We start from the raw sequence: 115,343 nt of genomic DNA on the forward strand, positions 1-115,343 counted from the left end.
TCATTTCAATCATTAGTAAATGAAAAGGAAAAAGCAGTGCCTCATCTTACATCTACTACTACGCTATCGTCTTTTGCAATCGAAAATACTGATGGGGCAAAATTACAACTGATGGGGCAAGTAGTAACAAATGAAGCGCGTGTTGATGTGTCTATGGAAGGTCGCACACCTATTTTAGATAATGTATCTCAAACGCTAATGATACCCATAGAAGTCGATAAACCCGAATGGTCGAAACAATTTTCTGATCAGATTATTTGGCTTGGTCAGCAAGACGTTAAAAGTGCCGTAATTAAAATAAATCCTGAGTATTTGGGGCCACTAGAGATCAACATTAAAGTGACAAATGATACTGCTTCAATAAATATAGTAACGCATAACCATCATGTGCGAGACATCATTGACCAATCGTTACCAAGATTACAGGCGATGATGGCTGATCAAGGTTTAAATTTGTCTGAAGTACAGATTGATTCTGATGCCAACCCACGACGGTTTTCTCAGCAAAATGATAGTACACAAGAACAACTCACTCAAACTTTTGAAGATGAAATTGGAGTAACTCCCTTGAAGAATAAAGGGAAAATGAAAGGGTTGGTTGATTATTTTGCTTAAGAGCAGCGACTTTATGTGTGATTTTTGTTCAAATTGGTATGGCAGTACAGCAATGCTGTAGGCGAAGCCGTAACCCGGGTTTCGGTGCGCTGCACCCAGGCTTACAATGCAAAAATGAAATCACTCCTCCTCAGCTATCGACAAATTCTTCTACAACGAATCACATGGCCACTCCAGCGATCAATCAGACAGCTTTTGCGACATCCGTGACCTACATATCTCCATGGTGTCCAAAACACGCTTCGATGATGACGATGATAGTAATATGGTGGTGGTTCATAATAGCCACCAGAATGATATCCAATAAAATAAGCAAGTTGCTGACCCGGTAATTGTGAAGGTGATGTATCTGCTTTAACTATGCTACTGTAGAAAAAACCTATAAGTATTATCAAAGACAAAAAAAGACGCGAGATATTTTTGTAACTTCGGATGCTAACTTTTTCCATGATGCAATCCCTCTTGATGTTGTTACATTAAGAATTATAGATTATAAATAGACTCTAATATTCACGAACAATTTGGAGATTTAATTTATGAAGGAAAAAATAATTTTAATTACAGGTTGTTCTACCGGTATTGGCTTTGATGCAGTTTTTGCTCTGAAGAAAAGAGGACATAGAGTTATTGGGTCTTGTAGAAAACAGGAGGATGTCCAAAAATTATTGGATATGGGCGTAGAGGCAGTTCAACTGGATGTTTCTGATTCTGCTTCAATTCAACGTGCATTTACTGAGGTTATGGCTAAAACAGAAGGTCGTTTAGACGTGCTGATCAATAATGCTGGATATGGTCAGGCAGGAGCTTTAGAAGATATTTCGCGTGATGTATTACGTGCACAATTTGAAACGAACGTTTTTGGGTTAGTCGAGCTAACCAATCTTGCTATTCCAGTCATGAGAAAGCAAGGCGCTGGTCGTCTTATTAATCTTAGTTCGATCTTGGGTATTATCAGTATGCCATTTCGCGGTGCCTATAATGCCTCAAAGTATGCCGTAGAGGGGATAAGTGATACGCTAAGGCTTGAATTGAAATCATCAGGTATTGACGTTATTACTATAGAGCCAGGGCCAATAGAAAGCCGTTTTCGAGATAATTGTGTTGATAACTCATTGAGTATGGTCGATATACAAAATAGCCAGTTCCGCAAACAATATGAACGGATGCTCACAACCTTTAAACAAAAGAAATCTGATTCAGTTTTTACCCGGAAAACTGATGCGGTAATTGATAAATTCATTCATGCAATTGAATCCAAAAGACCAAAGGTCAAATATCCAGTAACTTTTCCTGCCCATCTTATGATTTCTTTAAAATGGCTTTTAAGTGCAAGAATGTTGGATAGGTTTTTTTTATTGGTTTCGAAAAAAGAGCTGTCATAATTTTATATACTAAATTTACTGTCTTACTCGCGATAAAATGTATGAAAATAAAAATTTTTTTTAAAAAAAGAAGAAAAACTCCAATTTCTTTGCTAATATCTAATTGGGTTAAAAATCATTAACTATCAAGGAAGTAAAATTATGAAAAAATCAACAATAGCTGTAGCTGCTCTATTAACTGTATTAGCAGCTCCTGTAGTTTCAGTTGCTTATGCAGATGACGCATCTACTACTGCTCCTACAAGTACTTGCAAAGGTTGCAAGGGCTGCAAAGGTTGCGCTGGCTGTAAAGGTTGTAAAGGTTGCAAAGGCTGCAAAGGTTGCTCTGGTGAGTAATCTGTAGTCTTTATTTTTTAAAAGAGGTAGTTTCTACTACCTCTTCTTTTTTCTTCAAGAAGTAAAAAATATGATTACCCATCCAGATTTTACCTTGCCCAAACTAAGTAAGTGGCATAAAGGCATTTATTTGAATTACGCCAAACAAGTTTTAGAATCGCAACAACTAATGACAACAAACAAGGGTAAAAACATTCTTCATTATGCTTTAAAGAAGAAACGTCGTTTTGAACATATGAGCCACTATCCGCCTGGTGATCGCATAGACCACACAACTGGGGCTCAATATTTTTATCACTGCCATAGAGAAAATTACGAAAGCACAGAGCATGGTCATTTTCATTGTTTTTTACGCTATAAATATATACCTAAAAGGATTAAACCCGCACCTTTAGCTGATTGGGATAGGTATATCGATAATCCCATGACTCATCTAATTGCCATTGGCATGAATCAACTAGGACAACCCATACGCCTGTTTACTGTTAATCGTTGGGTAACCTCCGAAATTTGGTACAATGCTGAAGAGAGTGCACGCCTTTTGAAATACTATAAAATAACCTTAATTGATGATCCTTATTGGCAAGTGTTGGATAAATGGGTAGAGGGGGTACTTCAGCTATTTAAACCGCAGATTTTATGGTTGCATCAACAGCGTGATAAAAAAATGCAACAACATCAATCTGTTAGCTCAGTTGACAATCCCTATATGGATTACGAACTTGAAGAGCTCTCCGAAATTTCAATTGATTTAAAAGATCAAATAGAATGGATTATTCGTTAGCTCATCCTTTATTTTGATGTCCAGCCCCACAAAAAGTTGCGAAGTGGGGTTTATGTAAAAATGTTGATTAAACCATTCGCAATGCGTCACAGTTATTTCGATAAAACCCGGAAGGCTATTATCTTTCTTCAAAAAATTTAGCTTCACTTTAACAGTCCTATCGCACTTCGGAAGAAGGGGAACAACATCAAACTGACACAAGAAAGGGGATATAATACTGTGTTATAAAAAATTAGCGCCTGTTTTGCTCCCTTAATTGAACACTTACAAGAAAGGTAAGTTGCCTTCAGATAAAAACTCAAAGTTATTGAAAAACTCTTCCTCAAGAAACTCTTTCTCAATTAAAAAATCAAAATAATTTAGCTGTACTATAATTTACATGCGAAATGATAAATTATTGGAGTATTTGCATGTCATCCCACGCTAAAAATAGGACTCAAGATGAAATTGATTCTATACATCAATATTATATGGAAATTATCAATTCAATGCCCAATATTGTGTACTGGATAGATACTGAATGTAATCTAAAAGGATGTAATAACAATTTCGTTGAACTGCTCGGCGTCAACACAATCAATGATTTAAAGGGGTCGCCATACCAACAAATGGAGGAATTTGCACACTGGGATAAAGAGCGGATAGAGACGTTAAAATTAGATGATATGAAAGTAATTTTTTCAGGAGTCCCCCAGCATCATGTGGAAGAACAACCAATTAAAGATAATTCTGGAAAGCTTTTCTATTTTCAATCATCGCGAATACCAATGTATGATCGTAATAAACAAATAATTGGATTAATTGTTATTTTAAACAATATTACTTTAAATAAAGAAATTGAAACCCATGCCGATGCGTTACAAGAAAATAAACAAACAACGAAGAGTTTATTAAATGAGGGGTATTTGCCTACTGTGCTCATGGTGGAAGATAATATAATTGCACAAAATGTTGAAAAGGCATTATTAACCGCATTACATTGTCATGTTGATATAGCCGATTCTGCCGACAGTGCAATAAAATTATTTCAACCAGGAAAATACGATTTAGTTCTGATGGATATTGGGCTGGAAGATTCCTCAGGCTATGTCGTTGCAAAGCAGTTGCGTCAAAAAGAAAAAAATACAGATCATCATGTCCCCATTATTGCTTTGACTGGTTTTGAAGCAGATGTAGTCAAATACGATTGCCAACACTATTTTATGGAAGGGGCAATCAGTAAGCCCTTAACCTGCGAACAAGCAGAACAAATTATTAAACATTATGTTTATCATATGGATGTTCCTATACGTGGTTTAAAGACAACTTAATATATTATTGCTATCATAGTATTTTTTTTAAGAACTCCTTTTATGAGTAGCCACTTAGCTGAAAATAATCGTATCTTATCCTTGGATGTTTTTCGCGGCCTAACGATGGCATTAATGGTATTAGTCAATAGCCTGGGAACGCGAGTTTCTTACCCCATATTAACGCATGCTGAGTGGAATGGATGTAGTTTAGCTGACTTGGTGTTCCCTGGATTCCTGTTTATTGTAGGAATCACAACCGTCATCAGTTTGAAAAAACATAAGGACATGGAGAGTAAAGCACAACTTTACAGAAGTATTTTAACACGTACTTTTCTGTTAATTTTCTTTGGATTACTTTTGAATGTTTTTCCAAATAAGCTGAATTTATCAACCATAAGATACTATGGAATTTTACAACGTATTGGTGTGTGCTATTTCATTTGTTCTCTGCTCTATCTTCATACCTCCGTTCGAGCACAAATTCTTACCTTTTTGGGTATTCTTATTGGTTATTGGTTTTTACTAACACAAATTCCAGTCCCTGGTGCTGAAGCTGATCCGTTAAGTATTGCAAAAAACTGGGTGGCTTATATTGATAGTCAAATATTCTCCTCAGGGCATTTATTTAATAAAACATACGACCCAGAAGGTTTTTTAAGTACCATCCCGGCCATTGCTACAACTATTTCTGGGCTTTTGACAGGACATTTTTTATTGACACCAATCAGTAAACAAAAGAAAAGTGCGATTTTAATCGCAATGGGTTTGCTTTTTCTTTTATTGGCTTGGATATGGAGTTATAACTTTCCAATTAATAAGAATTTATGGACAAGTACTTTTGTTTTATGGAGTAGTGGTTTTTCACTTATAGTTTTTGGCTTATGTTTTTTTGTTATTGATGTGTTAGGTTATAAAAAATGGTCAATACCATTTAAGATTTTTGGCATGAATGCACTATTTATTTTTATTTTCCATGCTATTTTACTGAAAATACAGTCCATGTTTGTTCTTCCCTTGCCTGATGGATCTCAAGATGTTGTGCGAGTAGCGATTGCAGAATATTTATTTGGAAATTTTAGTCTAGAAAATGCAGGCTTATTTTATTCCATATTGTTTCTTTTGTTTAATTTCTTGGTTGCTGCTTTTTTATACCGACGAAAAATATTTATAAAAATATAGATAACTCAAAGGAATAATCAGCTATGTATGCTCCTTGTTCTTGGACGTACATATTGTTCATCCTTGGGGAATTCGTTATAATATTTGGTTAGATTGAACTATCTGTAGTTAATGGAGTCGTTTCCGATGCCAATTTATGAATACCAATGTACGAGTTGCCATCATCACTTTGACTTAATGCAAAAAATTAGTGATGAGCCTGTTAAACAATGCCCTGTATGCTATAAGGATACAGTGGTCAAACTTATCTCTGCTGCTGGCTTTCAACTTAAAGGCACTGGTTGGTATGCGACTGATTTTAAAAACAAAAGTAGTAGTAAATCTACAGAAACTACTAAAAGTGGCGATGCGGCTGCTGTCGATAAGACAAAAGATACAACTTCATCAAAAACTACCAAAGACGGTGACAATAAATGAAAACAATGTCATTAAGAAGCTATTTACTTACTGGATTGGTGGTATGGTTACCCATACTCATTACCATAGGGGTATTGCGCTTTATTATTGACTTACTTGACAATACATTGGCTTTAATTCCTAAAGCGTACCAACCCGAACAGTTAATCGGGCATTATATTCCAGGTTTAGGCGTTGTTTTATCCCTTATTATTCTACTTGTTACTGGAATCATTGCTACCAATTATTTTGGACAACGATTAGTGGCATGGGGAGAATCCATTCTTTCTAAAATTCCCTTGGTTCGGTCAATTTATAAAACAGTGAAGCAAGTTATTAATGCCTTAATGTCAACAAACAGTGAGGCTTTTAGAAAAGTAGTTTTAATAGAATACCCACGTAAAGGATTATGGACTATCGCTTTTCAGACCGGGACGGCAAATTCAGGAATAAATAATAAAACGAAAGAAGAGTTGATCTCTGTCTTTGTACCAACTACTCCTAACCCCACTTCAGGTTTTCTTATGATGCTTCCTAGAAATGATGTTATTGAGTTAGATATGAGTATTGATGAAGCATTAAAATTTATAATTTCTTTAGGAGTAATGCCACCGATGTCTGAGGTAGCATTAGCAAACAATTTGTAAAAATTTAAATAGGCGGTTTTATATGCGTACACACTACTGTTTGGGCGTCGATGAGTCAAGTTTAGGTAAAGAAGTTATTGTATGTGGTTGGGTACATAATCGTCGAGATCATGGTGGTGTCATATTTCTTGATATACGTGATAGCTCTGGCATCTTACAAGTAGTATATGAACCAGAAGATAAAGCCTCTTTTTCTGACGCAGAAAAATTACGCTCTGAGTTTGTTGTTAAAATCACTGGTGTTGTACGTAAACGACCTGATGGGATGATTAATCCAGCGATGGCTACTGGTACAGTTGAGGTAATTGGTACCGCGCTAGAAATTCTTAATCAATCACCTACACCACCATTTTTACCTGATGATTTCCAAGTTGTGAATGAAGATCTACGTTATAAATATCGCTATATTGATTTGCGTCGCCCATCAATGAAGCACAAACTGACACTAAGACATCAGTTAAATAGCTGTATACGTACTTATCTCAATCAGCAAGACTTTCTTGATATTGAAACACCAATGCTGACCAAAGCAACCCCTGAGGGCGCACGTGATTATTTGGTGCCTTCTCGAGTTCATCCTGGATCATTTTATGCATTGCCTCAATCACCACAACTTTTTAAACAGTTACTTATGGTTGCTGGTTTTGACAAATATTACCAAATTGTTCGTTGTTTTCGTGATGAAGATTTACGCGCCGATAGACAACCTGAATTTACACAGCTTGATATAGAGATGTCTTTCATTGATGAAGAAAGCATACTCAATCTCATCGAAGGCTTATTAAAAACAGTATTCAAACAAATTCTTAATGTGGATTTACCTGAAAAATTACGCAGAATGTCTTATGCTGAAGCCATGCAGCGCTTTGGTAGTGATAAGCCCGATTTACGCAATCCGTTAGAGCTTATTGATGTAGCTGACATCGTTAAAGAATGTGATTTTAAAGTATTTTCTACAGCTGCAAATGATTCAGAATCCAGAGTCATTGCATTACGACTTCCTGGTGGTTGTGACCTGAGCCGAAAAGATTTAGATGATTATGGTCGTTTTGTTGGGATTTATGGTGCGAAGGGGCTAGCTTACATCAAAGTAAATAACCTAGATGAAGGAATGCCCGGTTTGCAATCACCCATTTTAAAGTTTCTCTCTGAAGAGGCCGTGCAGGCAATTTTACAACGCACGGAAGCTAAAACAGGCGATGTTATTTTCTTTGGTGCGGATAGAAACCATATTGTTAATGAAGCAATGGGGGCATTAAGAATAAAGCTTGGTCATGATAGAAAACTACTTAAAGATGGATGGGAATTATTATGGGTTGTTGATTGGCCTATGTTTGAAATGGATTATGAGACCAATAAATTAAATCCGATGCATCATCCATTTACGTCACCCAAAGATTTATCTCCCGAGCACTTACGTGCTAAGCCCACGCAAACATTAGCCAAGGCTTATGATATCGTCATTAACGGCTTTGAAATTGGCGGGGGATCCATACGTATTCATCAATCCGATTTACAAAAAACGGTTTTTGAGTTGCTTGGAATTAATGAGCAAGAAGCTCAGGAAAAGTTTGGCTTTTTATTGGATGCCTTACAATACGGAGCACCCCCGCATGGTGGTATTGCTCTTGGCATCGATCGCCTAGCTATGTTACTTACAGATTCGACGTCAATTAGAGATGTCATAGCTTTTCCTAAAACTCAAACAGCATCGTGCCTATTAACGAACGCGCCATCGCCTACGGGTAACGCGCAATTAACTGAATTAGGAATAAGACTTGCTCCAACTACACAGACTAAATAATGTACTAAGTAGAGGCCTCGCGAACCTCGTAAGAAAATTAATCCCTGCACAGGCAGGGATCTCTCCTCCAGTTGATGTAGAAATTAATTTGGAAGAGGATCTTTGTACGCGCAGAAATAATTTTTTGCTAGGAAAAATAAAATTATTAACTGAAAATCAAAGATATTTGAGTTTTTTCTTTTTCTTATTTTTTTGTTCCTCCATAGTCGTAGCTGCACCGGCAAAGAAATCAGTCACGTTTACTGAATATTTAACCCAAGAAAAAGCTCATTTAACCGCATCAATTCAAGAAACAAAACAGCCAATAATGCTTCAAAGTGAGAAGGAGTTTGACACTAAAATGAAACAAGTGTCGGCAATACTCTCAATGAGCCGTGTGAAGATTGACAGTTTAGAAGGTTTTCTTGAACATCAATATAAAGAGCAAGATAATTTAAATCAACGTTTAAAGCATCTTCAACAGATGCCCATTGCCAAGGAAAATACATCGATTCCTGAGCGCGTAGAAAAAGTAGAAAATCTGCTTAATATCAACAAGCAAACGACTCAACTTATCGTTGAAAACTTAAAACTTGCTAAAGAATTTCAAACATCACTTAATGATGAAATAAAAAATTTGGAATTATGGCATTCGAATTTTGTACTTGAACAAAAACTAGTACAAATTAAATCATTAAAAGAACAACTTAATAAACGTTTAGCCGCGCTTTATGAAAGTAATACCCCCAAACAGCCCAATAAAAGCCGTAAATCAGCGAAACCATTATCGTCAGCAGATTATGAGGCAATGCTACTGATTAACAATCAAAATATTGCAGCAATTCAAAATCATTTAAATGCCTTAAATATTCAGAGAACCGTAGTAAAAGCGGATATTATTTATCTTAAAAATCCAGATACCAAAAATCTACAATTGATCACAGATATTTATAAAGATGCATTAAATCAATACTCTAAAATTGAAAAAACAATACAACAAATAAGCATTTTTTTGAATAATGAAACCAAACTTGTTGGTACGCCTGATTTAAAAAAATCAATCCGCTCGTTACAAGATATCTTAACACGTCAACTTAAAGAGACGAACGCCCAAAAACAGTTGCTCACTAAGAATTTGTCTGACTATCAGGCTCAGCTCAAGAAATTAATGTCTGTGCGACAAACGCTTGCTGATTACAGTATCAGCAGCTGGCCGATTATTCTTAATAAGATAGCAGCTATTCCTGGTTTATTTTATAAATATATTAAAACCCTGAGTTTAAAAGTTTACGACAGCTATTTATGGTTAAACGCTTTATCCATGGTGCTCTTATGGGGTGGGTTTGTCTTTATTGCAGGCTTTTTCTTCATGATAAGCCGTTTCCTAAGAACGCTGCGTCAAGATAAAGAACGCTCTCGCTTAACAGGCTACCTATACGATGGTTTTTTGGTTTTAATACAAAGAAACATGCCTTATTTTTGTATCGTTTCGATGCTATGGGCATTGCTTTATGTAACTCATATTTCCTTTGCTAATTATCAGTTACTGTTAAAATTAATTGCAGTGTGGTTTACCTTTAGGATTTTAATTTTAATAGGTCGCCTAGTATTATTAGAGCGAATCACCGATTCATCCGGTAAAGATGTCAAACTTTATTATCGTTTAAAATGGCTGTTACTTTTTGGTGGATGGACAACTGCCTTGATGACTTTAAGTCATTCATTACCATTATCCATACTGCTACAAGACATTTTTAACCGTTTATTTATGCTCTTTATTTTGACTGTATCCTTAGTAATATGGAAAAGTAAGGATGTCATTCCTTACCTTCTTCGTCCTTTATTAAAAAGTCAAAAGAGATATGTTAAAAATGCTATTTCTTTATTAGTTCTTCTAGTACCTATAACGTTATTCACCACTGCTGTAATTGGATTATTTGGATTCATTAATTTAGCATGGAATATGAGTCAGTATCAGGCTTATGCTCTGCTTGTGCTTGTTGGATACATACTAGTAAGAGGTTTGATATTCGATGCTTTAGAGTTGTTTTCTGAACTAATGATTTCTTCATTGCGTAACGGATGGCTATGGATAGAGGTTTTTTTAAAGCCATTGGATAAAATTCTGCGCATCTTATTACTTGTTGCAAGCATATTAGTTCTATTCCAGTTGTTTGGCTGGCATTCTGACTCATTGGTAATGGTTAGCCTAGGTATTTTTGCGCAATATACCATTGTGAATATCCCCGGAATCCATATTACGGTTACAAGTACGATAGGATTTTGTATTCTGCTTGCAACTTTTGTATGGGCATCTAAATGGACGCGCGAATTTTGTTATCGTTGGTTGTATAAAAATGCTAAAGATGCAGGAATAAGAAACAGTCTCTCCGTGTTTAGCCAATATGCGGTTGTTCTTTTAGGTGGTTTTGTTTCTTTACACGTATTGGGATTTGACTTCAGTGGTATGTCAATGATTATCGGGGGACTTGCCGTTGGTATGGGATTTGGTTTGCGTGATTTTGCCAGCAACGTTGTTGGCGGCCTGATGCTACTTGTTGAAAGACCCGTACGAGAGGGGGATTTAGTAACTGTAGGTGAGCATGAAGGGCGTGTTTCCCATATAGGCATTCGGTCTATGAGAGTTTCTTCTTGGGACAATATGGAAGTATTGATTCCTAATGCAGAAACCTTTAATAAACCTTTTACTAACTGGACACATCAGGACGGTATTGTCAGAACAGTGATACCTATAAAAGTCAGTCGCTCTGATGATCCGGCAATGATCCAGCAACTAATACAAGATATTTTAGCTACGACCCCTGAGATTGTTGGTGATCCACCTGCTCAAGTGTTCCTTAAGAAAATTGATGAAGCCTTACTAGAGTTTGAGGTTCGATATTTTATTAACGTTCAGATACACACACGCATTGAAGTACAATCTAAAGTATTGTTTGCGATTATGACTCAATTTAAAGCAGCAAATATTAAACCCCCTATAGAGCCAATTTCCATTGAAATTAAAGAGGGACAAGGTGAACTCATTGCTAAAAAACAGACCACCGAATAGTGAAGCTGAATTACTTGCGCGTTGCTCCGATATTGCTGGTCTTAGTTTTGCGCAACTCGGTTTAAGTTTGAATTTGTCTATTCCTGATATACCTAGCCAGAGGAAAGGGTGGGTGGGGCAGGCAATTGAATTAGCTTTAGGTACTGATGCCCAAAATAAATCATTACCGGACTTTAAAAGCTTGGGTGTTGAACTGAAAACACTGCCACTTAATAAATCTGGTAAACCCACTGAGTCGACGTTCATTACCTCCATCCCATTACTTACAATTCATAAACAAGAATGGAAGACCTCACAATGTTACATGAAATTAAGTCGAGTTTTATGGATCCCAATAGAAGGTGATACGGACATTCCCTATCCACAAAGAAGAATTGGTCAGGGTTTTATATGGTCACCTGACCAATCACAAGAGCGCATTCTAAAGGCTGATTGGGACTATTTGTCCTTGCAAATTGGTACGGGGCATCTTGAAAGTCTAGATGCAAAAAAAGGAGAATATTTGCAAGTAAGACCGAAAGCCGCAAATGGAAAGTCTTTATGTGATGGATATGATATTCAGGGAAACAAAATCAAAACATTACCGCGCGGGTTCTATCTAAGAAGCAGCTTCACCGCAAAAATCCTATCATCACTAAATGGTTAACGTTAGCCCGAAAAACATCATAGACCTCCGGCCTTGATCCTGGTAAAAAAGGGTCGTGATCAATTTCATAAATCCCATCGAAAATGCACCACACGGGATAAAGTTTCCAAACCAAGCAACATACTGATCAGATGAATTTATAGCTTATAAGAAAAAATTAGACACTTATGGGCTATTATTCGTTTATCTATACGCTTCAGAAATGATTATCACACAAAGAGAAGAAACGCGAGGAGATAGATTAAAAAGCTCCGATCTTCATTGGCAAAAAACTGTTGAATGTCAATCTATTTGTGCTCCTTCCTTTACCACAGAAGAAATAAGTATTAACAAAATTTCCTAAGATATAGTGAAAAAAATGCAAGCTCATATATAGCCATTTTTATTTCGTCAAGATTCAGAATCAGCTCTCCATTAGGCTAAGCAGCTATTTTTAGCAGAATAAAATTTGAACATGACCCTTTTTACCAGGATCATGGCCTAAGGTCTAATAATCCCATGCATCGCGCTATGACTATAAAAATTTAAATAAATTCTTTACGAATCAAGTACTTTTGTTTAGGGTTAATTAGTTTCGTTCTGTATAAACGAATTTTTTAATAACCAATAGCATGGAGCATAATATGTTTTTGAACTATTCAAGACTTATTTATTTACTCACGGTGCTCATTTTTTCGGTTGCTCAGTCTTCCTGGGCTTTTAATACAAAAAATGGGAATATTTATGATACAAATGGTAATCAAATCAATATTGATGGTATTGCCTGGATAGGATTCCAAGACAGTAATTTTCTTGGCGGTTTATGGAATGTACCCTTTAATCCTATCGGTACTCAAAGTGGTGTAATCCAATTACTTACTTCACCATGGACAGTTCCGGGCTCGAATGTAACCAGTGCAGACAATGGCGTATCATTTAAAGCAATTCGTTTGCCCATACAACCTGGAATTTGGCACAATGCGCAAACAGTACAATCATCTCCATTTAATTTCTCTGTGACTGATGTGAATAATCAAGAAGCGGGAAATGGTCCTTTTTGTGATTGGAGTAAGGGCGCAGATGGTAGCGGGCATTGTACCCAAACCAAAACAGCCCCCGATTTATTAACGACAACAATTAATGAATTTAAAAAACAAAATATTCTTGTGATGCTTGATTTCCATCATCGTCCAGGACTTGGAGATAATTTCCGCGTTGGTACTGTGGTTGCTGCCGACTATACATTGCAAAATTATCACGATGATATTGCAAATTTTGTCAAAGGTGCACCCTCTAATATATTAGGTATCGACATTTACAATGAGCCGCATCAACTGTTCTGGTACCAAGATAATACGCAAACAACTCCAGTTCAGCCTGCATGGGTTAAGGTCATCGCTGCAGCTGCATCAGCAGTTTATGATTCCAAAGTGGATACTTTATTATTTGTAGAGGGACCAGGGGGTACTGAAGGAAATGACCCATATGATCCAGTCTTTAGTAATACAGCTACGATTTGTTTGCCTTCCTCCACTAAAATTGATGACTCAAATGTGGTTAGCCTTAGCAATGATTCAAGTCGTTGCCCAGCGAATATGTTACGAGTAACCAACATTGGATCAAACTGGGGTGAAAATTTCCGCTCATTGTTAGATACGAAACAATCGATCAATGGCGTGGCACGATTTGATGTCACTACATTTAGAAGCCAATTGGTACAAGCAATTAAAGCCAATAATTTCAGCAGCACTGATCCCAATGCAATTGCAGATTGGTTGCTTGGTGTGAACAATGATGGTAATGGTGGCCATCTCGTTTTTGCACCTCACTTGTATGGATCTCAAGTGGCTGGATGGCAATCTGATGCAAATGACAGTCCTATTCGATTTGATTGGAACTTTGGTTTCACATTGAATTCAGGCTTTCCCTTCGTAGTTGGTGAGTTAGGATATGATGTGCAAATGCCTGCAACAGGTGGGGAAGATTTTTTTGTTAAGTCAGTCGCACCCTATTTAATCAGCAAAAAAATAAACCATAATTTATTTTTCTGGACATTTAATAATGCCGATTATCCAGTAGGGTTACGAGAAAGCGATTCTGATTTCAGTCTTTTCCCATGGAAAGAACAAGATTTGCATAATCTTTTTAATGCAATAACTCCAGTTCAGCAGTTTGGCAAATTGTGTGTCACTGTTCCTACACCGACAGGATATACAGGAACACAACATCCTGTGATTAATGCAACAGCAGGAAATAATCACTATACATTTACTTTAACTGCTTTTGATACATCTACTTGCTTAGATAATGTGGCTACTGGAACTTATTCATTAACAGGTTCAACAATAACCAACAGCGACGGCATAACTTATGCTCCTTCACAAACTAATAGTGCGATTGTTACTCAAAACACAGAGACCGATGTTACGGTTAAATATGTGCAAGAGTCCACTGGAAACCTAAACATAAGTGTGGCGGGAGATAGTAATTGTCCTATTAGTCCAAGCCAGGTCTTCACAGTAACATATGCTTATGGGTCAAGTAGCAATAGTGTACAGGTTGTAGGAACTACACCTAAAAGTATTAGCTTACCTGTTGGTAACTATACAATCAGTGTTTCTCCTCTTCAGTTACCTTCCAATGCCCAATGTACTGCACGATTTAACAGTACTGTGAGTGTTACTGCAAACGCAACACAGCAAGAAACAATTCAATATAATTTTGTTGCTGCCAACAATTGTTCAGTGAAAGCACAATGTAGTACTTGGGGAACACCTCAAGACCCATGGGCTGGAAGTTCCTGCAACCTCTATATTACCACTAAATCTCCTATGACTAAGCCTGCAGTTTTAAGCATGGTGACGAAAGGGATTACTTCAATCACTGGGGTTTGGAATGCTACAGCAACTTTTACCAATGGTAATTTAACTATGACGCTAACTGATCCGGTATATGTACCTAACATCGGTTTCAATACCAACGGTATTATTAGCCTGCCTACACAAGCTACTTTAACAACAAATGGACAAACTTATACATGTCCTGTTAATCCTGCATAAATGAAAAAGGGCTCTTTAGAGCCCTTTTTCCTCTTAAAGCACTAAATCAGTAAGCCATAGTTAATATCTAAAAAGGTTCTGATTACTTAATCGCATTTTTAGTGAGTTATTGGGGCTGCCTGGATATCATGGACTTGGTTTTCCATGGCATTTTTAATTTAAAAAAACACTTTGTAACCTACATTTCGCACCTAATTTAGCAGTTTTTTGCAATTAAGTTTTGATAATTATTACGATAGTTAGTCTTGAGTACGATTCAGTACATGAATTACAGGGTGGCTCAAAGTTAATTTGACGATGCCGTGATAACAATTGACTTTTACTATGGAAAATCCAGGTATATTTGGATAAGATTATATCCGTGCACTTTAATCTTTTTTTTTAAAATCAATAGGTTAGTTTAGACCAATTCGATTAAAGTGCCCCCCTTAGATGGGGGAGAACAAATTAATTTTGCAAAAAAAAAGTTATTTTATTATCAATTTTAATAGGAAATGATACTACCTAAATAAGGACCATAAATAATGATAAAAACAAAAAACTTGCTATTTATCTTGCCATCTATTTTTTCATGTACCTTTGCTTTTTCATCACCATGTTCTTTTGATAAAACCAAATCATGTCAGTTAGTTACTGATATCTTGCAAGATAAGGCGAGCAATGGGCTCAATTATTATGCATCCACTAATTATGATCATCGCATTTCAGGTGAAATTAATGTATATGACACTTCGAAAACCATAAAAAATGCGGATGGTACATTAACGCTTCTCGCAGACTTAGCTAATGGGTTATGGAAAAGCGGAGAAATAATGACTCGAGCTAATCTAAACTCCCCTCCATTTAATTCCCCTGTACCTTCTGAAGTGTGGACAACTAAAGAAACAAAACATGGGTATATGGAAGTCAACATCAATTTACCTGTATGTACTAAAAGTACGGATGGGCTATGCCAGCAAGGTAAAAATCCCAGCAACTACAACCAGGGCTTATGGCCTGCCATTTGGATGATGCCAACCTATGACTCGAATTGGCCGCAAAATGGCGAAATTGATATCATGGAGGCCTATCTCAAAACCACAGCGTTTAATGTGACCACAGCGACACTGCATTTTAATGGAAATGCACCTCAATGTGGCGGAGGTGATTGCCGTGGCATTGGATACCCGCTTGAGTCGCATCAATTTCCTCAATTAGCGTACGCTAATCCACACACATGGGGATTTGAGTGGGAGGCAGATCCAAGCAGTACGAAGGGGGGCTATATTCTTACAGGTTATATCGATAATGTTAAAACCTGGGGACCTTTAAAAACGGATTCACTACCTGCTGATGGTGCTAATGCGTTACAGCGTGGTTTTAATGATCCCAATGGGGGTTATTATCTCATTGTCAATCTTGCCGTAGGGGGGCCTTACGCTGGTGCACCTAATCCCCAAATGCAATCTGCAACAATGCATGTAAATAGTGTGAAATTTTATCAGGTAGGTGGTACTACTCCCACTGATCTGTGTAATCCACCCATTGATTTTTCTTCAACGTATACCCCTGATAAAAAAAATGTAACTTTATTGTGGCATCCTCCCGCAAACAGCACAAATGTAGTCACCTATCAAGTGAAAGATTGGCAAAAAAGAGTACTATGGAAAGACAATAAACTCACTTGGACGGATACCACTCTACCCGGTACTTCAGGGAAATTTACCTATTTTCTGAGTTCGGTGTGTAGCAATGGCGTATCACAAGACGTTGAGTATGACGTCATTATTCCCGATGCCCCTCAGTGCCTTCCTCCAACCAACATCAACGCAAATTACAGTAGCGATAAAAAATCCATTAACCTGGCTTGGACTGCCCCCACACAAAGTATGCCTGTAAGCACCTATCAAGTGCGTGACTGGCTAAAGCGGGTAATTTGGCAAGGTTCATTAACCAACTGGACCGATCACTCTCTGCCTGGAACCTCAGGAAAATTTACCTACTTCCTTAATTCGGTCTGTAACAACCAAGATTCTACGATGGTGCAGAAGGATGTTATTATCAATTAGGTTAAATTTTTAATTCCCACGAGACTGTTTCTCTTATTTCTTCCATGAAGCAGTCTCATCAAGACGTTTCATCTATGGAAAATAATTTATGGGATTCATTTCCAAATGACCCTTAAAATATATGGAAAAATTATGAATAAAATCAAAGCTATTTTAAAATTTAATTTTATAGTGCAACTCCTATGTATTTTTACACTATGTAATTTTTTTAATGTGATTTATGCAAAAAATAAGTCCTCAAAAGTCCAATCACGCGCAATAACTTTTGTTAATAATTGCAGCCAGCCTGTATGGTTTGGATTAATTAGTGGCTCGGTACAAAATACCCATCCCGCTCATCCTGGAGATACTTCATGTAATTCGAATAGTGATTGTTATACTGGATCTGTGTGTACACAAACCGGTGCGATTAAACAATGTTTTTGGCAAGTGCCCATTCCTGCGAATACCAATTATCAATTGGCTGCAAATGGAGGCACCAATACGGTGACTATTCCCATCTATTCAAATCAGCAAAATGTGATATGGAGCGGTGCTATTGCTGGTCGAACTCAGTGTGCTAACGGAGCCTGTCAAACGGCAGATTGCGGCTCAGGTGTGAATGGGTGTAAAGAGGGGGTCGGCTTTCAACAACCCGCAACACAAGCTGAATTTACATTTTTAAAAAATGGCCCTGATTATTATGATGTAGAAATAATCAATGGATTTAATTTACCTGTGTCAATGACCCCTAAGAATACTTCAAGTAATACAAATACAGCGCCATATACTTGTGGTAGTCCAGGAGCCGCGACACAAACCAATTCTTTATTGGGTGCATGCTCTTGGACATTTAATCCCCCTTCGAATGATTATCGTTGGGTTGCAGCAGGCGGCGGGATTTGTAATGTGGATAGTGATTGCCCTTCATCGAGTACCTGTGGTATCAGTTTTAATCCAGGAAAAAATCCTCTATTAAAGAAGAGTTGCGGCACATTATTGGGTTACTGGACTGCTGATCAAATATGTGGATTACAGCCTAATTACGGAGCTCCTTTCAATTGCGCGCAAAAATTACCTGCACCACAAGATAATTTAACCTTATGGAATCTGTATGCCTGTACTAACGTGGGTTCTTGTTATTCTCAAGGAGCCTCAAATAATTGTTGTGGGTGCGTCGATTGGGATAAAACTGGCATTGAAGTTCCACCCGCACCTTACACGAACCAATGTAACAATACCAATATGAACTGGAATAATTATGTCCAGCCCACTTTAAGCTGGCTTAAGGCTGCATGTCCTACTGCTTATGTCTATCCATTTGATGATATGAGTAGTACATTTACCTGTGCAAACATGCAAAATAACGTGAATGTTGAAAATTACACAATTACTTATTGCCCCGGAAGCAGCAACACGCCTCCACCTCCGTCTACATCCTATAACTATAATGTTTATATTGGCTATCCTTTTAAAGCGGTGCTTATCAATAACTCCATCACCTGCCCTGATCCCACAAATAAATCTCCCGTTTGTTTGATACAAAATCAAAAAGCAACGGAGCATATGACGATAAAAGGCTCAAACGCTCATCTTTGTGATCTGACAATCAATAATGATGGAAGCCTGACAGTGAATGCAGGTTCAAATGGCTGTTATATTAATTCAAGCCCTGCTACATCTACCAAACCAGGGACAGTTAATTTACCTTCTAATTTCTAAGCTTTTCAAATTGCCTCCCATCCCGGTCACTTACGGGGATCTTGGGGGGCAGTTAATGCTGGGCTTAACAGCCCAGCCTACGTATTACTGATACTTATTACTCAGACTTCGAGTGTCCTAGAGTAAGTATCGAAGGCAACATGTTTTTTATTTGCTCAACAGGTCGTTGTACTTGGGTAATTAAAAATTCTCTAAAATGAGTATCTGTTGCGAAATAACGCACGGCGTTCTCTACACCTTTATATATACCTACATCAAGTTCTCGACGCTCTACACTTGCTTTTAAATCTTGGAGACGATTGAGATCGACAGTAGGTTTAGGGGCGGTAAAGTAGGAATAGGTATTATAGACACTACCCCAAATGGAGGTTTTAGTTTCTTCTTCTGCAGTAACTTTCTTCCATGCCAACATAAACTTAGTGGGGCAGAGAGGAGCCATTAATTTAATCATCCGCTGAACATCTGGATTTGAAAGGGTTGTAGTATTATCTGTGGAACCATCATATGTGATCTGCTTGTTTTTCAAGCACCAGTTGTAAATTGTCTTCATCTCTTCAAGTTGGCTATGGAAGTCAGAGATGCTGAAGTTTTGGAGAATATACCCCGTTGCCTCAACACAAATAAACATAGTTAGGAGGTAGTGAGCAAATTCGGGGAGCGGTAAGACAAGTCTTGCGAGCCAGGAACCATACCACGTTTTTCTACCAGGATACATTCCTTGGAAAAGGTAGGATAGATTCGCATTATATTCGAAGTCATTAATGTATTTTCTAAATGTAGCTTGTTGTTCGTCATCATTTAGATTAAATGGTTTGGAAATTAGCTTTTTTAAAGCATCTGCACGGTCTTCTTTTGCTTTTTCTACATCGGCCATTCCTTCAACAGTAAGTTTGCCCACAATTCTCTCCTTGAAAAATGTAACAATAAAACTCTATTCATCCTACCTGAAAAAATAGGAATTATGCTATCGCTTTTTTTACAAAAAGTATGATTTAAGAAAAATAGGTATAATTAAGTACTATCAAGTTTTGTGGTTTTAAAGTTTTTTTATTTAAAATCAATAGGTTATTTGAGTGGTGAACATTAATATCAATCGTATTAAAATTAACTAAAAACATCTAAATACATCCAAGTTGAAGCAAAAATAATTACACAGTATATTGTGAAGATTATTCATAAAATTAAGGATGAATAGTAGGTAAGTTTTATGATAACTATGTGAATCCAGAATAGTTTTATTTGACAAATGAGTGGATAATAACTAATCTTAATTGTGCAATGCAACATAAGGAGATGCTAATGAAAAGCCAATTTTTTGAGCAAAAAATGTTTAACAATTTTGATGCGCCAATGCAAAGACTCATGGAACTCAATGTTAAAATGATGCAGAACTTGTCTTTAATCAAGCCAATGGATTTATTAGATATCAAAAGACCAGAAGAATTTTTTACTAAAAATATGGAATTATTTATCCAAAACAGTCAGATGACTTTGAATTATATGAGGGAAACGTTCAATATTCTTGAAAGTCACTGGTTAAGTGTTTCTCGTAATTTGGATCAAAATGCAAAGAAAATGATGGATGATGTTTCATCTTCAATTTCTAAAAGCACCAAAAAAGCGACTACTACAGTTAAGGCTGCTGCTAAAAAAGCGTCTGCACCTGCTAAAAAAGCAGCATCTACTGCAAAAAAAGCGGCCTCGTCAGTCAAAAAAGCTGCAGTAACTACTGCTAAAAAAACTTCTTCACCAATGAAAAAAGCTACAGCTGCGCCTGCCGCTAAAAAGACTTCTTCGCTTGCGAAAAAATCTGTAGCGCCTGCTGCTAAAAAAATGGCTTCATCAACAAAAACGGCAAGTGCAAAAAAAAATACTAAAGTAGCCCCAAGTAAAACTACTTCTACTGTAAAAGCACAACCCGCAAAAAAAACTGAGTCCAAACCTGCTGTAATGCAGTCAACTCCATCCATGAGTCATCATACACCCATGAATCAAAATACTGCAAAAACCAATATGGCTGGTGAAAGCAATATGTCAAAAGTTGGGAATATGACTGAAAAAAGTAGTGTTCTTCAAAATATAGGTAAAGGAAATCCTATGCCAAACCAATTTCCTAAGTTTCCTAAATAATAAATAATCTCTTTTAAGAGCCCTTAACAATAGGGCTCTTTACAATATAAGAGAGAGTGATAACCAGCGAAGGTAGGTTTGAGGATACCTCGGCTATTAAGCCGAGCATCTGCTGAATTAATCCTTATGCGCCATCCATCATGAAAACCATCACTATACGCCCAATTAACAAGTACCTATCCATTGTTCTTAAGAATGTACATGCTGGGTTTAGCAACCAAGCCTACGTTTATTTAGATTTTCCAACAAATTCAAAGTCTTTTGATTCTTTTGCAGGGGTTGATTCATTTATCCTGAGTTTAAAGGCATTAATTGATTAAAATCAGGTAACAGGGGTTGTAATTCTTTTGCCAAAGCGTACAACAGCAAGTCATTTCCTTTGGCTGCTCCCATTTGTACTGATATTGGGAGTTGATTATCAAACATTACGGGTAGGGTCATAGCCGGTAAACCAGCCTGATTAAATAGGGATGTAAAAGGTGAAAATTCCATGTTTTTTTGTAAATAAAGATCAAATTCTTCATTAGTGCTTAGTCCACCTATTAATAATGGAAGCTGGGCTAAAGCGGGGGTTAATACTACATCTGTTTGATCTAATAACTGATGCAGGGGTTGAACGAGTTGGAATAAACGAGTTCGCGCAAGAATGTATTCATAAGCCGAAAGAGCCTCTCCTCGTTTATAAAACTCCCACGTTATAGGCTCAAGCGCATCAGGTTTTGCTTTTTGGCTTAATTGTGCTTCTTGAAGTTTAATCACCGTATAAGTGTTTGCGGCAATAATTTTAATCACACAATCACCAATTGCATTGAGATCCAGTGCCAAATATTTTCTCTGTATTGTATGGCCTAAATTTTTTAATAACTCTTCAACTTTGTTAACTGCTTCAATACAAGGAGATGCGACAGGGACTGGTGCAAAAACACCCTCTAAATGAAGTATATTTAATTTTTTATGCGGATGAAGAGGACGCACTCGAGATAGCTCGGCTAATTCATTAAATAATGCTTCGGAATCACGAAGAGAACGAGTTAAGACAAAGTTCACCGCCAAACCAGACCATAATTCATCAGTCAAAGGACCTGTTGGGGTGATACCCGTAGTTGGTTTAAAACCAAATAAACCACAACATGCAGCAGGGATTCTAATAGAGCCTCCTCCATCGCTTGCCGTCGAGATTGGCGCAATACCTGCAGCAATTGCAGCCGCTGAACCACCTGAAGAACCACCAGGAGTTCTATTAAGATCATATGGATTGCGACAGGGGCCTAATAAAGTAGGTTCAGTAACATAAGAGAGGCCTAGTTCCGGTGTATTTGTTTTTGCAATGGGGATGAAGCCTAAGGAAATCATTTTATTCACTAAATCACTAGTAATGGGAGAAATATTGTGAGAAAAAAAGCGTGAGCCTTCTGTGCTTCGAACTCCAGCAATCCAGTGCCCCAAATCCTTAATTAATAAAGGAACACCATAAAATGGTTCATCACCGCGAAGACTCGTGAGACATTTTTTGGCAAAATCGGAGCAATCAGTCACGATGGCATTTAGTGTTGTATTGACTTCGTTGATGCGTGACAGAGCACAGTCCATTGCCTCATGAGGGCTTATTTCACGTGTTTTGATGCGTTTTGCTAGTTCAGTTACATCGCAGCGAATATATTCTTTTAATAACATTACTTACCTGCTTATATTAAGGATTCAGGAACAATAATCATATTGTTCCTGAATTTAGATAGATACTTCATTTATTCTTCATGGCAGCTTTTAAATTTATCTGCCATTTTTTCTTCTATTTTTTTCATTTTATTTTGAAGATCTGTTTTTTGTTGGGGGGTTAGTACTGCATAAATTTGATTCTTTGCTGTTATTTTAGCTTTAATCATATCACCAATCAGTTTTGTCTTTTTATCAACTAAACTGTCCACTGCAGATTGGTCCATATTTGCTGATTCAGCTTGTTGATTGAGTTGTTGGCTTAGGTCTTTCATTTGAGCAGCATCATTTTTCATTGTTGATTTAAGCTGCTCTAAAATAGGTTTTATTTTGGATTTTTGACCATCATCCAGTTTTAGTGATTCAACCATATGTTTTAATCCTTCCCCACACTCATGAGCTAATACTACGGGGCTGAGTGCTAATGTAAACGTAAATGCAGCTGCTTGTATAATTTTTTTGTACATGATACGTCCTTCCTTAGTTAAAATGATTAAAATCATAGGTAAGTATAGATGCTCTAAATGATTTTTGTAAAAATATAAAACAAAAAAATTTTGAGTTTAACCTATTTGTTCTTTTTATTTTTTTGGTTTTCCAATTGTATGACACATTCTTCTGCAGTAAGTGGATGGGAGTAATAATAACCTTGGACTCCATCAATGTCTTGTTCTAGCAAGAACTGAAGTTGTTGTTTATTTTCAACACCCTCAGCAACAACCATAATATTTAACTTATGGGCTATTGTTGCAATTGCTTTAACAATCGTTTGATCTAAGTAATCATTATGACAATTGCTAATAAAGGCTTTATCAATTTTTATTTTTTTTACGGGTAAATGTTTTAAATAAGATAGGCTGGAATAACCTGTACCAAAATCATCAATCACTAAACTAACACCCATTTCATTTAATAAATTAATTTCTTTATATAATTTATCGCTGTACTCAATAAAAATTGACTCGGTGATTTCCAACTCAATAAATGATGCATCGAGTTGATTTTTAGCAATACATTCGGCAATGATTTTACTTAAAGAGTGTCGAATAAATTGAATTGTGGATATATTAATCGCAATAGGTCCAGGTAGTATTTTTTTATCTTGCCAACTTTTGGCTTGACGACATACATTTTTAATAATCCACTCACTGACAGGCATGATGAGTGGGCTTTTTTCTAAGTTAGGGATAAATTTTGAAGCATCTAAGACACCTTTTTCTGGATGATTCCATCGTAATAAAGCTTCAAGTCCAATTATATTTCCTGTGCTGGTTGCATAAAATGGCTGATACATTAAGAAAAACTCTTGTTTGTCATAAGCTCGTTGTAACTCTTTACCCAACCCGTGAGTTTGTTGGTATTCTTCATAGAGTTCGTTAGAGTAATAATGAAATTGGTTTCTACCTTTCTCTTTTGCTTGATACAGCGCTGTATCAGCCAGTTTAAGTAAGGTTTCAATATTTTTCCCATCGTCAGGATATATACTGATACCCATGCTCGATGCGATTTGAATTAAATGTTCATCTATAGGAACTGGCTTGGAAATCTCTGCGAGCAATCGCTCAACTATTGCCGTAATTTGTTCTTTTGAATTTATATTGAATAAGATTATTGCAAATTCATCGCCGCCAATTCGGGCCGCAATATCGAACTCACGTAGGCTTGAGGTAATTTTTTTTGCCGCATGAATTAGCAACTTATCGCCATTATCATGTCCTAAAGTATCGTTAATTACTTTAAAGTAATCTATATCTAAAAATAGTAAGGCAATCTTTCCTTGAAACTGTGTCGCTTGATTTGTATTTTGTTGAAATATTTCATAAAGTAAATTTCGGTTTGCTAATCCTGTTAAAGGATCATGAGTCGCTTGGTAATAATGTTTGGCATTCTCAAGCGAAATCATTGCTTGGGACGCGAGCATTTGCAAGTTATCTAAATGACTGGGGGTAAAGGTATAACTACTGCTGTTGTTCTCTAAATACAGGACTCGACATAGTTGGCTTTTATAAAATAAGGGCATCATTAAAAGAGATCTAGGATTTTCTTGTTGCACATATTCATCTTGAAAAGTGAGTTCTGATTGAATTGCATCGTTTAAAATAATGGCTTTTTGCGTACGTTGAACGTAATTAAGGATCGATCTAGGGTATGCTGCAACCCCGGCCTTATCCATTGGACTATTGAGATGAATCGTTTGGTGCTCTAAATTTCCTTCTGCTTCAACCACCCACTTCTCATTATCTTGAGTTAAAATAATACCTCGTTGCGCACCTGCATTTTCTAAAACAATAACTAAGAGTTTTTGCAGTAGCTTATCCAAGCGAATTTCACTTGATATCAGTTGATTAAATTTTAAAACAGCCAACATATCTATAGTCGGTGTTTTAACTTGTAGATCAGGATAGTAGTTAATTAATGCGCTAGTCTCAGTGGATTGCTCTAAAAGTTTCACTTTGGTGTGCGCACCCCAATCCTTGAAGTAATGATGGGCATGAGACAGATAAATTTTTGCGATATTGTCTATCTTGATTTTATTGCAAAAATAAGCAGCTCGTTCATTAGCAATGGCTGCAACTAAGACCAAACCACTTGCAAGCGCTGCTTCAATTGCTTGCTCATAAAGTGCTAAAACGCTCTCATTTTGCTTCTTCAAACTCATATACTCAGCATCTATAAGCAAGGAGTATGCTTTAAAGTTTTCTGGGCACCAGGTTTCATACTTTTTAATAAACGCTTTAAGTTGTTTTATTTTTTTCAAATAATGTCGATATTTTGATTTGGGGGCTTGAGATAATATGGCTAATAGCGACAGCGCATAGAAAAATTTACCGTCTAAATGGCTGATCATGCCTTTATTATATTCCGAATAGAGCTCATGATTATTTCCGGATTTGACAGCTTCAGCAAAATTTCCTAATAGAAAGTGCAGTTGTGTCAAAGAACTATAGAAAAAGCTTAATTCGGTTTTATTTTTTCCGTTAATAATATTTTTTTCAAATAACGATAACTGCTTAATTTTTGTAAAACCGGGTCGTTCTAAGCATTGCGTTAAATAATCCCAAAATTTAGCTACATTAACAAAATCAGAGATCTTCATTCGCGACATAAATGATAAAGCAGATTTTACATTTTTTTTAATTTCATCTAAATTCTTACCGGCTGAAAGTGCATGGAATATCAGGAGTATATTACTGTAATTGCTATATACTAAGTCACCCACCTCACAACACAACTTAAATGCATTAATCACTGTGTTATTGCATAAGTTAAGTGATTTTTGATAGGGCTCAATAAAAGAACCGAGTACAAATTGATTTTTACCTTCAAAATTGGATGCACCATATTCCTGTTTTAATCGGTTATAAAGCGCTACAAATGAAATTGCTTCATCGTACCAATTCAGGGAATGCATAATAATGAATGCATAAACAGGGATAGACATTGAAGTGCTTTCAGTATATCCATACTTTAAGCTTAGAAGAATATTTTTACAGGTTAGGATCACAAACAGTTGCTGATTAGTGATAAAAGCACTATTGAGTAATTGAGTAATTAAATTCACTAGTGCAATTTGTTTTACATCGCTCATCAAGGGTAATTTTAGATGTTCAATTTTGGTGTGTCGTAATTGAAACTTTATTTTATAGATAGAGAGCAAAATATGTATTAAGTTGGGTTTCTTTGGTATCTTCATGCCAAAATGACGCAATGCATTTAATCCAATTTGTAGCGCTTCGGTATGATTTCCCAACGTAGAGAGCATCTCAATTTTCAAACGATAAATCTCAATTTTATCTAAGGAGCCGCTCGCGTGTTTTAAAAGCTCGCTAAAGGACTTATCTGCGGTTTTAAAATCCCCAACTAAATACCTGCACACAGCAAATTCTTTAAAAAGTTGGAATGTAAGAGGGTAATTTTTTTTCCAGTTATATGGTTTTAATAGTTGCACACCTAAAGATAGGTGTTCATTAGCAACATCATAAGCGGATGCTAATTTTGCTTTTTGCCCTGCCCATAAGTTATATTGGGCCAACTGCAAACGCTCACTTGATTTATGAATTAATGAAATGCTTTGATTAAAATGTTTTAATACATCAAAGATACGCACATCGTGTGCTACAAGAGGCTTATCCTTTAATAACAATCTTCCTATCTTTAAATGTATATCGGGTCTTTCCTGTTCCTTAATCAGTTGATAAGCTGCTTGCTGAACACGATCATGAACAAAAATATACTGTAGTGAAGTGTTTGTAAGCGAGATGCTTTCATTTAATCCCATCAAACCGGATGTTTTATAGGCTTCCTCAACAGGATAGATTAGATTTGCTTTAATTGCTTGCCATAATTGTTCTGCAATTTGGCTAATGGGTTGGCTGTTGATAATTTGCAGCGTTTTAAAGTTGAACTGATAGCCAAAACATGATCCTAATTTTAAGATTTCTTGTGTAGGTTTTGGAAGTAAATGAATTTTAGCCGTTAAAAGGTCAATGACATTGTCCGTTGCACTTTGTTGTTGAATTTTGATTAAATCCCACTCCCAAGCTCCATGCTCATAAGAGAAAGTTAATAAATTTTGTTGATAAATTAGTTTTAGGAATTCATTAATAAAAAATGGATTGCCATGAGTTTTATCAAAAATACATTTTGCTAAATCTTGGATTTTCTTTTGTGCATTTGATAGTGTATCGGCTAATAACATTTGAATGTTATTTAAGCGTAATGGCTTTAGAATCAAGGTACTGACGTTTGCTTTATTTCTATTTAGGTTGTTAATGCTTAACTGTAAGGTGTGATTTTCATTGATTTCATTATCGCGATAAGCACCAATAAGGAGTAAATAATTTGTTTCGCGATCCTGTAATAGATTTTCAATAAAATTAAGTGAAGAGTTATCTGCCCATTGCAAATCATCTAAAAACATAACAAGTGGGTGTTCTGCTTGCGCAAAAATACGTACAAAATTTTGAAATACCAAGTTAAACCGAATTTGTGTTTCAGCAGGGCTTAGTGGAAGCACTGGTGGCTGTTTGCCGATTATGAGTTCAACTTCTGGAATAACATCAATGACAACCTGTCCAATATTACCTAAAGAATGTATCAGTAATTTTTTTAATCTTTCTAATTTGCTTTCGCTTTCTGACAACACTTGTTTCACAAGGTTCTTAAATGCGGCAACTATCGCACTATAAGGAATACTTCGCTGTAACTGATCAAATTTACCCTGAATATAATAACCTCTATGCTGAATAATAGGCTTATGTACTTCTTTTACTAATGAGGTTTTTCCGATACCAGAATAACCTGCAATCAAGATTATTTCCTTGCCACCTAAACTGATTCGATTAAATGCTTTGATAAGTTTATCTACTTGCAGCTCTCGGCCATATAAAGTACGAGAAATACTTAAGTGATCGCGAATATCATTTTGTCCTAGGACAAACTCATTAATTGATTTCTTTTGTTGCCATTGATTTAAGCATTCTTTAAGATCCAATTTTAATCCAATGATGCTGGAATAACGATCTTCAGGCATTTTACACAATAATTTTTCAATAATTGCATCCAACATTTTGGGGATATCTGGCCTAATTTCTAATACTGGCGGTGGTTTTTTGGCAATATGACAATGTACTAATTCAAGAGTATCCACTGTTTGAAAGGGCAATCGATTAGTCAGCATTTCATAAAATGTGATACCTAATGAATAAAAATCAGTGCGATAGTCAACAGGACGGTTAATACGACCTGTTTGTTCTGGTGAAATATAGGCTAAGTCTTTGGCAAATGTTCCCAGTTTTAGATAATCAAATGTTTCTTCAGTAAGCTTGGAAGAGGTGCTTAAGTCAACCAATTTAAGGTTCAATTGTTCTGGATCAATAACAATATTGGATGGTTTAATTTCCTTATGAATAATATTGCGCTGATGTAATTCTCCAACAATATCAACAAGTTGCAATGCTAAAATCAAAAAGCTCTCAATATCCAATTGGTGCATAAGAAGGTATGACGTTAATAATTGTCCTTTTACATCCTCTAGAATTAAAACAGGCATTTGTAAATTTTGTAGAAAATCATAAGCTTTAATAATGGTGGGGGCTTCAATCATATTCAATAAATAATATTCATGTTGCAAAATTGCCAAATTTTCAGAGCTGGAGTGTTGTTTGCTTGGTGTCTTGAGAAGAACTCTGCGACTATCTTTTAATCGCAGGGCATAATAGGTATCAATATTATGGTTATGCCTCATTTTTTCTCGTAATGCATAGCCGGATATAGAAATCATTTATTTCCTCAGCAATTCGTTAGACGAAGGGCACCCCAATACCTACTTTATATTATAGAAGATATTGGGGCTATCTCCCAAATAAGACATAAAGCAGGAATAAGAAAAGGTGTCAACTAGTGGTGCTCTGTTGAACTTGCAATAGGATATAAATACCACAGTCTCCCAGAACACCGCAGTTGCAATAGCTTAATCACCATAAGTGATCTTTTTATATTTTGATTACTAACCAAATTTGGACTATATCGGTTGTTATTGATCGTATTTTGCTTTACTTATCAAGTGGAGTAACTTTTAGCGTGCTGTAGATTGGAGTTGTTTATGCTAATTCAAGCTTGGAGATAAAGAGATTGAAAGGGTGTAAAGATGAATAGTTCAGTAATGAATTTTCTTAAAAAGTATAGTATTGTTTACAGCCCGGATTGCCATTCTTTAAGATATGTTATGTCATCAAGAGTTACGCCTGAGGCAGACAAAAAGTATCAAACCATTCAAAATGTTTCAGAAAGGCGGGCCGGTACTTTAATGTCTCCCTTTCCAAGATTTCTAACAAAATTGGATATGTATTACAATTTTAAATTTAGTAAGTTTTCATTTACTAAAGAAGCTCCTGAAATAAACCAAGCGCGAAACATCAATACAGAGAAAGAAGTGATCAATGGAATACTTTATGCTGAAGATTAATTCAGTATGTCTTATAGCGTCCTTTACTTGCTAAATCGTTTGTTATTCAGAGCACTAAATACCGCGCATGAAGCGCGGTAGGTCTCTTAATACAGCAAATTTATGCTTTTTCGGCACCTACAGTTGCATTACCCATAGTGTAAGAGTGTGCTCCTGTACCAGCTAATTGGCCTTTATCTACAATTAGATAAACATCCCGTATAGGGCGTCCTTCTAACCAACATTCTAAAATTTCACGAGTGCCTGCTGCATAACGTGCTTGTGCAGAGAGTGAAGTTCCTGAAATATGAGGGGTCATGCCATTATAAGGCATGGTTCGCCATGGATGATCTTTAGGAGCTGGTTGAGGGAACCATACATCACCTGCATAGCCCGCAAGTTGCCCGCTCTCACAGGCATGTACAATAGCTTCACGATTGCATATTTTTCCTCGAGCGGTATTAATCAAGTAAGAACCACGCTTCATTTTGTTAATCAATCGCTCATCAAATAAATTTTCCGTCTCGGGTGTCAGAGGGCAATTAATGGTCACTACATCACACGCCTGTACTAGAGATTCAACATGAGGATGAAAAACCAGTCCTAATTCATGTTCAACCTTTTCTGGTAAACGATGGCGATCTGTATAATGCAATTTAACATCAAATGGTTTTAAACGTTTCATAACTGCTAAGCCAATGCGTCCGCACGCAACAGTACCGACGGTCATTCCTTCCAGATCATAGGAACGTACGACACAATCAGCAATATTCCAACCTTTTTGCACAACCCATTGATGAGAGGGCAGATAATTTCGTACTAAAGAAAGGATCATCATAACGACATGTTCGGCAACACTGATGCTATTCGAATAAGTAACTTCTGCTACGGTAATGTTATGTTCTTTGGCGGCTTGCAAGTCTACATGATCAGAGCCAATCCCTGCAGTAATCACCAATTTTAGCTTTTTTGCCTTAGCAATTCGCTCAGAAGTTAAATATGCGGGCCAAAAAGGCTGGGAAATAACTACATCTGCGTCGGGTAATTCTTTTTCAAAAACAGAGTTTGGACCTTCTTTGTCTGAAGTAACTACAAATTGGTGCCCTTGCGATTCAAGAAATTGGCGCAAACCTAATTCACCAGACACAGAGCCAAGTAAAGTACCAGGTTGAAAATCATGTTGCTTAGGAGAGGGCACACTTTGACCATCAGCATAGTGTTCTATCTTTGGAAGCGTATCTCGAGCATAATATTTGGGATATCCATCAATCGGATCTTCATAGAGAACGCAAAGAATTTTAGCCATACATTTGTCCTTAAATAAAATGGTTCAATAGAGTCGAAGCGTTCAATTTTATTTCATCTAGTGTTTGTGATGACAGAACGCTAAATTTAGCAGCAAAGTTTTATTCGATGCCAAGTGACTGGAACAAGATAATGAATTTATTCTGTTAACTTGTAAACTATTATTATTAAATAAATTTTTAAGCTAATGCAGAAGCAATTGATAGAGAGATAGTCATAAAAAAATTGTACCATCATCGAAGATGCTACTTACTATTTGAATGGATAAGCAACAATGATGTTTCTAGGCAAAACCTAGGCGCAACACCAAGTGACTTTATTGTTTATATTCATGTGTTTTGGGTTGATCAAGTTGCTGCTCATTTTGTATTTTTAATCCTGGATATTCCTTTTTAAGCACATCAATTGCATCCTTTGCAAATTCTGGCCTAATCGTTACCTTAAGCCTATCTGAGTGCATACCATGTCCCATAGGTTGAACTTGGAATTGCTGATCTCTCTCGAATGTATTTTTTCGGGCACTTTGATCATTGCAAATGGCTAAAAGTGCATGATAGGCAAAAATCATATCGCCATTGTTAGATAATATCCCATCAGTCATAACAAGGGAGCCATCACGTATAACCTCAACTATTGTCTTGTATGTCATAATTTCCTCACTTTATGGCCTATTTGTATATAATATTAGCATAAAGCATGGAGAAAGCCTCAAACCTTCATTTATCAGTAAAAAACTTTATTCCAGAGCAGAAAGGCATTAGGATTATTTTATTTCAAAATCCAGTTAAGAGGGGAGTTTTGAGTGCCACTCATAAAAGCGCGTTTAGATGCTCATTCTAAGATTGAATTTACAAATACCTTACGAGGACTTGCTGCACTATTTGTCGTCATTTCTCATTATTTAAGTGCCTTTTGGTATAAAAGGGACTATGTAGCTCATCTGATTAATGCACCATTATTAACACCAGAGGCTCATGCAACACCAATTTATGTTGCATGGCTTAACTTATTCCCACTTTTTGACTGGGGATCTTATGGGGTGGGTTTATTTTTTATAATCAGCGGATTTGTCATTCCATTTTCACTTCAAAAAACGAATAGCCTAGGTTTTTGTGTTAATCGCTTTTTTCGTATTGTACCCACTTATGCCGTTGGATTTAGCATTACTTTATTGACTCTTTTTTTAGGCGGAAAATATTTTATTACGATATGGCCCTATACCTTACAAGAAGTATTAATTCACTATATTCCTGGAATTCGAGACATGCTTGAATCGAGAAATATTGACGTCATTATCTGGACTCTTGAGGTGGAAATGAAATTCTATCTCATTGCTGCGTTGTCAATCGCTTGGTTTCGTAGATACTCTCTAAAGGTTTTTTTTATACCCACATTATTTTTTCTTTTAACCTGTTATCTATCGTATAGGGTCCCAGAATGGGCTACAAGTAATTTGCCAGCGTTCATTCGATCAGAAATTTATATGATATCAACACAATATCTTATTTATATGTTTATCGGTGTCGTTTTTCATTATTTATATTGTCAAAAAATTACACCTGATTTGGGATATTTTATTATCGGTATTTTATTGACCATGTTTTGTATTGCTTGGCGTGTAGGACCTTATTCAGGAAGTTTAATCATAGTTTGGAGCTACGCTTTTGCTTTATTAACATTTTTATTTGCCTACATATTTCCTCATTTTTTTAAAGCAAATCCTGTATTTAATTTTCTAGCGGACATTAGCTATCCATTATACATTGTTCATAGTATTGCAGGTTATGTTGTTCTCCGAATGATGTTAGATATGAATTTTGAATTTTGGTTATCTCTACTCATCGTTGTTATTACCTCTCTCTTGTTGTCATGGTTCTTACACGTATTGATTGAACTGCCCTCTCAGACATTGGGTAAAAAACTTGCGAAAAAATTAAGCGCAAACATAGAAATACCCCTATTTATAAAAAAGATGATAAAGTCATTGAGATTGAGAGAATCACACAAATTAACCTAGGAAGTTTATGTCAGCTCATGAAACCATTTTAAGTAAGCAAGAAAGAAAATGGATTTTAGATAGACGTATTACAAGACTCTCTGACAACAAAGAAGTACAAATTTATCCAATGGGAGCCGAACGCTATTTAGCCTCGGCATTATCTGGGAATCAAAACAAACACTATGATGTTCGCACAGAAATTGAGGGAAAAGATGTGTTAGTCATTCCAGGATATGGCAATAGTAGTTTTTTATTTGCCCTAGCGGGTGCAAAAACTATTACTGCCTATGATAAAGATCCAGTTACGATTGCCTGGATGAAGGCTTTTAAAAAATACTACCTTTATCGCGAATATGATGATCGTGGAAAACCACTTCCTTCAATTGGCGAATTATTTGCTGCACTTACCTGTTGGTATCCACCATTAATTACGTTATCGAGCGGAAAATGTGCTAATTTTCTATTTTGGATATTACATCCAAACTCATTAAGAAGAGCATATATTCACTATATGGTCACACTGGTTCAGCATGCAATTCAATCTAAAAGCCATGATGATTTTGAACTGGATAAAGACATTCAATTCTATGTGGGAACACTAGATAAGGTACTTATGAGTGATAAAAATCAAACTTTTGATACAGCTTTTGTGCCATATTTGTTAGGTGTTAAGAATGGAATAGAAAAAGATAAAGAGATAGTGCGTTTTATGGAGCAATTAATCAAAATTATTCCTAATGGTCGCATTCTCGTCAGCCCATCTAGAGACATTAAAGAATATTATGTAATGGGGAAAAGTTATTTTGTTACAACAGGTTATTCCGATATTCAAGAAATACCTGAGTTAAAAACTTATGTTGTTGGCGAAGACAAATACTGGTTTCGAACTCAAGGACTTGCAATATTTGGATCGCAGAGCAATGAATGAATTATTCAATTTGAGGAAAGGATTATGGAATATAAAACCTTAGGAAATACGGGATTACTTGTTTCTACTCTTTGTTTAGGGACAATGACTTTCGGTGGAAAAGGCTTTTGGGAAACAGTTGGTGCGGTTGACCAAGCAGGTGTAGACAAACTCATCAAAGCCTCTATGGATGCTGGGATTAATTTTTTTGACACTGCTGATATTTATTCTGAAGGAGAAAGTGAACGTATTCTAGGCAAGGCGTTTAAAAACCTGAATATCGCACGCAAAGATGTGGTGATCGCGACCAAAGTATATGGAAGAGTAGGGCCTGGTTATAATGATATAGGAGCCTCACGAGGTCATATTATGGATGCTGTTGATGCGAGTCTTCGTCGTCTGAATACTGATTACATCGATTTATATCAGATCCATGGAAATGATTCGATTACACCAGTAGAAGAAACATTACGAGCACTTGATACATTGGTACAGCAGGGAAAAGTACGCTATATCGGATGTTCTAATTGGCAAGCTTGGAAAATTGCAAAAGCGTTGGGAATTTCTCAATTTAAAAACTTGGCTCGTTTTGATACGTTGCAAGCTTACTATTCGTTGGCAGGACGAGATTTAGAACGAGAAATTATACCGCTGTTAGAGTCTGAAAAAACAGGGCTTCTTGTGTGGAGCCCACTTGCTGGTGGCTTGCTTTCAGGTAAATTTAGCCGTGAAAATCAGACACCAGAGCACTCTCGTCGCTCCAGCTTTGATTTTCCTATTGTGGATAAGGACAGAGCTTGGAAAATTCTTGATGTACTTAGACCTATCGCAAAAAATCATAATTGCAGTGTGGCGCGTGTGGCATTAGCCTGGTTACTCACCAGACCTGCTGTAACTTCTGTCATTATTGGCGCTAAGCGTATCGAGCAATTAGAAGATAATTTAGAGGCTGTGTCATTAAAATTATCTATTGATGAGATAACTCAGTTAGACGCGGTAAGTGCCTTACCACCTGAATATCCAGGATGGATGCTTCCTTTTCAATCTATGGATCGATTAGACCCGACCATACAGAGGTTTTAAAATGTTCACCTTGTAGCCTGGGCGCGGCACCCAGGCCACAAAACGATAAAAAATTAGTTGATCATGAGTCTGTATTCACTGCTAAACTAAACAGAGTCCTAATTTTTAAAACTGAGACACAAATGACAAATCAGCAAATTGATTCATTCTTTCAGTCAAAAGCTTTTGCCGTGATTGGTGCTTCATCCAATCGTGAAAAATATGGAAATAAGGTTTTACGCTGTTATCAACAAAATGGCAAAAAAGTTTATCCTGTAAATCCTCAAGAAAAACTCATTGAAGGATTGTCTGTTATCGCCTTGGTAAGTGATTTACCCAGAGAGGTAGAAAGCATTTCCATAATAACCCCGCCTGCTGTTACAGAAAAAATTGTTGAAGAAGCAATTCAAAAAGGCATTAAAAATATTTGGATGCAGCCAGGTGCAGAAAGTGATAAAGCCATTCAAAACTGCAAACAGCATAAAATTAATATCATAGCGGGTGGACCTTGTATTTTAGTGATACTGGGTTATAAAGAGCATTAAGATCTTTTTATCATTATCGAAACACTACAATTTATTTTTAGAGAAGAATAATATGCCTTTTGCCATATTATGGACGATTATTTGACCGTGCTTATGAGGAATTTATGTACATGTGGTCTGAACTATTAATTACGCTGGTTCTTATTTTAATATCAGCGCAACTATTCTCTAATGCATTAGAATATTTTGGCGAACGAATAAACATTTCAACTGGTGTAACAGGCTCAATATTCGCTGCGATTTCTACTGCACTTCCAGAAACAACAGTACCACTTTTGGCACTCATTGCAGGAACCTCTAACCGACAAGTTAATGAAGAAATTAGTGTAGGGGCGATTTTAGGTGCTCCATTAATGTTATCAACCTTGTCAACTTTTATTATGGCATGTTCAGTTATTAAAAAACGTGGCATTAATGGTTACATAGCGCCAGAAATTACTGGATTTCAACGAGATCTGAATTTTTTCTTAGTTGCGTTTACACTGGCTGCATTAGCGATGTTTCTTCCGTTAAAGCCCAACTATCTGCGTATTTTATTTAGTGTTCTACTTATTGCCCTTTATTTTATCTATTTAGTACTGACATTCAACGCATCTAAAGCTTTGGTCGAAAATGGACATGCTGTCATCACCAATGAGCCCTTATTCCTAGCTAGATTAGGCTTAAAAACCAGTCTTAAAACCATCCTAATCCAATTAATGTTTGCCTTAATTCTATTAGTATGCAGTGCGAAAGGATTTATTCAAGGGGTACAAGGAGTGGCTGAAGCACTTGGTGTACCCGTTCTGCTTTTATCGTTACTCATTATCCCTATTGCAACTGAATTGCCAGAAAAAGTAAACAGCGTGATTTGGGTGCGCAAAAATCAAGATACTCTTGGCTTTGGTAATATCACGGGTGCGATGGTTTTTCAGGGGACATTGTTACCCGCATTAGGGATTCTTTTAACACCTTGGCGGCCATCTAGAATAGTATTGACTGGCATCCTAGTTACATATCTTGCTACAGCATGGCTAAGATTTAGCATTTCAACTCATGGAATTAAAATTAGTACTTTGTTTTTAAATGGGATTTTATATGTAGCCTATCTCGTGATCGTGCTTTCATAATACCTATGCGCTATGAATCGGTTAGTCATAAAATTCTTATTTAATTTTCACAATGAATAAGTTATAAGCTCGTATAACGAGCAATAATAGCAAGCGGAGTGTATGCTTTATGAAATATGATGTCGTTGTACTGGGAGGTGGAGTTGTAGGAGTATCGATCGCAACTCATTTGCAAATGCGGGGACGTTCTGTCGCATTAATCGATTTAAAATCACCAGGCAGCGAGACATCATTTGGTAACGCCGGATTGATTCAACGTGAAGGAGTATATCCATATGCCTTTCCTCGAGATATTGCTTCACTGATTAAGTATGCTTTGAACTATTCTCCAGATGTCCGATATCACCCCAAAGCGATACTCAAACTGGCACCTTTCTTATGGAAATACTGGATGAACTCCCATTCATTTCGCCATGCAAGGATCGCTCGTTCTTATGAAACCTTAATCCAACATTGTGTGAGTGAACATCACGCACTTGCAAATGCCGCACAAGCTCGCCATTTATTGCGCCCAGGAGGGTGGATTAAAGTCTTTAGGACTTCTAAAAAACAAGATACTGAAATACAATTTGCTGAACAATGCAAAGCTGAATATGGTGTCCAATTTGAGCTCCTTGATTCATCTTCATTACATCAAATTGAACCTGATCTCGATCAATCATTGTTAAGTGCCCTTCGGTATACAGACTCAGAAACTGTCAGCGACCCTGGTGCGCTGGTAGCAGCCTACACAAAATACTTTGAGCATCTTGGCGGCCAGTTCTTTTTTGGGGATGCATTCACGTTATCTAATCAATGGACCGTTAAAACAGAGCAGGGGCAGATCCAAGCTGATGATGCTGTGATTGCTTTAGGCCCCTGGTCAGATATTTTATGTTCTCGGCTAGGATACCGCTTTCCACTTGCAGTGAAACGGGGATATCACATGCATTATGGTGTAAGGCAAAATGTACATCTTTTTCATCCAATACTTGATATTGAAAACGGTTTTTTACTAGCGCCCATGTCACGTGGAATTCGCCTCACTACAGGAGCTGAGTTTGCAAAGCGAGATTCAAAAAAGACCCCTGTGCAACTTGATTTAGTGGAGCCTATTGCACGTAAGCTTTTTCCGATTACTATGCGACTCGATGAGACTCCTTGGATGGGATGTAGACCATGCACTCCCGATATGCTTCCCATTATTGGTCCCGCTCCTCGTCATAAGAGGCTTTGGTTTGCATTTGGACATGCACACCATGGTTTGACACTAGGACCAATTACAGGCCGTCTGCTTGCTGAAATGATAACAGAAGGGGAGGTAATTGTTGATCCATTACCGTTTAGTGCAAACCGATTTATTGCACCCCAGTCTTAGTTTTGCTAGTAGCTTACCGAGTTAATTCCGTGCTGTGTACATGACTTCAATTGACTCATTGACAATTAAGTGTTAAAAATCATGAAGTTAAAGAAAAATATCCCTGCTACTTGCTCAACTTTTAATTATGGATTAATTTATGGTAAAACATTTAAGGAATATAATTACCGTCTCACTGCTAATGATTTGCCACAATGCTTTTTCCGGAAGTGGTTCATTTTTTAATGTTTCTGCAACAGGAACAGCAGCCGCAGTACAGATGTCTCTATGTTTAAATGGAAAAGGGAAAACATCATCATGTCAAACTCATTCTGTTTCAGCCTTAACATTAAACATACTTACGACAATACCTAACCATACCTATACGCATGCTGGGATTAAAATAAATACACCAGGGTATGCTCTTTCTAATTGTAGCTTACAAAAGAATGGATATTGTCTATTCTCTGTAAGCAACACAAAAACAGCAACTATTGTACTGACCCCACAAACTTGCCAAGCAAATGTCATTTCTTTTTCGCCAACCGCTACAAGCGTGAATAATCCTGGTGGAAGCACACCAAGCACAGCACAGAAATTTGAAATCAAAATGACAATGTGTAATTCTCAGGGACAGCCACTGATTCCAAGCAAAAATAATCCAATCCATGTCGATGTTTATGGTGCACCAAAAGGAGTGATCCAGCCAACTTCAACTACTACTAGCACCGGCTCAGTTACTTTTACCTATAATGGGAAGGCGTTTCCCAATAATATTTCGATCAATGCTTGGATTAGTGACAGCAGTAATAACGGTGCGGCCCTTGGCGTTACCCAGGTATTACAACAAAATACACCACCTTGTTCCTATAGAAACACGAGTTATCAGGTACCCTTGGTACAAACTCTCCCATATCCCTTGCAAGTAATGGCGGATGTAGGTTACAACACGTCATCATCAACGGCTACTCTTAATAAATTTACTATTGATACTGGTTCTTTGGGAGTAATTGTCCCTACTCATGAATTGCCAATCTCGAACGTCATAGGTCCTGGAGCACCTGGAGTCAAATATTATGATAGTAGTGGAAATACTTATTCAGGTAATTACTACTTAGCTCCTGTCAGAGTGCAAACAAGCAACGGTATAGTGCAAACTATTCCAATAATAGTTCTTGGGATTGATAAAGCCTATTGCAGTGGCCCGACCACCAGATCTTGTTATTCAAACCCTCCTACAGCAGATCTACATTATATGGGAGTTGGTTTTAACCGCAACAGCACTACTACTAATGATTTGTTTAATTCACCCACTGCAAATGCTTTTCTTCATTTAACCAATGCCGAAAATGGAACCAATCTAAGCCCGGGTTACTACCTCACCCCGAACGATACAACGACAGCGACTGGGCTCACACTAGGGATAACGAATAGCAATGGATATAACGTTGTCAACTTATCTCCCAACCCTGCGGTACCAGGTGATTTTAACGCTCAAGCAGGTTGCTTCAGCTTTCCAAATTCTCCGCAGACTAATCAGTTCTGTGGTACTGCGCTTCTTGATGTGGGTATTGATTCGATGTTCATTGACTTACCCAAAGCCCAATGGCCTGCTGGTACCTACAATTCAAAAGATGAAGTACCTGCAGGAATTAGCATGTCTATTTTAATGGGATCTTTAAGCACACCTGCGATGCAATACAGCTTTAACACCGTTAATGGAACCTTACCGCCAATGGATAGTCCGACTCCTACTTTAGTTCAATGGATTGACAGCACCGCAACCGGTCAGGTTTTTGTAAATACTGGTCGTCGCCCATTATATTTTTACGACTATTTTTATAATGGCCAATGTGGACAAGTAGGGTTTAAGCCGTTACAGTAGTGCTTAGCCAAGGGATTTACCACATTTTGGCAGGAGATAGAATGAATGATTCAGTTAAAATCATTACTGATTTTAAAGAAAATGATGGTATTTCTAAAATCATTTATGACAATTTAAAAAAATTTAATGAGTCAATTATTGGCACCTATGAAGCAAAACCTTTTATCATCCACGCGCAAAATAATGCATCAGAGGTTCTTGGTGGCATTAAGGGCGATGTATTTGGTACTTTATGCAGAGTGTTTACTGTCTGGATCCATGAGAAATATCGTCGTAAGGGATTAGGACGCGATTTATTTAAACAATTAGATGTGTTTGCAAAAGAAAATAAGTGCACAATGATTCAACTAGATACTGCAGAGTTCCAAGCAAGAGGATTCTATGAAAAACTTGGTTATCAGGTTATCGCCACATTACCCGATAATTTTATGGGCTATACAAGTTATATATTGAGAAAAAACTTGCTTGATTGAGCATATCAATGATGAACGGATTTTGTTATTAGGTGGTATAGAGATAATGGGGCGACCAACCGATTTAAGGATTATCAAGGTTTCTTAATGGTCTTAATTTTCCCAATGCAGTCATTTTTTTTTGCATGCTGATAACTCATACATCAACCATTCAGAGCAATGAAATTTTCTGGGAATATTATACTTTGAAACAGACTCCGGTTTTACCAGACTTTCCACTTTTGCTTGGAGATTTCCTGAAAAGATTATAAAAAAATAAGGAAAATTAATGCTTGGTTATTCATTTCTTGATCTATTGCAGGACATATATAGTTTATTTTGGTATCACAAAAACAAGCAATGGGCACGATATTTGTCACCTTTATTGCTATTTTGGGATAAGAATTACTTTTTAGATTTTTCCGACTTACAGGAACTAGCAAAGGAGCGTAATTTAATTATTAGTCAAGGTGATTTTCATCAACTTAAACATCATTTTAATAAAAATGATGGGCAAAATTTTTTAAATAATCAAGATTTAACATCTAGTTTAAATATTAAAAAAATTAAAATACGCATCAAAGGCACGTGGCTATACTTATATATTGATTCTAATAAAAAAGTACACGATTTTTATTTTAGCAATAATGATGATTTTGGTGCTGTTAAAGAGTTTTTCAGAAGTTCTCTAGCATCGAATGGTTTGCCTCATAAAATAAACTCTCATTTGGCCAAGAAAGAAAAAATGATAAGAAATAAATTTGATATTATAAAGAATAACTCTGATCTAGATATTTTTTAAAAGTAAAATTATCTTAATCATCAAAAAATTAAAGGAATAACTTTAATATTGATTCTACCTTTTAATAGATACAAAGGAAAAATGGCATATCTGCTGCGGTTTTTACTCTTCTGATTGTACTCATTGTGATTGCATTGAAAAGTTGTTATCCCTATATGGGAAACAATAGCTGCAAGCTCCGTATTAATTAATGCAACTGTTCAATTATTATTTGATTTTTACCATTTTTTTTTGCTTGATATAGTGCTTTATCCGCAAGGCTAATCGCCGTTTCAATATTAGATGAAGAATCACAATGAATATTAACAACTCCCATACTCAATGTAACTTGCTCTAAAATTAGCCGTCCATTTATATTGAAATGACTATGCGCTAAGTTTTCTTTAAAAAGCCGCTTAATTGTTTTGCACACAGAGATAGCTTCTTCAAGAGGTTGATTGGCAAGAATTGCAGCGAACTCGTCTCCTCCGAGTCGAAAAAGCGTATCATTAGCTCGTCGACAAACCTTGTTGAGCAAATCTCCGACGTCAATTAAAAATTGATCACCATAAGGATGGCCGAAATTATCATTAATTAATTTAAAGTTATCTATGTCCATCCAGATAAGATTTAAAGGATATCTATTGCGCTTAGCACGCTCAAACTCATGTGGGAAGATCATTGCAAAATGTCTTCTGTTATATAAGCCAGTTAAAGGATCAGTGATAGACATAATTTGTAACTCATAAATCAATGCTTCTTTTTCTTGAGATAGTTGCAATGTTTTATCTGATAATTTTTTATTTATTTTTGCGAAAATAGTGAGCATCACAACAAATATAAAAAACATGGTCGCCAAAATGGCTCTATCCATATTTAAAAGCATATAATTGTATATGATGACGGGTAAAAACATAGGGAATATATAGGCATAATAGGATGGTAAATAAACAGAAAGCGAGGCAATTGAGGCAGCGCTCATCCCACCAAGTGCTAATATAATAATGAATTCATAAAGCTCTGTTACATAAGGTAAAGATATTAGGTAACAAGAGCCCCATACAATCGCCATGACTAGTGTAAGTAAAAAAAACGTAATTAAAATATATTTTTTTTTTACTTCATATAATTTGTTTTTAATAATGTGGCAACAAAAAAAACATCTAATGAAACTAATTAATAGAATTCCGACATACCACACACTAACTAATAAGAAGGGGACCTGATGGTATATAATAATGGCGAGTAATGTGGACAAAATAATATTAAAGGGAATCGCCTTTTTAGAGCCCTCCAAAAGTTGTACTGTTCCCTCCTTGCTTAATTCAAAGATCATTTTATTTCTCGTCCATAATCCTTATTTCTGTTTTAATATATTATAGCTACTGATGTTTGAGTATCAGCAAATAGTGGTAACTACTTAGAAAATTAGGGATAGTAATTATGTCAAAATATTCTCCAGCATGGCCTCATGGCGATATTATTAAAGCATTTGAAAATGTCTATGTTGTGCGTGGTTCAAACATAACCTACTTTGCAGATACGCGGATTCAACACAGCAGGAATATGACCATTATCAATTCGAACGGTGATTTGACACTAATTAATACCGTACGTCTTAACGAGGAAGGGCTGCGAGCACTCGATATGTTAGGCTCAGTCAAACATGTTGTTAGCATCGGGGCATTTCATGGAAGGGATGATGCGTTTTATTTAGATAGATATCAAGCTGAGTTTTGGACTGTTCATCCTGAAAAAAAAGCTTATATTACAAGATGCTTGCAAGACAATAATGCGTTACCAATAAAAAATAGCCATTTTTTTATGTTCAAAAATTCATCTCCTGCTGAAGGTTTCATATATATGAATAATCAGGAAGGCATAATTATCACCTGTGACAGTATAAAAAACTGGGTTGAAATCGACCAATATTTTAGTGAAGATACGGCAAAAATGGCGATATCCCAAGGAGAAATCACAAAAGCAAGAATCTCGCCTATATGGCTTAATGCCACAGGAGTACATAAGGCTGATTTCGACTATTTGTTACATTTGCAATTCAAGCATCTTATTAGTGCGCATGGAGATGTTTTAAAAAATACAGCCTATGAGGATGTTAAAAATTCTGTGGAACAAATCAATAAATAGCCTACGTACCACGAAACTGTCATGACATGTTGCGGGGAGGGGCGAAGTTGAATTGCTCATTAGCTCATAGAAAAAGCTATTTCAATCACATCATTTGGAGCAAACATAGATTTAAAATATTTTAAACTTTCAAGCCTGGACTGATCATTTTGGTCGCGTGAAAGCAAGTCTTGCCCATACAATGCCATATCTTCGACAATTCGTTCATGCCTGTAATAAGACAAAATTGTTTGATTGATGTTTGTGCTACCATAACCCTCATAAAAATAGGAAATTTCATGGGGTTTATTCCATACATTACCAACACCACCACCAATGAACATCAAATCACGCTCTTTGGGTGCTAATATAGGTTCATCCCAATCAATAATGTAAATAGATTCTTTATCTACCAATACATTACCCGCATGTATATCAGAATGGCATAATACATACGTATCTACATCAGGTTTCATTTTTTTAGATAGTTCTTCTGTAGAATCAACTAATCGGTAAATAGCGTCGATATTTTGTTTAAAAAAAGATTTAAAGTCAGCAGTAATTATATCATCTGCATGATTCAATTTAATTTGACTATAAAAAGACCTGACTATTTCACGCCATTTAGTTGAATACGTTTCTTGTCTTAATTGTTGTTGAATCGAGGCGGGAACTGATGTTTCGTGAATTTTCTTTAATACTTTTCCAAGCTGTGTCCACTGTTTTTCTGTTAAATTTTGAGTGAAACCATTTGGTGCATGGATAAATGGGTACGCAATTATTTTATAATGATCTTCATGCTGGAATAATTTTGCTTCGGATGTCTGGATAGGAAAAATAATTTCTTCTATTCCAGCGTCATGCAAGAGGCTGATAATTGATAAATTAATCTCATTATGATCGCCGAATTTTACTTTGACGAAATATGAATTGGATTCGGAGTCAGCCTTATATCCAAACGCACTCATATCTGCACCACCAAGGATGAGTTGTACTGCATGAATATTTATTCCGTAATGAACGTTTAAAAGTTCGATAAGTTGTTGCTCATGAATGGTCTTTTTTAGCATAAGAGTTAAATTATTATTTGGAATTTAGCGTAATGGTAAAACAAATCATATGGCCAGGATACTTTAATACGCGTATAGATGCTTAATCGCTATCATTTTTAAAATTGCTAACATGAGATCTCCGGCGTTTTAACCATATAGTCTTCAATGTAGCCTTTAAAAAGGCTACGTCATCTTGAACAACGTTGACAAAATAGAGTGATCTGTAATGTCCAGTGTAATATTTCTTCTCAAATTTAAAGATATAGTGCGTTATAATGATTGCGATTATGGCGCAAACAAAACCGCAGGGTAGATCAACAGCATAATGCTGCAGAGTATATAGCGTTGACAGTATATTAAAAATTAACCACGGTATAAAAATAAACCCTAATGGCCACCAAAGTATGATTGCAAAATAAGTAATAATAGTCCCCCAAGCAACATGCATACTGGGATTAGTAAAAATGAGTGGGTATTTTTGATGCGGGTTTGCAATAGCTTCTTCAAGATCATGCAAATAGGTCTGGAGCCTTTTACTGGTGACTGCTTCTTCATATTGCTTTTGTGTTGTTGAAATGGACGATACAGAGAATATATTGTTTCGATACATTTCATTTGGAGATACTGCAGGCAAAGCATACCAAAATGGCATTGCTAAAAATGGCGCGATAAATATAGCGATTAAGAATTTCCGAAAGTATAGCTTGTTGAAACAAAGCAATCCTATAAGCACAATAGCAAGAAATAAGGGCAGTTTAGAGTATGCCTGGATTAACAAGTAATCAAGAATATTGCTCATTGAGAACTTCTGTATCCAGATTTGTGGATAACCACCAAAAATCTTATCATCCATGGACATATATAATTGGCTAGCAGCGATTATACTGGTTCGAGTAGAGGTGGCGGCTACTTGACGTAAAGTGAGAGAGAAGACCACATTATATAATCCTATCGCGAGCATAATATAGGCCACACTTAATAAAAACTGTTTTAGATGAGTTGTAGAGGGAGAGTCATCTTTAGATATTTTTTTTCCTAGCCAGAATCCAACCCAACTAGCCAACTTGAAATAGAAATAAAGAGAGAAAAGAATAAACCCTATTTTAATTAGATAACCACCATAAAAGAAACTCCACAAAATAAAATCTTTTTTGCTTTCCAGTAGGAACAACAAGATGGACTTTTCAAAAAAACAACTAATTAAAATCCAGATGGCCGGTAAAATGATCAAGACATAAGTTTCGACTTGGAAGCTTATTAAAAACTTCTTGAAACCAAATATATATGGCTTAAACCAATAAATTAAACTATCCATAACAACTAGTAGTGAGGGTAATTATTATAATTGTAGTAGTAATAGAGGTTCTAGTACAATAAGCACATTTTCCGCTGATTTTCTGCTATATGTAAATAAGTATTTCCCCTGGTTCATAGTCCAATTCATAAGGCGAGAGGCAATGTACTATAATTTACTATATCGTTCTTTTAAGGACAGTCATGCAGGCAAGATACGAGGATTTGATTCAACAGAACTCCACAGCCAGAAGAAGGTTTAGAGAAGACTAACGTGTCCTCTCCATCAGATTGAATAAATACCCGCTACAAATTACCAATATCTAGCCTAACCTCAGACTGGATCTACCTAACTCCGTATCAAACGTTTCAATTGTTTGTTCTATGATGTCAACACATCGTGTACCGGCTTTACCAGGTACATCATGAAAATAACTTTCCCAGCCACTATTCCAAGCCTCTCTTAATGCATCATACCGGGCCATAGGATCCACGTGGTTTGCTTCAATTTTTGCCAATTTTGCGCTCAACTCTAAGTCTTCTAGTGAGGAGCAGGGGGGCAATGCAGCATATTGTTCTAAAAGAATCTGTTTTGAGCGAGTATAATAATCACTGCCCTTATCATGTACAACTGGGGTAACATCTAAAATACTCAAAGCCTTCCTAATGTAATACTTAGATCTATCATTAGGTCTATCAGCAGATTCATTGATAACAAACATACGATGTGAATCTGTTTCAGCTAATTTATGAGTTTTTGATATTTGTAAATAATGCCCTAGGGCTTCTTTTGTTTGCTTTGAGAACAGAGGGGCAACTTCACGAAGCGCAATTAAATAGGAAGTTTGCACATTTCGTCCAAATGTATTTGGCATGAAGGCGATTTTTAGTAAATAATCATTAAGTTGCTTTGCTTTTTCGTGAGGACTAATATCCTTGTTCTTCTCGAGATTTAGCAGAATGGTCATTACATCATCCTTTGACACTTTTACACTGACTCGATGATGAAGTATATAATCATAAAGAGAAGTTTGCATGTCAGACGTTAATTTGGGCAGCACCTCATTCAAAACATTTAAGTAAACTCCATTTGTATCATGCCCGCGTCTTCTATATTCATTCATCAGCTCAATGATTTCTGCATCTATTTTTCTTACTCTCTGAGCTAGTGCAGGACTACTTCCTATTTCATTTATTTTTTTTAATGTAGCTAGGAATAGAAAATACAATTCAATTTCATTTTTAATATCCAGAACAGTTTTTTGCTTACCTAAATCAAAGGATCTAGTATCTTTTTTGCCAAGAATTTTAACTTGTTTCGTTTGATGCTCAACCATACACACATTATTCATTAGGTAAGCAGCCACATCCAAATTGATATGTTTCGATTTTGTTCTCACCCCTTCACCAATAGAATGACCACAATAAGTAAGAATTGAATGTATATCACGCCCCGTACCCAGTATATCAACATGTTCTCTTGCCCAGGTGGCGTGGTGTTTCTCTGTATCCGACAACATGAATTGATGATTTCGAATTCTTTCCAGTAAATCTTCATCTGTGATGGGCATATCAGCATGCACCACATTAAATGGATCGGCTCCCTCTACATGAACTATATAGGGTAATGAAGAATAGAAGTCCGCGACTAACTTTAAATCCTTGGGTGAACAATCTAATGCCCAATGGCCACCAATATCCTTATTTAATAAGTGCTTACTTTTGCCATGGTAATAGTCTAGAAAGATACTCTCATGATTTCCACGAATCACTTGAATTTCTGGTAAGCCAGCTTTTTTGCGTTGTCTATTAAACTCTATAATAGTTTTAACGACATCTAAGCTACCTTTGCCTCTGTCCGTGAGATCACCTACAATAATTAAACGGTCATTATCTTCGAGTGATGATATCAAGAGCATTAACATCTCATCATTGCCATGAAGATCTCCCACCAGGATATCTTTCCCTAGAACATTTTCTGGCAAAACAGCAATGTCTTGTTGTGGTAAAGATTTTCTTGTACTTTGAACCACCTTGTCTCTCGCCATAATTACCTTCTACAAAAAAACAATATGTGCAAATTATATACAATAACTATTAATGAAATATTAACTTTGGAAAGCCCAATAAATTAGTATCGGAGAAACTTGCCGATGACACTGAAGGTATTGCGTGATACATGTAAGTTATGAACTGAGTGAAAGATGGAGCATTTTCACTGTCCAGACTTTTAAGTCTTCAAGAATGAGAACGTGATTGGCATAGTTAAACGCTTTAAAATTATTACAGACTGCTATAGAAACATTTGATTGCTGGAGTTTATAATCTTACGCTTGAAAGAGGTTATACAAGAGGATACGGTTGTGCCTCCAAATAAAATTCGCGATAATAAATAATTCATACTCAATTAATTGGCACCCGATGCTGAACATTCTAAACGATATTGATTTAACCCCCTTAAATACATTGCACTTAAAATCAGCGGCGTCTCATTATGTTGTCTTAAATCAAGTCGAACAATTAGATGAACTGAGAGAAATTATTTCTAAATTCTCCAAGTTTTTTATCTTGGGAGGTGGGAGTAATTTAATTATACCCATCCAATATCAAGGCTTAGTTATTCATAATGAGTTACGTGGCATTACAATTACTAAAGTGGGACAAGAACAAATTGTTACGGCAATGGCAGGTGAGAACTGGGATGCTTTTGTAGCTTATTGTAACACTCATGGTGCTTTTGGGTTGGAAAATTTAAGCTTAATTCCAGGCACAGTGGGGGCAGCGCCAATTCAAAATATTGGAGCGTACGGAGTCGAGGTTAAAGATTTTATCAAAGAGGTTCTGGTATATGATATTCAAACTGCAAAACTGATCAGTTTGAGCAATAGCGAATGTCAATTTAGTTATCGAAACAGTTTTTTAAAAAATAATTCGCGTTTTATAGTTATTAGCGTCAGTTTTACTTTATTAACAGAGCCTAATCTTAATGCTAATTATGGTGATGTTGCACAAAGGCTTTCATCTATAACTAATCCAACACCGTATGACTTACGTAATATAATCATTAGGATTCGTCAAAGTAAATTACCCGACCCCGACGTGCTAGGTAATGCAGGTAGTTTTTTTCATAATCCTATCATACCAAAGAAAATGGCGCAGAAATTAAGTATTCAATACCCTAATTTACCGACGTTCCCCACGCATGATCCCGAGAAAATTAAAGTATCAGCAGGGTGGCTGATTGATAGTTTGGGCCTAAAGGGATTACGACAAGGCAACGTTGGCATTTACCAGGAGCATGCATTGGTTATGGTAAATTATGGCGGTGCTTGTCAAGCAGAATTATTGGAGTTTGCCGATTGGATTCAATCGCAAATTAATGAGTATTATGACGTAGAACTTAACATTGAACCCATTATTTTAGATTGAACTTATCTAAGTTCGCAACCAAAATACTGATTTTGCTCGTGTGTTTGGACTTCACAGCAAAGCCTGCAGCCTGGGTCAACTATACTCACCGACATACCTAGCTTTATTTTTGTACTAGCATAAGTTCAGCTCCAAGGTCCATCAAGGATATGAAAAATGCGTATTTTCAGTATAGATCTTAATCTTATCTTAATAAATGCTCTTTACAATTCCTAGCTTTTTCTAGGGCTATATCAAATTAACCCTTATCTCATCTTGAAATAAGGTCCTGCAATTAATTTAATCCTTTAAGTCCTATAGTTAAAAGAAGTATTGAGGAATCATTATGCAAAATAAGTTTGATCAAATTACTCCATTAATAGGAGAACCAGCGGAATCTCAAGAATTTGTAGTAGGGCAGGTTGTTTCACAATTGCCTCTCTCAACTTTAGAATTGTTTAAAAAGAGATTAGATCACTGGACTCAAACAGATGTATCACCATTTGAAAAAAAATATGACTTAGGATCGTTGTTTAATCAATACTTGACCGTGGCTCATTTAAAAGCAGGTATACGTAGTCTAAAAGATCTTATTGATATACTAAGCCATGCTAAAATGTCTATTGAAAATCGTTATCTCCTACTACATAAGTTAGCTACTGTTTTCCCAAAAGACTACCCTAATACAGTCCTTGCTCCCCACTGCGATGATCAATTTATGGCATTACTGATAAAAAACAAAAATGATTTTGATGCACTTATTAACCTGATAACAGAGTATCCATTGAAGCAACGCGCCATACAATTCCAGATGTGGACAATATCAACCTCAAGCTATCTTCAAAATCTTATGGTGGGCAATTATGAAATGGCGCCTTCAGCCCCATTTTTTATCGCGCCTAAAACCAATCCCTATCAACCTATGACTCAACCAGTTTATCTACAACCACAAAAGCAATTATCTATACAACCACTCCAGGTACAACAGCCAGTAAACCAACTTCAAGAACCTCTACAAGAAGTTAATACTGTCTTAAATACTTTTATTGATAAGGTGAAACGCGTTGATAGAAGCAAAATGAATGCACATAAACATTTTGAAAGTTTATTATTTGATAAACAACTTACAGTGAGCCAATTAAAATCAGCAATTCATAATTTAAATGATTTGCTCAGGATATTCGACGAATGCAAATTAGCGTCAGCTGCTTGCTATGCCGTAGTTAACTTTCTTATTTCTGAATTCCCTATAGCAAATAATAAAAATGCAAACCATAGGGCCCACCCCTGTGATGAGCACTTTCTGGAAAAAATAATACACAGCAAAGGCGATATAGATAAAATTTGTAGTTATATGGTTCACAATAAACGCGTACCATTTGTAAATCGATTAATTCATTGCTCTAGCCATGGTAAGAAAATATTAGCAGGTCAAGTAACCCCGCCACAAAAAAACAATACTTCTTCATTTGGCTTTTTTGCTTCAAACATTCAATCAAATGTAGTATTACCCCCTAAGCAAACTACTCAAGCTCCATGGCTAATAGGGGAAGATAATCTGAAACCTGTTGAGAGGGAATCACCAAAAGCACGCCAAAGTCCAGAAATTGCAGAGCCTAGAGCAGAAAAAAGAGCTAAAAATAACCTTGGTGAAGCTATTGAGAGAAGAAAAATTGATGATTCGGAACATCCTTTGGGTCGACTATCCATATTTTTTACTCAACAAAACAATGCACCACATCAAATAGAAGAGCCTGCAGGTGGGGAATATGAGTATTTTAGGAATGATTCAGGAAATGTGATGCCCATACTTTAGTAATACTGATTGGTATTTAACGGTTTCTTCTACAAGTTCTATACCATAGATGGGGGCTGAAGCCCAATGGAACGAAAACCTACGCTAAGGTTATTTTTCAAGTTCCGTTGGGTGTTTCAGTGATCTAAGTTGTCAATTCAGACTCGCTCTGCACGTATAAACGAATAGTGTCCAAGTACATTCACATGTTTATGGCTCAGGGGGATAGTCGTGTCTCATCCTCTTCTATCCAGGTGTAATCATGGGAATTTAATTTGATTTTCTGAACTTTCATTATTAACGCGCCAACGTGATGGTCAGGCAAATGTTTTCTACATGTCCTAAAATGAGTACATGTTAAACAAGCATTAGCATGGGGGCATTTTTGCTGTGTTAGGGGTAGGGAGCAAAGCTCATTAGGGAGAGTTTGATACATAATATTTTTCTTAGCCACCTAGCATTAATTTGAATATCTGATGATTCAACTTTTCCTTGGGTATTCACGAGTTTTTCTTGATATTCAACAAAAGCAGCTTTCATAGTTTCATTATGAATATAAGCAGAACGAGCGGTCATTTCTGGTGACTCATGACCTAAATAATGTTCACCATTACTTGGGGAGCACCAGAATTAATCATTTAGGTGCTAATAGTATGTCTAAATTGATGAGAACTAAAGCGCCAAACAACGCCATTCCTATCGACAATATTTTTTCGAGAGCTTTATACCGGTCTGGAATGATTTTGACATTTTCAACAATTGTTTTTCTTGCTATTTTAATATAATCAATTGCTTACATTAATTGTTCACCATCGACAATGGAATAACCTTATTAAGGTTAATAAGGCCAAGTAATGCAAATAAGGATAAAATTTAATTTTATTATCTGCATTTAAATAAACGATAAATGCCCGTTTCGTCAAAACGTGGCTGACCGGCTCATAGGAAATTCTCATGGGGAAATTTTTAGACCAGTTTAGCAAAAAAATTGCGGCAACGGATAAGAAATATAAACGTAAACTTTACCAGACCTATCTAACCGCTACAGAGTGGCGTAATGTTGAAATGTCTGAGGAATATGCTGCTTTTCTCCAAAAAGACAAGCCATTTTATCGTTATCCCTTCTTCAAACAAATTTATGTGTTCTGGCAAGTTTTCTTTCAATCTTACTGGGCTGCGCGAAAAAAACATGGGCATCTGGAGCTCCTATTTTCTGAATACATGCTCATGAATTTATTCATTGGTATTAATTGCACCATAGAGTTTATGGTAAAAGGGAGTATTTCTCTATTCTTATGGCCGTTCTTATCTTCAGAAAATAAAACGGAATTTCAGAGACATATTGCCGCTTTATTTCAAGATTATGCAGAGTTTATTCATCATACGCCTTTTTATAATTACAGTTATTTCTCGCAATTAGGAAAACTTTTTTCAAATTTTTGGCACAGCAACAATAAAAGTTTCATCGATGTGATTTCATTGATAGGGGTGACGGTGGATTTTCTTGCTCATGGGATAGTATCAGCACCCATAGGGATTTGGTACAACCAAGAGGAAAATAAAGCACCAGAAACCATAGATATTCTTGTTAAAACATTCATCGATAAGGATGATATAGATGAAGAGACCCTAAAAGGAGGGCTTCGTAAGAAAGTAGCAGCCATTGAAGGAGTTTCGGTGGTCACAGAAAATGAGCAAGAACAATTGTTTGCTCGAACCAATTCAGAGAAACACCGTATGTATGCTTATGCGCGTTTACGTGTTCCTCGTTATGAACCTTTTCAAGCAACTATTGAGCAATTAACTACCGCTGGAATTAAAGTTCGTGAGATTGCCGGACAACAGAATATCCAATTTAAATGCCTGGTGAAGGGGGATAACTCGGAACAATTAGAAGAGCGAACGTCAAAGCTCGAAGTACTTAAAGGATGTACCAAACTGTTTAGCTATCAAAATGGTGTTGATCAAGGCATAACCTTTTTCTCCTTAGATGTACCTACAAAACGTCTTAAAGAAACGGTAGAAGATATTCGTCAAACAGAAGGTGTTCATATTAAATTAATGCATGACTTTTAATTTGTACTAAGGGATAAACGACTATGGCTATTGAGTTAAGGAAAAAATTACAAGACATATATAATCGCTTTCCATCAATTGGACGCTATGCAGAAATACCTGCGAGCTGGATTGATCGCATGGATTTAGAAGAAGAGTCTTCTTTTATGAATGAAGCATGGTTTTTTATCCGCAAGCGCATAATTTTTCTGATGTTTCCTGTATTAGCTGCAATTGATGTGATCACCTCCTTTATTTGTGCCACCACAAATTTTGTTGGTGCTTTATTTTCATCCGATACCAATCAAGAGTTTTTTTTCGCTAAATCCAGAGAATATGCAACATTATTTAGCAAAAGCTTATTGGGTTTGACATTTTCATTATTTGGTTTTATCAGCCCAAAGCTTGTTTCTTTCTTTTTTCTACCTGAAAAAAAATATGACAAGGCGATGTCGGGGGGAGCACTTTATAAAGCGGATGTAGAAAATGAAACTCCTCGAACATTAGAAGATTTACAAGAGATTATCCGTCAGGCGCGAAAAAATGGTCAGTCGATAATGGCTGTTGGTGCAGGAAAATCTCAAGGAAAGCAATTTATACCTCTCTCCAAAGAAGGAAAGAAGGGCATTCTAATTGATATGAGTGAATTTAATGAAATCGTTATTGATAAAGATGCAAAAACAGCCAAAGTTGGTGCTGGGGTACGTTGGGTCGACTTGCAAATAGAAGCAAATAAGAAGAAATTGGCGCTTAAAGTAATGCAAGCATCAAATATTTTTTCCGTTGGGGGTTCAATTGGAACTAATATTCATGGGTGGAATCATCGTTCAGGTAATTTGGCAAATGTCGTTCAATCTTTGAAAATAATTAATTCTGACGGTGAGTTGGAAACAATTGATAAATATTCCCCTAAATTTGGAAAAGTCTTAGGCGGATTCGGTCTTTTTGGTATTGTTGTCAGTGCTGAGATTGAATTAACAGATAATGAGAATTTAGTAGAACAGAGCGTCGATGTTTCTATTGAAAACTATTTGAAACATTTCAGAAAAAACGTACAGCCAGATGATAAGATTCGCATGCATTTATTTCGCCTATCTCTGGCTCCTAACAATCTTTTGGGGAATGGTGTTGCGGTCAACTACATCAAACTTGATAATTCTGCACCAGTAGAAAGTGAAAAAATTAATAAAGAAGATGAAAATGGAACACGAATGGAGCGTATCATGGTCAACGTGGCGCGTCGTTCTGGTTATGTACGGCAGAAATATTGGGAAGGGGAAAGACATCGTCTTTTAAATAATGAAACCCCAATGACCACCAATGAAATAATGCAACCGTCAATTAATGCAATGTTTAATAACTCCGTGAGTGAATCTGAATGGTTGCAAGAATTTTTTGTCCCCGGAGAAAATTTAGCTAATTTTATTAAGGAATTAGGGGCATTATTGACCAAAAACAAAGTAGCCCTAATTAATAGCAGCGTGCGCTTTGTAAAAAAAGACGAATATTCCACTTTGGGTTATACAAGAGAAGGGGATCGTTTTGCTGTAGTGCTTTGTTTTAACCAAGCGCTCAAAAAAAGTGAAGTTGTTAAAACTAAAAAATGGATACGTGAAGCAAATGATTTAGTGATTAAACACGGCGGAACGTTTTATCTTCCCTATCAACAGTTTTCTTCGCAAGAACAATTTGAAAAAGCGTACGGAAAAGATCACGTGGATGAGTTCAAATCTGCAAAAGAAAATGAAGATAGGCAAGGTGTATTTTATAATGGCTTGTATCAACATTATCTTGCTCTAAAAGAAAATAAACCTAATTATTTCAAGGAATTAATGGCTTCGGCAGAGACTAAGAAGAGGTTTGCTGGATTTTTGGAGAATGTATTACAGCGTATCGATACTGATAAATTTTATGTTCTTCTTGAGGACATTCTGAAATATAACGATACCCATGAAGAAATTTACGCTGAATTATTGCGTTGTCTGCCGAATGTAATGCCTGGAAAATTGGGCTCTTTACGCCGAATTTTAGGGTCATTGTCTAGCATTAAAGAAGATTTAACTGCTCAGGCTAAAGCTTTAATGCCAGATGTAGAAACCATTGATGGTTTGGTTGAAATAGGATATCCCGGTCGATTTGTCGCAGGATTTAAGTCTGCATTCAAAGTAACGGGACCCATTACTGCCGTTTATGAGCAACAATCAATGACTGATTATGTTCAAACTGGGATCCCCAGACCTTATGATAATTTTGTAAAACTTGATTATAATGTGCCGGATTTATCTTCAATTCCCGATAACAACGCAGAGGTCATTACTTGTTATGTGGGCTTACATCATTTCCCAGAAGATCAATTGGAACAGTTTTTGAAAAATGTGCGTCGTATTTTGCGGCCCAATGGTCGTTTCGTGTTGGTAGACCACGATGCTCATGATAAGGAGTCCCTATTAATGGCCCATATGGCACATAGTGTCTTTAATGCCGTCAATGGTATTTCTCTTGAAAAAGAAATGACTGAAACTCGAAATTTCCGTCCTATGGATCATTGGAAATCTTTATTGAAAGAATATGGTTTATATATAGGAGATCTAGGACCTAATGTTGCTATGATCCGCAATGGTGATCCTAGTCGTAACACCATGGTCAGTTTCGTTAAGCTCCAACCAAAGCCTTTAAGTCAGCTAGGTAAAAACCAAGCAATGAATGATGAAAATTTAGAAAAGCCTTATCACAGCAAAAGCTTGACGATGTTCTCTAAATCCCTAGATAAAAGTTATGACAAGCAGAGCCGCTCGAGGATGAACTTGATGCTTTTATTTTGATCTATTTTCCGAAGGTACATCCTGTCGGTATCACTTTTTCAGTTGGGGCTAGATTGAGAAATGCCGCACTTTCGACAAACATAAGCTGCGTTTTAGGTTTTAAGAATTCCAAGAGAAGGGGTGGCTAATTATGAGGCGCGAGAAAAGGGCTGTATTAATCAATTATATCAAGCCTGGCCCCAAACATATTGCAAACGCTTTTCCCTTTTACGCTCCATTTTTGTTAAAGATTTGTATTGTTTACACGGGAGGGTTGGGGCCTATAAAGTTTATGTGACTATCAAACTTCAGATTTTAAATGGCGCAGATAATAGACTCGATGGATAATTATTATCAAACAAATGTACTATGCTCATTATAAAACTTAGTTTGGCAAGCTCTCTTTAGAGCCTGCGGTCAAATATAGGCTACTGCACGCCATGGAGCATGAGTTCGGCTCTTGCTGCTGATTCTATACACTCGATTTCGGCGGAGCCAATTGAAGCACCTTTAAAGAAACCAAAGTGAGTTAAAGCCCCCGCCGTAACCACCCCACAACCTCCGCTTAAAAAAAGCAAGTTAGTGGCAGCGGCAGAGCCTGTTGCAATACCTGTTAGCAAGGCAAAAGGGCCTGTCCATGCACCAGCGGCGCACCCAATGGCAAAACCAATTGAAAATACTAAAAGACTGGTAAGAGCCGCTGTAACAATAGCAGCAAACGCCTCTTTAAGGGGTATGGGTTGTTCATTCAAAATTTTCTTGCATTGCTCGGAGTAAATTTTGATCAACTGCTCTTTATCTTTTCCCCCAAACCTCAGATAGGTAATTAATAAATTGGTTTGATCGCCAAGTTGAACAAATTGCTCATCCGATAAATTAAATTCTTCGGCAGCAGAAATAAAATCATCTATAGCTTTGTAGAGAAGCGACTTAGGATCTAACTTATTCCGGGCTTGTTGTAAAGGATAAGATGGACCTGGGCCAAGCGTCTTCATTCGCTTTGAAAGATTAATTAAGCTTTCGCCTTTATCTTTAGCTGAAAAGGAAATACATTCTGCAAAACCTTTTGTGTTTTCAGGGAGTTCGTTGTTTACTTCATTAAAAATTGTGAGGATACGGTGGTCATCATCAGATTTATCAAGTTTTGTGCCCACTAAAATGAGGGGCGCCTCTGGATTGCGTGCTCTAAATTGAGCAATTTTTTCTTTTGTCTCTGTTGCATTATAGTCTTCTGATAAATCAACACAAAAGAGTGCTATTCTTGCATTTGATAAAATATCAGAAATTTGTTTTCCATGTTTTTGACGAATGTTAATTTTGCTTATATCCCATTCCTTTGAATTGAAAGCACTATAAGTAGAGGTGGATTTTGAAGATAGGTCAACGGGCTTACCAGTCAGCAGTTGGCAAAGTGTAGTTTTACCTGATTTCGCACCACCAAAAACAACAACTTCAACAGCCATAATTTTAATCTCTTAAAGGGAACAAATTGGGCGATTGTAATGCATTTGGAGAGGGTAGCATAGAGGCCTAATGTAGGTGCTATGCGTTTAACTCTGATTATCTCAAGATATCTAATTGAATAAATCTTAATTGTCGCGGCTTCGATTCCCGCAGCCTCTACCATGGCAATAAAATTGAATAAAATTATCCAGTAATGTATAATTTATACACAATAATTGTATTGCCTGCAAATTATGAGTAAAAAAAGAAAGTTGTCTTATATTGTTGACGCTAGTGAGTTGAGGGTTAGATTTACCAAGTTAAAGGATTCAATTGAAGCAATAAATGATCCTGGCTCATTTATCCCAAACAGTCTACATAATTATTTGATCCAGAAAGACATATATGAAGAAACTATTGAAAATTTAAGAACTTCCAGTAAACAGGATTATTTTAAAAGTAAAAAATTGAATAATTATGCCAAGTTCAGCAGCGGTACTGAAAAATTAACCTCCATAGCTTTAAATGAATACAATTATGGGATAAGAGATTATTTTTTGGAATTACCTGAAAAAATTCAGGAACTTAAACAAATTAAACGAGAATTAAAAGCATTGATCCACGCCGCTGATAATCGTGCACCATCTCTTTTTAAAACTGGGAATGTGAAAGGGGCTATTCGTGATGTGATAGATTTGGAAGAGGTTGGTCAATTATTATCCTTTGCTGAAGAAACACGCGATCTCATGGAAGCCAATCGCGAGCTTTTCTTATCGAGTGATAGTAAATTTTATATTTTAAATTAATTGCGAATTGTTCAAGCCTTGATTATCCGCGTGAATTAACGTTGGTTTACATTTGCGCTTATCCCGTTGCTAAATAATCTTGTCCAAATTGCTCTGAGTATTCTTGATAATTTCCCACATGCAATGGGGGTAGACCTTGAATTGTGAAGAAATTGGGGAAGATTTTTGCTTGCATTATTCTAGTGTGAGTAAAATAGTTAAAAAATTATCACTATAGTTTTGAAATTCACAATTCAAGGCCTGACCCCATATACACACAAATAAATTGACAATGTATCTACTGATAGATAGAATACTTATTATGAAAATTACAACAACACAAGAAAAAATATTAACCACTGCAGAAAGTTTAATCCAAACGATGGGTTATAACGCTTTTAGTTATAAAGATATTGCGCAGGTGGTGGGTATTAAAACGTCAAGTATTCATTACTATTATCCTGCTAAAGAAGACTTGGCTGCTGCCGTAATAGACTGGCAATTGAATCGACTGTCATTGTCTTTAAATGAACTGAAATTTAATGCATCTTTATCTTTGCAACAAAAGTTATTGAACTTTGTGGATAAGGTCATTTCTTTAACTGTGCATGATGAGATGAAAATGTGCCTAGGTGGCATGCTGGCCTCAGATGTAATTTCATTAACAGAAAAGGTTAAGGTTAAAGTCCGAACTTTTTTTAATGTTATGGGCAAGTGGATAAAAGAAGTCATCAGCGAAGGAATTTCTGATAAAGAAAAACTAGACATTATTCAACTGGAGGAACTTTCTAGGTATATTTTAGTTCAACTAGAAGGAGGCTTGTTAATGTCGAGATTGTATGAGGATATTTCCTATGTTGAAACAGTGAAACACTATATTAAAAAAACTTTTTAAAATTTTTTATCTAATTAATCTATCTATCGGTAGATAGTTTTTTGGGGCTATGAAATTTAAACTACTATCTATTGGATTTATAACTTCTAACTATGCGAGTAAAACAACCATGCGAACTAGCGCGAATAACATTCATAAAGCCACTTATATCAATATGGAAAGCAAACAAGAATCCATGTCAAATTTTGCAGAATTTCTTAAAAAAGGAGCGCAACTTGTGCGACAAACCGAACCCAATACCGCACTTTGGTTTGCGTTAAAGAAAGATAATCATCTTGCTGTTTTTGATATTTTTTTTGATGAAAAAGGAAGGGAGTTGCATTTTACAGGCCAAGTTGCTAATGCCTTAAAAGAAAATGCTTCGCAATTGGTAGTAGGGGGTTGGGATCAAGGTGTGTTAGCTAATGTATGTAACTATGATGTCATTGCTGCTAATAATTTTAATTTGAATATGGTTTTGACCGCTAAAGAAGCATCTTATATTGTTTTTAAGGCAAACCCAGGTAAAAGCCATGAGTTAGAACTCTTATTAAAAGGAGGTTCCCAACTTATTAATACAACAGAGCCAAAAACTTATTTTTGGGTTGCTTTAAAAACTGACAAAGATACTTACGCTATCTTTGATGCTTTCCAAGATAAAGCTGCTCAAAAAATGCATTTCTCGGGCCAGGTTGCTTCGGCGCTACAAAAAAATGCGGAACATTTGATTGCAGGAGGATGGGAAAAAGGTGTTCTAGCTCATATTCATAATTTTCAAATTATAGCTTCATCCTAATTTTGCGCACTTTGGTGCGCCTTACTTTGCCTTATTTTTGTATCGCTTCACCTTTGGTTTGAAGAAGTAGGCTTGGTATATAGCCGCGAATTCAAATGCATCTCTTGGGCTTCATTTAATTTGAGTCGACTTTATTTCCCCAAAGATGTATTCGTATTTTCTTTAAATTCATGAGAATTAATACTTTCCAAATTGGAAGAAATTTTTTTTATTAGCTTTAATAATGAAGATTCTGAAGAGTTACTATGCTCACATTTACTTTGTAACTCATATATTGTACGTTTAAAAAATATTTTCAATTCCTCTGAGTTTTTTGGAGGACTATGTCTTAAAATATCAAGAATATTTTTTGAGTCGTCCAAAATATCCTTTCTAAAAACTGAATGACCAGCTACGTAAGACCTTAGAAAATTCAGCTCTCCATTCCCTTGGGTTTTATATTGGCGTTCAAAAGCCTGATAAAACAAATCAATTTGATTTATTGTACTACAAAGTTGATTGTCGAAAGACGAACTATCTATTTCTATTCGGGTGTTATACATGATAGCGAAGCCTTATAATGTTTTTTTAAAATACTACCACATGTTACAAATATTCCAAGATTGGCTCGCAATCTGCCATATTTTTTCCTGAATCCGCCATCCCTGATTTTTCACTAAGTCTGATTATTTTGATAATCAGACTTAAAGTATAAAGTGTAGGGTGGTTACAAGTCATAAGTGCAAGCGCCTTTTTATAACATAGTGTTCATTTTCATCTTCATTTCATGGTACAGATTTCTTCCGTAAAAACTTCATTTGGTGATGCATAACCAAGGCTTCTGCGTGGTCTATTATTTAATTGGTCTGCGATAAAAGCAAGATATTCATCTGTGATGCAAGTAAAACTTGAACCTTTCTTTTAGAATTATATCAACTGGATTGGTTAATTAATAAACAAAACTTGCACTTATAACTTGGATCTAAGTCATAACGTTGATTAAATAATTTATATTTAGCAACCATTGGGGGTTGAGGTCCAATGGTACGAAAACGTACGCTAAGGAAAATCCATATTTTCTGATAAGTTATTGAATGGTCTAAGCTGACCTTTCATAACCCTGTCATTTAAGGTAAATGAATAATGCCCAAGAACATTAATATGCCCATGTTGTAATGGTGAAAGTCTGGCTTCATCTTCCTCTTTTATAAGAATGGACTGTTGTTCTAAATAATTACGTGCCGCATCCATATAAATTGTATTCCAAAGAACAACAGCGTTAGTTACTAGACCTAGAGCACCTAATTGGTCTTCTTGTCCTTCACGGTATCGTTTTCGGATTTCTCCACGTTGTCCATGACAAATAACTCTGGCAACACTATGCCTACCCTCACCACGGTTTAACTGAGTAAGTATTCTGCGACGGTAATCTTCATCATCAATATAGTTCAGAAGGTATATAGTTTTGTTAATACGACCAGCTTCAATAATCGCTTTTGCTAAACTAGATGGCTTATCACTTTTCAATAGTGATCGAATGAGTTCAGATGCTTGTACAGTACCTAATTTTAGTGAGCCAGCAATCCTCATCATATCATCCCAATGTTGTTCGATGCGTTGAGGATTTGCGCAACCACGAGCAAGATCATTTAATACGCCATAATCTGCTTCTTTATCAATGCGCCAGAACACAGCTTCTCCAGCATCTGCTAAACGAGGAGAAAATTGATACCCAAGAAGCCAGAACAAACCAAACACAATATCACTAGCACCAGCAGTGTCCGTCATGATCTCAGTTGGATTTAAACCCGTTTGTTGTTCTAGCAACCCTTCTAAAATAAAGATTGAATCTCTTAATGTTCCAGGTATAACAATACCATGGAAGCCAGAGAATTGATCTGAAACAAAGTTATACCAGGTAATTCCCTTGCTAGAACCAAAGTATTTTTTGTTAGGGCCTGCATTAATAGTTCGAACCGGTGTAACAAAACGCATGCCATCGGCAGAAGCTACATCACCACCACCCCATTTTCTTGCCAGTGGGATTGAAGACTGATGATCAACCAATCTTGCATTAGCTCGAACCAATGTTTCAGCGCGGATATAATTTTGCTTGACCCAAGTCAGTCGATGGCGAGTTAATGCTGGAATATGATGTTTTATTAATGGTTCAAGCCCAATATTACAGGCCTCGGCTAAAAGCACTGCACAAATACTTACAGCAAGATCATCTGCGCGAGCATTTGACTCACTCACATGAGTAAATTCATCAAGAAACCCGGTATGGGCATGTATTTCAAGTATTAGTTCAGTAAGATCTACTTGTGGTAAAAGCCTGGCGATTTGTCCACTAAGTAAATCAAGACTTGGTGAAATTTCCAGCTTATCCAGATTAGTAATTGTTAATGTAGGGCGTTTTCCTGAATCATCTATTCTGATGGCATTATTATCATTAAAATTAGCAGCTACTTTTTTATATGCAGAATCCAGACGACTTGTTAGATTAGCTATGGCATCATGAGGTGACATAAGATGCCCCAAGGAACGGCAAATCTGTATCCTATTATTTTGCCAATCGATACCTTGAAGTAATTTAGCTCTTGTATCACTCCAACGATCACTATTTTCAACATATAGATCTCTCCTTCTTAAACTGTCTTGTAATTTTTCTAAGAAGCACAGGGTATATCCCTGTTTTGTAACATTTCCCTCTTTATCAAACACTAATCTTTTCCATGGTTGTGTGATAATTTCAATAGGTGGATTTTTAAGGATTTTTTTTCGTGATGAATTGGTCTTTGAAAGGAACTTTAATGCATCAAGCGTACTTTTGCCTGCTGGGGCTGCCTTAAAAATGATGTCATTGTATACTCGAGGTATAAATTTGCGTACCCTCCCATACTGCTCAATCATCTCATCATGAAACTTATCATCCATAGGTCTAGCCAAACTATTAACAATAGAAATAGATTCCAGTAATTTTTCTTTAGAAATCAAAACATAAATTGCTTCACGCAACTGATCACTTGCAGTATCTTCATTTAACACTTGCTCGCAAGCTTTTGCTAATGCTAGCGCTGATCTATCTAAATCTTTCAATGTTCGCAGCCGTTTTTTTTGGCCAATCTTTTTGGCATCCCCAGCAATTTCTGTAATTAGCAGATCAAGTAAATCCAAAGCATCATCAAGAGCTATAGTTTCATATGATCTAACAAAAGCCACCAGTATGGCAATTCGCCTATCATCTGGCATTCGCACTATTTTTTTTGCAGAAATTAAGCCTGCCTGGCGTGCCAAATTTTTTAGCCGTACAGGAGGAATATGGGAGCAGTCAAAACTGCTAAATCCAAATGTTTGCAACTCAAGATAACGTTTCATTGCTTCATTAAATGCTGGGGAACTAATGGCGACGGGGCCTTTCCGATAGTAATCAAAACGAGACGTGCGCTCTCCTTTGGGGATATGAAGAATAGCTTCCAGCTTTATTGTTTGTTCATTAGTAGGTAAAGAGGACAAGCGTTTCCATAATCGTTTGGCTGCTCTTTCTCGAATCTCTGAAATTAGCCTTGATAATGTTGATTCACCAGGTAAAATTATTTTGTTCTGAATCAGCCAGGTAGTAGCAAAATCAAACAATAAGCTTGGCCGTTCATTACTTATCCATGACTTGGCATAGAGTAATCGGCTCAGACGAAATGCCCATGGTAGTTCATTAAAATCACGATACCCATAATATTCACGAATAAGTGCAGTATGTTCACGTTTGGTGGTCTCACGTTTTGCATAATCATTCAATACTTCAATATCAGTAATTGATAATTGTCCTGCGACAAAAGTTTTTACATTGAGAGGAACTAGAGATAAGTCTGTAAAGAACGTTCCTAAAAAACGGGCCGTTGTAATTTGTAGGGCAAAACCCAGTCTATTTTGCTCACCACGTCGTTCAGCAATGAATGCCAAATCTGTTTTGTCCAAGTGAAAGTAACGTGCAAGCTGAATATCATTTGGTTCTTCAACATACTGACCATATTGTGCCTTTTGATCGGTGGTTAAAAAATCTACAGCCATAAAGCGATCTCATAATAACACCATCCGTGGAATAAAATTAATACGGTGAAATAATCAGATGTTATGAATCTTTCTTAAGTTCTGCTTCTAATTCCTCAACCGTCGGTAAACTATCACGTAGATTATCTGGTAAAGCGTGGGTAAGTTGAGTTTCCCATTCCGCAACACCCATTGGATGAATCATGCCACCTAAAGCATATTCAACCAAAATTTTATTTTTACCACGAACTAACAATAACCCAATAGTTGGTTTATCATCTGGATGTTTTAATAATTTATCAACTGCTGTCATATACATGCCCAGTTGCGCTCCATCACCTACTTCAAATTTCCGAGCTTTAATTTCCAATACCACGTATCTACGTAACTTGAGATGATAAAATAACAAATCAAGATAAAAATCTTGATCACCTAGCTCTAAGTGAACTTGTTGACCAACAAAGGCAAACCCTTGACCCAGTTCTAATAGAAACTTTTGAATATGCGCCATCAAACCGCGCTCTAATTCAGCTTCACGCCTGGGTGTATCTGTACCTAAAAAGTCAAAGAGATACGGATCCTTAAAAACCTGCACTGCCAAGTCTGATTCAGTTGATGGCAGTGTTGTTGGAAAATTATTTTGTGCTTTTCCATGCCTTAGGTGGGCTTGAGTTTCAATCTGAATTACCAAAATATTACGAGACCAACCATGTTCATATGTTTTTTTGGCATACCACAAACGATCCTCAGCAGTTTTAAGCTTTTCCAGAAGGGCAATATTATGATACCACGGTAATTGTGCAAGCACCTCTTGCACAATTTCACTGTTAGGCCAAGCGCTAGCAAAAGCACGCATGTATTTAAGATTACGAGGTGAAAATCCATTCATTTCAGGAAATGCTTTATGTAAATCCAATGCCAAACGATCAATAATTCTGGCGCCCCAGCCTTGGTTTTCTTGTTTATCCAAAATCCTTTGGCCTATATCCCAATATAAGAGGACCATAGCAGCATTACTGGCTAAAATAACTTTTAATCTGGTTTGGGCAATATTAGATTTTAAATCAGCAAACCACTGAGCATATTCTTCTGGTAATTCAACTTTGGCCGGTGCAACTGGGAACATGACAGATCTATCAATTTCGCCACGCTGTTTTCGTGCATCGCTTTTAATTGTCACTTCTTTTTTTCTATCTGCTTGTAATTTCTTATCTGACACAAGCCATCTCCAAGTTAATAAAACGTCCGTTTTCTTTACCAAGAAATCCCAAGCTAGGGGAAAACGGTTTTAAAAGATTAATTTGGTAAAGAAACACTGGCAATTAATCAAGGTAAATAATACTCTATATCCAACAGACTTTCCTAACGATTTTAAGTGAATATTAACTAACTATGAAAATTGGCTATGCACGAGTATCAACCTTGGAGCAAAATTTAGACCTACAAATTGATGCACTTGAAAAAGCGGGTTGTAAAAAAATAATCACCGATGAAATCAGTGGCTCAGTAGCTGAAAGGCCAGGTCTTACTCGTCTCAAAGAGGATTTAAGAGAAGGAGATACCGTTGTAGTTTGGCGGTTAGATAGATTAGGCCGTTCATTAAAGCACCTAATAGCATTAGTTAATGATTTTGAACTGTTAAAAGTTGGATTTGAAAGTTTGCAAGAGTCCATTAATACAACTACTTCAACCGGCCAGTTGATATTCCATATGTTTGGAGCATTGGCAGAATTTGAGCGAAATTTAATCCGTGAGAGAACTAAAGCGGGATTAGCTTCGGCTAGATCCCGTGGCCGACTTGGCGGACGACCGAAACAATTAGATAGCAATAAACGCCAGTTAGTTGGCAAGCTATACAAAGATCGTGAGCATACAGTTCAAGAAATCTGTCAGATGATGGGTATTTCAAAGCCTACCCTTTATCAGTATTTGCGGGAAATGGATGGGAAGACAAATGAAGGAAAAGTAACTCCATTTATTCAAAAACCACCCATAGAACCATAGTACTCACATATTATTGAGGGATATATGCAAAATATAAAAGCAGCTTTAATTTGGATAACAGATATTTTAAAAAAGCATCATGTGCTCTTTCAAATTACTGGGGGCCTTGCCGCTAGAGCCTATGGTGCGACACGACCGATTGAAGATATAGATATTGATATCCCAGAAGATAAATTTGATATCATCAAAAATGAAGTGGCTGGATTTATTACTTACGGGCCAGACCAATTTAAAAGTAATACATGGGATTTACTGTTAATGACTCTTAATTATCAGGGTCAAGTAATTGATTTGAGTGGGGCATATCAAACGAAAATATTTAATGGGAAAACCGGATTATGGCAAGGATTATCTGAGGATTTATCTAAAACTCATTCAAAAAATATTTTAGGATTACAGCTTCCTGTGATTCCTTTAGATGTTTTAATCGCATATAAAGAAGCGTTATCTCGAGAGGTTGATATCATCGATATACAAGAGATAGCAAAGGTGAGGTTAGGTTCTAAACCTTAGCGTACGTTTTCGTACCACTGGACCTCAAACCCCCCATTGTGGAGCGTTAACATGAAAGTTCAGAAAGTCATTGTCAATCCTTATGAAGAAAAGTTGGCTCGTATTAGATAATGAATACAAACCTATTAAACACATCACAGAATTCATAAAGTATTTACGTAACGTGGATAAGTCACCATGTACGATCAAAGGTTATGCGCATAGTTTAAAGTTGTATTGGGAATTTTTAGCAGCTCATGAAATCGATTGGACTGTGATTAACATCGGTATACTGGCCAAATTTGTTGGTTGGCTTAGAACCTGCGAGAACGAAATGTAACGCCCAAATTTATAAACGATGACATTATCGCTCAAGAGGATGAAAGCCTAATTTATATTCGATTAAAATTTAATTGGTCCTTTAAAGGCATCATCTATCGGTGGCAAGGATTTTAATGAAATCGCTGGGCTCATTTAGTGAACCAATCACCTATAATAGACTAATTGCTTTGCGAAAATAGAGTAAAGTGATATAGAAAAAAATTGAACCAATAAAGGCAAGCGCTGCTAATTGTGGCCATATGATATCTAAACCTGCACCACGAAATAAAACGGATTGCGCCAGTATGACAAAATGGGTGATGGGTGCGGCAAGCATAATGGTTTGTACTAACTGAGGCATATTTTCTCGGGGTGTCATGCCTCCTGAAAGCATCTCCAAAGGTAAAATAACCAAGATCAACAAAAGTCCAAACTGTGGCATTGAGCGTGCTATGGTTCCCATGAAAATACCCATAGACGTTGTTGCAAATAAATTCATTGCACTTCCTAACACAAATAAAGAGATGGAGCCTTCAATAGGGATAGCCAATAACTGATGTACCACACCAATTAGTGAAAACGTGCTGACTACTAAAACCACCAATCCCATGGCACAAATTTTACTGGTCATGATTTCAAATGGGGTAATAGGCATCACTAATAAATGTTCAATAGTGCCATGTTCGCGCTCACGAAGGAGCGCGGCACCAGTAAGCACAATAGATAACATGGTTACATTATTTATGATTTCCATAACAGCCCCAAACCAGGTTTTGCTTAAGGTCGGATTGAAGCGAACCCTCAATACCAGATCTACAGGAGGTACAGCGACTTCACGATAATGCATTAAAAACTCAGTGATTTCTCCACTAATAATAGTTTGGATATATCCTGAACCAACGAAGGCCTGACTCATACGAGTCGCATCAACATTTAATTGAATAGAGGGCTGGCGTCCAGCCAACAGATCACGCTGAAAATTAGGTGGAATATCCAGGGTGAAAGTATAAGCTCCAGAATTAAGTCCTGAGTCCATATCCGTTAAATTGATGTGTACAGGCCGAGTAAATTGAGGGGGATAAAATGAATCGGTAATTCTTTGTGATAAAGGAGATTGATCTTCATCAACTATGGCAATGGGGGTTTTATTTAGCGTCTCTGGCAGAGCTGTTGCGGCAGCGTAAATGGAAATCGTAAATGCAAAAACAATTAATACCAGCATGATGGGATCACGTAACATGCCACGCAGTTCCTTAACTGCTAAGTAGACTATATTACTTATTGCCATTTATTACTCCTGCTTTTTTATGCACAACAAGCAAAGACCCAATAAGACGGGTACCGTAAATAATAAAGAAATAAAAGCGCCATGTAAGTCATTAAAGCTAAGTCCTTTTGAAAAAATACCGCGGGATATAGTCAGAAAATGAGTCACTGGATAAACATGACCAATCATTGCTCCTAAACCCTCAAGTGACGATACAGGATCTAATATTCCTGAAAATTGTGAAGCAGGGAGAATGGTTAGAATTGCCGTTCCAAAAATCGCTGCAATCTGACTGTGCATAAAAGTAGAAATCAAAAATCCCATAGATGTAGCAATCACTACATATATAAAAGCGGCAATCACAAAAGTTAAAAAACTGCCTGTAATTGGCACTTTGAAAAAGAAAACAGAAAGAGCAATCAACGCTAAGAAATTAAACATGGCAAGACCAATATAAGGCAGTAGTTTCCCTAGCAAAAATTCCATTTTAGTAACTGGGGTTACATATAAATTGATGATGGAACCTAATTCTTTCTCGCGAACAACCGCAAGTGCAGTTAATATCGCAGGAATCAACATTAAAAGTAAAGGAATCATCGCGGGAACCATCGCTGGTAAACTTTTTACATCAGGATTGTAACGGAACCGTGTTTCTATATTGAAGTAATCCTGAGGATTGTTTTGCTTCAATTCAGGTATATTATTCGCCAGCCAATGTTGATGTAGTCCCAGAATATAATTACTTGCTGTTTCGGCGCGCTGAGGCATAACCCCTTCAATCCAAGCCCCTATTTGTACTGTCCTGCCTCGCTTGATGTCGCGGGCAAAGCCACTGGGTATTTCAAGTGCCAAATTCAATTGCCCGGAACGCATTCTTTTATCTAATTGACTGTAATTTATGATAGGTGGGTACTCACTAAAATAACGTGAACCTGCAATATCAAGAACATAATTCTGACTTACAGTACTTTGATCTCTATCCCAAACCGCAAAAGAGAGATTTTCCACATCCAGATTAATACCATAACTCATAATAATCAGGAGAATGACACTGCCTAGAAAAGCTATAATTGCACGTATGGGTTCACGAATCAGCTCCAGTGTTTCTCGTCTGCAGTAACTGTACATTCGTCTTAAATCAAATGCTGATCTGCATTGAGTTTGTTCTTTTGGAAGAAAAGAACTTTCTTTTGTTTTATCTGCTGATGAAGTAATTTGAGTTTTAGGCTTTTCTTTTTGTGCTTCTTCAAGGTAGCAGATAAATGCTTCTTCCAGGTTTTTCGTTTTTTTTATTTTTATGAGACTGGCTGGCTTATCACTAACTAATACTTTTCCTGCATGCATCAGAGAAATACGATCGCAGCGTTCCGCTTCATTCATAAAATGGGTGGAAATAAAAATAGTGACCCGATCCTGTCGAGCCAGGTCAATTATTAATTGCCAAAATAAATCACGAGCTAAGGGATCAACACCCGAGGTAGGCTCGTCCAGAATTAAAATTTCCGGCTTATGAAGCACTGCTACGGCTAATGAAAGTCGTTGTCGATACCCTAAGGGTAAAGAGTTGGGATATTCATTAATGACATCAGTTAAATAAAAGCGATTCACCAGGTGATTAATATGAGTACTCACTTCTTGTTTAGGCAAATGGAATAATCGCGCATGCAGTAATAAATTTTGAAAAACTGTAAGTTCCGCATACAACGAGAAAGATTGTGACATATACCCAATTTGTCTTCGGATATTGAGATCATGAGCATCAACGGTGTTACCAAAAAGCCAAACTTGCCCCGCACTAATTGGCAATAGCCCAGTCAGCATCTTCATCACAGTGGTTTTTCCACAGCCATTTGAGCCAAGAAAACCAAAAATTTCACCACGTTCAATACGAAAATTTACTGAATTTACTGCAGTAAAATGACCAAACTTTTTGGTCAACTCTTTAGCTTCAATAGCAATTTCAGCATGTTCTTGTTGGGATCGTGGCCGAATAACTACTTTTTGATGATGCTTTTGTTGTTCTTGAGGCAATAAAGCAATAAATGCTTCTTCCAAGGAGTGAGTCTGGGTCTGCTCCAACAAATTAGCATGGGTTCCTGTAGCTAAAATGCCACCATCATTCATAGCGATCAACCAATCAAATCGTGCTGCTTCTTCTATATAGGCAGTAGCCACGAGGACACTCATTTGCGGTTTATCCTTGCGTATGGTGCTGATTAACTCCCAGAATTGGCGCCGTGATAAAGGGTCAATCCCCGTAGTAGGTTCATCTAAAATTAACAAATCGGGCGAGTGAATCAGGGCACAACATAAGCCGAGTTTTTGTTTCATCCCACCTGATAATTTGCTTACAGGGCGATCCTTGAAAGGCAAAAGTCCTGTACTGGCCAACAATCGCGTAATATAATGTTCGCGTTCTTTTCGTTCATGGCCAAATAAACGGCCAAAAAAATCGATATTTTCAAAAATTGAAAGTGATGAATAGAGATTTTTTCCTAGCCCTTGGGGCATATAGGCAATACGTGTACACACCGCATTACGATGCTGGGCTCTTTTCATATCGCCACCTAAAACCATAACTTTTCCTTGTTGAACCGCACGTGCTCCTGCGATTAAGGAAAGCACACTGGATTTCCCAACTCCATCTGGTCCAATAAATCCGACGATGCGGTTGGCTGGAAGCTTGAGACTGATTTGTTTTAGTGCCTGTGTCTTGCCAAACCAGAGGCTCACATTATCCAACGCTCCAACCAGCTTGGTATCTTCTTCAGTCATTTGGCACAGTCACCTGTATGTTGGCAGGCCATTTACTCTTGGGATTCAGCTGAACATAAGCCATGCCGGGTAGTCCAGTTTTTACTGCATAGATGTATTTTTTTAACAGTTTTGGGGAAATTCGAGCCTTAATGCGAAACATCAGTTTCTGGCGTTCACTCGCCGTTTCAACCGTTTTAGGTGTAAATTGAGCCACATCGGCAACAAAGGTCACTTTTGCTGGGATTACGTATTGAGGAATTGCATCAAGCACAAGATGTACAGGGGCACCGATCTGTACCCTTCCAGCCTGTTCTGTTGGTAGGAAAAAGACCATATACACATTGGTCAAATCCACCATGTTCAATACTTTTCCTCCAGCAGCGAGCACTTCTCCTGGTTGAGCAACACGAAATTGAATACGTCCATCAAGAGGTGCGACCAAGGTACTGTCTTTAATATCTACCTTCAGACGCTCTACAGTGGCATCTGCTGCATCAACGGATAATTCTGCACCACTGACCTGTGCTTCTGCGGTTGCTATCATGGCATCCTTTTCAGCAACTTGGGCATTTGCTGCTTTAAACACTGCCTCTGCACTATAAAAAAGTGCTTTTGCTTCATCCAAACTGTCCACAGAAGCTGCTCCTTTAGCCACCAGCTTTTCAACTCGAAACAATCGATTTTTTGCTAAATTTAACTCAGCTTGACGCTGTGCTACCGTAGCCAGGGCAACTTCTTTTTCATTTTTCCGTTGGATAACCTGATACTTGGCACTAATCACATTACTTTGAGCTTCTTTGTATTTAGCTTTTGCTTCGCGAAGTTGAGCCTCAAGGGAATCGGTATCCATTATGGCGAGTACTTGACCTGCCTTTACAAAATCACCCTCGTCAACCAGGATTTTTTTTATCCTACCTGCAACTTTAGTATCAATATCAACTTCTATCGCTTCAATCCGTCCATTACCACTGGCAAAATCACTACCAAGTTCTCTTGGTTGAAAGTATTTCCAGACGGAGAATAAAAAAATACCTAAAATGATTACAGTAATTCCCAGCAGCAATTTTGATTTCTTGCCTTGTATCATTTTATAAGCCCCTTATAGGCTAATATTTTTCATGTCTATGCCCCTTGCATTGAACGGAGTAATATGCTTTTATTGCAAGCTCACATGAATTTCATTTATATTTCAATAAGTTTAGTTACTTACTAAGATAAATGCCAGCGCTTTATGGTTCTAGCAATAACGGGGCTAGGCTGAGTAGAATGGCCGGAACACCCCGGCTCCGTTTGGAGGTAAATTTCAAATGAGAATCATTTTGAAATCAATAAGGCATCAAAAAGAAATCAAAAAGGTAATACTGATTAGATGCTTGCTATAGTCCGAAATGCTTAAGATCACGAGATAGGATGATCGAACCTGCATTATACCGTTTTGGTCAAGTGTATCATCCATTTTTACTTGTTTTGGGTGACGGACTTTATCACAATAACAGAGTCCGTGTGTAATATTTTAAGCTGTTGACAACGGCTTGATAGCGCGGCCGCATAGATACAAATTCTGACTATCATCCACATTAATTTGTGTTGCTATTCGCTCAATGATTTTATAAGGAATTTCAGTCAAATCACTGCAAAAAGTGCCAATAAATCTAGCCGTAGTTAACTGAAGCGCATAACCCAACCTGCTAAATTGACCTCGTTTATTTCCTATCCATTAATTATCTATTGTAATGTTTGCCATATAATAAATAGCTTCTTTTATAGCTTTATCAGAACAATTTTTATGAGGCACATCAGCTTCTTTACATAAACCACCATGAGGCATTAATCCTTTTCCAATACTTGCTTTGTAGAATAAATAATCAATTGCTGTTTTAAATTGGTCTGGGTGGTCTTTCGATTCAATTTCAGCTTTATTAAATCTGATACTCCAGGCTTTTTTATCAAAGGCAGCAGGAGCATGCATCCTTTTAGCAAAGGGAGGAGCATGGCAAGTTTTGCATGTTATTTCATAGGTATTCCTACCTAAATCACTGGCTATTAAGGGCGTAGTAAATGCAATCAGAAGAGTAAATAGTCTATTTTTCATTCTATGTCCTTTATAAAAGTAATACGAACCTATAAAATCGAAGCTAGTTTCCGATTTTAACATTTTGCTACTGAAAAATCTTATTGGATTTTCGTTCATATAATGAATTAAAATGCGAATATATTTGCTGATTCCCTAAATATTTATGAAAATTTCTTTTTTTAGCACACAAAGATATGAACGGCCCATTTTTGATCAAGTAAATCAACTCCATCATCATGAAATTAATTATTATGATTTCCATCTGAATTCAGGAAGTGTCGGGGCAGTTCCTCCAACAGATGCCGTATGTTGTTTTGTGAATGATTCCATTAATGCCAAAGTAATTGATGGACTTTATGAGCGTGGTGTCCTGCTAATCGCTTTACGCTCTGCAGGATATAACCACGTTGATTATGCTTATGCACAAAAAAAAGGAATAAGCATCTGCAGGGTTCCCTCCTATTCGCCACAAGCGATTGCAGAACATACCGTAGCATTAATTTTATGCCTCAATAGAAAAGTTCACCAAGCCTATAATAGAGTAAGAGAAGGAAATTTTTCTCTCAATGGATTAATGGGATTTAACTTATATCAAAAAACAGTAGGAATTATTGGCACAGGACAAATAGGTACTTCTCTAGCCAATATTCTTAATGGTTTTGGTTGTACAATCCTTGCTTTCGACCCGAAACCTAATGAATGTTGTATCAAACTTGGAGTAGATTATACAAGTTTAGATTCATTATTGAAAAACTCAGATATAGTGAGTCTACATTGCCCATTAAACGACAATACATCCCATATAATCGATTACCAAGCTCTAGAAAAAATGAAACAAGGAGCGATGCTTATTAACACTGGTCGAGGAAAGCTTCTTGACACAAAAGCAGTTATAGAGGCACTAAAAAGTAAAAAATTAAGTTCTCTCGGAATTGATGTATATGAAGAAGAGGAACCATTGTTTTTTGAAGATCATTCCTCTGAAATTATTGATGATGATGTATTTTGTAGGTTACAAACTTTTCCAAACGTACTTATTACTGGTCATCAGGGTTTTTTCACACAAGAGGCCATACAGAATATTGCGTCTACAACATTGGATAATATAAGTAACTTTGAGAAAAAAACAGGCCCAATCTATTTGGTCACAACTCCATTATAAAATCCAGATTTTTATGAACAATATATCGAACAAAATTGATCTTTTAATTAATGAAGCCAAGTTACACCTTAATGAGACTCAATCTCTATTAAGTAAACTTCTACAAGTAACAACTGATACTGAAGATGATGGCTCTTCTGATGAAGATAAAATACTTAAAATTCAATTAACGCTGCAATATCGTTTAAGCTGTGAAGATGCTTTGAGCTTTTTATTAAGTCTTGATCATAATTTATTGTATTATCTTGGAATTCAACCGAAGCAGTCTGCTAAAATGAATATGGATCGATTAGCCTATGCAGTAGGTAATGAAGATTTAAAGCAGATCCTAAATATTTTAGCCATATTAACTGGTTCTCTGTCTAAAATCGTTGCGCGATATAAAAACACCCATACTTCTTTTGCATTACGGGATAGGGGCTCTAAAAAACATCACGTTATAACAAAAGAATTCACGAGACTACTAGACAAACAAAATCAGTTTTTAGACGTGTTGCACAAGCTTGATCAGGAAATGGAGCAGATTATAAAACTGCAAGCTGGAGAGCCTATTTTTGATTACATTGCTGCCTTAAGGGGACCTATTTCACATTTTCACCAAGCTATCATGAATGGTCTTGAACAGGGAAAACAGCTCTACCTCCAAGTAAATCAAACACCTTTGCTTGACTACCAACTCAATAGTTTGCTTAAAGAAACGGAGCACGTACTTCATTTAATGCCTAGTGCCGATAACTCTCACCCCAATTACCCTATTAAACAATTTGATCACCCAGTAACATCTGAACAATTAGAACAACGTGCTGCCGCAAAACGATTACGGCCTTTTTTTGGATAAATAATCTGTATACGAGCAAAATTTGAACTAGTCAGGTTGCTTAAATCGGTTGGCCGTTCCATTACTCCCCCTGACCCAAAATAGCTTATCGATAAGTGGGAATCAGCGCTTCATAGTTTAGAAATAATGACTTTATCTGGGAGTTAAACCACAAGATAAATTCGTTTTATCTTTTTTGTCTGCCGTCTTTATCCCTTTAAAAAAGGAGAAAGTCGCTCTATCTTGCCATATGACAAGCTCTCTACACGGCTCGGGCGATTCTATTTGAGGCTCTTCTAATTTAAGTCTCGCAAAATCTAATTCAATGACATCTGATTCATCGTCAAGAAAAGTTATAGTGACTGTTGAATGCTTTTGTTGCGAACTACTTGTCGTGGTATCTTCATCAAGATCTTCCGCAATAGTTGTCAGAGAAGATGCATCAGAGTTTTGTGCGATACCACTCTCACTAACATCCAATTCATCTTCAGGAAAAGTTATAGAGACGACTGAAAGTCCTTCTTCTATGCTTATTGAACAACTATCTGCTTCTTCGATAGTAACCATAGAAGATGTATAAGCAGCAACTAGCTCTTTAAAAGTTGGTAACGGCGTTGCTTTAAAAGTACTCATATCAGGAGAGCAGTTTGAGCGGTTTTTCTGGATTAATGCATCACTAACTTTTATCGAGTGTTTATGATCATGAGCATAACCCGCCTTGACTAATTTTACTCCTCCATCATTATCATACGAGTTAAGGCAAGCGCGTTTCCTTATGTCTAGACTACCTTGTTCATTTAACATCGGTTGAGGTATATAAACTAACGCAGCATAATAATTAACCGTTACTTCTTTGTAGCCATCGCCTAACTCTTGTCCAAAATAAGTAGCTAATTGGTTATTATTGTTATTTTCATCACAAATGTATAAATTAATTGCTTTTAAATTTCGAGTTAACTCAGGTGTCAGACCACATTGTTTCAGGCGCCAAGCCACCGCATTAGTTGTTAATTGATATGGTTCTTGAGCAAAAAATTCATAATAGACTTGATTAACATTAATCACATAATCAGGATCTCCGGTTCCATCCGCAAGAACGTAAATTACGGTATCGCTGGTTAAATTTTCCTGAGTAAATTTAAATTGGACATCATACCCATCATAATCTTGTTCATTTTCATCAGGATGACGATACACAATTATGTCTGGAATTTTCTTTTTTTCTGCAGATCTTAAGTTATAGCGCCAGTCTAATGCTCTCATATATAAGGAGTAATTATTTTCACTTACTGTAAATGGTATAAATAGGATAACTTTAGGTGTGGACTGCGATTGCGGGACTGATTTTTCAAACATAATTAACGTGTTTTAAATAATAAATGCGGAATTATATAATTTCTTGATTAAGATAGTATTAAGAAATAAATTCTTATGAAGTTTCATTGATATAAAAACCGTTTTTGAATAAAAGCATCAGCTACGTGTTTAACCATAATTGTGAGTTAGTGAATTTTCTTTTCAATAAAATCATGATTAACAAAACCCATTAGCAGTGTTTGTACTGCATTTTCCCCCATTTTTTCTCTGGGACAAAAATCCATCGCAACAGCAAAGCCTATTTCTTTCAAAGACTCATCCCATCCTGTCTCTTTGTTCAAAATTGGTTTTATTTTTTCAAATAAAGAGTCTACAAAAATATCGTCCATAGAAAGAGATTGCTGCTTTTGAGGTTTATTAATAAGCATTGTTTTTATCGTGGTATAAAGTGCATAGTTCAATAGATATAAGGCAGATTCCTGCGCCACATATACTTGATCCAAACTGATCTTCTGCTCTTGAATATACAAATGAGTCATATGATAGTTCTCCGGGCAAAACTCGTGCTCAATAAAGTCCTTTTGCTGAGCGTTATGTACTTCACATCGGAAAAGTAAATACTCTTCGTGTTGTGAATCAAGGGTCGAAATTTTAAAACAGCCTTGAAAAATATTAGGCTGGTTCCAAACAGTTACCAAGATTAAAGTTTCAATATTTATGTCGATAGGACTCATTTTCATTAATACATTTCATTTTTGTTTACTAGTGTACAAATAGATAACATATGGGGCAAGATATGATTTTCCAGTGAGTCATAAATTTGAAAAATACGAAATAAGGCCCTCTTAACCTTTATGAATTGGAACGACTTGTTGGACTTTACCGCTAAACTTAGCACCTATAGTTAAAATAGCTGGAAATTGTTTGATTACAGGTAATAGTAACGATCTAGGCCAAGATTTCATCATAGCCAATTGTGCAAAAAGGGAAGAAACGTGAATGCGTGTACTAAAATATTTACGCCATTGCTTTGAGTAATAATTACCAACCTCGTCCAAATGCCCTATCCCCTTATGATTCGATTTAAACTGTATTAAACAGTGTGCCAGTAACCAGGCAGATTGCATCGCCATACTGATTCCTTCAGCAACAACCGGATGTGCTTCTCCCGCAATATTACCTACAAAAAAAATACCTTCGCTATAACAAGAGCGAATCCCCGGTCTAATCGGCCCTGCTGCCAACCAGTCTCCCTTACGTTCTGCACTGCTAAGAGCTTCTCTAACCCCGCGGCATTGGCTCAATAGATGTTGATAAACTGCTTCCCCTGCTTGTATCCCTGGAGTTTTTGAGCGCAAATCATGTAGTGCATCACGTCGAATACAACAAGAAAGAGTGACTTTCTGCAGGCTACTGTGCACAATTCCTCCGTATCCGCCAGGAAATGCAAGTAACGGCATCAAATTTGTAGGTAAATTGGTGTTATTAAAATGTGCTTTAAATGCTAAAAGATCAGAAGCTTGATGCATTTTAGTTTCTGAGTGCACAATCTTTTTTTCCCATGAGCCATGGGCAATAACAACTAGTGGAGCAATGATCTCACTGGTTTTATTATTTTCCTTTATAGAGCAAATGAATACCCTGTCTTCTCGACAACGGTGTAAATTTATAGCCTCACAAGGCTGCCAAACATGTACCCCTCTCAATTTGGCTTGCTCTATAAGCTCTGTATCAAGATACTCTCGTGCTAACGCCCTACCCCATAGATTTTTTGAGGCATTAGAGGGAGGCATATTTGCGGTCATTATCACATCATCCGCATATAAACCGACTTTTTTTACTTCAGGACCACCATTTGCTAAATAAAACTCTTCTAATCCAAGTTTTTGAAGAAGAGATAAACTTGTAACCGATATAAATTCACCGCAGACTTTTCTACGCGGAAACTGCTTCTTTTCGACCAAACCTACGTTCCAACCCGCTTCAGCAAGTAATAATGCTGTAGTTGCGCCAGCTGGTCCTCCTCCAATAATGAGCACATCCAAAGTCATAGGCTTTCCATAGTACTATTTCAGAATAAGAATACTCCACCAAAATGGGAAGTGCCATTTGAGCTGATAATTTTTAATACCGGCCTGCTGCAATAAAAACTCTAATTCTTTTCGGGTAAAACTTTTTTGTATGGAAAGCAAACCATCATGTGTAATAAGTCGATTATAAAATAATATAGGACTTATTATTTTATACAGCCAATAAGCAATAACGTTGCGATGTAAATCATTAATAATTACCGCTTTACGGGCTGTATCATTAGCTTTTACTAAAAAGGCAATTAATTCTTCATCATCCAGATGATGGCACACCAAATTGATTAAAATGATATCCACACTATTTGTGGCTATTTCCAGTTCTGGTTGTTGTTGAATTTTAAACTTAACTGGAGGGTCTTCATTTTTTTGTTGCCATTCATGCAACTCTTTTTCTGCAAGGTTAATGGCCTCTACAGAAACATCCAATCCCAGCAGGCGCATTTTAGGATAATATTTACTAAGATTAAGTAGGAATAAGCCTCCACCACATCCAACATCTGTTAGCACCGAATGTTGCGAAAACTGTCGAAGTAAATGTACTGTGTTATTAAAAATACCCATCAACTTATTAATTTTAAATAATTTTTTTAAAGACTGCTCATATTCTTGTGATGTATAAAAATCTGGACCGAGATCAATAATTTCCTTTTCCATTGATCGTGTTTTGAATTTGCCCATGTTATTTCTAAAATAATGAGAGATTTTCATTTTGCATTGTATACTTAAATATTGCAATCAATGATTTAGGTTGATAAATAGATCCGTAAGCAAGATAAAATTTGTCTATATGGAAAGGGAAACTTCAAAAAAAGGGAAAAAATGCACGCAAATATTACTGCAATTGGAACAGCAAGCCCCCCGTTTATGCGTACACAAGATGAGATTGCCGAACTTATTTCTATAGGGTTTCATCTTGATGAAACACAAAAGAAAATATTAAAAAAAATCTATAAATCTTCAGGAATTGATACTCGATATAGTGTATTAACTGATTATTGTAAGCAGCCAGGACAATTTGAGTTTTTTCCTAATACTCCTGAAGAAAGCTTTCCATCAACCTTACAAAGAATGATGTTATATAAGGAGAATGCGCTTAATCTAGCCATAACATCCATCGAAAACTGCTTAAACAGTATTGATTTTGACAAAAGTAAAATTACCCATTTAATTACAGTCAGTTGTACTGGTATGTATGCACCGGGAATTGACATTGAGATTGTTCATAAACTTAACTTATCCTCTTCCGTTAAGCGAACGGCAATTAATTTTATGGGTTGTTATGGTGCCTTTAATGGTTTAAAAGTAGCCAATGCGTTTTGTCAAACAGAACCTGATTGCAATGTACTCTTGGTTTGTGTTGAGCTTTGTACGATACACTTTCAAAACACTTTTAACATAGAAAACATTATCTCAAATGCTATTTTCGCTGATGGCGCGGCATGCGCTTTAATTCAGGGACAAACCAATCAAAAATGTTTTGCTCTTGAATCATTCTATTGTGACTTAGTACCACAAACTAGTCGAGACATGGCATGGACCATTACCAATTATGGATTTGATATCATACTAAGCTCTTATGTGCCTGAAGCAATTGAAGCAGGTATTTTCATGTTTACTGAAAAACTGCTAAAGCAATCCAATTATTCATTTAATGATATAGATTATTACGCGATTCACCCAGGAGGCATTAAAATTTTGCACGCATGCGAGAAAGCATTAAAGATTACAGCGCATGACAATCAATATGCTTATGATGTATTAAAAAATTATGGGAATATGTCCTCTGCAACCGTATTGTTTGTATTAAAAAACATCTGGGATAAATTAAGTGCTCGAGATGAGGCGAAACATATTTTTAGTTGCGCGTTTGGACCAGGATTAACTTTAGAATCGATGATACTCAAAATCCAGCATCATTAACCATGAAAATTATCCCCTTCTAACCGCTACCCTTGATTTAACAGGTAAGGGTTTTTTGATGCTTACAATCAGCTTCATCAACAGCCCCTATAGGTGAGCCCCCCGTATTAAACATAACGAATAATGAACTTCCTAGAGAAGAAGAGTCTAAATTTGCTTTGTCATGATATTGGGCATTAATCAGTGCAATCTCATTTCTTAAAGTTTCTGTTTCAGCTGGGTATTCGTCTTTATGTAGGTCTATAACCTCTGCTAAACTTAGTAAGTTCCATAAGTTGTATCGTAAAATGCCACTAAACTCATTGACTAGGCTTACTTTCATCGCTTTGTTTTTAAAAGTCTGGCCTTGAGCATCTTTCATATCAGCTACTTTCGACATTCCCCCCAGTTGCTTAATGAGGTGATGCAGCCGAATAATTTCCTCAAAATTAACTGTGCCAATATTTTTAGCTTTGTTTAATAATTTATGTGCAGCGGATTCACGAATTGGGGCGCCGTGTTGTACCAAGTATGCGAGTAAAGTCATATTTCTTATTTTACATGCATAATCAACAGGTAAATCATCTGATGTATTAATTGGATAATTAAATGAAACACCATGCTTTACAAGAGTATTTAGCATAACGTAATCAATCGTTTTCTTAGAGAGTAACGACGACAAAAGAGATTGATTCGTCGGAGTAACCACTTTATTGATAAAATCTGGATTTTTATCAAGCCCCTTATCTACTTCTTGATAAGAGCTATTGTAAACTGCTGCAGTAAGATTGAGAAATATAGGCTCAACATCATTGTTTTCTATGTATTTAATATCAGTGGCTTTACCCATTTTAAATCCCCAACTTAAATAAAAATATTTATCAAATAAAGATTCACATCCCTTTAATCGATGCCCATATTATCATCAAAAAATACAATTTACAGCTCATATGTATATTCATTCTTAATTTTCTCTTAATTTTCACAATGTATATTGTGCGAAAGAATATACATTGTGGGGAATAGTGGGGCATGTTGAGCTATAAAGAAATTCTTGCGTTATTAGATAAAGCAGTTAAAAAAACTGTGGAGCGTGTTGTTTCTGCTTCAGATAAACAAGCCAAGTCAGTTAAAAAAGCATCTGCTAACACTGCCATTTTGGTGGATAACGCAGCTGAAGAGACCAGAGTTTTAATTGAAAAAACAATCACAGGTATGAGAACAAAACCAGTTCACGAGCAACTTGTGCAAAATGCCAATACAATTACAAGCAGCGCATCATCTTTACCCGCTCAAGCCCCATTAGCTCAAGTAACGCAACCAGAACAGGCGCAAAATGTACCTCAAATCATACCAGTGACAGCCCAACTAGAATCATTATTCACTTTAATAGGCAATAAAATCAAGGGGCATGACCAAAAGCAGCATTTAAAATCGGTGTTGATAAAAGCTATTCTTAGCAAGAATACGGCTCTTTTTAGAGAACTGATGCTACAACTTGAGCTTTATGATTCATCAACTTTTGAACAGTACACTAAGCTCTTAGAGTTGCATCAAAAAGCCCCTCTTGCTATTTTACACTCTCCTGTTCTAGCGTATGTTCAAAAAGAACTTGCTGGAGAGGATGTAAAACCTTTAATTTCACTTTTATTAAATGTATTTCAATCCATACCTGAGTCATCAAAAGAAAAAGCAGGCATATGTCTCAGTATGCGTGATAAAAAGCACTTATTACCCATATTACTTGATCAAGTCGATACTCAAATTAAAAAGGCAGTTCTTTCACAGCTTACCGATTTATCTTTTGATGCGGTGTTGCCATCATTTAGACCGTCAATTGGTGATACAAGTTACATACCAGTTAGATTAACGCACAAACAGTATCTACAAATTGTTGCTAAGGGTGTAGATCAATCCATTTTTATTGCACTAACTATCGGTTATTTAAACTCAAATGGACTTGCATCAAAAGATTTTTTACAAGAATTAACCGCTAACTATTTATTTGTGAACTATGAAAACTGTTTGGCTGCAATTGAGAAACATTTCCAAGAGATGGAATTACCGCAAAACGCGCCTACAGGCTATGAGCAAAGCGTTCGCTCTATAGGCAAATTTATTATGGAGTTTGATCATCGTAAAAACGATACTCGACGTTTTTTTGAAACACGCCTTGCACAATACATCAATGGATTAACCCACTCCGAGGATACATTACATAGCATAGATGAGCCTTATGAAGACTTATTTGATGACAGCCAATTGCGGTTAAAAACGCTTGATGCAGCAAATAAAATATTATATTTCTTCCTTGGTCCGGAAGGGGTTGTAAACTCTCCTTTAGAAATGGAAAGAAAAATCAGTATTTTTGCTAATGGTTATAAAGATAAAGACAAGTACAATCAAGAAGAGCTCGAACGCTTCATGAAGTCTTGCTCTGCCTATCATGGAAGAGATCGAATGGCCAAAGCAAAAGAAACTGGCATTTTAGAAAGAAAATATGAAACATCAGTTGATAAGGTAGGTGCTGATACGTGGAACTCTTCCGGAGGCACGATGCGTTCAACCTCCGCGACGTTTGTTGATGCACAGCGAGATCCCATGCGTAATATGTTGGTTGACACCAGCGAAGTCTCGCCGAAAAAGGAGGTAGATCATCCTCAATGGTTTTGGTCAAATAATCGCGTTCGCTCAGCATACGTAGGTTCGATTTCTGGACATACGTGTAATATTGCATTCATGCTTAATTGCTATATGAAAGAAAATCAAAAAGATCCCAATTTAAGCCAGGACATTAATCTATTTTTAGTTCAGCTAATCGCTGTATATGCAAAGCGCGGTTATCATGGCATGCTCGAAGTTATAGATGTTTTGCATGATCCATTGGTCCAAAATCTTTTTCAAGACAATAATGTAACGCTTAACTTAGCTCAATATTTCCGTCACAATCAGGAGGTTGGTGCATTTCTTGAATACGCAATGAATGACACTTCGGTTTATGCTCAGATTATAGCAAGTAAACAACATTTAAAATGCGAGTTAGCTAGATTCTTTATCCCGAGTGTCACATTAGAATTAGGAAGCTCAGCAAATGTTGAAGCTGAGAGTTACATGCCGTCTGGCAACTAATATTAAAAATAGGATGAAAGATGGTGTTTATAGCTCAATTGATAAATAAAATTATTTTATTAACACTATTTCTTTCTTTATCCTTTTTTTCTTCACCAACACTTAATGCCAATCCTTATGATTTAAGAGTATATAATATGTATGAAAAAACACCCATTGCTGATAAAACGCAAGAAGGCAGCTACCTCAAGTCAATTAAATTCTTTAAGTATGAATATCCGAAAGAGCACTGGTCAATAGATTATACTAAAGCAGGAACATCTATTGCTCATGTAAGAGTAAAGGATAAATACAATTACTCCATCATATTAAATCCAACAGACTGTAGAGGCTACAGAATCATAGTAAGGTATTTAAATGATACTCATTCCGATATTGCTTCTGCACTCAATCGCCGTTATACAGTAGCAGAAGAGCGTGGATTAAATGAAGTCACCGCAATGATGGAACGAGTATATGAACGTCTGGGGCTTATTCCACAATTTTCTCAACTTGGCAACAATTCGCATTCCTTTGATGAAAAAACGCGTGAACTCACTATAGGTAACGAAGAAGAACCTGGTATGCTCCATCTTCACCTTTGGGGTAGAGGCGATCCCAACCATGAGTTTATCCCTGGGGTACCTTTGCGTGGCCCTATACCAGGATTAATGTTTGATCTGATAGCGAAATCCAAAACCGAGCCAACTAATCAATTTGCAATTAAGTGGGAGCCTCAAGAGTTGGAAATTGCTTTGTCTGTATTGAAAGAAGAACTGGGTGCCTATATCGATTCGGAAGAGTTTAGAGAGGAATTTAGCGACTCATTAGACGTTTCAATTGATCCAGTAACTCATCCAGCGATGGAGGCGTTCAAGAATTAACTTGTCTTGATTTAACAACATTATCTGTCTTATATCCAGAATGGTCTAATCTTTTCTCATGAAACGAAAAATAATGAGGAAACACCATGTTTACTAAAAAATTATGCCGTGTTTTTGTTTTAACATGCTTTTTTATAGTGAGCACTTCAGGTTATACAACAGCAAATAACATACAATTTTTCTATTCGAATAATAATCAAATTCTTGATCTTGAGCAGGCATATCAGCACTTAATTGGTAAAGAGCAGCGTCAGCTCCAAAAAGCTAGTCTCCATATATTGCAACAACAACGTATGGAGGTAGGAGCGTTTAAAAATGTTCTTGGAACCTATACGTCACAAGGAAAAAAACTATTTACAGCAGATAACTCTGAGGTTTTTTTTGTTTCACCGTTACAAAAGATGTCCCGAGAAAAAACGTTTCTCATCGCCATAACTTTGGCCAAACAACTTAAGCAAGAGAGTGTTGCTGTTTTTATTCCAAGCACTACAGGCACAATTGCACATATAAAATTGGTTTTTAGTTACACTAAGCCCACGATTACTGAGGTAATGCAGCTGGTTCATAAGCTCCCTACCTCATTGGCAACAGCCTTCACTTTAAAATTAAAAAACAGCCACTCTGATTTTGAATCAGCAGAAGTGCACTCCATTGAATGGCTTGGCAATAATCTTAATAGCTCAGTGATTAAAGAGTTTTTCCCTTTTGATACTGTACTTTCATATAACGGTGAAGCGTACTTGGTTTTTAATACTGGGCGTCTCCAAAAACTATAAATTGTTATAAGAATGATCGCGTGTTACAAAAAAAATATCTGGAACATATTCAAAGAGATACATAAGAAAACATCTACATGATCTTGCATAAATTGAATTTTTGACTATTCCTATTTAATAGCAATTAAATATAGGTATAGGATTATATACAATTGCTTTGCTGTTCGTTTTGATGTAAATGATTTTTTTGTTGTAGTGATTTTTAACTTTTTCAGGAGAAAATCATGAAAAAAATATTTTCTGTTCTACTATTAACAGCAACTTTTTCTTCAGGGTATGCTTTGAGTACGATAAGTACAGTTGTTTCGTCACCAGGTAGCGCAGGAGCAAGCACCACAGGTACTGAAGGAACTAATACAAATACCGGCACGAACACAGGAACGAATACTGGTACAAACACAAATACTGGAACCAACACAAATACTGGAACCAACACTGGCACAGATAATGGTACCAATAATAACACCAGTACTACCTATTAAATAAGGAGCTGAAAGCAGCTTAAACTTAGTTCGCAAAAGACGAGGCTAGTGTTTGTTAGGTAGGAGCTTATCTCTCAACGTCTCACGGTTTTACGTAAGTCTAAGCAAGCCGTGGGACGTTAAAATAACCTCTCTACCCTATTTCAAAAATTAACCTCAGTATTTAGCGCTTTACTTTGAGGTTCATGATCTTGCAAGGCACAATCTGGACGATAGTTACTTTTGTAGAGTTGATAAATCGTGGCAAAAACTTCTTTTTCCATGTTTCTCTTAAAATATTCAATAGCATCCTCATCCCCATAACGCACAGCGAGATCAAGCCAATCAAAACCAGCTCTCCAGTCACATTTTAGTCGTTTTGGAAATTTTACTTCAACACCCTCATCCATTTCTTGTTTTAACGCTTCAAGATCAGCAAAAGCAATAAGTGCCATTTCAAATTGAGCGCTGCTGTATTGTTGCAGGCCAGGAGAAACTTCGGTAATTCGTTTTGCTGTAATCAGAGTTCTTTGCATATACTCGCCAAAAGAAATCACTTCTTTAGGGGGGTTAAAAAATCGTCGCTTCATTTTTAGATTCAAAAAAAGATTAATTGTGAGCATATAATACAATTAAATGTTTTTTTGTTCTAATATAAATTCATTATTTAATCGTTTCTACGCTATAAAACAAACACAAAAATCAGATGGATGATTTTATAGGAGATAAATATGGAGAAAAAGGTATGCGTTATTATTGGCGTTGGGCCGGGAAATGGTGCTGCTTTTGCTTCTCGCTTTTCCAAAGAAGGATATCATTTGGCTTTATTAGCACGTTCAAAAGCGTTTACTACGGAGCTGGCAAATCAGTTAGGAAATGCATACGCTTATGAGTGTGATGTAGGCCAGAGTGATTCAGTGCAAAATACTTTTAGCCAAATTCAACAAGACTTAGGAATAATAGATGTCATTGTATACAACGCAGGCTCAGGCTCATGGGGTAATATCGAACAAATAAAACCAGAGGATTTCGAAGCAAGTTGGCGAGTGAACGCATATGGATTAATGCTAGTTAGTCAACAAGTGCTCGCTAGTATGAAGCAACAAGGAAAAGGAGCACTTATAATCATTGGTGCAACAGCCTCTAAAAGAGGTGGAATTAAAACTGCAGCATTTGCTCCAGCTAAAGCAGCACAACGAAGTTTTGCTGAGTCAATGGCTAAATATTTAGGCCCCCTGGGAATTCACGTTGCCCTAGTTATTATTGACGGAGTTGTTGGTTTACAAAAAACAAGAGAGTTTATGCCAGATAAACCTGATGATTTTTTTGTTAAACCAAACGATGTTGCTGAGACTGTATTCTGGTTAACACAACAAGCCCCCTCTACTTGGTCATTTGAAGTAGAGATTCGTCCATTTGGTGAAGTTTGGTAGTAAGAAAACGTCATTCTTGTATGTGTGGAGAGTAAGAGTTAATTCAGCGAATGCTATCTCCTTACGGAAGCGTAGCGTAACCCAGAATTGTGTATTTGAATTCCGAGTTACGGCTTCGCCTTCACCCAGGCTACAGAAACTATAGATGAGCATTATTTTAATTAGCTATCCAATTGTACATGAATATCTCGTGCATCAGATTGGCCATGATCATCGACTACCCTCACAACAAACTTTCCAGGTTTTGCTTTCCATAAATAAGATTCTCCAGCCTTAGTCTTTGCAATAAACGTTTCATTAATAAACCAGTATACATGGGCGATGCCCGCGTCGGTCACAGCAGTAAAAGGAATGGTGTTATTGTGATGAGAATTAGCACGTACGATGTAACTAATTCCGTTTTGAGGCGAGGTAATGTGCGGATCAACTCCAGAGTTTCCATATAATGCGCAGTCAGATTCATAAAAAGGTGGTGTATGTCTTTGTATTCCAGCTTTTTTGAAAATACTCAGTAAGTCAGAAGGCCAAAACTCGAAAACCTCAAAACGAGTGTATTCGTCCATATGGCAGGTTCGTAAACCCGTTTTCGTATTAATGGCTACTTCACGATAAATTGTATCTGTTTTTATTGGAGATTTCCCAGGTATAAACCAGCTCCACTCCGTATCTTTGCAATAGCGTGTAGGCAACATCCCAGAGGCTTTGCATACCTCTACTTTTTTCAGGTTCATTTGTTCCAGATGCTTTTCTAAAGCATGTATAGGCCCACGCTCATGTTTTAATGCATCAATCAACTCAAAAAATAAAGGGGCAGCAATATCTTTGCCTATAAACGCGGGATTAGCCTTATTGTCAAAATTTCCTACCCATACTGCTAACACATAAGGACCGAATACGCCCACAGTCCATGCATCACGATATCCTGAAGACGTCCCAGTTTTCCAAGCGACCTGCAAACGCGACCAGCCGCGCGAATTATCATCTAAACGCGGGGTATTTTTTAACATGTCCAACACAAGATAACTTGCTTCTGGACTAAGTAAGCGTGTCCCTTTTTGCTTTGCTTCATTTTTAAACGCACGTATCGGGAACCAAACGCCATCATTAGCTAACATGGCATATAAGCCGACAAGCTCATTCATTGTTAATTCAACACCACCCAAACTTAATGACAGTCCATAGTACGACTCAGACCTTAGATGATTAATTTGCGCTTTTTCCAGTAGTTGATGCAATGTTGGACTGGTTAGCTGGCTAGCAAGATAAATTGCCGGAATATTACGGCTCAAAACTAAAGCATCTTTGGCTTTAATAGGACCGATAAAATCATAATCAAAGTTCTCTGGGTTATAGCCATTAAAACTGTGCGGAACATCTTTTAATACAGTATCAGGGTGAATCAAGCCTTGATCCAAAGCCAATCCATAGATAAAGGGCTTCAACGTTGACCCAGGTGAGCGCTTTGCTTCAGTGCCATTAACTTGTCCGCTAATGCTGGGATTAAAAAAGTTAGCCGATCCTAGCATTCCCTTAATACTCATATCTCGAGTATCTACAAGCAGAACGGAGGCATTACTTACCCCTAAACCCTTTTTCCTGGCAAGATAATGATGCGTGATACGCTCGATGATTAGTTGCGAACGATAATCTAAAGTTGTATCAATACTTTGCTGTTTGTTTGGTGCATCTGCCAAGATTTTATTGACAAAGTGTGGTGCACTAAAAGGAAGCATATGTGTATTTTGCATCACTAAGGGCAAAGCAAACACCGCTTTTTTATTAAGGTCATCCGGATGTTTGTTTAACCAGCGGACTAACAAATGCTCGCGAATTTTTTTTAACTCTTTATTGTTGGGTGTCCTTTTGCCTGGATTTTGTGGAATAATGCTTAAAGTTAAGGCTTGGGGTAAAGTAATTTTATTTACAGGTGTTCCAAAATAAACCAAACTCGCAGCCCCTACTCCTTCGACATTGCCGCCATATGGTGCCAAATTTAAATAAGCTTCTAGAATTTGCTTTTTGCTGTAATGCATCTCAATTTGTATTGCCCGAATGATTTGTAACAGTTTTCCTGAGATTTTTTTTGATTTCATACCATATCGCATTCGTGCAACTTGCATGGTAATTGTTGACGCCCCTATTCTACGGGATTGTGCACCGTATGTTTGCCATATGGCTTTTATCGTCGCCCAAGGATTGACACCATAGTGCCAATAAAAGTATTGATCCTCTTGCAATAAAGTGGCCTCAATAAGTTGATTTGATATGTCTGATAATGGTGTAAACAGTCGATACTTATCATCTGGACTTAATGTTAATCGGAGTAATTGATGATGTTCATCGTAGACTGCCTTAGAAAAACTTGTTCCTTCGAGTAACACTGGCTTTGGTAAAAAAAATAATATTAGATAGGCGCTGACAAGGAGCGTAATTAGGATTATGCTTAGCTTTTTAAATGTTTTGTTCATAGTCGCTATTATGCACTAAATAGAATAAAATATATGCAAATTTCAGCCCTATTTTACCACATGGGATAAATGATGAATAAAAGTCCGCTTTCTTTGTTAATCAATGCGTTTTCATCTGTATTTGGCAAATTAAATTGGCGTAGTCCACCATGGGTAAATTACTTATGCAGTAAATCAAAATCTTCTCCCAAAAAATTTTGGGGAAGCAGTCTATTAATAGTTCTTATTTTAATTTCAGCAGGCTGCTTTTTACATTGGTATAAAAATTTGCCGCAACCCATTTATACCACCGCACAAATCACAGTCCCAGATATCACACCAAATACTGAAGAACAATTAGTTCCCAACAATTTGATTATTGACTTTGGCATAAAAAATAATGGGTTTATTAATCAATCAGTTGCACCCATTAATCTGATTGGAAAAACAGTAAGCGAAGGCATTGTAATAACTCCCAAAATGCTTGGAACATGGACATGGAATACTGACAGCCAATTAGTTTTTACACCTTCAGAAGATTGGCCTGCAGGGAAAAAATACACTGTCCTTTTTGCTAACAGTGCCTTTGCGCCTAATGCAAATATGGAAAGTCATAAATTTTCTTTTTCTACCCACCCTTTTAATGCCAAAATTACTGAATTTAAGCTCTATCAAGATCCGGTACATGCTGAGGTAAGAAATGCTGTTGCAACAATAGAGTTCAATTTTCCGGTTAATCCACAAACTTTAGAACAAAATACATCTTTAGCATACCAAACGAAATCAGGTTCCACTGGCGAAAATCTTCCGTTTACTTTTACTTATGATAAAAATAAGCGTGTTGCTTACCTACATTCAGAAACAATAAAAATAGATGATGTAGCCCGCTTTTTACGTTTAACATTAGGTCAAAGCGTTACCTCATCAACAAATTCCGGCCATTTGCTACAGGAACAATCACAAAATTTATTAATTCCAAGCGCCAAAGAATTCCTTAAAGTTCTCTCAACTTCAGCCTCTATTGTTCGCAATGAAAAAGACAGGCCCGAACAAGTTCTGACGGTGGAAACTTCTTTAGGAATAAATGAAAACGACTTTAATAAGTCAGTACATATTTATTTACTTCCTAAAGACCGACCAGCAACCACTGCTGAGGCTGCCAAAGAGAATTATCAATGGCAAAATCCAGGAGAAGTAACACAAGCGGTTCTGGCTTTAGCAACTCCCTTGGCAAAAGAGCCTATTCCTACAGAACAAAACTACTCAACCTTACATAGCTTTAAATTTAAAACAGAAGCCCCCCGCTACATCTATATTAAAATTGATAAAGGCATGCAGAGCTTCGGCAATTTTACTTTAGGCAATGAATACGTGGCAGTTATTCCTGTGCCTGCAGTACCTAAAGAGATCAGTTTTTTACATAAAGGCTCACTTTTGGCTTTAAGTGGTGAGAAAAAACTTTCTGTACTGGTTCGCGGTCTACCTGCAGTCAAGTTTGATTTCGCACGTGTATTGCCTGAAAATATCAATCAATTAGTAACGCAAACTCATGGTGATTTTAATAATCCCTATTTTATTAATCCTACCTTTAATCAACAAAATATCAGTCAAATTTCTTCAGAAATTCAAGAATTTGATATTTCTGATTTAGCCAAACAACAATATACAGCGCTTGATTTCAGCAAGTATTTGACAATGAGCACCAATACTTTGGGGCCACAGGGCTTATTTTTGCTACAAGCTACAGGCTGGGATGTCATCAATAAAACCTCATTGGATGTGAAAGCCAGTCGCATGATATTGATTACTGATATGGCCTTATTAGTAAAAGACAATCAGGACGGCAGCCATGACGTGTTTGTTAATTCGATAACGCAAGGAACCCCAGTTGCCAATGCTACAGTAACCGTTTTAGGTAAAAATGGCTTGCCCATTTTATCCCGTATTAGTGATGCCCAGGGCCGCGTTTCGTTCCCGCCTTTAAAAGATTTCATTGATGATCGAGAGCCCACAGTATATTTGTCTCAATTGAACAATGATGTGTCATTTATTCCATTCAATAATGCGAATAGACAGTTAAATTTTTCCAAGTTTGACATTGGTGGCCTATATACTAGCAATCAAGAATTACACAGTTTAAGCGCGTATCTTTTCTCAGATAGAGGTATATACAGACCTGGAGATACAGTGCATATTGGCATGATTGTCAAACAAGCCTTTGCCCAACCACAACCTGGTGGTTTGCCGCTGCAAGCGACTGTGATTGATTCAAGAGGCACAACAATCAAAGATGAGAAAATTACTCTTAATGATCTCGGCTACATGGACCTGGACTTTGCAACCAATGCCAGCTCGCCAACTGGCCAATATATGGTTAATTTATACTTAGTCAAAGATGGATATCCCCAAAATCTACTGGGCTCTACGACCATTCGCGTTTCTGAATTTTTACCTGATAGAATGAAAATCACTACCAGCTTGTCTCCAAAACCATCTACCGGTTGGAGCTCACCAACTGGATTAAAAGGTGAGGTGACTCTTTGGAACCTATATGGCGCGCCTGCCGTTGATCGAAAAGTTAGTGCTAAAATTTTGTTAGTCCCACAAAAAGTTCAATTCGATAAATATCCTGATTATGTTTTTGTTGATCCCTTGTTGGATCCCAAAAAACCACCCAAAGTCTTCACCGAGACCTTAAATAACGCAAAAACAAATAATAAAGGCGACGCTGAATTTGACTTAAATCTTGACCGTTTTGAAAAAGCGACTTACCAATTGACATTCTTTGCTGAAGGTTTTGAATCAGAAGGTGGTCGTAGTGTAACAAACCAAACTAAAACCTTAATTAGCCCACTACCCTACTTTATCGGATATAAACCGGATGGGGACTTATCCTTCATTAAGCAAAACGCTACCCGCGCTGTTCACTATATTGCGATTAATCCCGAATTAAACCAGCAAGAAGTCAAAGATGTGAAGATACAACTGGTTTCGTTACATCCGGTCACAACGCTTGTTAAAAAAGCAGATGGAACTTATCAATATCAGTCGGTGATTCAATCGACAATAGTGAGCACCACACCATTTAATATCTCCGAGCAAGGTATTGATTACACATTACCAACACAACAGATTGGCGATTTTTCGTTAAGTATTCTTGGAAAAGATAATACAGTACTTAATCAACTAAAATTCAGCGTTGTAGGTGCAAGCCAGCAACCCTTAGCTAAGAATGCCGAGCTATCGATTAAACTCAATAAAGCAGAATATCAAGCAAATGAAGATATAGAAATACAAATTACTGCGCCTTTTACAGGCTCAGGCTTGATTACTATAGAGCGTGATAAGGTTTACGCAGCACAATGGTTCAAAACAGATACTACAAATTCCGTGCAAACTATTCATATTCCCGCTGATTTCCAAGGTGATGGATACATCAACGTTGCATTTATACGTGATTGGAGCTCACCTGAAATATTCATAAGCCCACTTAGTTATAGTGTTGTACCTTTTACGGTAAATCATCAAGGACACAGTATAAAAATTGATCTGCAAACTGCTGCAGTGGCGCGTCCTGGTGAACCGTTTACCATAGATTATCGTACTGATAAGCCTGGGAAAATTATTGTCTTTGCAGTTGATGAAGGGATTCTGCAAGTTGCACGTTACACAACCCCCGATCCTTTATCTTTCTTCTTCCAAAAACATGCTCTTGAAGTACTGACCCAGCAAACAGTGGATCAGATCATGCCTAAATTTATCCAAGATAGAGAGCTTTCTGCGGTCGGAGGTGATAACGGTGAAGAAGGTATGGCCAGTCGCCTCAATCCCTTTAAGCGCAAAACTGAATTACCTGTGGCTTATTGGTCAGGTATTGTTGATACAGACTCAAACAATCATCAATTAGTATACCAAGTTCCTGATTATTTTAATGGAACATTGCGCGTTATGGCCGTAGCGGTATCATCTGACTCCGTTGGCTCAAAAGAGACCTCTGCTGAAATTCGCGGGAATTTTATTATTAACCCTAACGTTCCGACCTTTGTCGCCCCAGGAGATGAGTTTGAAATATCGGCATCTATTGCAAATAACATTAAGGGCTCAGGAGAACATGCGCTTATAAATATTGATTTGACAGCATCTCCTGAAATCGAAATCACTGGGTCACCAACGCAAACATTAGAAATTGCAGAAGGTCGGGAGCAAACGGTTCATTTTAAATTAAAAGCTAAATCTCTTCTGGGAGCTGCTCAATTGAGCTTCAAAGCCAGTATGGGTGATAAATCAAGTACAATGGGTGCTACACTGAGTGTTAGGCCAGCTGTACCACTTAGCACTTACATCAATAGTGGAAAATCAGACGAAGCTCAGAAAACCTTGGATATTATGCAAACACTATATCCAGAATATCGCAAAGTGAGTGCTACTGTTTCTACTAATCCTATAATTTTGATATTTGGGTTACAACGCTATCTGGATAATTATCCCTATGGTTGTACAGAACAATTAACCAGTAAAGCCCTCCCCTTATTAGTAATGAACAATCAAACTGGTTTTGGTGAAGAAACAAAGCAGGTGCATGAAAAAGTAAACGCGGCCATTCAAATGCTAAGCCAGCGCCAGATGTCTAGTGGTGGTTTTAGTTATTGGCCAGGACTTGGTGACAACCAAGGCAATGATTTTGCAACAGTTTATGCAATGCATTTCCTAACTGAGGCAAGAGCACAAGGATTTAATGTTCCAAATGATTTGTTCTTTAATGGAGTTAACTATCTTAAAACCTTGGCAAGTCAAAATGTATCTGATATGGATGCGGCAAGAGTTCAGGCATATGCCATTTATGTTTTGACCCGCAATGAGATTGTTACAACCAATTACCTTTCTAATTTGCAATTGTATCTAGAAAAGGATAAGACCAATGCATGGAAAACGGATATCCTCACAGCCTATATTGCTGCATCTTATCAATTACTACAAAGCCATGATGAAGCAAATCAATTAATTGGCCTGTATAAGCCACAAAATAATCAGGCTTATGTTACTGATTTTTATAATAGTGCCATCGCTGATGCTCAATATTTGTATCTTGTAGCGAAACATTTCCCTAACCTATTACCACAGGTAGGTGATGATTTGCTAAAACGCCTAGTCCAAGCTGTTAATAACGATGAAATTAATACTGTTTTATCTGGATTTACAAGCTTGGCCTTAGGTGCTTACCATTCAAATCAGCCTAGTGACGCATCATCAACCTTATCGATGACAAAAATTATGGCTGATAATAAGGAAGTTAATGTCCCAGCATCTAATGCAAACTATCAGAAAGTTGATATTGAACCTGATGTCCAAAAAATACGTTTTAATAACCCGGAGAAGAAAACCTTTTTCTATCAATTAATGCAATCAGGTTTTAATCAAGAAATCCCCAGCACGCCTTTAAAACAAGGCTTAGAAATTTTCCGAGAGTTTAGAGACGCCAAAGGAAATGTGATCAACACAACAACCCTGGGAAGCGAAATTGAGGTGCATATTCAAATCCGTGCGGTTGGCCATGATTATTTATCAAACATTGCTATTGAAGATTTGTTACCTGGTGGTTTTGAAGTGGTAACCGACTCTGTAAAAAATAATACAATGGATTTTGTTGATGTACGTGAAGACAGAGTGAATTTCTTTGGTGGAGTTGAATCTGTTGCTAAAGAGATTGTTTATAAAATAAAAGCAGTTAATATTGGAAAATACATTGTTCCGCCAGCCTATGCAGAAGCAATGTATAATCCAAATACGAAAGCACAAGGTGTTTCCTCAGTAATTACGGTTACTGAAGCACCTTAACCTAATGAAGTTCAAATGTTTTGTAGCCTGGGTGACGGCGTAAGTCATAACCCGGGAAGTTTTGCAGAAAAACGGGTTTCGCTTCGCCTCACCCAGGCTACAAAATCAGTAGTATCTTCAATCAATGCAGATTTTATTGCATTCATAAATGGATCCGTTTAAATTCGAGATTTCTAGCGCGACTGAACGCGACTTGTAAAATAGTTTTATAAATATATGGTGTTTGTTTTATGAATAACTTAAAAAGAGGCATTACCAAGTTTATTTTTATGGGAAGATGGTTACAGCTTCCTTTATATTTAGGCCTTATTTTAGTACTGGCTGTTTATGTATATCGTTTTGTTTATGAATTATTTGAATTAATAGCCCACCTAAATAGTATTGATGATGCCCAGATCATGCTTGGTGTCTTAGACTTAATTGATGTAGTGATGATTGCCAATCTACTTATTATGGTTGTTATGGGAGGATATGAAACTTTTGTTTCTCCTCTTGCCCTTGAGTCACATCCTGATCAACCGGAATGGCTCGATCACCTTGATGCAGGAGCGATGAAAGTAAAGCTTGCTCTTTCATTAATTGGAATATCATCAATCCACCTATTGAGAACATTTATAGATCCCAATAAGCTCAGTAACTACTCTGTAATGTGGCAAGTGATCATTCATTTAACACTACTTGTTTCAGCATTAGCGATTGCATTTACCAATAAAATGCTTACAAAGAGCAAAATACATTAAAAGTATAATGCTGCAAACAGTATTTAGAAGAAAAAATAAAAAGTAATCGTAGTCTCGTGTATCACCGAAGACTACGATTAGTTTTATTACACACATATTATTAACTCCTTATATGATGAAAGAGCATTATAAAGTAATGATTCTTTCATTTTTGCATCATGTTTCGCTGAGTCGAACCAGAAAAACATGCTGAAAATAATTTTCAGCTTCCTTTCTTGGAACATACACTGAACTGACTTTTCCAGTCTCTTCCTCATCAAAAAAACATTAATAGAAGAGTAAACTGTTGAGGGACATGGTGTGTTACTAGTTGAGGCGTTGCGATAATCCGCCCTACTTCGAATATTTTTCCCTCGGGGTTTGAGAGATAATAAAAGGAAATGTTTCGATATCAAAATAACAATCTAACATAGGAAGTATTTCTCCATAAATGACTCTTAATGTTCCTACTATTTGATCATCAAACATCGTCACTACATGGAGTTCTAGTCGTAAACTGTCCAAATTTCATCTCGTCATGGCTAATAACTGCGCAACAGGGACAATTAAACTAAGATGTTTGGTTTATGAGAGCTCTGAACCCATAAGACCCAAGTATTTGATTTTTTTTGTAAATTATATTAAACATATTACATTATTTGTTGTTTTCTATTGCAAATATCCTTCATTAGCCATTCTTAAGGACTAGAAATGCTAAACAAAATCCAAGTCTTCTCTTTGTTAATCACAATGATATTTTTTTCTGCCGTATCAGCAAAAAGTTATAGAGTGCCCGCAACAAAAGAAACCGTAACTCTAGGTCTTTATACCCTAGATAAGCAGCCTGTGGTTAAAGTTCACTCAGGGGATTCAGTGTCTCTAGAAACTTGGAACAGTTGCTTGCATGAAATGGTCTATAACAAGACAACTCCGGCTGAAGTTGCAAAGTTTTATACCCAATATGACATTCAAAATAGGCGCGGGATGCATAGCTTAACCGGCCCTGTTTACATTGAAGAAGCGGAGCCAGGAGATGTACTTGAAATTCGAATATTAGATATAAAATTGAATGATTTTGGCTATAATTTTTTAAGCCCTACAGCAGGGATCTTATCGGAATTTACCCAACCCAGAATTATGTATTTTAAATACAATCAAGAAAAGAACGCTACTGAATTCAAGAAAGGACTCTGCTTACATTTAAAACCGTTTCCAGGGGTTGTTGCGGTAGCTCCTCCTCAAGATTGGCCTGATGGCTGGCCTGTAAATTTAGAATCACACATGGGGCAACCGGTTCCAGGACAATTTAATTCCGTTCCACCAGGCCCTTTTGGAGGCAACTTGGATGAACCAAGCTTGCAAGTTGGTTCCATACTGTATTTACCTGTTTTTCAGAAAGGTGCTCTCGTTTGGACCGGTGATTCACATGCAATGCAAAGTAATGGTGAGATTGACGTTACAGCGCTTGAAACCTCTTATGAAGGTATCACCATGCAATTTATTGTCAGAAAAGATCTAAAAGCCGAAGGGGTATTTGATAAATCAAAACGCAATGGTAACAGTTTGTTCACTTGGCCAATTGTTGAAAATTCGAAAGAATGGATTGTTATGGGATTGAATCAGGATCTTCTTGAAGCTATGCAGCTTGCCTCTAGAAATGCAATTGAATTTTTAGTGAGCACTCAAGGATTTTCTCCACAAGAAAGTTATCAATTTTTAAGCATGGTAGGTAATTTCGACATTCCTGAAGCAGTCAATACCATTAAAAACGTAGCCGTACATATTCCTAAAGAATCCTTCAAAAATCTGGGCAAGATGAAAACACTTTCTGCTGAGGGTAAATTTCCTCTCATGCCAAAGATTGATGAAAATGTAAGCTGCCCGCCTCAAGAAGGTAAAATTATTCAATAACCATTAGGTGAAATAATGAAAAAGATCTTCATTTTTTTGTGCTTAAGCTATATGACTTCAAGTGTCTTCGCCAACAGCATTATACTTGACAATAAAACAAATTACCCACAGAAAAATAAATTCGGAAAAATCGCAGTACAATGGGTATCTTCAGTCAAAGAAGTACAAAAAGCGAATCAAAGCATGCTTAATGATGCAACATTAAACGCAAACTCTTTAATGATACTCGCCAAAAAAGGAAAAATTAAGCTCATCTCACCAAATAATGCCCGATACTTTAGAGTAATAGCGTGGTCAAATGATAAAGAAAAACCAGACTTACTTACGAATTGGGTAGATATTATTCCCAATAAAACCTATGTTGTGAATCAAAATCAACTTGTACCAAGGATACTCATGTCTGGAGCAGGTTGCTAAAAGGTTGATTAGGCAAAAGACTCGCTGCGGCCGATTATTACCTCAGCCACAGCGATAGTCATGGAACGAAAAGTAAAATGATAAATCGTATCTTCTTTTTTATTCTGTTGGTTACGCTTAATAGCGTTTATGCAGAGGCAATTAACCCCCCTAAAAAATCAACACATAAAGTACCCCCAAAACCCACGAGTATCAGCTCAAACCCTGCAGCTGTTAATGTTCCTACCGGCACAGGAACAATCCAACGTTCTATAGAAGAAAAACTTGGTATTGAAAATAATCATGGAATTATGATCCAGGGTGCCTGGATAGGAGATACGAATGATTTATTTTCTGGTGGTATAACTGATGCTGAACGAATCACATCAAACAGTGTATTGTTGGTCGATTTAACCATTAATATGGAACAATTTAATGGATGGCGTGGTGGTCTATTTAGTGCTCAATTTTTACAGCAAAATGCGCAAAACACAAATGCGCAAGCCGGTCTTTTTCAAGGATATAACTCATTACCCGATGTATATCCTTTTAATCGTTCAGAACTTTATGCGCTCTGGTATCGGCAAGCACTTTTTGATGATAAACTTTTTGTTCGTATTGGGAAAACAATTACTACACTTGATTTTAATAACGTAATCAAGCCTGTTCCTCTAAGCTCTGGTGAACCTAATATACCAGCAGTAAGCAGTTTGATTTACACCCCTATTTTTATCAATCCAGCCGTAGATGGAGTTATGCCTGGCTATACAAATTCTGCTTATGGGCTCACCTTGAATTTTACGCCAGTGAAGCGATGGTATCTTACTTATGGTATTTATGATGGCAATTTAGCTAACGGTAAACAAACCGGTTTAACTGGACCAACATTTAATGGAAATTACTTTCAAGTTGCTGAAACAGGTGGAGCATGGGTTTTAGGAAAAAAACCTGGAACCGCTGGAATTGGAGTATGGCATCAAACAGGACTTATTCGCCAGCATAATCTTAGCGAAAAGGATGCTACAGGTGCTTATCTATTCGGATCACAACGTTTATGGTATCGTCATCCGGGATACGATATTAGTGGTATTTCGGCTTTTTACCAATTAAGTATTAATAACTCCAGTGTCTTACCTATGAACAAATCTATTGGCGCAGGTTTAACTGCATTTGGTTTAATCCCCAATCGAGAAACTGATTCGCTAGGTTTTGGTTTTTCACTAGCATGGTTGAATCACCACAGTACTGATAGACCAACTGAATTAATGTACCAAATTTACTATCAAGCCCAAATAATATCAAATATTTATTTAGAACCAGCTCTTTCCTATATCCCGACCCCAGGACAAAGCTCTAGTTTACCACCTGCATTTGCAGGCACAATAAGAGCGATTATCTTAGCTTGAATAATTGAGTTAAATTACAGTTCTGGAGCAAAAGCGAATTATAGTTTATTTATTAAATCATAAGGTCTAGAAATTCCATTTGACTGTTATACGATCATTTATGAGCTTGCTTTTTCTGTAATTATTAGTTCATGAATGTATTACTATAAATACTTTCTGATATAGCTCCTAATTCGCTTTTGCTCCAGATCTGTAATTTACCCCAGAATTAGATAGTATTTTAAAAGGTTTTTTTATTATTAATAACTCTCCATCATCGAAATGAAGAGAAAGATTAAATAAACGACGGGCTTCCAGATGTGGTTGCTTTAAATCATCTTTATACTTAATTGATTTTTTGTATTTTTATTTAATGCTCGTAATATTTTTGATAAATAGCGATATAAGTTCCATCATGCTCCATCTGAAGAATTGCTTTATTTATTTCCTCAATTAATGGCGCTTTGTCAGCAAGGCCAATTATGCCATATCCATTACCTAAAGGGAGATCGTGCCCTATTGCTTTTACATTGAAAATATTGTTACTGGTTATATTATGAGCAATGGCATGATTTAAAACAATAACATCAATTTTATTTTCTGCCAAATCAGAGAAGAGATCGGGTGTGCTGTCATAAGGAATAATTTGATTATGTTTACCATAAGGAGACTTGAGCAACAGGCCATAAAAAGTATTCTTATTTACACCAATTTTCTTATTTTTTATGTCTGCTATTTTATTAATGGAACTGTTTTTTAGTGTAATAAACTGAAATTTACTGGTCGCATAAGGAATGCTAAAGGCATATTGCTTTAGATGATATGGTGTATAAGGACTAGCCAAAATGAGTAAATCAACTTTACCACTATCTAATAAATCAAATTGATCATTAAGAGTTACTTCACTGTAGCTACAAGTGTTTTTAATCCTTTTACAAATATTATCCATGAGATCAATGCAAAAACCAAAATAATGTGAGCCTTGGGCTGTAGTGACTTTTTCAACAATAGGCGGTCCTGAAACACCTAAACCAATCTTTAATGGACTGCTAAAAGATAGGTTACTGATAAACCAGAAAAGGATGAATACGACTCTATGTCCTCTTTTTTGTATTCTAATAAATTCCATTTTATTTTGAGTTATTTACTTTGGATTTTCTTAAAATTTAGGGAGTAATCCGCATTTTGTCAAATTACTCCGCATCTCTTCAGTCTATTAGAGGAACTGCAATATAGGGGCGCGTCTTAATGTTAGTTTTTGAGAGTCTGTAAGCTTCATATATCATTTGCTTTTCCTGATCATTATCAGGATGTCCTATTTTGAGTGAATGTGCTCCATCAATATCATTTATTACTAATTGAAAACCTAACTGCATTTAATACTCCTTACAAAGCCAAACATCCCCCCTTCTGTTTTTATTGATTCAAAAAACATAGCCAAATAAATTGAATGTTGTATGATTTGTTGGCATTTTATTTCCCATAATTCAAATAATAGAATGCAGGTAGTTAGTAGAGTAAAAATGCAACCAAAATTGAATTTTAAGTCTTTTGGCAAAAAAAAGTCTGAATGCATCATGTATTTTGTTTGAAAGCTATTGCTCATAACAAGATTGATGAGTTATTTATAATCCATAATTGAGCATATTTTGATCATATTTTAATATTTTGTTAATATTTGCCTAGTATAATACCAAAGAAAGTGATTTTAAAATTGGTATGGATGCCTCGTATAAATTAAAAATATGAGGTTAAAAATGTACTCTAAAGATAAAGAACAACAACCTAAGCCACAGCAAGCTAAAACAGAATACCAAATTGGTGTTTGTGTCAAAGAAACCAATCAAGAAAATGGTCCAGGGCATGTAACAGCTATGCTTATTAAGAAAAAAGAAGGCCAAACACAAATTCATACCACGAGTTTTTATCCTGGCTTGCTCGGAAGTATTGTTAATGGATTATCATTCGGATCAATTCCTGTATTAGGACAACTTGCTAAAGATCATGTCCAAGATGTACAGGAAGCAGATCATGTTTTGATTACCTCAGTACCTGAAGAACAATTTAAAAAAGCGGTAGAAGGATATACTGAATTTAGTGAAGATGTAAAAAGTGGACATCGACTTTACTCCGTTTTTGGTAAAGCCAACCCATTAGCTCAGGGGTTCAAAAAGATAGTTAAAGGAGCTAGTGGCGCGCAATTAGTAGTGGAAAAACATAAACAAGAAATGGGCTGCTATCCTCCTGAAGATATGTGTGGTATCCATGTATTTGATAACGACCACCCTAAAGTTCCAAAGATGCGTGTGGATAACTGCGCTAGTTCTGTAACCCATATCCTCCAAAGTGCAGGTTATAGTTTTGATAATCCCACAATACCAACCTTTTTTACCTCAGAGCTGACAAAACACGGCTTTGCTAAAGTAGATAAAGACGAGTTTATGAAAGAACATTGCAGTGACCACAAGATGTAATATCAAACCGAGTTCACCCTATTTAGAGTTAAATGGGGTGAACAACAAATAGACACTTGATTTAAAATTTAATACCTGCCTATAATCCCTTTACTGTAAAGGTTATTTCGCACAATATAAAAGGATTGTCATGTTTGCACGCCTAAGATCTATAATACACGGTGACACAAATACTTCCTCTCCTAATTCAGCTTTAGATGTAGAAAGTAGTGATGTTAATTTAAAAGCTACTGCGCCATCAAAAGAAAGCGAACCTTCTGATACCCCAAAAAACACTTGGGTATTTATTTGGAATATGACAGCAGAAAAAGTAGGTCATGCGGCAATACAAACAGGCGGTTCCCAGCCAAAAATGACAGATAAAGATCCTGGATTTTATGCAAGTATTCATCCTTATGGTGTCCCCTCCACAGGCTTAACTTCAATACTCCCTTTACCAGCACACCTTGCTACCAATTTATCTGAAGATATGGAAACATTAGGTGCATCTGAAAATACAGGTGCCTTTGATATGGACCAACCGTTGGTAAAACCAAACCATGATGCAAAGCCACTACCTCCCGACCATATTTATCATTTTAAAAATTTAAATACCCACATGATGAGTCAGCATATTCAAGAAATTCAAAAAAAAGTAGAAACTGGTGAAGTCGGCTATCAACTGTTTCCAAATGTAAATCTACTTGGTTTTTTTAGAGACAGCTCAGCATTTGTCTCCCAAGACCCAATTGATGTTGAAATGCACCGCAGAGCATCTAAAAAAAGAACCAATAGTAACCAGGTGTATAATTGCACGACACTTGTAAGTGATGTTTTGAATCAAGGCGGATTGCCAATCAGCCGCTCTCTTATAAAACCCTGGGGAATTACTCCAAATGGTTTATCATCTGAAATAAAAGATTCAGAAGAAATAAGCAGTCAAAGCCCCCAAATTTAACATTGTATATAATTCATTTATCGGGTTTTCAGCACATTTCCGCTGAAAACCTTTATAAAAAGTCCATAGTGTAAATCCATCCTTCGCTTTTTTTATTGTTGCAATTTTAATTTTGATACATCGTAAATAGTAATTGGTGACTCGATTCCCTTAACTTTTACGCGTAGATGACCATTGATTTCAATGTCCTTTGCAACTTCATTATATGTGGATTCGGAAATTAATATCTGTCCGCCAAGACTGAGATCTTGAATTCGTGAGGATAAATTAACTGATGAACCTATCGCACTATACTGCATCCGTTTCTTGGAGCCCACATTACCTACGACAGCAATCCCCGTATTAATTCCTATACCCATCTCTAAATGCGGCAAATTTTTCTTTTGATTGGATTGATTCAGTTTCTTGAGAACCTTCTGCATTTCTAAAGCACAAGCTATCGCGCGTTGTGAGTCATCTCCGGAGGAATATGGAGCACCAAAAATAACCATAATGGCATCTCCAATAAACGCATCAACAGTACCCTGATGCTTTTCTATTACTGGGACCATTTTACTAAAATAGTTATTTAAAAGAGAAACCAGCGCTTCACCAGGAATTGATTCAGACAAGGGTGTAAAATTTCTTAAATCACTAAACATGATGGTTATTTTATGTTCGTATCCACCTAATCTTTGGTGATGAGGAGATTCAAGAATTGTGTTTACTACATCATCAGACATATAAAAGCTAAATACTTTGCGAATTAACTTATTACGTACCTCGAGTTGGTTTTTTACTTTTTGTAATAAGTAGTTCGATTTACGAAGGCTTAACTCATCTTTAGCTATATGCGCTAAATTTAATAAAAGCTCCAGTTGTTTGTCATCCAATTCTTTTGGAGAGGTATCAGCCAAACAAAATGTACCTACGTTATAACCTTGTGGATCAGTCAAAGGAACGCCTGCATAAAAGCGAATAAAAGGATCTTTTTGTACCAAAGGACTATTAGCAAATCGTTCGTCGACAAGGGCATCATTAATAATTAATGGTTCATGTTTTTGTATGGTCACATTACAAAAGGAAATGCTTCTTGGCGTTTGTTTCGCTTGTAAACCATGTCGTGCTTTAAACCACTGTCTTTTATCATCAAGAAAGGCAATATAACAAATTGGAATATTAAAAAAATTAATGGCAAGACGTATCAATCGGTCATAACTTTCCTCAGGAACTGTATCCATAATCCTTAATGATTGAAGTGCATCAAGCCGTTTATTTTCAAACGATTGGGTTGTTTCTATTTCTTTCACTTTCGTTGCCATAATAACTCTCTGATTACAGTCCCTAAGATTTAGACGATTTCAGTTCTCCATATAATCATTATAGATTAAATATTTACCACAATTTTTGCATCAGAATAATTCATGATACTATCATCTCAAATCTTATTTTTGGCCTATAAAATGTTCACTATTAAAAATAAACCTGAGCAAAGACAATTAAGGAAAGTGGATGAACATGGTGAATATGCGCCATTTCCGGGTGTCACAGTGGTATCCGCATGCTATCCTGAACAAAAGGAGTTTTGTGAAGCAATTTATCAAGTCTTAAAGAGTAGTCCATTGATTATGCATTATTTTTCCCCGCTACCTGCTCATAGTTATCATATGACCACTATGAGTTTAGAGACAGAGCAGCAAGTTGGAGCCTCTTGGAATCAATTTATTACTAAAAACCTGCCTCATTACAAAAAAATAAACCAAACCCTTCAAAAAAATCCTATTTATCCATCAATTGAAAAAATGCAAGTCAACGTTGATTGGTGCATTTCATTAAGTTTATTTTTGCCCAAAAAGCATGTAGCGCAAATTGAGGAAATGGCTGAAGCGTTAAATATCGAAGAAACGATACCTCCGGTTTTCCACTTTACTTTGGCCTATCCTCGACCCAATAGAAAAATATCTAAAGAAGTTTCGGAGCGAATTATTAAGGAACTTAATGGCGTTATTGAAAAAACAGCAGTTCCATTTGAAATTGCCGAAGCCAAACTATGCTATTTTAATGACATGACTGCTTTTCTTCCTTGGGATGCAGAAAATAATCCATTTCTTCAATCGAAAAAGCATCTAACTGACTTCATGCAAACTGACGAAACACGCTCAGTTTCATTACAAAGCGAATATCTCCATGAAACGACTCTTTCGACAAAACCATCATTTCTGTTGAAATAAAAAAATTGATCTTATATTGTTGCTCCTTATGCCATGAATTGTGAGCGTTCACGAGCTCGCCATACAAGGACCTTCTGCTTTCGGTTGACGTATTTCAGTGTGCGCTTACCATGAATTAGGGAGTTTTCATGAAAAATCATTCCGGGATATTTAGGTTAAGTGATTATGAGGTACTTGATTACCTTATAAAACATGTAGATTTGGAGATTGATCTTTCTAAGAAGCCTGTCCAGTCCAAAGCCATATTAACGATTGCCCCCAACCCTAAGTCCTCATCTCACTCTGTTGATCTCGAGTTAGATGGTGAAAATATGATCTTAGAATCGATTATTCTCGATGGTAAAAAACTATCTCGAGAAAAGTATGAGGTAACAAAAAACTCTTTAATTATCAAAAGTATTCCAAAAGATCGAATATTTACGCTTGAAACAATAACACGTTTGGGTGAGAACACCGATTTGTTCGGCTTATATGAAACAGAAGGAACTGTACTGGTTAAAGCCGAAACAGAAGGACTTCGTCGCGTCCTTTTTTGCCATGATAGGCCAGATAATCTAGCGACCTACAAAACAACCATTATTGCCAAAAAAGAAAACTATCCTGTATTACTCTCAAATGGGGCACTCATTGAACAAAAAGACATTGAGAACGGATTACACTGTGCAACATGGCTAGATGAAGTTCCTAAACCCAGTTATCTTTTTGCATTGGTCGCTGGAAAGCTACAAAAGTCAGTAGCTTATTTCAAAACACGCTCTCAACGTGAATTACCGATTGAGTTTTATGTGCCGCCTGCAGCAACTGTAAAATGTGATTTTGCTAAAGAAGTTTTAAAAGAAGCAATGCGTTGGGAAGAAGAGATCTTTGATTTGGAATGTGAGTTATCACAACATATGGTTGCTGGCGTTGATAAATATGCATCTGGCGCTTCTGAACCGACAGGCTTAAATTTATTTAATACCGCAAATTTATTTGCTACACCCGAAACGCGAACTGACGCTGATTTTTTACGCGTCTTAGAGGTAGTTGCTCATGAATATTTCCATTATTGGTCGGGCGATCGGGTAACTATCCGTGAATGGTTTAACTTGCCATTTAAAGAAGGACTGACTACGTTTAGAGCTGCAATGTTTCGAGAGCGTTTATTTGGTACCGACTTAATCCGGATGTTGGATGGGAAAAATTTTGATGAACGTGCCCCACGACAAAATACCTATACGAATGTAAGAAGTCTCTATACCGCTGCTGCTTATGAAAAAAGTGCCGATATTTTCCGGATGATAATGCTTTTTCTTGGCGAAAAAGCTTTTTATCAGGGAATGACCCAATTTTTAAAAAGCAATGATGGTGGTGCTGTGACATTGGAAGATGTATTGGCGTCACTAAATAAATCAACGCGAAAAGATATGAGCCCTTTCTTGAATTGGTTTACTGAAGCAGGTATTCCTCAATTAATGGTCACTGACGAATATGAGCAAAGAACAAAGCGTTATACTTTAAAATTTAAAACCACAGATGGAAAAGGTAGACCTATACCTGTTGTTGTTGGATTACTCGATAAAAACGGTAACGAGATTCAGGGCGATGCAACAATCATAGTCGATAAGCCGGAGATGGCGTTTCATTTCGATAACATTGATTTACATCCTACTCCATCTTTATTACGTAGTTTTTCAGCTCCTGTGCAACTCGAATTTGCATACAACAAAGAACAGTTGCTTCTCTTAATGCAGCATGACAGCAATTTATATAATCGATGCGAGGCGGCAAACAAACTAATGACACAAATGGTAAGTGATTATTGTGCAGGCATCTCCCTTGTATTTACTCCTGAACTTTTTAATGCATATCGAAAGCTAATTAGTGAGGCCCATAGTTCATTAAATTATTGGGTATTTGCTGAGCTCATATCTATACCTACGGAAGAAACTTTATTTTCTAATCTGCAAAACCAAGATTTTGGGAAAATTACAGAAGCACGCCAACTTATTCAGAGGCAGATTGCAAAAAAATTAAAGGAAGATATAGTTTTGATGCAAAAAAGTCTGGATAAAATACCTGCATCCAACAAATCGCCGTTTCAAACGTTTGATATCATTTCTGCTGGTGCACGCCGCTTACAGCATGTTTGCCACTCATATCTGCTTTTAATACAGCCTGAAAAAACTGAGAGCGCATTAGTTGAGCAATTCAATAACTCTTTAGGTAAAAATATGACCGACTGCATTTCTGCACTTAGCTTGCTTTTAAATAATAACAGCAGTCAATCAAGCAAATTGTTGGAGCGCTTTTATGATTACTGGCAAGGTGATGCAGGCGCTGTTAATTATTGGTTTAACGTGCAGGCAGCAGCGCATTCAGTACATGTCGTGAAGTTAGTGGAGCAATTGACGTCCCACCGTGCTTTTGATTTGTCTAATCCAAATAAAGTATATGCTTTGTTGGGAACATTCATTAAAAATCCTTATGGGTTCCATGCCATTTCAGGAAAAGGCTATCAACTTATCGTCGATGTCATTCTAAAATTAGAAAAAATAAATCCAACATTAGCCGCTAATTTGGCCGAAAAATTCAATGATTGGGATAAATATGACGAAAAAAAACAACAACTGATGTTAAGCCATTTAGAGTTCCTTAGTACAAATGCAACAACTGCTGATGTAAGAAACATGACAAAAAAAGGGATTAGACAAGAAGAAGCATGATTCATCGCCTCCAGTAACCTGATTGCATGCAACCGGGTTATAGCGTAGAAGCGTAAGTTGATCCTCGACCCAACAACAGAAAGTAATTAGTTAATATGTATGGAAATAAACGATTAGTTTTGTTTATTACGCAAAGGCGCACACACACGTTTACGTAAATGTGCGCACCATTTTATGCGTTATCATTTTAAAAGAATCTCTGCGCAACATTCAGGCGCAGTTTTCCCATCCAGACCCAGTTCTTCTTTGCTTCGAGCCATCTGCCGCCTTTCTCCAAAAAATGTCGAAAGGTTGCTGGAAAAATATTGGTTTGGAAGATACGGTTTACCAAAGTGGGTATAAGATGCCTTCCCTTCTAATACTCCTTGGTTTAATAACGCCCCGGGAACTGCTTGGGCCACACGATCAGCCGCGGCGGCCGCCTCATTGCCACTGACATTTGCCCGTATAAAAACATGTTCAAATTCGGCACTAGTAGCGTTTTTTAAGCTTTGCAAATAAAGTGTCCGTTAAAATGATTTTAAATTGGCTTTTACATGCATCTTGATGTTTTTTATACACCTTGAGTAGTTCAATTAAATAGGCATCAAGATCTTCAATTCCGGGATGAAGACCGAGACGCACCTCTACAGTAGGATGCTTCGGCAGCTCCGCAAGTAAACTATTTAAAAAAGTACTATCAATTGCCACAGGCTGAGTGGTACTGCTGACAAAAGCCAATGATTTTCCTTCTCCTACCTGTAAGGCTTTTTGTGTTTTATCTGACAGTTCTTGTTCTGCCTTTAAGCTCAGTACACGTTCTGCATCACTCATTGGAGGTTTTGTGGTGAAAGCATTGTCGATACTCAGATGTCCAACTGTATGTACTTTGCTTTTGTCGACACATGCGAAGTCAGTTATTGCCTGCTGCAATGGTAAAGCCCATTGAATATTTTGCTTATTTTTTAAAGTGGGTAAATGATCCCATAAATTATGAGCGTCTGGCTTAAACATAAACTCATAAGCCATAAGCACAGGTATACCTTCTAATGCTGCTGCAATTTGAAACGGAATGTTACTGCTAACAGAAGGGACACCACAATATGCGTGCTCAATTTTCTCTTTTTGTATGTATTCTATTATCTTATTGAGTTGTTCTTCACTGCAGGAGCCTATTGGGAAAGAGTTATTTTCAGTATTTAGTAGTTCTGGCAATGATATTTTAGCCGACATTAACGTTGAGTTAAAACCAGCCACGCGATCTTGAGCCGTTTTAGTTAATGAAATAAGTAAAACCTCATGTTTACCACGAAGTTCTAACGCCCTAATCGTGTTTAACGCTAAATCAGTATCCCCAGCACTACTAATAAAAACAGCGAGTTTCATAAGAAATAGAACCAACTATTATAACAATAAAAAAAAAACAATCATATCAAAAAACAGCGTCAAAGTCTTTATTGTCAACAATATGAGGAATATTAGATGGCACTTTTTATAAAATTCAGTGAGTGCTAATTGTCACTCAATTTTCTTTAAAACCTAGGGCTTGCGCAATTTTTTTGTTTACAAAACGTTTAGGTAATCTGAGTGGCACTATCCAATCTAGAAAGAGATTAGGAACCAAAACATAACTTGCTTTGGGATGTGCGCTAGATAAAATCTTATATGCCAACTTCCCCACTTTTTTTGCGGGCAAAGCAGATTGTTCTACTTTATGATAAATATAATTTCTGAATTGGTGCAGAGGCTTCGCATAAATAGATTGGCTCAATTTATCTTCACTGACTTGATCTTCATTTTTATGCCAAATCGGAGTATTTACCATTCCAGGCCTAATCAGCACTACATCAACACCATAAATCATCAACTCAACACGCAATGTATCTGAAAATGCTTCTATCCCGTATTTTGAAATGGAATAAGGTCCAAAAAAAGGTCTACAGATTTTACCTGATATAGAGCCAATATTTATGATTTTTCCGGGCTCTCCCTTCAAGGTTTTATCAGCACCAAGCAAAGAAATAAATGCTTGAGTTACCTGTATTTGTCCAATAACATTCACTTCAAATTGCCGCCGAAACTCTTCTAGCGGTGTTTCTATTAAAGGACCAACAACAGCAACTCCCGCGTTATTAATTAATCCCCAAAGTTTTTCGCCTTGTAATTGTTTCTGCACCTCTTCTACTGCCTTTTTAACTGCAATTTCATCAGTTATATCAAATATAAGCGGAAAAAAAAGTGCCCCTAGCTCGTCAGTTATGCGTAAAGCATCTTGTTCATTGCGTACGCTTCCAAAAACCTTAATATCCTGACTCACTAACTCTTGAGCTATGGCATACCCAATTCCAGATGAGACACCAGTAACAACTACAGATCGCATGTTTTGCTCCTTTACCTATCTTATTTAAATGATTAGTGGAGGAGATTTAAGCTCCTTGTTTTTTTATCAAATAAATATCTGTATGTTGTAAGCACCCTACTTTTATACATCAAACCAATTTTTTCCATTTGATGATGCATTTTGGGATTAAAATCACCAATCCATTTCATTTCATACTCTGTATACTGCGATTTTGGTGACTGAAGAATGCCCTCTAATAACTTATAACTTAAATAAACAGTAATACCTGTTTTTTGAAATTCGGGGATAATGGCATGAATCATACCAATTACTTTATTACAGGGTTTGAAATGTTTCAAACATAAAAGCTTTGCAATTTGTAAAAAGCCAAACTTTCCATTTAAATACTTAATGAATTGATTTAAATCAGGAATAGAAAATAATGCAGCGATAGGCCGCTCATGATGATAAGCTAATAAAACAGTTTGATTATCACTAAAAAGAAACATTTTTTTTAGCAAATCAAATACGAGCTCAGACTCAGCCTCACCGCTCAAACTCTGAGTGAACTTATCTGCATAAAGCATTTCTTTAAAATCACATGAAAATTTTTTAAAGTTATTTTTATCAATGTACTGAATAGAAAACTCTGGATTATTTTCATACCTTGAATGAATCTTGTACCAGATTGGTTTTAAAGAGCTGCTCAACGTAATGTTATAACATAGTTGATTATAGAACTCTTCAAATCCATAAGCCTCAAATAACTCTTGATAATAAGGTAAATTATAATTCATGAGGTACAATGGATTTTGAAAGCCTTCAACAAGCAATCCCCACCATCGATCCTGTTCTCCAAAATTTATCGGTCCATCCATTGCTACAATCCCTTGTAATTGAAGCCAGTCTTTTGCAGCGTCAAAAAGAATTTTTGCAGCTTGATGATCGTAAATGCAGTCAAAAAAGCCTATTCCACCTACTAAAAAGTTATCCGCAATAATTTGATAACGTAAGTTAATAAAGGCCGCAATCCGCCCAATTAGCACACCCTGCGCATCACGTAATATCCAACGTTGAATCCATCCATGTCTAAATGTTTTATTTCGCAGCGGATCAAATACATCATTAATGTCCTTATTCAAAGGACGAATATAATCAGAGTTATTTTTATTTATTATCACATTCACCAGAATAAAATCCTTGGCATCTTGAGGTGTTTCGACAATAGCTAACTTAAATTGACCCACGACTATCCCCTTTTAAAAAAGAGCATTCGGATCGATAGGTTCTTGTGATTGAAATAAAAAAAACATAGATGCTTGATATTAATTTACAGACTTTTTTTGCTGCAAAAAATATAAATTGAATCACTTTAAAAACAGAATGCAGGCATTCTGTGAATATATTTTTCATCACATGCCCATTCATTTCATATAAAATCAGTATAGTTGATATTTATCGATTTGCTATTCGAAAACGTTCAATGAATACGTAGACATAGAACGGGGATGACAGGCTCGTGTATTTGAAGAAAAGGGGAAATTCCGCGCGAAAAATCGAGCCCTATGCGAACTCGATCTTATACTTTTGTAATTTTTAATTTTTTATTCATGTTCCGGGTGTACTACAAATATGCCTGGTGCATTCCTCAGGTACTCGTTGTAATCCATTCCATAACCAAAAATATAATGGTCCTCAACTTGTAAGCCCACGAAATCGGCCTGTTGTAAACCATTTACAACACGCTTTCTATATTTATCAACTAAAACAGCACTGTATACTTTTTCTGCTCCAAGCTTTTGTATTTCATCAATAATTGCTGCTAGTGTGACGCCACCATCGAGAATATCATCAACCACAAGCACAGTTCTTCCCTTTAAGTTAGTCGAGGGCTTTGCTTTCCAAACGATATCTCCACCTGTAATTTCACCCCGATAGCGAGTTGCATGTACGTAGTCTACCTCTAATGGAAAGTCCAAGCGTGGCAATAAATTACCTAAAAGAACCAAGCCCCCAACCATAACACAAACAAGCACTGGATTTTGATCTTGCAATTCACGGTGTATATTTATTGCCATTCGATCAAGAGCGGCTTCAACCTCATTCGTAGTAAACAAGCAAGATGATTTCTCGTAAACTTCTTTAATTTTATCTGGAATAGTCATTATGAGTCCTCAGGACAAAGAGTGAGATATAAAGGAACTTTCATTTAATCTTTTATTTTTCCCGTACCAGGAAAAGGGCTAACTTTACCTCCATGACCTGGATTATCTTTAACTTTAGCTGTTCCTTGTTTTGTAACTTCATCAATACGATAAATCGAATGCATGGGAATAAATGTTCGTTTAACACCATTAAACTCAATCTTTAAGCGTTCTTCTGAAGGGTCAACAACCAATGAAGTTTGTTCACCAAACACCAGTTCTTCAACTTCGAGAAACCCAAACATTTCACTTTCTTTAATAGAGCGTGCGTAAATTTCATAAATTGCTTCTTGATTAGCAAAAGTGATTCTGAATATTGTTTTCTTATGCATAAAATTAACCTGTTCTTATGACAAAGCGAAGTATACAAAAATAAGTGGACTCTATTCAAATTAAATTAGCATGAGTTAAATGATTGTAACTCGCATTTCATGCTATAACTGCTAATCTTTAAACTATTAAGGTTCATATTGAGGAAGGTATTATGGCACAAAATAAGTATGACCAAAAACCTATTCAATTAGGTGACATGATTTTTTTCCAAAATCTGGTTCCAGGAAAACAGCAATCACCTTTAATAGATCATTATCGCTCAAACGTTCTTAATGCAGAAAAAGACGAGCACATGAAACAGCAACGAGAAGCTTTACTCATGGAGTATCCTCCTATTCTTTCTTTTCACAATGATCAACAGAAAAAAGAATTTTATGATGAAGAAGCCAAGTGTAGAAAACAATTTTGCTGTGGCGCATTAAATCCATTAACTGCAGCATTTATAAATGATATTGCTTTTTCTCCTAAAGATGACTACGTATTTTCTTCGGGCAATGGTCAATTTTATACTGGGAGTCAAAAGGCAATAGGCAATGCAATAAAAGGAGATATCAGTCAAGCACCTTTTGGCAGTACAAGTCAACAAGAATTAATGAGTGACTTAAAAGCATTTGATGATACTGTGGCTCAAAGAGGTCAATCGACTACTACCTTTGATAGCGATTCGCCGGCATTAGCAGAAATAAAAAGTCCAAATCCATTTAATATAATACCTAAACCCAAGGATCAGCAATAAAATATTATGTAATTTTCTCTATTTGGCGCGCACTACGGTTTTGAGAAGAAAAAATAACAGGCTGCAATGTGTCTTGATAATCTTTTATCGGCTCTTCAGCAGGTTTAAAGTGTAAATTAGGTTCGATTACTTGATATTTTTGGGCAATATAACAATAAAAGCCTGAAGGAAAAGGCCAAAGCATCTTGCCTATTTCGTCCAAAAAAGTAAATTTTTTGATTAATGATGGGCTATTAACTGGTGGTATATAACAAAAATTACTTAGAGAATGCTGCCTATACCCTCTTTGTAAAAAAATACGATTTAAGTTAAATGGAGTTCGCATTTTAACTTTTTGATCACTATAACAGTGTAATAAGCCAGTTTTTATTGCCCCACCCCACAAACTCCACGGGTTAATGCTTAATAAAATGACGAACCCCATAGGATTAAGAATACGGTCAATTTCATCGATCAAACTAAAACTATTAGCGAATGGCTCAAGTGTAAGCGGTACAATAATACAATCAACACTATTACGGTCCAGAGGAAGTTGATTTAAAGCACATTCAACCTGGACTTTATTAGTTAAGGAAAAAGGAGAGGCAATCCACTTATGAGTATAATTGAATTTTTTCAACCATATATTATCCCCACAATTTCCCAATTGCAGCAATGTATCGCCATGTGAATAATCACTTTCAGATTCAAGATTGACTAAAAATTCATGAGCTGCAAAAAGTCCCAGTGGCGATTGGAACCATTTATTCAGGGCGCGATATTGCTTTAATTGTCGTTCAATCAACAAAATAATGCCTTTTAAAATAATGAATCCTGAATTAAACTACAATACAACGAGTTTCTCATACATACAATCCATTTTCCTTTTTTTGAGTTTAAATATCTTAAACCATTATAAATAAAGGATTATTAGGCGATTGTTCGGGCATTGTTTTCGTCCAACCGGCACAATGCGTACGATACAAATGTTGAATGAAACGCGTGATTTTGTTGAATGGATTAACTATAGTTAATATTATTACAAGCTGATCGAGACTATGTTAGGAACGGATGAATTAAAATTACATGGAATAGGACAGTTATTTGTTCTTGAGAAGCTGTTAGATAGACCTCAAGCAGTTGAATTCTGTAAGCAAGCTGCTGCAGAAAAAATTTCTTTAGTTCAATATCTTGTAAAAAATAATATTTTATCAGCCACACAAATTGCACTTGCAGCGTCCCATAATTTTGGCGTCCCCATGCTTAATTTAGACTGCATTGAGGCCGATTCAATTCCTATTAGCTTAGTCAATGAGAAGCTTATTCGCCGTCACTCAATGGTTCCCTTATTTTACCGAGGCAATAATTTATACTTAGCAACAGATGATCCCAGTAAACAAGCTTCTTTGAAAGAAATTCAGTTCCATACTGGGCTTAATACACATGCCATTGTCGTAGAGGCCGACAAACTTAGTGCACTCATCGATCATTTACTATCAATACAGGAAACTCAGGGCTTATCTGAGTTTGTTAGTGGAGATACAGCTGAATTTGATGGACTTATTATTAACGAGGAAGAAGAGCATGAATCAAATGCTCCATCACTTACAGAAGATGCCCCTATTGTAAAATTCGTTAATAAAATACTTCTTGATGCCATTAAGCAAGGAGCATCTGACATTCATTTTGAGCCTTATGAAAAAGAATATCGTATACGCTATCGACAAGATGGTATTTTACACGAAATTGCAACACCACCAGGGAGTTTGGCCACACGCATTACTGCACGTATAAAAATCATGTCCAACTTGGATATTTCAGAAAGAAGAGTTCCCCAGGATGGCGGTTTTAAAATGAGAATATCCAAAATTCGATCCATTGATTTTCGCGTTAGCACCTGCCCTACAACTTCAGGTGAGAAAGTTGTTATGCGTATTCTAGATCCAGGCTCAGCAAAACTCGGTATTGAAGCTTTAGGTTTTAGCCCTGCTCAAAAAGAGCATTTTCTTCATTCGATTGAGCGCCCTCAAGGAATGATTTTAGTGACAGGCCCCACAGGTAGTGGTAAAACTGTATCCTTATATACCGCATTAAATATACTCAATACTAAAGAAGTAAATATCTCCACAGCAGAAGATCCCGTTGAAATTAAAGTACCAGGGATCAATCAGGTTAATATCAATCCTAAAGCGGGATTAACCTTTTCCAATGCATTACGCTCATTTCTGCGTCAAGACCCTGATATTATCATGGTTGGGGAGATACGCGATTTAGAAACAGCTGAAATTGCAGTTAAAGCAGCACAAACAGGACACTTGGTACTCTCAACATTACACACAAACAGCGCC

Annotated in this window: 92 protein-coding genes and 1 pseudogene (2 of these 93 only partly in view); 55 read left to right on the forward strand and 38 right to left on the reverse strand. The window is 36.7% G+C overall.

What is annotated here, in order from left to right; genetic code table 11:
• Positions 1-615, forward strand: partial view of a flagellar hook-length control protein FliK gene (locus tag Lste_RS06750; RefSeq protein WP_162264135.1) — the 3' portion only. Its footprint begins 855 nt before the window's first position; 615 of the gene's 1,470 nt are visible here — the last part of the coding sequence; the start codon falls outside the window, past its left edge; it ends in the stop codon at positions 613-615.
• Between the two features lie 134 nt (positions 616-749).
• On the opposite strand, the gene Lste_RS18720 is transcribed toward Lste_RS06750, so the two are convergent.
• Positions 750-1,064: a hypothetical protein gene (locus tag Lste_RS18720; protein ID WP_083503925.1), complete on the reverse strand. Its 315-nt coding sequence runs from the start codon at positions 1,062-1,064 to the stop codon at positions 750-752.
• 87 nt (positions 1,065-1,151) lie between these two features.
• On the opposite strand from Lste_RS18720, the gene Lste_RS06755 reads away from it, so the two are divergent.
• The 13 genes from Lste_RS06755 (at position 1,152) to Lste_RS06815 (ending at position 18,917) form a co-directional block, all read left to right on the forward strand.
• Positions 1,152-1,997, forward strand: a complete 846-nt coding sequence (locus tag Lste_RS06755) for an SDR family NAD(P)-dependent oxidoreductase (RefSeq protein ID WP_058510288.1) — start codon at positions 1,152-1,154, stop codon at positions 1,995-1,997.
• Positions 1,998-2,138: 141 nt separating this feature from the next.
• Positions 2,139-2,333, forward strand: coding sequence for a hypothetical protein (locus Lste_RS19570; RefSeq protein WP_058510289.1), 195 nt, complete (start codon positions 2,139-2,141; stop codon positions 2,331-2,333).
• Between the two features lie 70 nt (positions 2,334-2,403).
• Positions 2,404-3,117 (forward strand): DUF6969 family protein, encoded by a 714-nt coding sequence (locus tag Lste_RS06765; protein WP_058510290.1) that lies wholly within the window; start codon positions 2,404-2,406, stop codon positions 3,115-3,117.
• 410 nt (positions 3,118-3,527) lie between these two features.
• A complete protein-coding gene (locus Lste_RS06770; RefSeq protein WP_058510291.1) occupies positions 3,528-4,427 on the forward strand; it encodes a response regulator in 900 nt (299 codons plus the stop codon).
• Between the two features lie 42 nt (positions 4,428-4,469).
• Positions 4,470-5,588 (forward strand): acyltransferase family protein, encoded by a 1,119-nt coding sequence (locus Lste_RS06775; protein WP_058510292.1) that lies wholly within the window; start codon positions 4,470-4,472, stop codon positions 5,586-5,588.
• A 126-nt stretch (positions 5,589-5,714) separates the two neighbouring features.
• Positions 5,715-6,005 carry an FmdB family zinc ribbon protein gene (locus Lste_RS06780; RefSeq protein ID WP_058510293.1) on the forward strand — a complete coding sequence of 97 codons (291 nt, stop codon included), beginning with the start codon at positions 5,715-5,717 and terminating at the stop codon, positions 6,003-6,005.
• The gene (locus tag Lste_RS06785) at positions 6,002-6,631 is read left to right on the forward strand and encodes a DUF502 domain-containing protein (RefSeq protein ID WP_058510294.1); all 630 of its coding nucleotides are present in this window, start codon (positions 6,002-6,004) and stop codon (positions 6,629-6,631) included. Before Lste_RS06780 ends, Lste_RS06785 begins: the two co-directional genes overlap by 4 nt.
• A gap of 22 nt (positions 6,632-6,653) precedes the next feature.
• Positions 6,654-8,435 carry an aspartate--tRNA ligase gene (gene aspS, locus Lste_RS06790; RefSeq protein ID WP_058510295.1) on the forward strand — a complete coding sequence of 594 codons (1,782 nt, stop codon included), beginning with the start codon at positions 6,654-6,656 and terminating at the stop codon, positions 8,433-8,435.
• Positions 8,410-11,484, forward strand: coding sequence for a mechanosensitive ion channel domain-containing protein (locus Lste_RS06795; protein WP_058510296.1), 3,075 nt, complete (start codon positions 8,410-8,412; stop codon positions 11,482-11,484). The genes aspS and Lste_RS06795 overlap by 26 nt, the downstream gene beginning before the upstream one ends.
• Positions 11,450-12,130, forward strand: a complete 681-nt coding sequence (mutH, locus tag Lste_RS06800) for a DNA mismatch repair endonuclease MutH (protein WP_058510297.1) — start codon at positions 11,450-11,452, stop codon at positions 12,128-12,130. The genes Lste_RS06795 and mutH overlap by 35 nt, the downstream gene beginning before the upstream one ends.
• Positions 12,131-12,753: 623 nt before the next feature.
• A complete protein-coding gene (locus Lste_RS06805; RefSeq protein WP_058510298.1) occupies positions 12,754-15,168 on the forward strand; it encodes a cellulase family glycosylhydrolase in 2,415 nt (804 codons plus the stop codon).
• A 524-nt stretch (positions 15,169-15,692) separates the two neighbouring features.
• Positions 15,693-17,216 carry a glycoside hydrolase family 16 protein gene (locus Lste_RS06810; protein ID WP_058510299.1) on the forward strand — a complete coding sequence of 508 codons (1,524 nt, stop codon included), beginning with the start codon at positions 15,693-15,695 and terminating at the stop codon, positions 17,214-17,216.
• 132 nt (positions 17,217-17,348) lie between these two features.
• On the forward strand, positions 17,349-18,917 hold the full coding sequence (locus tag Lste_RS06815; RefSeq protein ID WP_058510300.1) for a thaumatin family protein: 1,569 nt from the start codon (positions 17,349-17,351) through the stop codon (positions 18,915-18,917).
• A 97-nt stretch (positions 18,918-19,014) separates the two neighbouring features.
• Here the strand turns inward: Lste_RS06815 and Lste_RS06820 are convergent, their stop codons facing one another.
• Complete coding sequence (locus Lste_RS06820) at positions 19,015-19,815, reverse strand: hypothetical protein (protein ID WP_058510301.1); 801 nt, start codon at positions 19,813-19,815, stop codon at positions 19,015-19,017.
• Between the two features lie 401 nt (positions 19,816-20,216).
• On the opposite strand from Lste_RS06820, the gene Lste_RS06825 reads away from it, so the two are divergent.
• The gene (locus Lste_RS06825; protein ID WP_058510302.1) at positions 20,217-21,047 is read left to right on the forward strand and encodes a hypothetical protein; all 831 of its coding nucleotides are present in this window, start codon (positions 20,217-20,219) and stop codon (positions 21,045-21,047) included.
• A 288-nt stretch (positions 21,048-21,335) separates the two neighbouring features.
• Here the strand turns inward: Lste_RS06825 and Lste_RS06835 are convergent, their stop codons facing one another.
• The 3 genes from Lste_RS06835 to Lste_RS06845 all read right to left on the reverse strand — a co-directional run bounded on the left by Lste_RS06835 (position 21,336) and on the right by Lste_RS06845 (position 29,043).
• Positions 21,336-22,721, reverse strand: a complete 1,386-nt coding sequence (locus tag Lste_RS06835; protein ID WP_058510304.1) for an amidase — start codon at positions 22,719-22,721, stop codon at positions 21,336-21,338.
• Positions 22,722-22,792: 71 nt separating this feature from the next.
• Positions 22,793-23,227 carry a Spy/CpxP family protein refolding chaperone gene (locus Lste_RS06840; RefSeq protein WP_058510305.1) on the reverse strand — a complete coding sequence of 145 codons (435 nt, stop codon included), beginning with the start codon at positions 23,225-23,227 and terminating at the stop codon, positions 22,793-22,795.
• 101 nt (positions 23,228-23,328) lie between these two features.
• Entirely contained in the window at positions 23,329-29,043 is a 5,715-nt protein-coding gene (locus Lste_RS06845; RefSeq protein ID WP_058510306.1) for an EAL domain-containing protein, read from the reverse strand.
• Positions 29,044-29,409: 366 nt separating this feature from the next.
• On the opposite strand from Lste_RS06845, the gene Lste_RS06850 reads away from it, so the two are divergent.
• Positions 29,410-29,727: a hypothetical protein gene (locus Lste_RS06850; RefSeq protein ID WP_058510307.1), complete on the forward strand. Its 318-nt coding sequence runs from the start codon at positions 29,410-29,412 to the stop codon at positions 29,725-29,727.
• 100 nt (positions 29,728-29,827) lie between these two features.
• Here Lste_RS06850 and Lste_RS06855 read toward each other — a convergent pair whose 3' ends face one another.
• Both Lste_RS06855 and Lste_RS06860 read right to left on the reverse strand, forming a co-directional pair.
• Positions 29,828-31,012 (reverse strand): NAD-dependent formate dehydrogenase, encoded by a 1,185-nt coding sequence (locus Lste_RS06855; protein ID WP_058510308.1) that lies wholly within the window; start codon positions 31,010-31,012, stop codon positions 29,828-29,830.
• Positions 31,013-31,327: 315 nt separating this feature from the next.
• Complete coding sequence (locus tag Lste_RS06860) at positions 31,328-31,660, reverse strand: hypothetical protein (RefSeq protein ID WP_058510309.1); 333 nt, start codon at positions 31,658-31,660, stop codon at positions 31,328-31,330.
• Between the two features lie 153 nt (positions 31,661-31,813).
• On the opposite strand from Lste_RS06860, the gene Lste_RS06865 reads away from it, so the two are divergent.
• The 9 genes from Lste_RS06865 (at position 31,814) to Lste_RS06905 (ending at position 41,108) form a co-directional block, all read left to right on the forward strand.
• The gene (locus Lste_RS06865) at positions 31,814-33,028 is read left to right on the forward strand and encodes an acyltransferase family protein (RefSeq protein WP_237760441.1); all 1,215 of its coding nucleotides are present in this window, start codon (positions 31,814-31,816) and stop codon (positions 33,026-33,028) included.
• Between the two features lie 7 nt (positions 33,029-33,035).
• Entirely contained in the window at positions 33,036-33,938 is a 903-nt protein-coding gene (locus Lste_RS06870; protein ID WP_058510310.1) for a hypothetical protein, read from the forward strand.
• Positions 33,939-33,962: 24 nt separating this feature from the next.
• The gene (locus tag Lste_RS06875; protein ID WP_058510311.1) at positions 33,963-35,000 is read left to right on the forward strand and encodes an aldo/keto reductase; all 1,038 of its coding nucleotides are present in this window, start codon (positions 33,963-33,965) and stop codon (positions 34,998-35,000) included.
• 122 nt (positions 35,001-35,122) lie between these two features.
• Complete coding sequence (locus tag Lste_RS06880) at positions 35,123-35,524, forward strand: CoA-binding protein (RefSeq protein ID WP_058510312.1); 402 nt, start codon at positions 35,123-35,125, stop codon at positions 35,522-35,524.
• A gap of 110 nt (positions 35,525-35,634) precedes the next feature.
• Positions 35,635-36,633 (forward strand): sodium:calcium antiporter, encoded by a 999-nt coding sequence (locus Lste_RS06885; RefSeq protein WP_058510313.1) that lies wholly within the window; start codon positions 35,635-35,637, stop codon positions 36,631-36,633.
• Between the two features lie 109 nt (positions 36,634-36,742).
• Positions 36,743-37,990 carry an NAD(P)/FAD-dependent oxidoreductase gene (locus tag Lste_RS06890; protein ID WP_058510314.1) on the forward strand — a complete coding sequence of 416 codons (1,248 nt, stop codon included), beginning with the start codon at positions 36,743-36,745 and terminating at the stop codon, positions 37,988-37,990.
• A gap of 139 nt (positions 37,991-38,129) precedes the next feature.
• Positions 38,130-39,854, forward strand: coding sequence for a hypothetical protein (locus tag Lste_RS06895; RefSeq protein WP_058510315.1), 1,725 nt, complete (start codon positions 38,130-38,132; stop codon positions 39,852-39,854).
• Positions 39,855-39,895: 41 nt separating this feature from the next.
• On the forward strand, positions 39,896-40,327 hold the full coding sequence (locus Lste_RS06900; RefSeq protein WP_058510316.1) for a GNAT family N-acetyltransferase: 432 nt from the start codon (positions 39,896-39,898) through the stop codon (positions 40,325-40,327).
• 268 nt (positions 40,328-40,595) lie between these two features.
• On the forward strand, positions 40,596-41,108 hold the full coding sequence (locus Lste_RS06905) for a DDE-type integrase/transposase/recombinase (protein WP_058510317.1): 513 nt from the start codon (positions 40,596-40,598) through the stop codon (positions 41,106-41,108).
• A gap of 187 nt (positions 41,109-41,295) precedes the next feature.
• On the opposite strand, the gene Lste_RS06910 is transcribed toward Lste_RS06905, so the two are convergent.
• Entirely contained in the window at positions 41,296-42,423 is a 1,128-nt protein-coding gene (locus Lste_RS06910; protein WP_058510318.1) for a GGDEF domain-containing protein, read from the reverse strand.
• A 107-nt stretch (positions 42,424-42,530) separates the two neighbouring features.
• On the opposite strand from Lste_RS06910, the gene Lste_RS06915 reads away from it, so the two are divergent.
• Positions 42,531-43,235 carry a hypothetical protein gene (locus Lste_RS06915; protein WP_058510319.1) on the forward strand — a complete coding sequence of 235 codons (705 nt, stop codon included), beginning with the start codon at positions 42,531-42,533 and terminating at the stop codon, positions 43,233-43,235.
• Between the two features lie 59 nt (positions 43,236-43,294).
• On the opposite strand, the gene Lste_RS06920 is transcribed toward Lste_RS06915, so the two are convergent.
• The 3 genes from Lste_RS06920 to Lste_RS06930 all read right to left on the reverse strand — a co-directional run bounded on the left by Lste_RS06920 (position 43,295) and on the right by Lste_RS06930 (position 47,607).
• Positions 43,295-44,284, reverse strand: a complete 990-nt coding sequence (locus Lste_RS06920; RefSeq protein ID WP_058510320.1) for a phosphotransferase — start codon at positions 44,282-44,284, stop codon at positions 43,295-43,297.
• Between the two features lie 82 nt (positions 44,285-44,366).
• The gene (locus tag Lste_RS06925) at positions 44,367-45,581 is read right to left on the reverse strand and encodes a phosphatase PAP2 family protein (protein WP_058510321.1); all 1,215 of its coding nucleotides are present in this window, start codon (positions 45,579-45,581) and stop codon (positions 44,367-44,369) included.
• 301 nt (positions 45,582-45,882) lie between these two features.
• Positions 45,883-47,607 (reverse strand): metallophosphoesterase, encoded by a 1,725-nt coding sequence (locus Lste_RS06930; protein ID WP_058510322.1) that lies wholly within the window; start codon positions 47,605-47,607, stop codon positions 45,883-45,885.
• Between the two features lie 373 nt (positions 47,608-47,980).
• Here Lste_RS06930 and murB point away from each other — a divergent pair, with 373 nt between their 5' ends.
• The 4 genes from murB (at position 47,981) to Lste_RS06955 (ending at position 55,639) form a co-directional block, all read left to right on the forward strand.
• The gene (gene murB, locus Lste_RS06935; RefSeq protein WP_058510323.1) at positions 47,981-48,988 is read left to right on the forward strand and encodes a UDP-N-acetylmuramate dehydrogenase; all 1,008 of its coding nucleotides are present in this window, start codon (positions 47,981-47,983) and stop codon (positions 48,986-48,988) included.
• 325 nt (positions 48,989-49,313) lie between these two features.
• Positions 49,314-50,783 (forward strand): hypothetical protein, encoded by a 1,470-nt coding sequence (locus tag Lste_RS06940; protein WP_058510324.1) that lies wholly within the window; start codon positions 49,314-49,316, stop codon positions 50,781-50,783.
• A gap of 933 nt (positions 50,784-51,716) precedes the next feature.
• Positions 51,717-52,838, forward strand: a complete 1,122-nt coding sequence (locus Lste_RS06950) for a hypothetical protein (RefSeq protein ID WP_058510326.1) — start codon at positions 51,717-51,719, stop codon at positions 52,836-52,838.
• Positions 52,839-52,861: 23 nt separating this feature from the next.
• Positions 52,862-55,639, forward strand: coding sequence for an FAD-binding protein (locus Lste_RS06955; RefSeq protein ID WP_058510327.1), 2,778 nt, complete (start codon positions 52,862-52,864; stop codon positions 55,637-55,639).
• A 407-nt stretch (positions 55,640-56,046) separates the two neighbouring features.
• On the opposite strand, the gene Lste_RS06965 is transcribed toward Lste_RS06955, so the two are convergent.
• Entirely contained in the window at positions 56,047-57,081 is a 1,035-nt protein-coding gene (locus Lste_RS06965) for a GTPase domain-containing protein (protein ID WP_058510329.1), read from the reverse strand.
• Between the two features lie 234 nt (positions 57,082-57,315).
• Here Lste_RS06965 and Lste_RS06970 point away from each other — a divergent pair, with 234 nt between their 5' ends.
• From Lste_RS06970 to Lste_RS06980, 3 genes are all read left to right on the forward strand, one after another.
• On the forward strand, positions 57,316-57,867 hold the full coding sequence (locus Lste_RS06970) for a hypothetical protein (protein ID WP_058510330.1): 552 nt from the start codon (positions 57,316-57,318) through the stop codon (positions 57,865-57,867).
• Positions 57,868-58,168: 301 nt separating this feature from the next.
• Positions 58,169-58,741, forward strand: a complete 573-nt coding sequence (locus Lste_RS06975; RefSeq protein ID WP_058510331.1) for a TetR/AcrR family transcriptional regulator — start codon at positions 58,169-58,171, stop codon at positions 58,739-58,741.
• Positions 58,742-58,790: 49 nt separating this feature from the next.
• Positions 58,791-59,516 (forward strand): hypothetical protein, encoded by a 726-nt coding sequence (locus Lste_RS06980; protein WP_237760442.1) that lies wholly within the window; start codon positions 58,791-58,793, stop codon positions 59,514-59,516.
• Positions 59,517-59,647: 131 nt separating this feature from the next.
• On the opposite strand, the gene Lste_RS06985 is transcribed toward Lste_RS06980, so the two are convergent.
• The 4 genes and pseudogenes from Lste_RS06985 to Lste_RS06995 all read right to left on the reverse strand — a co-directional run bounded on the left by Lste_RS06985 (position 59,648) and on the right by Lste_RS06995 (position 64,761).
• Entirely contained in the window at positions 59,648-60,058 is a 411-nt protein-coding gene (locus tag Lste_RS06985) for a hypothetical protein (RefSeq protein ID WP_058510332.1), read from the reverse strand.
• Between the two features lie 217 nt (positions 60,059-60,275).
• Positions 60,276-60,416 (reverse strand): annotated as a pseudogene (locus tag Lste_RS19805) (IS30 family transposase); the annotation flags it as partial.
• A gap of 138 nt (positions 60,417-60,554) precedes the next feature.
• Entirely contained in the window at positions 60,555-63,563 is a 3,009-nt protein-coding gene (locus Lste_RS06990) for a Tn3 family transposase (RefSeq protein ID WP_058510333.1), read from the reverse strand.
• A 61-nt stretch (positions 63,564-63,624) separates the two neighbouring features.
• Complete coding sequence (locus Lste_RS06995; protein WP_202814163.1) at positions 63,625-64,761, reverse strand: PDDEXK nuclease domain-containing protein; 1,137 nt, start codon at positions 64,759-64,761, stop codon at positions 63,625-63,627.
• 173 nt (positions 64,762-64,934) lie between these two features.
• Here Lste_RS06995 and Lste_RS07000 point away from each other — a divergent pair, with 173 nt between their 5' ends.
• The 3 genes from Lste_RS07000 (at position 64,935) to Lste_RS07010 (ending at position 66,378) form a co-directional block, all read left to right on the forward strand.
• A complete protein-coding gene (locus Lste_RS07000) occupies positions 64,935-65,546 on the forward strand; it encodes a recombinase family protein (protein ID WP_058510334.1) in 612 nt (203 codons plus the stop codon).
• A gap of 24 nt (positions 65,547-65,570) precedes the next feature.
• On the forward strand, positions 65,571-66,059 hold the full coding sequence (locus Lste_RS07005) for a hypothetical protein (RefSeq protein ID WP_058510335.1): 489 nt from the start codon (positions 65,571-65,573) through the stop codon (positions 66,057-66,059).
• 82 nt (positions 66,060-66,141) lie between these two features.
• Positions 66,142-66,378, forward strand: coding sequence for a site-specific integrase (locus Lste_RS07010; RefSeq protein ID WP_058510336.1), 237 nt, complete (start codon positions 66,142-66,144; stop codon positions 66,376-66,378).
• A gap of 150 nt (positions 66,379-66,528) precedes the next feature.
• Here Lste_RS07010 and Lste_RS07015 read toward each other — a convergent pair whose 3' ends face one another.
• The 5 genes from Lste_RS07015 to Lste_RS07030 form a co-directional block, all read right to left on the reverse strand.
• Complete coding sequence (locus tag Lste_RS07015; RefSeq protein WP_058510337.1) at positions 66,529-67,647, reverse strand: ABC transporter permease; 1,119 nt, start codon at positions 67,645-67,647, stop codon at positions 66,529-66,531.
• A 3-nt stretch (positions 67,648-67,650) separates the two neighbouring features.
• Entirely contained in the window at positions 67,651-70,401 is a 2,751-nt protein-coding gene (gene rbbA, locus Lste_RS07020; RefSeq protein ID WP_058510338.1) for a ribosome-associated ATPase/putative transporter RbbA, read from the reverse strand.
• Positions 70,394-71,470, reverse strand: a complete 1,077-nt coding sequence (locus Lste_RS07025) for an HlyD family secretion protein (protein WP_058510339.1) — start codon at positions 71,468-71,470, stop codon at positions 70,394-70,396. Before Lste_RS07025 ends, rbbA begins: the two co-directional genes overlap by 8 nt.
• A gap of 426 nt (positions 71,471-71,896) precedes the next feature.
• A complete protein-coding gene (locus tag Lste_RS19810; RefSeq protein ID WP_083503927.1) occupies positions 71,897-72,097 on the reverse strand; it encodes a DUF4158 domain-containing protein in 201 nt (66 codons plus the stop codon).
• Between the two features lie 3 nt (positions 72,098-72,100).
• Positions 72,101-72,475: a c-type cytochrome gene (locus Lste_RS07030; protein ID WP_058510340.1), complete on the reverse strand. Its 375-nt coding sequence runs from the start codon at positions 72,473-72,475 to the stop codon at positions 72,101-72,103.
• Between the two features lie 145 nt (positions 72,476-72,620).
• Between Lste_RS07030 and Lste_RS07035 the strand changes: the two genes are divergently transcribed.
• Both Lste_RS07035 and Lste_RS07040 read left to right on the forward strand, forming a co-directional pair.
• Positions 72,621-73,619, forward strand: a complete 999-nt coding sequence (locus Lste_RS07035) for a 2-hydroxyacid dehydrogenase (protein ID WP_058510341.1) — start codon at positions 72,621-72,623, stop codon at positions 73,617-73,619.
• A 13-nt stretch (positions 73,620-73,632) separates the two neighbouring features.
• Complete coding sequence (locus Lste_RS07040) at positions 73,633-74,457, forward strand: hypothetical protein (RefSeq protein WP_058511675.1); 825 nt, start codon at positions 73,633-73,635, stop codon at positions 74,455-74,457.
• A 132-nt stretch (positions 74,458-74,589) separates the two neighbouring features.
• On the opposite strand, the gene Lste_RS07045 is transcribed toward Lste_RS07040, so the two are convergent.
• From Lste_RS07045 to Lste_RS07060, 4 genes are all read right to left on the reverse strand, one after another.
• Positions 74,590-75,699, reverse strand: a complete 1,110-nt coding sequence (locus Lste_RS07045; RefSeq protein ID WP_058510342.1) for a hypothetical protein — start codon at positions 75,697-75,699, stop codon at positions 74,590-74,592.
• Positions 75,700-75,938: 239 nt separating this feature from the next.
• Positions 75,939-76,493 carry a hypothetical protein gene (locus tag Lste_RS07050; protein WP_058510343.1) on the reverse strand — a complete coding sequence of 185 codons (555 nt, stop codon included), beginning with the start codon at positions 76,491-76,493 and terminating at the stop codon, positions 75,939-75,941.
• A gap of 105 nt (positions 76,494-76,598) precedes the next feature.
• Entirely contained in the window at positions 76,599-77,804 is a 1,206-nt protein-coding gene (locus Lste_RS07055) for an NAD(P)/FAD-dependent oxidoreductase (protein ID WP_058510344.1), read from the reverse strand.
• Between the two features lie 15 nt (positions 77,805-77,819).
• Positions 77,820-78,521: a methyltransferase gene (locus Lste_RS07060; RefSeq protein ID WP_058510345.1), complete on the reverse strand. Its 702-nt coding sequence runs from the start codon at positions 78,519-78,521 to the stop codon at positions 77,820-77,822.
• 99 nt (positions 78,522-78,620) lie between these two features.
• Here Lste_RS07060 and Lste_RS07065 point away from each other — a divergent pair, with 99 nt between their 5' ends.
• Positions 78,621-79,763, forward strand: coding sequence for a type III polyketide synthase (locus Lste_RS07065; protein WP_272947124.1), 1,143 nt, complete (start codon positions 78,621-78,623; stop codon positions 79,761-79,763).
• 37 nt (positions 79,764-79,800) lie between these two features.
• On the opposite strand, the gene ankJ is transcribed toward Lste_RS07065, so the two are convergent.
• Positions 79,801-80,592: a Dot/Icm T4SS effector AnkJ/LegA11 gene (gene ankJ / locus Lste_RS07070; RefSeq protein WP_058510347.1), complete on the reverse strand. Its 792-nt coding sequence runs from the start codon at positions 80,590-80,592 to the stop codon at positions 79,801-79,803.
• 182 nt (positions 80,593-80,774) lie between these two features.
• Between ankJ and ceg14 the strand changes: the two genes are divergently transcribed.
• From ceg14 to Lste_RS07090, 4 genes are all read left to right on the forward strand, one after another.
• Entirely contained in the window at positions 80,775-82,871 is a 2,097-nt protein-coding gene (gene ceg14 / locus Lste_RS07075; RefSeq protein ID WP_058510348.1) for a Dot/Icm T4SS effector Ceg14/sidL, read from the forward strand.
• Between the two features lie 20 nt (positions 82,872-82,891).
• Positions 82,892-83,734 carry a hypothetical protein gene (locus tag Lste_RS07080; RefSeq protein WP_058510349.1) on the forward strand — a complete coding sequence of 281 codons (843 nt, stop codon included), beginning with the start codon at positions 82,892-82,894 and terminating at the stop codon, positions 83,732-83,734.
• An 86-nt stretch (positions 83,735-83,820) separates the two neighbouring features.
• A complete protein-coding gene (locus tag Lste_RS07085; RefSeq protein ID WP_058510350.1) occupies positions 83,821-84,510 on the forward strand; it encodes a hypothetical protein in 690 nt (229 codons plus the stop codon).
• Between the two features lie 224 nt (positions 84,511-84,734).
• Entirely contained in the window at positions 84,735-84,992 is a 258-nt protein-coding gene (locus Lste_RS07090; RefSeq protein WP_058510351.1) for a hypothetical protein, read from the forward strand.
• A 143-nt stretch (positions 84,993-85,135) separates the two neighbouring features.
• Here Lste_RS07090 and Lste_RS07095 read toward each other — a convergent pair whose 3' ends face one another.
• Complete coding sequence (locus Lste_RS07095) at positions 85,136-85,561, reverse strand: hypothetical protein (RefSeq protein ID WP_237760443.1); 426 nt, start codon at positions 85,559-85,561, stop codon at positions 85,136-85,138.
• A gap of 141 nt (positions 85,562-85,702) precedes the next feature.
• On the opposite strand from Lste_RS07095, the gene Lste_RS07100 reads away from it, so the two are divergent.
• Complete coding sequence (locus Lste_RS07100; protein ID WP_058510352.1) at positions 85,703-86,404, forward strand: SDR family NAD(P)-dependent oxidoreductase; 702 nt, start codon at positions 85,703-85,705, stop codon at positions 86,402-86,404.
• A gap of 161 nt (positions 86,405-86,565) precedes the next feature.
• Here the strand turns inward: Lste_RS07100 and pbpC are convergent, their stop codons facing one another.
• Entirely contained in the window at positions 86,566-88,872 is a 2,307-nt protein-coding gene (pbpC, locus tag Lste_RS07105; protein ID WP_058510353.1) for a penicillin-binding protein 1C, read from the reverse strand.
• Positions 88,873-88,944: 72 nt separating this feature from the next.
• On the opposite strand from pbpC, the gene Lste_RS07110 reads away from it, so the two are divergent.
• From Lste_RS07110 to Lste_RS07130, 5 genes are all read left to right on the forward strand, one after another.
• On the forward strand, positions 88,945-94,686 hold the full coding sequence (locus Lste_RS07110) for an alpha-2-macroglobulin family protein (protein ID WP_058510354.1): 5,742 nt from the start codon (positions 88,945-88,947) through the stop codon (positions 94,684-94,686).
• Positions 94,687-94,916: 230 nt separating this feature from the next.
• Positions 94,917-95,426 carry a TIGR00645 family protein gene (locus Lste_RS07115; RefSeq protein WP_058510355.1) on the forward strand — a complete coding sequence of 170 codons (510 nt, stop codon included), beginning with the start codon at positions 94,917-94,919 and terminating at the stop codon, positions 95,424-95,426.
• 690 nt (positions 95,427-96,116) lie between these two features.
• Positions 96,117-97,316, forward strand: a complete 1,200-nt coding sequence (locus Lste_RS07120; RefSeq protein ID WP_058510356.1) for an acetamidase/formamidase family protein — start codon at positions 96,117-96,119, stop codon at positions 97,314-97,316.
• A gap of 15 nt (positions 97,317-97,331) precedes the next feature.
• Positions 97,332-97,733, forward strand: coding sequence for a hypothetical protein (locus Lste_RS07125; protein ID WP_058510357.1), 402 nt, complete (start codon positions 97,332-97,334; stop codon positions 97,731-97,733).
• Positions 97,734-97,810: 77 nt separating this feature from the next.
• Complete coding sequence (locus tag Lste_RS07130) at positions 97,811-99,118, forward strand: carbohydrate porin (RefSeq protein ID WP_058510358.1); 1,308 nt, start codon at positions 97,811-97,813, stop codon at positions 99,116-99,118.
• Between the two features lie 349 nt (positions 99,119-99,467).
• Here the strand turns inward: Lste_RS07130 and Lste_RS07135 are convergent, their stop codons facing one another.
• The gene (locus Lste_RS07135) at positions 99,468-100,226 is read right to left on the reverse strand and encodes a transporter substrate-binding domain-containing protein (RefSeq protein ID WP_058510359.1); all 759 of its coding nucleotides are present in this window, start codon (positions 100,224-100,226) and stop codon (positions 99,468-99,470) included.
• Positions 100,227-100,305: 79 nt separating this feature from the next.
• On the reverse strand, positions 100,306-100,473 hold the full coding sequence (locus Lste_RS19280; RefSeq protein WP_162264137.1) for a hypothetical protein: 168 nt from the start codon (positions 100,471-100,473) through the stop codon (positions 100,306-100,308).
• A gap of 381 nt (positions 100,474-100,854) precedes the next feature.
• Between Lste_RS19280 and Lste_RS07145 the strand changes: the two genes are divergently transcribed.
• Both Lste_RS07145 and Lste_RS07150 read left to right on the forward strand, forming a co-directional pair.
• Positions 100,855-101,571 carry a hypothetical protein gene (locus Lste_RS07145; RefSeq protein WP_058510361.1) on the forward strand — a complete coding sequence of 239 codons (717 nt, stop codon included), beginning with the start codon at positions 100,855-100,857 and terminating at the stop codon, positions 101,569-101,571.
• Between the two features lie 130 nt (positions 101,572-101,701).
• Positions 101,702-102,508, forward strand: a complete 807-nt coding sequence (locus Lste_RS07150) for a hypothetical protein (protein ID WP_058510362.1) — start codon at positions 101,702-101,704, stop codon at positions 102,506-102,508.
• A gap of 92 nt (positions 102,509-102,600) precedes the next feature.
• Here Lste_RS07150 and Lste_RS07155 read toward each other — a convergent pair whose 3' ends face one another.
• Complete coding sequence (locus Lste_RS07155; RefSeq protein ID WP_058510363.1) at positions 102,601-103,809, reverse strand: adenylate/guanylate cyclase domain-containing protein; 1,209 nt, start codon at positions 103,807-103,809, stop codon at positions 102,601-102,603.
• Between the two features lie 141 nt (positions 103,810-103,950).
• On the opposite strand from Lste_RS07155, the gene Lste_RS07160 reads away from it, so the two are divergent.
• Positions 103,951-104,718: a DUF1868 domain-containing protein gene (locus tag Lste_RS07160; RefSeq protein ID WP_058511677.1), complete on the forward strand. Its 768-nt coding sequence runs from the start codon at positions 103,951-103,953 to the stop codon at positions 104,716-104,718.
• Positions 104,719-104,846: 128 nt separating this feature from the next.
• Positions 104,847-107,423 carry an aminopeptidase N gene (gene pepN / locus Lste_RS07165; protein ID WP_083503928.1) on the forward strand — a complete coding sequence of 859 codons (2,577 nt, stop codon included), beginning with the start codon at positions 104,847-104,849 and terminating at the stop codon, positions 107,421-107,423.
• Positions 107,424-107,605: 182 nt separating this feature from the next.
• Here the strand turns inward: pepN and Lste_RS07170 are convergent, their stop codons facing one another.
• The 6 genes from Lste_RS07170 to Lste_RS07200 form a co-directional block, all read right to left on the reverse strand.
• Positions 107,606-107,920, reverse strand: a complete 315-nt coding sequence (locus Lste_RS07170; RefSeq protein WP_058510364.1) for a hypothetical protein — start codon at positions 107,918-107,920, stop codon at positions 107,606-107,608.
• Positions 107,895-108,788, reverse strand: coding sequence for a hypothetical protein (locus tag Lste_RS07175; RefSeq protein WP_058510365.1), 894 nt, complete (start codon positions 108,786-108,788; stop codon positions 107,895-107,897). The genes Lste_RS07170 and Lste_RS07175 overlap by 26 nt, the downstream gene beginning before the upstream one ends.
• A 136-nt stretch (positions 108,789-108,924) precedes the next feature.
• On the reverse strand, positions 108,925-109,782 hold the full coding sequence (locus tag Lste_RS07180; protein ID WP_058510366.1) for an SDR family NAD(P)-dependent oxidoreductase: 858 nt from the start codon (positions 109,780-109,782) through the stop codon (positions 108,925-108,927).
• A 32-nt stretch (positions 109,783-109,814) separates the two neighbouring features.
• Positions 109,815-110,990 carry a hypothetical protein gene (locus Lste_RS07185; protein ID WP_058510367.1) on the reverse strand — a complete coding sequence of 392 codons (1,176 nt, stop codon included), beginning with the start codon at positions 110,988-110,990 and terminating at the stop codon, positions 109,815-109,817.
• 357 nt (positions 110,991-111,347) lie between these two features.
• Positions 111,348-111,908 carry a hypoxanthine-guanine phosphoribosyltransferase gene (locus tag Lste_RS07195; RefSeq protein ID WP_058510369.1) on the reverse strand — a complete coding sequence of 187 codons (561 nt, stop codon included), beginning with the start codon at positions 111,906-111,908 and terminating at the stop codon, positions 111,348-111,350.
• A 44-nt stretch (positions 111,909-111,952) separates the two neighbouring features.
• Complete coding sequence (locus tag Lste_RS07200) at positions 111,953-112,279, reverse strand: DUF1820 family protein (RefSeq protein WP_058510370.1); 327 nt, start codon at positions 112,277-112,279, stop codon at positions 111,953-111,955.
• A gap of 152 nt (positions 112,280-112,431) precedes the next feature.
• Here Lste_RS07200 and Lste_RS07205 point away from each other — a divergent pair, with 152 nt between their 5' ends.
• Positions 112,432-113,016, forward strand: a complete 585-nt coding sequence (locus Lste_RS07205) for a hypothetical protein (protein WP_058510371.1) — start codon at positions 112,432-112,434, stop codon at positions 113,014-113,016.
• 4 nt (positions 113,017-113,020) lie between these two features.
• Here Lste_RS07205 and Lste_RS07210 read toward each other — a convergent pair whose 3' ends face one another.
• Entirely contained in the window at positions 113,021-113,803 is a 783-nt protein-coding gene (locus Lste_RS07210; protein WP_058510372.1) for a methyltransferase domain-containing protein, read from the reverse strand.
• 250 nt (positions 113,804-114,053) lie between these two features.
• Between Lste_RS07210 and pilB the strand changes: the two genes are divergently transcribed.
• On the forward strand, positions 114,054-115,343 hold the 5' portion of the coding sequence (gene pilB / locus Lste_RS07215) for a type IV-A pilus assembly ATPase PilB (protein WP_058510373.1). The gene runs 429 nt beyond the window's last position; 1,290 of the gene's 1,719 nt are visible here — the first part of the coding sequence; it begins with the start codon at positions 114,054-114,056; the stop codon falls past the right edge of the window.

This window comes from Legionella steelei, from assembly GCF_001468005.1.
Lineage (GTDB): Bacteria > Pseudomonadota > Gammaproteobacteria > Legionellales > Legionellaceae > Legionella > Legionella steelei.

Bases quoted from the DNA above. Each gene is read 5' to 3' on its own strand.
- Lste_RS18720 (WP_083503925.1), bottom strand. From the start codon at position 1,064: ATGGAAAAAGTTAGCATCCGAAGTTACAAAAATATCTCGCGTCTTTTT.
- Lste_RS06755 (WP_058510288.1), top strand. From the start codon at position 1,152: ATGAAGGAAAAAATAATTTTAATTACAGGTTGTTCTACCGGTATTGGC.
- Lste_RS19570 (WP_058510289.1), top strand. From the start codon at position 2,139: ATGAAAAAATCAACAATAGCTGTAGCTGCTCTATTAACTGTATTAGCA.
- Lste_RS06765 (WP_058510290.1), top strand. From the start codon at position 2,404: ATGATTACCCATCCAGATTTTACCTTGCCCAAACTAAGTAAGTGGCAT.
- Lste_RS06770 (WP_058510291.1), top strand. From the start codon at position 3,528: ATGTCATCCCACGCTAAAAATAGGACTCAAGATGAAATTGATTCTATA.
- Lste_RS06775 (WP_058510292.1), top strand. From the start codon at position 4,470: ATGAGTAGCCACTTAGCTGAAAATAATCGTATCTTATCCTTGGATGTT.
- Lste_RS06780 (WP_058510293.1), top strand. From the start codon at position 5,715: ATGCCAATTTATGAATACCAATGTACGAGTTGCCATCATCACTTTGAC.
- Lste_RS06785 (WP_058510294.1), top strand. From the start codon at position 6,002: ATGAAAACAATGTCATTAAGAAGCTATTTACTTACTGGATTGGTGGTA.
- aspS (WP_058510295.1), top strand. From the start codon at position 6,654: ATGCGTACACACTACTGTTTGGGCGTCGATGAGTCAAGTTTAGGTAAA.
- Lste_RS06805 (WP_058510298.1), top strand. From the start codon at position 12,754: ATGTTTTTGAACTATTCAAGACTTATTTATTTACTCACGGTGCTCATT.
- Lste_RS06810 (WP_058510299.1), top strand. From the start codon at position 15,693: ATGATAAAAACAAAAAACTTGCTATTTATCTTGCCATCTATTTTTTCA.
- Lste_RS06815 (WP_058510300.1), top strand. From the start codon at position 17,349: ATGAATAAAATCAAAGCTATTTTAAAATTTAATTTTATAGTGCAACTC.
- Lste_RS06825 (WP_058510302.1), top strand. From the start codon at position 20,217: ATGAAAAGCCAATTTTTTGAGCAAAAAATGTTTAACAATTTTGATGCG.
- Lste_RS06835 (WP_058510304.1), bottom strand. From the start codon at position 22,721: ATGTTATTAAAAGAATATATTCGCTGCGATGTAACTGAACTAGCAAAA.
- Lste_RS06840 (WP_058510305.1), bottom strand. From the start codon at position 23,227: ATGTACAAAAAAATTATACAAGCAGCTGCATTTACGTTTACATTAGCA.
- Lste_RS06845 (WP_058510306.1), bottom strand. From the start codon at position 29,043: ATGATTTCTATATCCGGCTATGCATTACGAGAAAAAATGAGGCATAAC.
- Lste_RS06850 (WP_058510307.1), top strand. From the start codon at position 29,410: ATGAATAGTTCAGTAATGAATTTTCTTAAAAAGTATAGTATTGTTTAC.
- Lste_RS06855 (WP_058510308.1), bottom strand. From the start codon at position 31,012: ATGGCTAAAATTCTTTGCGTTCTCTATGAAGATCCGATTGATGGATAT.
- Lste_RS06860 (WP_058510309.1), bottom strand. From the start codon at position 31,660: ATGACATACAAGACAATAGTTGAGGTTATACGTGATGGCTCCCTTGTT.
- Lste_RS06870 (WP_058510310.1), top strand. From the start codon at position 33,036: ATGTCAGCTCATGAAACCATTTTAAGTAAGCAAGAAAGAAAATGGATT.
- Lste_RS06875 (WP_058510311.1), top strand. From the start codon at position 33,963: ATGGAATATAAAACCTTAGGAAATACGGGATTACTTGTTTCTACTCTT.
- Lste_RS06880 (WP_058510312.1), top strand. From the start codon at position 35,123: ATGACAAATCAGCAAATTGATTCATTCTTTCAGTCAAAAGCTTTTGCC.
- Lste_RS06885 (WP_058510313.1), top strand. From the start codon at position 35,635: ATGTGGTCTGAACTATTAATTACGCTGGTTCTTATTTTAATATCAGCG.
- Lste_RS06890 (WP_058510314.1), top strand. From the start codon at position 36,743: ATGAAATATGATGTCGTTGTACTGGGAGGTGGAGTTGTAGGAGTATCG.
- Lste_RS06895 (WP_058510315.1), top strand. From the start codon at position 38,130: ATGGTAAAACATTTAAGGAATATAATTACCGTCTCACTGCTAATGATT.
- Lste_RS06900 (WP_058510316.1), top strand. From the start codon at position 39,896: ATGAATGATTCAGTTAAAATCATTACTGATTTTAAAGAAAATGATGGT.
- Lste_RS06905 (WP_058510317.1), top strand. From the start codon at position 40,596: ATGCTTGGTTATTCATTTCTTGATCTATTGCAGGACATATATAGTTTA.
- Lste_RS06910 (WP_058510318.1), bottom strand. From the start codon at position 42,423: ATGATCTTTGAATTAAGCAAGGAGGGAACAGTACAACTTTTGGAGGGC.
- Lste_RS06915 (WP_058510319.1), top strand. From the start codon at position 42,531: ATGTCAAAATATTCTCCAGCATGGCCTCATGGCGATATTATTAAAGCA.
- Lste_RS06920 (WP_058510320.1), bottom strand. From the start codon at position 44,284: ATGCTAAAAAAGACCATTCATGAGCAACAACTTATCGAACTTTTAAAC.
- Lste_RS06925 (WP_058510321.1), bottom strand. From the start codon at position 45,581: ATGGATAGTTTAATTTATTGGTTTAAGCCATATATATTTGGTTTCAAG.
- Lste_RS06930 (WP_058510322.1), bottom strand. From the start codon at position 47,607: ATGGCGAGAGACAAGGTGGTTCAAAGTACAAGAAAATCTTTACCACAA.
- murB (WP_058510323.1), top strand. From the start codon at position 47,981: ATGCTGAACATTCTAAACGATATTGATTTAACCCCCTTAAATACATTG.
- Lste_RS06940 (WP_058510324.1), top strand. From the start codon at position 49,314: ATGCAAAATAAGTTTGATCAAATTACTCCATTAATAGGAGAACCAGCG.
- Lste_RS06950 (WP_058510326.1), top strand. From the start codon at position 51,717: ATGGGGAAATTTTTAGACCAGTTTAGCAAAAAAATTGCGGCAACGGAT.
- Lste_RS06955 (WP_058510327.1), top strand. From the start codon at position 52,862: ATGGCTATTGAGTTAAGGAAAAAATTACAAGACATATATAATCGCTTT.
- Lste_RS06965 (WP_058510329.1), bottom strand. From the start codon at position 57,081: ATGGCTGTTGAAGTTGTTGTTTTTGGTGGTGCGAAATCAGGTAAAACT.
- Lste_RS06970 (WP_058510330.1), top strand. From the start codon at position 57,316: ATGAGTAAAAAAAGAAAGTTGTCTTATATTGTTGACGCTAGTGAGTTG.
- Lste_RS06975 (WP_058510331.1), top strand. From the start codon at position 58,169: ATGAAAATTACAACAACACAAGAAAAAATATTAACCACTGCAGAAAGT.
- Lste_RS06980 (WP_237760442.1), top strand. From the start codon at position 58,791: ATGAAATTTAAACTACTATCTATTGGATTTATAACTTCTAACTATGCG.
- Lste_RS06985 (WP_058510332.1), bottom strand. From the start codon at position 60,058: ATGTATAACACCCGAATAGAAATAGATAGTTCGTCTTTCGACAATCAA.
- Lste_RS06990 (WP_058510333.1), bottom strand. From the start codon at position 63,563: ATGGCTGTAGATTTTTTAACCACCGATCAAAAGGCACAATATGGTCAG.
- Lste_RS07000 (WP_058510334.1), top strand. From the start codon at position 64,935: ATGAAAATTGGCTATGCACGAGTATCAACCTTGGAGCAAAATTTAGAC.
- Lste_RS07005 (WP_058510335.1), top strand. From the start codon at position 65,571: ATGCAAAATATAAAAGCAGCTTTAATTTGGATAACAGATATTTTAAAA.
- Lste_RS07010 (WP_058510336.1), top strand. From the start codon at position 66,142: ATGAAGAAAAGTTGGCTCGTATTAGATAATGAATACAAACCTATTAAA.
- Lste_RS07015 (WP_058510337.1), bottom strand. From the start codon at position 67,647: ATGGCAATAAGTAATATAGTCTACTTAGCAGTTAAGGAACTGCGTGGC.
- rbbA (WP_058510338.1), bottom strand. From the start codon at position 70,401: ATGACTGAAGAAGATACCAAGCTGGTTGGAGCGTTGGATAATGTGAGC.
- Lste_RS07025 (WP_058510339.1), bottom strand. From the start codon at position 71,470: ATGATACAAGGCAAGAAATCAAAATTGCTGCTGGGAATTACTGTAATC.
- Lste_RS07030 (WP_058510340.1), bottom strand. From the start codon at position 72,475: ATGAAAAATAGACTATTTACTCTTCTGATTGCATTTACTACGCCCTTA.
- Lste_RS07035 (WP_058510341.1), top strand. From the start codon at position 72,621: ATGAAAATTTCTTTTTTTAGCACACAAAGATATGAACGGCCCATTTTT.
- Lste_RS07040 (WP_058511675.1), top strand. From the start codon at position 73,633: ATGAACAATATATCGAACAAAATTGATCTTTTAATTAATGAAGCCAAG.
- Lste_RS07045 (WP_058510342.1), bottom strand. From the start codon at position 75,699: ATGAGAGCATTAGACTGGCGCTATAACTTAAGATCTGCAGAAAAAAAG.
- Lste_RS07050 (WP_058510343.1), bottom strand. From the start codon at position 76,493: ATGAAAATGAGTCCTATCGACATAAATATTGAAACTTTAATCTTGGTA.
- Lste_RS07055 (WP_058510344.1), bottom strand. From the start codon at position 77,804: ATGACTTTGGATGTGCTCATTATTGGAGGAGGACCAGCTGGCGCAACT.
- Lste_RS07060 (WP_058510345.1), bottom strand. From the start codon at position 78,521: ATGGGCAAATTCAAAACACGATCAATGGAAAAGGAAATTATTGATCTC.
- ankJ (WP_058510347.1), bottom strand. From the start codon at position 80,592: ATGGGTAAAGCCACTGATATTAAATACATAGAAAACAATGATGTTGAG.
- ceg14 (WP_058510348.1), top strand. From the start codon at position 80,775: ATGTTGAGCTATAAAGAAATTCTTGCGTTATTAGATAAAGCAGTTAAA.
- Lste_RS07080 (WP_058510349.1), top strand. From the start codon at position 82,892: ATGGTGTTTATAGCTCAATTGATAAATAAAATTATTTTATTAACACTA.
- Lste_RS07085 (WP_058510350.1), top strand. From the start codon at position 83,821: ATGTTTACTAAAAAATTATGCCGTGTTTTTGTTTTAACATGCTTTTTT.
- Lste_RS07090 (WP_058510351.1), top strand. From the start codon at position 84,735: ATGAAAAAAATATTTTCTGTTCTACTATTAACAGCAACTTTTTCTTCA.
- Lste_RS07095 (WP_237760443.1), bottom strand. From the start codon at position 85,561: ATGAAGCGACGATTTTTTAACCCCCCTAAAGAAGTGATTTCTTTTGGC.
- Lste_RS07100 (WP_058510352.1), top strand. From the start codon at position 85,703: ATGGAGAAAAAGGTATGCGTTATTATTGGCGTTGGGCCGGGAAATGGT.
- pbpC (WP_058510353.1), bottom strand. From the start codon at position 88,872: ATGAACAAAACATTTAAAAAGCTAAGCATAATCCTAATTACGCTCCTT.
- Lste_RS07110 (WP_058510354.1), top strand. From the start codon at position 88,945: ATGAATAAAAGTCCGCTTTCTTTGTTAATCAATGCGTTTTCATCTGTA.
- Lste_RS07115 (WP_058510355.1), top strand. From the start codon at position 94,917: ATGAATAACTTAAAAAGAGGCATTACCAAGTTTATTTTTATGGGAAGA.
- Lste_RS07120 (WP_058510356.1), top strand. From the start codon at position 96,117: ATGCTAAACAAAATCCAAGTCTTCTCTTTGTTAATCACAATGATATTT.
- Lste_RS07125 (WP_058510357.1), top strand. From the start codon at position 97,332: ATGAAAAAGATCTTCATTTTTTTGTGCTTAAGCTATATGACTTCAAGT.
- Lste_RS07130 (WP_058510358.1), top strand. From the start codon at position 97,811: ATGATAAATCGTATCTTCTTTTTTATTCTGTTGGTTACGCTTAATAGC.
- Lste_RS07135 (WP_058510359.1), bottom strand. From the start codon at position 100,226: ATGGAATTTATTAGAATACAAAAAAGAGGACATAGAGTCGTATTCATC.
- Lste_RS19280 (WP_162264137.1), bottom strand. From the start codon at position 100,473: ATGCAGTTAGGTTTTCAATTAGTAATAAATGATATTGATGGAGCACAT.
- Lste_RS07145 (WP_058510361.1), top strand. From the start codon at position 100,855: ATGTACTCTAAAGATAAAGAACAACAACCTAAGCCACAGCAAGCTAAA.
- Lste_RS07150 (WP_058510362.1), top strand. From the start codon at position 101,702: ATGTTTGCACGCCTAAGATCTATAATACACGGTGACACAAATACTTCC.
- Lste_RS07155 (WP_058510363.1), bottom strand. From the start codon at position 103,809: ATGGCAACGAAAGTGAAAGAAATAGAAACAACCCAATCGTTTGAAAAT.
- Lste_RS07160 (WP_058511677.1), top strand. From the start codon at position 103,951: ATGTTCACTATTAAAAATAAACCTGAGCAAAGACAATTAAGGAAAGTG.
- pepN (WP_083503928.1), top strand. From the start codon at position 104,847: ATGAAAAATCATTCCGGGATATTTAGGTTAAGTGATTATGAGGTACTT.
- Lste_RS07175 (WP_058510365.1), bottom strand. From the start codon at position 108,788: ATGAAACTCGCTGTTTTTATTAGTAGTGCTGGGGATACTGATTTAGCG.
- Lste_RS07180 (WP_058510366.1), bottom strand. From the start codon at position 109,782: ATGCGATCTGTAGTTGTTACTGGTGTCTCATCTGGAATTGGGTATGCC.
- Lste_RS07195 (WP_058510369.1), bottom strand. From the start codon at position 111,908: ATGACTATTCCAGATAAAATTAAAGAAGTTTACGAGAAATCATCTTGC.
- Lste_RS07200 (WP_058510370.1), bottom strand. From the start codon at position 112,279: ATGCATAAGAAAACAATATTCAGAATCACTTTTGCTAATCAAGAAGCA.
- Lste_RS07205 (WP_058510371.1), top strand. From the start codon at position 112,432: ATGGCACAAAATAAGTATGACCAAAAACCTATTCAATTAGGTGACATG.